This window comes from Acinetobacter gerneri DSM 14967 = CIP 107464 = MTCC 9824, assembly GCF_000368565.1.
Taxonomy (GTDB): domain Bacteria; phylum Pseudomonadota; class Gammaproteobacteria; order Pseudomonadales; family Moraxellaceae; genus Acinetobacter; species Acinetobacter gerneri.
The window spans coordinates 2,451-117,793 of the sequence record NZ_KB849537.1 but is presented as its reverse complement, the minus strand read 5'-3'; the positions used below and the strand labels follow the sequence as shown (position 1 = coordinate 117,793).

Genomic DNA, 115,343 nt, shown 5'->3' with positions numbered 1-115,343 from the left:
AAGATCAAACGATTCATTATTTTTTGATTGGAAAATGCCATGAAGGACACAATCAAAGTAATAATAATCAGTGTCACAGTATGGTTAAATGGTAAGTTCAACATAGGCAAACAAATGTGTAAAAGATCAATTTAACACCAATTTTGCCATTAATCGAAAGAATTTATTGAAGTTTTTTATTAATTCTGACTATTTTGGTTGATTTTTAAAAAAAACACCGCATCTTCAGTTAAAATAACAGCTTCAGCTTGAGGAAATAGTTATGTCGACTGAGAACACCAACACTGCAGTTGCAGAAGAAATTCCAAACTTATTGATTACACCATCTGCACAAGAGTATTTAAAAGATCTTTTAGATAAACAAAATACTCCGGGAATTGGCGTTCGTGTTTTTGTTGAAAATGCGGGTACACCACGTGCTGAATGTTGTATGGCATATAGCGCGCCTGAAGAAGTTGTCCCTACAGATTACAAACAAGATTATGCTGATTTTCCTGCATTTATTGATGCACCATCTGTTCCATATTTAAAAGATGCTGTTATTGATTACAACAAAGATCGTTTTGGCGGCCAATTAACTTTCCGTGCACCAAATTCAAAAGTGCCACGTGTAGGTCCTGATGCTTCTATCGAAGAGCGCATTATCTATGTTCTTCAAGCAGAAATTAATCCTGGTTTAGCAGGGCATGGTGGTAATTGTTCATTGGTTGAAGTGGTTAATGATGAAGAACATGGTTTAACTGCTGTACTCAAATTTGGTGGCGGTTGTCAGGGTTGTTCAGCGATTGATGTGACCTTGAAACAAGGTGTCGAAACAACATTGAGAGAACATATTCCTGAATTGGCGCGTGTAGTTGACCAAACTGACCATAGCCAAGCAGAAGGTGCTTATTTTAAATAATCAAAATTTTCAGGTTGTAGACTGAAAATATCAGATGTAAAGCGATCCTAAAAAACTCAGATTTAACTTTTTAAAAAGACTTTCAAAATGGAGGTCTTTTTTTTATTTCGAATGAATAATGATAATAATTATCATTATTCATTGTATTTGTATTTATATTTGTTACAATGCGTAAGTTTTGAAATTTTTAAGTTTGCTTTAAGTTTATTTTAAGTTTGGGAAAATTTATGACGTACCGCCTTGTAAAGTCAGCGCTTTCTGTTTCGATATTGTCACTATTAATGAGTACTGCGTATGCAGATGACAGTGTTTCGGCTGAAAACTCACAAAGTGAATCAGAATCTGAACTTGTCACATTAAACAAAATTGTTGTCACTGCAGAAGATCAGCTTAAGCAATCATTAGGCGTTTCGACGATTAGCCAAGAAGATTTAGACAAGCTTCCTGTTGTGAATGATATTTCCGAATACGTGCGCCGTATGCCGGGGGTAAACTTGACTGGAAATGGAACCTCAGGCGCTCGTGGCAACAATCGTCAGATTGATATTCGTGGGATGGGACCAGAAAATACTTTGATTTTGGTCGATGGAAAACCAGTAAGCTCTCGAAATTCGGTACGTTATGGTTGGCGTGGTGAGCGTGATACCCGTGGTGACAGCAACTGGGTCCCTGCGGATGCAATTGAATCGATTGAAGTCATTCGTGGTCCAGCGGCGGCACGTTATGGTAATGGTGCAATGGGTGGTGTGGTCAATATTGTGACCAAAAAAGTCACCGATGAATTGCATGGTTCACTTGAAGTTTTTGCAAATCAACCAGAAGACTCAAAAGAAGGGGCTTCGCGTCGTGTCGGATTTGATTTAAGTGGTCCAATTATTCCTGAGGTTTTAGGTTTCCGTTTATACGGTAATTATAATAAAACCGATGCGGATGCAGCAGATATCAATCCTTTAGACAGTGATGGTTATCGTGCCGCAGGTCGAGAAGGGGTTAAAAATCAAGATATCGCAGGTCGCTTATCTTGGATCATTAATGATCAGCAAAGTTTAACTGCGGATATTTCTTCTGGTCGTCAAGGCAATGAATATACTGGCGATGCTCAAAATAACAATGTCGATGCGTCCAATCCCGGATCAAACGCTTTGATTAATAGTCTAGTGGGTACAGAAACAAACACCATGTACCGCAATAGTTATGCACTTACGCATGATGGTAAATGGGATTGGGGTACATCGAAACTCATCGCACAGTATGACAATACCAAAAATAAACGTGTTGCTGAGGGCTTGGCAGGGGGGCCAGAAGGGCGTCCGAGTTCATCAGAAAAGAAAACTTCTGAGCTTGAAACTTTTCGTTTAAGTGGTGAGGTCAATATCCCATTTGATTTTTACATCCCACATGTTTTAACACTGGGTACAGAATGGGTTAAAGATGATTTTACCGATCCAGCTTCAACCACTCAAAGTGACTTGACTGGTGGGCAAATTGTTGATGGCAATAGCAATCGCTCAAAGATGAAATCGGAAATTTACTCAGCCTATATTGAAGACAATATGAAGTTGACGGAACGTACCGATTTAGTCTTATCATTGCGTTATGATGACCATGACAAATCTGGTGATAACTGGAGTCCGGGTTTGAGTATCACGCATCAATTGGGTGATTATTTCACATTGAAAGGTGGTATTGCCAAAGCATATAAAGCACCAAATATGTACCAAAACTCACCGGGTTATTTGCTTTATACCAAAGGAAATGGTTGTCCAATCGCAAGTACAACACTTGATAAATGTTATCTTTTAGGAAATGCGGATCTTAAGCCAGAAACGTCGATCAATAAAGAAATTGGTGTTCAATTTCAAAAAGATAATGTCAATGCAAGTTTGACTTGGTTTAGAAATGATTATAAAGATAAGATTGCAGCAGGTACCACGGTTGAAGAACAAGTGACTGTCGGATCGAATGTTTATAATGTCCTAAAATGGACCAATATTCCTGAAGCTTTGATTCAAGGGATCGAAGGTAGTGTGAGTTTAGACTTTGATAATAATATCAACTGGACCAACAACTTCACGTATATGATGGATTCTAAAGATAAGACGACTGGCAATCAGTTATCAATCATTCCAATCTATACGATTAACTCGATTTTCAATTATCAAATCAATGATCAATGGGACACTAACTTTGTCTTTACGCAATATGGTCGCCAAAAACCACGTCAAATTGCAGTATCAAATTCTGAAACGAGTGGCTTAAATCTTGAATCATTGAAAAGCTATAGCACTTCAGGCATCAATTTTGGTTATAAACACAATGATCATTTGAAATTTACCTTGGGTGTCAGCAACATTTTTGACAAGCAAATTTTCCGTGACAGTAATTCAAATAGCCAAACCTATAATGAGCCTGGACGCGCTTATTATGCTTCTGTGAAGACTTCATTCTAAGTCATAGCAGATAAACGAGAGACTTAAATAAAAGTCAAAAGTCTTTCATAAGATATAAATAAAGGGAAATGCCTAGACATTTCCCTTTATTTTTTATGTTCATTGAGTCAGCAGAGCATCGTTTTGACATAAAAAAGAGCAAGATCACTTGCTCTTTTTTTTAAATTGGCTTATTCAATATCTGGATGTTGATCAGCCAATTTCTGTCTTTTTTCCTGAAGTTCCTCGATTTTTTGATCAATATTTTCGATTTTTTCTTCAAGTTTATCGTGATATTCCTCAAGTAATTCAACTGCTTCTGCTTCACATGTTGCCATAGGGACACCACCAACCAGAGGTTTATTGGCTGTTTCTTTGAGAAAAATTGCCGTAATTACGCCAAATACACCACAAACCATTAGATAATAAGCAGGCATCATCAAGTTTTGCGTTGTTTCAACCAAAGCAGCGGTAATCGTTGGGGTCAAACCTGCAATCACGACGGAGAAATTGAACGCAATCGCAAGTGCACTATAACGAATCTCAGTAGGGAACAGTGCAGGTAAAGTAGCAGCCATCACACCGACTAGCATATTGAGCGAGAGTGCAAGAACCAACAAGCCTAAAAAGATTTGGTAAGTGACACGACTATCAAGCAAGATGAAAGCAGGATACGAGAATAAAACTAGTGCAATACTGCCAATAAAAATAAAAGGACGACGCCCATATTTGTCACTAAGCCAACCGATTACAGGTTGTATAAACAACATCCCAATCATCACTGCAATGATGATCAACACACCATGACTTTCCGAATAGCCTAAGTTATGTGAAAAATAACTTGGTAAATAGGTCAGCAACATATAATAAGTGACGTTGGTACAAATCACTAAGCCGATACAGACCAAAAGGGCACGTTTATTGTTTTTAAGGATTTCTTTAAAACTGAATTTCTTTGGCTTTTGTGTAGACTGAGCTTCACTATGCTGTTGATATACTGGTGTTTCATCAAGCGCATTACGTAGATATAAACCAATGATCCCGAGTGGAAGTGCGAGGAAAAATGGAATACGCCAACCCCAATCAGCAAAGCTAGATTCGCCGACTAAAAAGGTGATTAAAGACACTGTACCAGCACCGAGTACAAAACCAGCAATAGAACCAAAATCGAGCCAGCTTCCCATAAAACCACGTTTACGGTCTGGAGAATATTCGGCTACAAAGATGGCAGCACCTGCATATTCACCACCAATCGAGAAGCCCTGAGCAACTTTAACGATCAATAATAAAATGGGCGCCCAAATTCCAATCGTCTCGAACGAAGGAATTAAACCAATCCCAAAGGTACTTAAAGACATGATAATAATGGTGATCGCCAAGACTTTTTGACGACCATATTTATCACCCAATCTTCCGAAAAATAATCCACCCAATGGTCTAAAAATAAATGGCACTGAAAATGTAGCGAGAGCTGCGATCATTTGTACACTTGGTGAAGCATCTGGAAAAAATACTTTACCAAGTACATAAGCGACATAGCCATAAACACCAAAATCGAACCATTCGATCGCGTTACCGAGTGCTGCTGCAGTAATCGCCTTTCGGGTTTTTTCTTGGTCGATGATATTGATATCATCCAACTCAATGGGCTTAGTTTTTCTTCTGAATCCGCGCATGTATTAACCTAAAAATATATAAGTAAAACCAATGCATAGATTTGTTAGAAATCTATTAAATTGATTGATTTAAAAGAGAGAAAGAGAAAAAATGAAGCGTAGTAAATATAAGTAAATGAACTTAAATACTAGCTAAAGATAAAAAACAAATGTTTTCATATGGTTATATTGTATCAAATTTGCAACAATGCTTCTGTTTAAGTTGGTTTTTAAAAATGTGTAGAAAATGTAGTTTCTTGATTACATAAGTTTACATAGTGAGATCATTACTTTTGAGTGTAAAATTGAGTGAAAATAACACGGTGAAATGGATGATATTGTGCTAAATTTTGAGAGTCATTTTTTGACATCAATTTATATATCTCATTAAAAATGAAAATAAAATATAGTCTTTTGAATGTTATGATGAGATTTGTTCTTTAAATTGAAATCTCAGATGGCTTTAGACACAAAAATGACGGATTTAAAAATCACATCACAACCTAAAGCTAAGTTGTCTGTACAACAGAAGAAAATCAATGATCTGATAGAGCAGATCGAACAACTAAAACAACAATTACAACTTTGGCAAAATGCGCAAAGTGAAATACAAAGCTATTTGCATCAAAAACTTATGCCGATTTATCGTGATTTGCATACGGTTTTATATAAGCAAATGGAAAAATTGTGGGCACATCTACAACAACAAGAATTTTCAAAAGCTGATTTAGTACTGCTTGATACAAAGCTGATGAAGCTCGCAAAACAATTGAAAAAATCTCAATATTTAAATACTACGCAATTAGAAAAAGTAGTAGAAATTGAACAATTTTATCAACAATATGATGCACTTAACCAGACCAAGAAAGCGAAAAAAAAGCCTATTTTTGAAAATAATCCTATCGTAGAAAGCGAAATAGAAGACCAAAATTCAATATCTGAAAATGCTGCATATGACTTGAATGATGATGAGTGGGATAGTGAAAAATTTCAACGTGAGAAAGAGGAGCATCAACGCAAGCGTTTACAGCAAAAACGTGAAAAAGCTGAGAAGTTGGTAGATCAATCATTGAAAACAGTTTATTTAAAAATCACAGCGATGATTCATCCTGACCGTGAGCCTAATGAAGCTAAAAAGGTAGAAAAAACAGAATTGCAGCAAGTAGTCAATCAAGCGTATGAACAGCAGGATTTATTTTATTTGTTAAAACTACAATTACAGCTTGAAACCAATCAAGGAAGAAATCCTAAAGCTTTGAGTGACGAGCATTTAAAGTTTTACAAAATGGCTTTGGAAGCACAAAGTCAGCGTCTTTTAAGTCAGATTGAAGAGATCACCGATGGTTTTCACTGGAGCGAAAAGCCGAAGGCTAAAAATATGCAGGTGAAAGATGTGTATAAGGTGATAGATACTGATGTGGTGACTTTAAAAGAACAACTGAAATGGGAAAATGAAAGATTGAAATATATGGTGAAATTAAGCGGTTTAGAGATGTTGTTGGGGAATGGGGTGCTTTAATACTTTTTCTCATAAAGCATCTCTCAGATTTGATATCTGTTGTAGACTTAAAATGAATTTTTTTTTAAATATATTTTTAGTTGTGTTTTAATTAACCTATTATTATTGAATACATTTTATTATTTTGTATAATTATTTTGCTTTTAAGAGTTTCATTTAACTGCTTGAAAGGAAATAGATGTAAATATAAATCTTAACAAATCTATCAAGCTTGAAAGATTTGTCCAGATTTCTATCATTGATGGTTCGATACTGTACCCTAACTGGGCAAGTATTATGCTAACTATGAATATGTTTATCATACTATCATGACTCCTTCTATATGTTTCGGCTGCACTGAAAAGGAGGGGAAGTTAATGGACTTGGTCTTTAATTTCCCAGTAGACTTTAGGGGGGCTTCTTGTAAAAGAGAAAACAGATAGCAGCGACTCTAACCCCCTGAAGTTGGCAAGTAAGAATGACAAAAATAGATGTAAATTTTTTTAAAAAAAGGAATCGAGTTAGAAATTATTTACATTTTGATAAAAAACGTAATGATTCATTTATTTTTGAGTATGTTACTGATGTTAAAAAAATAGAAAATCATGCTTTTCTACCAACAATTAGTTATATTTTAAATGATAAGAAAATTAATAGGAAAAATTTTAAAAAAGATAAAATTACTAAAGATGATTATAAAGATAAAGAACGTTTGATTAATTTTCCTAGTCACTTAGATGGGAATATATATGCATATTATTCAAAAGTTTTAGAAAAATACTACGAATTTTTTTTAAAAAGTGAAAATTTAGGAAATTCAATAATTGCCTTTCGAAAAATTACTAAAATTAATTCTAAAGGAAATAAATATTCTTTATGTAATATACATTTCGCTAAAGAAGTATTTGATATGATAAGTTTAAAGAAAAATTGTACTGTATTATGTTTTGATATATCAGGTTTTTTTGATAACTTAGATCATGAAATTTTAAAAAAAAATTGGTGTGATTTACTTTGTGTGGATAAATTACCGTTAGATCATTTTAAGGTATTTCAATCTTTGACTGAATTTTCATATGTAGAAAAAGAAGAATTGTATAAAAAATTAAATCTATCTTTAAACTCAAAAAAACTTCATAGAACTTTAGATAGGTTATGTGATATCAGAACATTTAGAGAAAAAGTGAGAAAAGAAGGGCTGCTTCATACCAATAAATCCAGAAAAGGTATTCCTCAAGGGTCACCATTAAGCGGAATGCTTTCTAATATCTATATGATGAATTTTGATAAGCTATGTTCCGCAATGTTAAAGAAACTAAACGGAGGTTACTTTAGATACTGTGATGATATGATCTTTATATTTGATAACTCTGATGATAATACGTTGAATACAGTTTTAAAAATTTTTTTTGAAATTGAAAAAATGCATTTAAAGATCAATCATAAGAAAACTCAAAAAATTGTTTTTAAAGATGGAATCGTACAAAAAAGTGAGCCTGAAAGTTTTAATTTTCCTTTAAAATTGCAGTATCTAGGTATTCTTTATGATGGAAATAATATTTTTTTAAGAGAAACTGGATTATCAAAATTTCATTATAAGTTAAGAAAAGCTATAAGAATGAGATGCGCTCATTATAGAAATTTAGAAAAAGAAAATAAAAATAATAATCACGATATATATATGAAAACTTTATATGATAGATTTACATATATTGGAAAAAGAAATTATGTTAGTTATGTTTATCGTGTAGCTAAAGAGTTTGAATCTAAAAATGTTAAAAGGCAGATTAAAGGTCATTTTAATATTTTCACTGATTATCTAGAGAAGAAAAAGAATTAAAAAGCACCTCACCCTAACCCTCTCCCATTGGGAGAGAGCTTAAAAATAATCGTTATGATTAATAAATTCTGCATTATTCCCGATCAGTTAAACTAATCTAAAAATGCTCGTCTAATTTTATTATTTTCTATGAAAAACAGTGATGTACCACAAGACTCCGGTAAACCAACTGTAATACCATCCGTTTTTAAAATGATTCTGGCTTTTTCAGGGGCATCTTCATAAGGTGTGATATCTCCTGTTTCAAGTTTTGCCATATCTACAAATTTTTCATTTTTCTTGGCAATATCAAATACTTCAAAATCATTTAAATCATAATCTTCATCGTCATTTTCGTACCAATAAACTTTATTGCTATCAGCAATTCGAAATTCAAATAAATATTTCTTTCCATTTTTATTTGGATTTTTTAGCACCCTAAATGCATCAAGCTTACCGTCACCATTTAAATCCACCAATAGTGGCTTTTTAAGATGAGAAGTATCTATCTTGTATCCTTGGGGTATAGGCGTGGGATTGTTGACTAAAATTTCAACTTTAGGCTTAGGTGGAGTGATGTTTTGATCTTGAGCTGCAGCTTTTGTGGTTTCAGCTTTGATCGCTGTTTCGTTTTGCTGTGTAGCCGGAGGTGTTTGGTTATTTTGATTACAAGCAGCTAAAAAAGTGCTGAGTAGTAAAATAGATAATTTATTTTTCATTGTTATGCTCATGATATAAAAAAGGGGCTTAATCAAGCCCCTTTCATTTTATAACGATTATTTCGGTGTTTAAAGCATCAAAGCGCCGCAATCTGTTCCATATTGGCTTTAATCTTGGCTAACTGGTCAGCAAACTCAGCAAGTTTTACTTTTTCACCTTCAACCACAGCAGCAGGTGCTTTTGCTACGAAACCTTCATTTGCAAGTTTAGTGGCAATTTGATCATGTTGCTTTTGTACTTTATCCAAGTCTTTTTGCAGACGACCAAGCTCAGCTTTAGGATCGATCAAACCTTTCATTGGTACAAATACAGATACATGACCAACAACACTTGAAGATGACAATGGTGGTTGTTCAGCATCATTTAGGAAAGTAATGCTTTCAACTTTAGCCAATGCTTTAAACAATGGTTCGATACGAGCAATCTGTGCTTTTTCGGCATCAGTTGTGTTTTGAAGTAATACTGGAAGTAAACGAGCATTACCTAAGCCCATTTCACCACGGATATTACGTACTGCACCAATCAAACCTTGGAGCCATTGCATATCAGCTTCAGCTTGATCATTGAGTTTGTCTTGCTCAACTTCAGGATAAGCCGCAGTCATGATGGTGTCACCACCTTTACCAATCATTGGTGCAAGCGTTTGCCAGATTTCTTCAGTTAAGAATGGCATGATTGGATGTGCTAAACGAAGTGAAGCTTCCATCACTGCTAAAAGTACACGACGAACTTCAGCTTTACGTTCATTTGAAACGTCTGGATCATTTAGAACTGGTTTGGTCAATTCTACATACCAGTCACAGTATTCATTCCAGATAAAGTCATAGATCGCTTGAGCTGCAAGGTCAAGACGATATGTATCAAATGCTTGATGAACGGCTTGAACAGCTTTTTGCAAACGGCTCACGATCCATTGTTCTGGAAGTTCCCAAAGATCAGGACGTGCAGTTTGACCGACTTCTTGACCTTCAACATTCATCAGAACGAAGCGTGTTGCATTCCAAATCTTGTTACAGAAGTTACGGTAACCTTCAACACGTTTCATATCAAATTTGATATCACGACCAGTGTTGGCAAGGGCACAGAAAGTGAAACGAACTGCGTCAGTACCATAGGCTTGGATGCCTTCTGGGAACTCTTTACGTGTTGATTTTTCGATCTTAGCTGCTTGTTTTGGATTCATCAAACCTGTGGTACGTTTTTGTACCAAAGTTTCTAGATCTACACCGTCAATTAAATCTAATGGGTCAAGTACGTTACCTTTAGATTTCGACATTTTTTGACCTTCACCATCACGAACCAAGCCGTGTACGTAAACAGTCTTAAATGGAACTTGTGATGTGCCATCTTCATTTTTCATAAAATGAAGCGTCATCATGATCATACGGGCAACCCAGAAGAAAATGATGTCAAAACCTGTTACCAACACATCAGTTGGATGGAAGGTATTGAGGAAATAGTTTTCCGCATCTTTCTTCGCATCGCCAGTCCATCCTAAAGTTGAGAATGTCCAAAGCGCAGATGAGAACCAAGTATCGAGTACATCTTCGTCTTGTTTTAATTCAACTGACGCTGCAATGTTGTTTTCACGACGAACTTCTTCTTCGTTACGACCGACATAAACATTGCCTTCAGCATCATACCAAGCAGGGATACGATGACCCCACCAAAGTTGACGTGAAATACACCAGTCTTGGATATTGTTCATCCAAGCCATATACATGTTGGTATATTGTTCAGGAATAAATTTAATTTCACCATCTTTTACTGCTTTGATCGCAGGTTCAGCAAGTGGTGCAATTTTTACATACCATTGATCGGTTAAAAGTGGTTCAACGATCACACCTGAACGGTCACCACGAGGTGGTTTCAAGGTATAAGGTTGAATTTGATCTAACCAACCTTCAGCTTCAGCCTGTTCTACCAATTTTTTACGTGCAGCAAAACGTTCTAAACCAGCATATTCATCAGGTGCTGGGATGGTTTTAGAAATTTGTTCGCCAGCTTTCGCGATATATTCAAACTCAGCCAAAATTTCGGCATTTTTGTTGAAGATATTGATAATCGGCAATGCACAGCGTTTGCCCACTTCATAGTCATTAAAGTCATGGGCAGGGGTGATTTTCACACAGCCTGTACCAAATTCTTTATCAACATATTCATCTTTTACGATCGCAACACTACGACCTGTAATAGGAAGGATAATGTTTTTACCAACTAGATTTGCATAACGCTCATCATCAAGTGCAACCGCTACAGCTGTATCACCGAGTAAGGTTTCAGGACGAGTTGTTGCAACAACGATATAATCTTTACCGTCATGGGTACGTAGTGACTTATCTTCAAAGAAATATTTGAAGTGCCACAATGAACCTTGTTCTTCTTTATCAGACTCAACTTCGAGATCAGAAAGCGCTGTTTGTAATTTTGGATCCCAGTTTACAAGGCGTTTACCACGGTAAATCAAACCTTCACTGTGCAAGCGTACAAAGACTTCTTTTACAGCATTTGAAAGACCTTCATCCATGGTAAAGCGTTCGCGTGACCAGTCTACACTTGAACCTAAACGACGGATTTGACGGGTAATATTACCGCCAGATTGTTCTTTCCATTCCCAAACTTTGTCGATGAATTTTTCACGGCCAAGATCATGACGGCTGACATTTTGTGCACCGAGTTGACGTTCAACAACCATTTGCGTTGCGATACCCGCATGGTCAGTACCCGGTTGCCACAAAGTGTTGCGACCAGACATACGGTTGAAGCGAGTCAAAGCATCCATGATGGCATTGTTGAAACCATGACCCATGTGCAAACTACCAGTGACGTTTGGTGGCGGAATCATGATACAGAATGAATCGCCCTGACCAGATGGCTTGAAGTAGCCATTGTCTTCCCAAGTCTTGTACCATTTTTTTTCGATCTCAGTAGGATCGTAGGTCGTAGCAATATTTTGCGCAGAATCAGTCATAGTAAAAACTAAATTAAAAGTGAATAAAAAATTGCATCTATTGTAGCAAAAAAAATATAGCTTTAGGGATGTAAAGCAAATGCATTATTTGAACAAATAAGACACAATGAAGCCCGTAATCGCAGTTTAATTAGAACAATCGCTTAAAAAATAAGATTTTAATAAAGGAATACGTCCATGAGTCAAACCATCGCTCTAAAAATTTCACCACAAACCTATCAACAATTTAAAGCGATTCATCAAAAATTAAATCAAGGAGAAACACAGAGCTTAGCCAAACCTCTAGGTGAAAATTTGGCTGATATTTCATGTGAAGTGATTGATCAAGTATTCGGTGAAATGGTTCGCTCAGCCAATAGTACGGATAAAGAATCAGAAAAGACCATTAAGCAAGTCCTTGATACTTTGAAGAAATATATGCCTTGGTCGGTTTCATTTTTTGGTAATGAACGTTTGACTCCGATGGTCAATTATCTAAACGACTGGATCTATGATAAAGATGGACAAAATTATATTTCATATCAAGTGGATAATGCCCTGATCACTGAGTTGTTAGGCTGTGCTGAAAAGATGAAAGAGGGGAATAATCATTTTATCAAACCCGCATTGAAAGCCTTTACTCAAGTGGTTGATGAGGGTGTTACAAGTTTGATCCGTGAACCCAAAAAAATGTTGAAATTCAATCTGGTGATCGACAAAACGCTGAATGGTGTGATCAATGTGACCACCCAATTAGGCTATAAGCGTTTCGACAAACTCGGTACGATGTATGATGCTCAGACTATTAGCCGATATTTTGATCATTTTATGGTGTTTTTAGACAGTGGTTCTCAAAGCAAGTCATAACATTTAGAATAGATCATCAAATTTTAAAAACGATTTGCGGGATTATATTCATGGAAAGTATTGAAAATAAAGTTGTTTGGGTAACAGGTGCTTCTTCTGGTTTAGGTAAGGCTTTGGCTGCCGAATTTGCATTGCAAGGTGCAGAAGTGATTTTAAGTGCCCGTCGTTTTGATGAGCTTGAAAATGTAAGAGTGGGCTTACTCAATGCTGACAGACATATTTCAATTGCGATGGATATCACTGACGAATCACAAGTTATGCATGCCTATGAGCAAGTGTTGGCAAAGAAAGGGCGAATTGACCTTTTGATCAATAATGCAGGACTGAGTCAGCGTGCTTTGATTAGTGAAACAACCATGCTGACAGAACGTACGATCATGGAAGTGGATTATTTTTCTCAAGTCTTTTTGACCAAGACTGTTTTACCGACTTTCTTAAAGCAAAAATCAGGTCGTATTGTGTTTGTATCAAGTGTTGCTGGTTTATTGGGTACGCAATATCGTGCTTCATATTCTGCGGCAAAAGCAGCGATTCACATGTGGGCGAACAGTTTGCGTGCTGAAGTTGCTGATCAGGGCGTAAATGTTTCAGTGATTTTTCCGGGCTTTGTCAAAACCAATGTATCGATCAATGCTTTAAATGGAGAAGGTAAAGCACAAGGTTATGATAATGATGCAACTGCCAATGGACTTAAAGCAGGCGAATTTGCTCAGCAAGCCATAAAAGCTTTGGCGAATGGTGAAGAATTTATCGTGATCGGTGGCAAAAAAGAAAAACTAGGTGTTTTAGTTTCACGTTTTTCGCCAAGTACTTTGTATAAAATGATTCGGAAAATGAAAGTCAAATAAGGATCAAGCCATTTTCCTGATTTGAGCTGAGTTGAGTATATTTCATGTATGCAAAGCAAAAAATGAGATTCAAAATCGGTATTTTTTTATCGTGTATAATTTCATCTCTTTGTTTTGCAAACACGATTTGTCCGAGTGAAAGTCAAATTGAACAGCTTTTAAAACAAAAACATCTTAGTCTTCATTTTGATTCAAATTATTTGTCTTGTAAGGTTTTGCCGAATAATCCAAATCAGGTTGTTATTGCTTATGCAGAGGAAATCGACACTGAACAAGATCAGGAACCAAGTGATTTTCAACTTACTTTTTTAACATTAGATGCTACAACACTTCGCGTTCTCGATATTTATCCTGTGAAAAATCGCTTAGTTTCCGATGCAATTGAATTGGAGTCTATTGCATTGGATATGGCGAATTATGCAGTTTCAGAAAATAAAAATTTGGTCGGCATCCGTGCAAATTATATGGGTCGTTCACAACCCAATCCATATTCGACAACTTTGCTCAATTTATATGATCTTCAAAATAAAAAACAATTTCTAGATGGTCTAGTGGTAAAGCAATACACTGCGGAAACAGATACACGCTGTAATGCAAATATAGAAAAAAGAAATTCTATTTTAATCATGCAAAAGAACAAAACGAATCAATATTTCGATATCAAAGTACAAAGTAAAATTGATCAATATAAAATGAGTGGGACGAGTGAAGATTGCAAAGAGTCTAAACATCACTATTCACAGCAGAGCTTTTTATTGAAATATAGTGATGCTCATTATCAAATCCCCCAAAATTTCAAAGATAAATATCAGTACTGACAGAGCAGATCCTAGCTAATTTTTATTTTTCTTAATTGCCGTTCCGTATGCGATGACTTCTAGCATTTGTCCATTTGCCGTGATGGATGATGTTTCAAATCTGAGTCCTAAAATTTCATCATAACCCAAGGATGCCGCTTGCTTTTTTAGTCGAATCAATACTTCACGGCGCGCACGATCTGCAACGATTTCATAGCCATCCAAAGGTTGCCCGAGCATTTCTGGGATTTGTGCTAAAGAAGACCGAAAGTAGTCGATAGAGAGTGCGATATTGCTCACTACAAGTTGGCCTTTTTGATCTGAAGTTTGAAATTTGTGAGTGCTGACTGTGATTTTAGAAAAGTGTTGTTCATCAATCTCTAATTGATCTAAATGCTTTTGTTCACGTTTTTTCCAAAACATCCAACCAAACAAAAATTTTAGGATTGATTTGGTGTATTTATAATAATCTTCAAAATCTAAGTTAAATATCATAGTATTTTTATTTTATTCCTAAATTTCTTCTACCTTTACAGCTGTACCATAAACCAATATCTCTGAGGCTTGAGCCACAATATTTGCGGTTGAAAAACGGATGCCAACGATTGCATTTGCACCGAGTTCTGCTGCTTTTTTTATCATGCGTTGCATAGCTTCATTGCGTGCTTCTTCTAAAAGTTCAGTGTATTCGGTGAGTTCACCACCAATAATATTTTTCAGTCCAGCAAAAGCATCTTGGATAAAATCTTTACTTTGTACGGTGTTTCCTGAAACGAGACCAAATTGTTGGATTATGCGGTGACCCGGCATTGATTCGAGATTACTGAGTTGCATTCTGATGTCTATGTGTTGTTGTTATGCGATTAACAATATGAAAAAAAGCCAAAGAAAGCAATTTGTTTGTTTTATTCGGTCGTAAAAAAACCCGCCGAAGCGGGTTTTTTATCTACGTATACAAGATCGGTTTATTGATTTTGCGCACGTTGTTGTGAACTTTGACCACCGTGGAACTTCACGTCTTCAGTAGAAGCAGGGTAGACATGGTTGTCAGAAGTATTCACTTTTACACCGCCACCAAGTGCTTTATACAATTCAACTTGGTTGTTCAAATCTGCTTGTTCAAGCAATAACAAACCTTGTTCTGCTGAATAAGAAGAACGCTGTGCATCGAGTACAGATAAGTAGTTATCAATACCTGCACGGAAACGGGCATTTGAAAGTTTGTAAGCTGTATTAGTTGCATCAACTAGACGACGTTGTGCAGACAGACGATCACCAATATTATTACGTGTTGCTAATGCATCATTTACATCACGGAATGCTGACTGGATAGATTTTTCGTAGTTAGCAAGTGCGATTTTCTGATCAGTTTCAGAAATCTTCACATTGGCACGACGAGTACCCCAGTCAAAAATAGGCACATCTAGACTTGGACCAACAGACCACAAGAACGAACCTGATTTAAACAAATCGCTTAAATCACGTGATGCATAACCTAGATTACCAGTCAAGCTGATGGTCGGGAACAGTTGAGCTTTAGCAGCACCGATGTTTGCACCCGCAGCAGAAAGTTGATATTCCGCAGTTTTAACGTCTGGACGATTATTCAATAAATCACTTGGTAAGCCTGCGCTTAAAGTTGATTGATTGGTAATGCGTGTTACACGTTGTTTCGGCAATAAGTTTTCTGGAACAGGTTGACCCACAAGTAAATTGAGCAAGTTTTGTGCTTGAGCAACTTGAGTTTTGTAGTTCGCTACATCATTACGAGCTGTTTCTACAGAAATCTGTGCTTGGCGTACTGTCAATTCATTATCAATACCCACATCAAAACGTTTTTTGTTGAGGCTGTAGGCATCAAGTTGTGATTTCAGCGTTTGATCTGCAAGTCTAAGTTGAGAGCTTGCAAAAGCATAATTTAACCAAGCTTCTGTCACTTGACCAACCAAACTGATTTGAGTTGAGTCACGTGAAGCTTGAGTCGCTAAATAGGTGTCTAATGCATTGTCTTTTAAGCTGCGTACACGACCCCAAAAATCCAACTCATAAGCCGTTACGCCTAGACCAACTTGATAAGTTGAATATGGATTGTTTGGATTAGTCGTTGGGCTTACTTGACGAAGCACACTACCACTCGCACCAATCGTAGGTAACTGATTATTTTCAGTAATTTGGTATTGTTGCTGAGCTTTTTGGATATTTAAAGCAGCGACACGTAAATCACGGTTATTTTCTAATGAAAGATCAATAACTTGTAAAAGTCGCGGATCAGAGAAGAAGTTTTTATAACCTTCTTCAGCAATAGATGTTCCAGAAGCGTTCGCCGTATAGCTCGTTGGAATGTCAGCTTTTACAACCGGTTCTGGCCCACGCATGCTTTGGCAGGCAGCCAAAGCAAGCGCAAGTGCAGATACCGCAATGCTACGACCTGTAATAGACCATAAATTTTGCATCACGATGTTTGCTCCTGATTATTTGTATTCTTAGGTTTGTATTTAAAGATACTACGAATCCATACGAAGAACACTGGAATAAAGAAGATCCCTAAGAATGTTGAAGTTAATACCCCACCGATAACACCAATACCCACTGAGTTCTGGCTACCAGCACCAGCACCATTTGAGATTGCCATTGGTAATACACCTAGACCAAATGCAAGTGTTGTCATCACAATTGGACGTAAACGCATTTTAGCGGCATGCATTGTAGCTTCAAACAGTTCTTCACCTTTTTCCTGAAGCTCTTTCGCAAACTCTACAATCAAGATCGCATTTTTCGCGGACAAACCAATCACCGCAATCATTGCCACCTTAAAGTAAATGTTATTAGAAAGGTTCGGATTTTTTAAGAGTATCATACTGAGATAAGTTAATGATACCGCACCGAGTAGACCTAATGGTACAACCAACATTACAGATACAGGGATAGACCAGCTTTCATAAAGTGCTGCCAAACATAGGAATACGATAAGTAATGACATAAGGTAAATTGCAGCACCTTGTTCACCAGCTTCACGTTCTTCTAATGATAATCCAGTCCATTCATAGCTAAAGCCTGGTAAGCCCATAGATGGAAGTTTTTGCATAATCTCTTCCATTGCAAGCATTGCATCACCAGAACTTGCACCTTGTCCTGTAGAACCTTGGATGTTTATTGAAGAAACGCCGTTATAGCGTTCTAGACGAGGTGAACCGTAAGCCCATTGACCAGTTGCAAATGTAGAGAATGGAACCATCGTACCTTGCTTGTTACGTACATACCACTTACTTAAATCTTCAGGCATCATGCGTGAGTTTGATTCACCTTGTAAATAAACTTTCTTAATACGACCGCGGTCAATAAAGTCATTTACATATGAACCACCCCAAGCAACACTCATGGTTGTATTGATATCAGCAAGACTCACACCCATTGCACCAGCCGCAGCTTGGTCAATTGAGATTTTGTATTGCGGAGTATCTTCCATACCATTTGGACGAACTGCTGCAAGACGTTTGTCTTTAGAAGCCATACCTAAGATAGCATTACGTGCAGCAAGAAGCTTTTCATGACCTTGACCATCAGCATCTTTCAACATGAAGTCAAACCCTTGGCTGACACCAAGTTCAGGCATTGCAGGAAGCTGTAATGGATAAATCATAGCAGCATCTTTAACCATTACATTTAGCGCCATTGCTCGTTGAACAATTGAACCAATTTTAGATTCTGCTGTTTTACGATCTTTCCAGTCTTTCAAGTTGATAAAGGCAAGACCTTGGTTTTGACCCATACCTGTAAATGAGAAGCCTGAAACTGTAAATACGCCCTCAACAGTATCTTTTTCCTTACCTCTAAAATACTTATCGATTGAATCCATGGTTTGGTTGGTTCGTTCGAGTGAGGCATTCGGTGGTAACTGAACTAAGGTAAAGAGTACACCTTGGTCTTCGTCAGGTAAGAACGATGTAGGCATCAATTTTAAAACGCCTAGGAAGCCTGCAATAACAACCACATAAAGAATTCCAGAGAAAAACTTATTGTGGGTCATGCGGTTTACACCGTTTTGATATTTGACCGAGGTTTTTTCAAACTTATCGTTAAACCATCTAAAGAAACGTGCAAAGATGTTATTGCTAGGAGTTTTGTTTGGATCATGTTGTTTCAAGATCGTTGCACAAAGCGCTGGGGTAAATGTCATTGCTACGATCAATGATAAAATCATTGCAGTTACAAGAGTAACCGAGAACTGACGATAAATAACCCCAGTAGTACCACCAAAGAAAGCCATTGGTACGAATACCGCAGTCAATACACTGGTCATACCCACCAAAGCACCCGTAATTTGATGCATGGAGTCTTCGGTTGCCTTAACAGGATCACTGTGCTCTTCTTGCATGATACGTTCGACGTTTTCCACGACGACGATTGCATCATCGACCAGAAGACCAATCGCCAGAACCATCGCAAACATGGTTAAGGTGTTGATCGAGAATCCAAAGAGATTGATCACGGCAAATGTACCGAGTACAACCACAGGTACAGCTAATGTTGGAATAATAGTCGCACGCCAGTTCTGTAAGAACAGGAACATTACAAAGAATACGAGAATAATCGCTTCAACAAGCGTATGAATTACGTTTTCGATTGAAATTTTAACGAACGGCGTACTATCGAAAGCAACTTTATCTTTCAAACCAGCTGGGTAAGTTGGACGAAGTTTTTCTAAAGCAGCTTCTACATTTTTCGCAGTATCTAAGGCGTTAGCACCTGTAGATAGACGAATTGCAATACCACCAGCAGGATGGCCATTATATTTAGAGTCAAACTGATAGTTGTCTGAACCCAATTCAACACGAGCGACATCACGGATGCGAACTTGTGCGCCATCAGTTGAATTTTTAAGGAAAATATTTTCAAACTGTTCTGGTTTTTGCAACAAGCTTTGCGCATTTACAGTCGCATTGATGACTTGACCTTGGGTAGAAGGCGCACCACCTAATTGACCGACAGCAACCTGAGCATTTTGTGCTGAGATTGCACTTGAAACGTCGGCAGGGGTGAGTTGATAAGTATTTAACTTGGCAGGATCAAGCCAGATACGCATGGCATATTGACCACCAAATACTTGTACTTCACCTACACCTGCAACACGGCTAAGCGGATCTTTGATGTTGGCATTTACATAATCTGTAATGTCATTTTTATCAAGTGAACCATCTGGTGAATAGAATGCTACAACTTGTAAGAAGCTGGCACCCGATTTTTGGATGGTTACACCTTGACGCTGTACATCATTTGGCAAAGAAGCCATTGCAGTTTGAAGTTTGTTTTGAACTTGTACTTGCGCAATGTTGGCATCTACACCTTGGTTAAAGTTCACAGCAATAGATGCTTGACCGTTTGCAGAGCTTTGCGAGCTAATATAACGCAAACCATCTAGACCGTTCATTTGCTGTTCTATGACCTGAGTTACTGTATTTTCAACAGTATCAGCAGATGCACCCGGATAGTTCGCAGTAATTGAGATCTTCGGCGGTGCAATTGTCGGGAATTGAGCAATAGGCATGTTTGTTAGTGAGATAATCCCCGCTAACATAATAACTAATGCAATCACCCACGCAAAAATGGGGCGATGAATAAAAAATTGAGCCATTCAGTCTACCCCTTATGCATGTGAAGTAGCTTTTTGTTCAGTTTGTGGTTTTGCATTTTCTGCAGGTTGAGCCGCATTTTTTTGTTGAGCTGCCGCAGGGTTAGTGCCCTGAGGTGCTTCAGCTTTTGGTTGATAAGGTTTAGCATTAACTTGCTGACCTTCTTTAACCTTAGCAACGCCATCAACAACGATCTTATCACCCGGATTTAAGCCTTTGGTTACGATCCAGTTTTGACCTTGAGTACCAGAGGTTTCAATCAAACGCGTTTCCAAAATACCTTTAGCATTCACTACAAATACAGATGCTTGACCAGTAGGAGTACGTGTCACAGCGATTTGAGGAATTAAATACGCACTTGGAATCACACCTTGCACAATCTGAGCAGTTGCATACATACCCGGAAGTAATAAGTGGTTCGGGTTAGCAAAAACGGCACGAACAGTGATGGTACCTGTATCTTGGTTTACGCTTGCATCAGAAAATGCAAGATTACCTTCGATTGGATAATAACTACCATCATCAAGTTTTAAGCGAACTTTAGTATTGTTACTACGGTCAATGCTACCTTTACTCAATTGTTGACGTAAACGAAGCAATTCAGAGCTTGATTGATTGATATCAACGTAAATTGGATCTAATTGTTGAACTGTTACCAATGGATCAGCTTGACTAGCGGTAACTAAAGCACCAGCAGTGAAGTTTGAACGACCTGATTGACCAGAAATTGGAGAACGAACAGTAGAATAACCTAAGTTGATTTGTGCATTTTTAACAGCAGCTTGAGCAGCAGCAACACTTGCTTCACCCTGTTTAACTTGGGCTACTAGGTCATCGTACTCTTGCTTAGACACTGCGTTGATGCCAATCAATTGACGATAACGATTAGTTTTTACACGAAGCGCATTCAAATTTGCTTGTTGATTAAGTAAATCTGCTTTAGCACTGTCCAAGTTCGCATTGTTGGTTCTAGAGTCAATCTCATATAGAGCCTGACCTTCGCGAACATAACTCCCTTCAGCAAATAAACGTTTCAAAATTACACCATTGGTTTGAGGGCGTACTTCTGAAATTTGATAAGCTGTGGTTCTACCTGAGAGTTCAACAGACTGTTCAACACTTTGTGGTTGCGCAACAATGACCCCAACTTCTGTTGGAGGCATTTTTTGCTGAGCAGCTGCGTCTTGCCCTGCTTTAGGATCTTTGCTACAACCAACAAGTGCGATACTTGTTGCTAATGTGCAAGCAGTAAGGGCTGGTGCCCAGAGCTTTGCCGACATCATTATTCCACCTCGTTTAGATTTTTATCTAAAAATATTTTGTTTTGCCAAACTCACTATGCGATATCCAAATCTTTAAAATCGCGATCCAAATAAGGCCAATACTCCATCCAGCCAGTACATCAGTAGGAAAATGAGCACCAAGATAAACTCTTGAAAATCCCATACACAGCCACCATAAACAAGCTAGAGACATAATCAATTTAGCGTAAGAATGTTTATAAAAAATAAACATGACTAAACATGCCAATGCCATTGCATAGATACTGTGAGCACTAGGAAATGATGCACCATAAACGTGCACCATCTGATATTGAATATCAGGGCGTGGACGATCAATCAAATACTTCAGCGCCCAACCCACACTCGCACTTCCTAAAATACCACTGCAAATAAACGCAATATTTAAATATCTTTTATACCAAGCTTGGTAAATACACCATAACGCTATGATCATTAACGTTGCGGGTAATCCTCCAACAGTGGACAGGCTTAATGCGATTGGATCTAAAATTTCTAGTCGATGAGCACTGAGCCACGTGACCGAGAAAATATCAAATCTATGCATCCAAGGATTGAGCAAGCCAAAACAACTTAACCCGAGTCCAATACAGCCTAAGAGTATGAGAACATACGGCATAGGGATGACCTTGTCATTAATCTCGCTAAACTGGATTAAATTCTGTGCTAAAGTGTACTTGTCAGTACACTTTTTTTCAAGTCACGTATAAATGTACGTTTAATATTAATATATTTTGGCAAAATGTATATTCTTCGCACAAAAGATAACAAAATTGACTATTTCTTCACTTTATGCGCAAGAATATGATCTTCATCAATTTCCACAGGCTGTTTAGGCGGCCAGAAAAAATCTATTGGACGGGTGACAAAATGAGTAAGAACAAGCTTAGCCAAAGGTTTCCATTGTTCAAAACGTACGCGTCTCGCACGTAAGGCTACGATTACAGTAAGCGTAAAACTTACAAATAAGTTGGTCAAACCAATCAGTAAGACGCCTAAAAAAGATACAAAAATGATGCCAAAGTCAGGTGTACCATTCATACAGATCAGACCTTGCATAAAGTTCGCTGATGCAAAGGCAATATGACGAATATCAATTGGCAAGCCAAGGATAAACCCAAGCGTTCCCATGCTACCTAACATGATACCAAAGAGAAAATTACCCGCGAGAGCGCCTAGATTACGTTCAATATAATTAGAAAATTTGTTTAATTTGTCTTGTCCTAACCAAATTTTCAATTTTGGATGTGCTTTAAGTCGAGGACCTATTTTGCGATAAACCGCCATATTGTCGAAATAACCAGCGATCAAACCTGATAAAAATAGACAGACACCTGCAATGGCTGCGTGAAAAATAGCCAAAGATGTAAAGGGATTGAGACTATGTAACAGAGCATCGGCTTTGGCATGACTTAATAGCGGCTCATTCATTAACCATTGCCAGAGCAGTGTAATCAATGCTGCTGTTGGAATAGCAATGGAAATATTCCCTAAAATCGCAATAAACTGAGTCCGAATAATATTGATAATCAGTGAGGCAAGTTCAGCAATCTGGGCATTTTTAGAACCCTTTTGATGCTGAACAGTTGAAGCAAGTGCTGCCGCCGTCATAGCTGGTTGTTTGGTTGCAACTGTAAAGTGCAACACATGGATCAGCATAAAACCCAAAGAATAATTCATGCTGTACAAAAATGCCTGCATCAATGGCGCGAGTACCAAACGTCCAGCTAATACTTTTAAGCTCGACATGATGGCGATAATGACACCAGCTCCCGCAGCAGCTTTATACATGCCAAAGAAGCCTTGCTTATCCGTGCTTACATAGTGCTCGCCTGTTTTACTTGCATTTTCAGTCACTTGTAAGGCGATAAGTTCGCTATTATTGCTGAGCAATGCACGTACACTATTTTCACTATAATGTGCATCAACCAAATCACAGATCAATTCAGAGATTGATTGGTAACGGATTTGGTTTTCTTCTACCATGATATTGATCAACAATTCGATACGATCAAGACATTGTTCAAGTAAAGAAAGCAAATAAGTTAAACTTAGACTGACACCAATACGACGGACTGCTCGGCGTGTTTTTAAAACCAATTCACGACATTGTTCAATCATGACCAAAGCTTGATCGGCATCGACGATCGCTTCTTGTTCATGAGGGGAAATTATTTCTCGATGTATTTTTTTGTATTGTTCAATAAATTCTACAATTTCACGATTTTGAACCAGAAAAGGGGATTCATATTCTTGTAAAACAGGTTGTGCATTGATAAATTCTGGATAAAGACCAATACCACTAATACGATAAGACAAAACCGTAATGGCTTTGATCATTTCGCGTTTGATACCCAATTTTGCTTCTTGAAAATTACGACTTTGATCAAGCAGTTGTAAAAGCTGGATCCAATCACTCTTTTCGATATTTTCTAACCAATACTGGTCATTTTTATCATGAAAAGCGAGTCCAACCAGTGATTCAAGTTTTGAATCATCATGAAGTAATGGCAAAAAATGCGCGCCGATACGTTGACCGAGCTGATTCCAAAAACCATCCAAAGACAAAATACCACTATCAGCATATAAATTGGCTTGCTTATAGTGGTTCATGAGTTTGAGAATATAGCCATTAAAACTAAAAATGGCGTTGGGTGTAATCAGAAGTGCTTGAATCAGTGCTTGAAATTTCTCATGAATTTCATGGTGATCTCTACTGTCTGTTGGTCTTATTCTATTAATTAACTCGATAATAATATTGGCATCTGGATCAGCTTGAACGGATTCAAGCTGATCTTGCATTTTGAGAAAGAGATCATTGAAATTTATATGCATAAGCAATGTTAGACTTTTTATTGGATTCGATGTAATGCCATTTGAGCAAGATTGTACAAGGCATGGCGATATTCGCTCTCTGGCAATTGGAACAAGGCTTTGAGAGCAGTTTCAGTTTCTTCGGTTGCACGTTGACGGCAATAATCCAAAGCGCCAGAATTTTGAACAATTTGAATGACACGATCAAGTTCAGACACACCACCAGTAGCAATACTACGACGAATAATGTCGTGATCTTCACCAGTTGTGTTCTGTAAAGCAGAGATTAAAGGTAAAGTCGGTTTACCTTCCATCAAATCATCACCAATATTTTTACCTAATGTTTCAGCATCAGATGTGTAGTCCAAAATATCGTCAATAATCTGGAAAGCATTACCAAAATGACCGGCAAAAAGTCTCAATGGTTCACGATATTGTTCTTTACCAGCCAAAATCGCAGCGCCTTCAGTCGCCAATTCAAATAAACGAGACGTTTTACCGTGGATAATGCTTAGATAAGTGGCTTCATCAGTATCAGGTTGGTGCTGTGCTTGTAGTTGCAATACTTCACCTTCAGCAATCTCGCAGGTTCCTGTAGAGAAATCTTTGAGTAAAACCATATTGTTGAGATCAACAAGTAAGTCAAAAGCACGAGAAATCAAAAAGTCACCGACTAAAACGGCAGTCTGGTTGTTCCAAGTTGCATTTGCCGTCGGTTTACCACGGCGCAAACCTGATTCATCAACGACATCGTCATGAACCAAAGTGGCGGTATGTAACATCTCGATGATCGCAGCCAATTTTTGAGCTTGATCCAGATCGGTTTCACCGCAAGCACGAGCAGCAAGCAGACACATGATCGGGCGCATACGTTTCCCGCCAGCTTCTACGACATGCTTACTCACTGCCATAACTAAGGCAACTTTGGAACTAATCCCTTCATTGATAAGTTTATCCATCGCAGCAAATTCTGTGGCAACAGGAGCTAAAATATCTTGCTTAAAGTCGATGGTCATGTGATGGGAGTCCTCTGCAAATGCGAACGAAAACGAATTTTATTGCTTAGTGTAACAATTCACATTGTGTTTTGTAGCGTTATACCGCAAACATCTTACAGAAATACAGTGTTTTGCTTAATTTTTAAACAAAAAAGATCATACAAAATGCAATATTTCATAGAAACAGAATAAATGTGAATATGTCTTGAATTATTTTGTGCTTATATTAACTGAACAAAGAAAAAAATCTATCTGAAAATGTTATTAGGATTTATAAAAATGTTCATTATCTTCAAGTTAAGCTTGAAAATATCAATAATATAAGGCCTTGAAACAAATAAAAATGGCTTAACAGCTAAAATCAAATTGAAATGACTTGTTGTTTGATCAAATTTCACTTAAAATCTTTGCCCTTGTATAACCCCAGTGGCGATCGTCTTAAGATCGGTATGTCCCTTTATCGGCACGACGACACGGGCAAGTGGAGTACGTTATGTACGCAGTAATCCAAAGCGGTGGTAAACAGCACCGTGTTGTTGAGGGTGAAACCCTTAAAGTAGAATTATTGAAAGCTGAAACTGGCGCAACTATTACATTTGATGATGTATTAATGGTTGTAAATGGCGAAAGCATTCAAATCGGTGCTCCAGTTGTTGCTGGCGCAAAAGTAACTGCAGAAGTGGTTGGTCATGGTCGTCACGACAAAATCCGCATCATCAAAATGCGTCGTCGTAAACATTACCGTAAACAACAAGGTCACCGTCAATGGTTCACTGAGTTGAAAATTACAGCTATTGCAGGCTAATCACTAGGAGTAAGAGACATGGCTCACAAAAAAGCCGGTGGTTCGACACGTAACGGTCGTGATTCAAACCCTAAAATGTTAGGTGTTAAAATGTACGGTGGCCAAGCTGCTGTTGCAGGTAACATCATCGTTCGTCAACGTGGTACAGAATTCCACGCTGGTGCAAATGTTGGTATGGGTCGTGACCATACATTATTTGCGACTGCTGACGGCGTAATTAAATTTGAAGTGAAAGGTCAATTTGGCCGTCGCTATGTATCTGTTGAAACTGTTTAAGATTCAATTGATATAAAAAAGACCCACAGTTTTGTGGGTTTTTTTATGTTTTGAATGAAGGAATTTCTCCATCATGATGAATGAAAACCAACATTTAGAAGCATAACAAAACAAAAAATCTTATTTTCTCGATTATTAGCGATTATTTTTGGTTTAAGATAACTCTAAATTAAATTGCAAATGTGCAAATATAAAATGATGAAGGTGATGAATATGACTATGCTCAAAAAGATAGGTGCTATTGCCATCAGTGCAGCACTGCTTGCGCCTGCTATGAGCACAACTGTTTTTGCAGCTCCCGCTTCTGAACAATCTGCAACATCAAATTTGGTTAAACAATTGAGTGGTATCCAAAGCTTTACCGCCAATTTTGAACAGACCACAAAAGTAACCAATCCTAAAGCGGCGACACAAAAGCGTGGTTTGACTGCACAGCACATGAATCAAACTTTTCACGGGACAATGAAAGTTGCTCGTCCTGGTAAATTTTTCTGGCAAACCACTTCTCCTGCCAAACAAACCATTGTAACTTCAGGTAAAACAGTTTGGATCTATGATCCAGATTTGGGACAAGCAGTACGCCAAAGCTTAGATGATCAAGTTGCAAATACACCTGCATTGTTGTTGTCAGGTAATACTGCTCAGATCATGAAAACGTATCGTATTACTCAGCCTGATGCGGGTAAAACCTATTACACCTTGTATCCAAAAAATAAAGAGGGTGCATTCCAAAGCTTGACGATTAGTTTTGGTGCGAAAAACGCGCCGACTTTGATGATCTTGCAAGATTCTTTAGGTCAAACGACTTATGTTCGTTTCAATAATGTCAAAATGAATCCAGCAATTCCTGCTGCGACATTCAATTTTACTCCGCCTAAAGGTACAGATATTATTGATCAATAATTGATCATTTATTCGGTTGTTGATTTAGTCAATAGAGCAGCTTACGGGCTGCTTTTTTGTGAGCAAAATAAATAATGTCAAATCGACTGCGTATTTTAATGTTGTTGTGTAAATGAATTATGGCTATAAAAATTTGCTATTAAGCATCATGTATTACTAAAAAAGTGCACTTTTTTTAATTATTTTCATCATTTAGCTGCAATTTTATGCATATAAAATAGAGAAAATTAAATCAAGAAAAGCATGATTAGGATATTTGTGTTTGAGATTAAATTACTACATTTGGAAATATAAATACTGCATAGATGGTGTTTAAGATAACTTAAAATATTATTAAGAAATATTTAAAAGTTAATGTCATGAATAGTGCATCTGGTCACAATCCTGAATGGGTCAGAAAAATTCTCTCAATAACATGGCTACTCCCCGTGTTACGCATTGCATTGGTATCAGCATTTCTCGTTGGTGGTATTAGCAAACTCATGGATTTTCCAGCTGCAATGGCAGAGCAGGCAAATTTTGGTCTGCAACCTGCGGCTTTATGGGCAGCTGCTGCAATCATCGTTGAAATTGGTGGTTCTTTGTGCGTGATTTTTAATCGTTTTGTCTGGTTAGGCGCAGGTGGACTTGGCTGTCTAACCGCAGTGGCAATGTTTGTTGCAAATGACTTTTGGAACCAATCTGGTGCACAGTTTTTCGGTACTTTTAATAGCTTTTTTGAACATCTTGGGCTGATTGCAGCTTTGGTTTTAGTCACGATTATGTCTGATCTTAAGTCAAACTCAGGATCAGATCTTAAATGAATCTCTTTTTTTGAACGCTATCTGAAAAGTTTAAAGGCAATTTTTGCAAATAGATTAAATCTATCTAAATTTGAAAGGAATAATCCATGCGTAAACAACTCTTTAGCCTAATGATTAGCTCTATGCTGATCAGTGGTGGTATTGCGATTGCACCACAAATTAGTGCCAAAACAGTCGCTGTAGCGAATGTAGAAGCAGAAGCACCAGGCGTAGCCGCGCAATATGACACGACTCATGTTTATGTAAATCCTGAAGATTTCGACAAATTTACAGATAGTCTGATTGCAACATTTGGTGGCTCAAAATCGCAACAAGGTGTATTTCAAGTTACGCCTACACCGAGTCAAACCATGTCACAACTTGTCTATACCCCTGTAGGCACTTTTTCTGTGTTTGGCTTTAAAACACCAGTTCCATATCCTTTTGGTTTGGAACGTACCGGTTATTTAGTTAAAGATATGGATAAAGCTGTCGCATCTGCAAAGAAAAATGGCGCAGATGTGATCGTTGAAACTTTTCCAGATCCAATCGGTCGTGATGCTGTAATCCAGTGGCCGGGTGGGGTCAATATGCAGTTATATTGGCATACACAAAAGCCAAATTATGCAAAATTGGAAACCATCCCAGAAAATAGAGTCTATGTTTCTAAACAAAGTGCAGATAACTTTGTTAAAAGTTTCGTCAAGTTCTCACATGGTAAAATTGTATCAGACACTGCAAAGGCTTCTGGTGTAGAAATTGGACGTCCAAATGATCAATTTAGACGTATTCGTATAGAGTCAGACTTTGGCAAAATGGCAGTATTGGTGACAGATGGTGCATTGCCATATCCATATGGTCATGAAATGACAGGCTATGAAGTTAAAAATATTGATGAAACGTTAGCTAAAGCACAAAAAGCTGGTGCAACAGTTTTAGTTCAAAAATTTAAATCAGATGCACGTGAATCAGCAATGTTGCAATTCCCGGGCGGTTATATTGCTGAAATTCATGCAAATGTAAAATAATCATGCATTTTAATGGTTTGTACTGTGCTATTGCAGTACAAACTTTAGCAATTGAATAATGATGCAATTCTAAATTTATATTGAATAAGAAAAGTAGGCAGTTATAAATATTTCACTGCTAAATTTTTTAATTTTCCATTTCTAATCTTGGGATGTGGATGAGCGAGATGAATCAACAAAAATTAAAACTCGAAAATAAAATTCGACATCAACATAAAAAATTTACTCGACTTACATTTTTTGTCATGTCCTTATTTTATTTTCATTCTTCTTATGCTGAAACGAATGTACAAGATCAGACAGCTTGCCCACAAAGACCAAGTATTTTGACCAATCGATGGCAAGAAAATTGGGATGTTTTAAAAAACTCATGTGTGGTGAAAAAAACAGGCGACCAGTTTAAATACATTCCTTTTAAAGAAAATAGCTATATCTCATTGGGTGCAAATATCCGAGAGCGTTTTGAACTGAACAATAGTGCCAAATTTGGCACAGCCAAAAATAGCAACGACCAATATCTTATTCAACGTTTACAAATGCATGTTGATGCCAGACTTGCAGAACAATGGCAAATTTTTGCCCAATTTATAGATGCACGTGCTTATGATAAAAATACGGTTGGAAGTACAGACCAAAATCGTTTTGATTTGGAACAAGCATTTATTGCTTGGCAACATTCTTTAAATAATGGGACTTTCAAATTTAGGGTTGGACGTCAGGAAATGGCTTTTGATTTACAACGCTTTATTTCCAATAGAGAAGGACCCAATGTTCGCCAAGCCTTTGATGGGGTATGGGCAGATTATGAATATCAAGATTGGCGTTTTTTAGGCTACATGACTCGACCAGTGCAAATTGATATGGCTGGAACTTTAAATGATTTTTCTGATCATGATTTGCGTTTTAGTGGATTTCGTATAGACAAACAAAATGTACTTGGCGGTGAACTGTCTGGATACTATTCAAGATATGTCCGAAATCATGCGACATTTCCAAGTGTATCTGGAAATGAGGTGCGAGATTTGTATGATTTACGGCATATGGGATCGAAAAATAATCTAGATTGGGATGTTGAAGCAATGCTTCAGTATGGGGATATTGCGGATCAGTCTATACAAGCTTGGGCCCTGAGTGCGATCACTGCTTATCATCTAAAAGATCAGCCATATAGCCCCAAATTGGCTGTGCAAATCGATGCGGCTTCGGGTGATAAAAATCCGCATGATGGAAAGTTAAATACTTTCAATCAGCTTTTTGCCAATGGTTCATATTTCACGCTGGCAGGCTATAGTGGTTATAGTAATTTGATTCATATCAAACCTTCGATCACGATTCAGCCCAATGATCAATTGACCCTGATGGCAGCTTTGGGCTTGCAATGGCGACAGACAACGCAAGATGCAATTTATTTCCAAGGCAATAGCAGTATGCCAAATACAGCAGGTCAGGGTTCAAAATGGACAGGCAAGTATCTTCAGCTTCGAGCAGATCAAAAGGTCAACAGTAATTTATCGATGGCGGTTGAAGCAGTGCACTACGATGTGGGTAAAACCATTTTAAATGCAGGTGGTAAAGATGCTAATTATTTGGGTGTTGAGATGAAGTACGGTTGGTAAGTCTAGATTTATTTTGGTTTGGGGCGCTTTTCTGTTTAAACGAATAAAATATGTATAAAAAAGCGTCTATAGATACATTTTTTAATATCATTGCCTTATTGAGCTTTGTATAGTGACAGGGTGTAGAAAATCTGTATTAGGTTGCAAAATAACATGACTTATCAAATGAAAAAACAATGGTTATTGGCGATTCCCGTTTGTGCATCTTTGCTGTTTTTAAGCGCTTGTCAAGAAAAGCCAGCACCTTCAGCTGATGCAAATACGCCTGCGGCAGAACAGAAAAACAATGCATCAAGTACGCTGATCCAGGGCAAAGTTGAGCGTATTCCTTTACAGAAAAATCAGTTTTGTGATGATCAGGGGTGCACTCAGTATGATTTGCAAACCATCAAGACCAATGTGCCTTGGATAGATGAATACTTTTTACAACGTATCAAAAAAGCAGTACCGACTGCCTTTGCCAATGAAAATAAAGAAGCGAAAGCAGATGCTGAAAAGGTTCAAGGCATCAATCAAAGCACGATTTATGTTCGATTTATTTCACAAAACAATAATTTAGCAACATTTATGATTTATAGCTATGAGTACTCTGCGGGTGCAGCTCATGGTATGTATCATCAAGAATTTGTCACTTTTGATCTAAATACGCAAAAACGCTTGGCTTTGAGTGATATTTTAAAACCAAATACAGAAGCAACAGTGGCGCAAGCACTTTATGAAGCCAATGCAAATTGGTTGGAGCAGCACAATATCACACCGCAAAAATTGCAATTGAGTGACAATTTTTATTATGGTGTCAATGGTTTAGTCTTTGTTTATCCATTATATGAAATTGCGGCTTATGCAGAAGGGATGCCTGAGCTTAAATTGCCTTATGTTTCTGCTAAAGATGTAGTAAAAGCTGAATATTTGCCAAGTTTGCCACAATACGCAAATCCTTAAGGGCTTATTTTCAGATTTTTGCAGTCTTCTTAAGCGATTCCTAGCATCATGTTAGCTCTGTCACTGTATTTTTTACGGTGAAGAGCTTACACTATAGTCAGTTTTTTTCTTTGATAAAGATTGGCTATGATCGACCCGAAATTACTCAGAAATAATATTGAGGCTGTAAATTTAGCCTTGGCAAAACGTGGTGTACATCTCAACGTTGAAGAATGGGCATCACTTGAAGCTCGCCGTAAAGAAATTCAGTCTAAAACTGAAAATTTACAAGCAGAACGCAATGCGGGAGCTAAACAAGTCGGTCAAATTAAAAAATCGGGCGGTGATGCATCCGAAATTATGGCACGTATGTCTGCCATTGGTGATGAAATCAAAGCTGCAGAAACTGAACTTGCCGACCTTCAAGCCGAATTAGAAGCAAAATCTTTATCGATTCCAAACTTACCTCATGAATCTGTACCAGAAGGTAAAGATGAAAGTGACAACGTAGAAATTTTACGTTGGGGTACACCACGCCAATTTGATTTCGAAATAAAAGATCATACTGATCTTGGTGAAATGATGGGTGGTTTAGAGTTTGAAACTGCGACTAAATTGACAGGTACACGTTTTAGCGTATTGAAAGGTCCGCTTGCCCGTTTACAACGTGCTTTGACTCAGTTCATGCTCGATACCCATACTTTAAAAAATGGTTATACCGAAGCTTATGTGCCTTATTTGGTCAATGCAGATTCTTTGCGTGGCACAGGTCAGCTTCCAAAATTTGAAGAAGACTTGTTTAAACTTCAAGGTGAAAAAGAATACTATTTGATTCCAACTGCTGAAGTGCCAGTAACGAACTTTGTACGTGATGAAATCATCGATGCAGATCGTTTACCGCTTAAATACGCGGCTCATACCCCTTGTTTCCGTAGTGAAGCGGGCTCTTATGGCCGTGATACACGTGGTTTGATCCGTCAGCATCAATTCGACAAAGTTGAAATGGTGCAAATTGTTAAACCTGAAGAATCTATGGATGCTTTGGAAGCATTGACTGGTCATGCAGAAGGCATCTTGCAAGCACTTGGCTTACCTTATCGTAAAATCGTACTTTGTGGCGGTGATATGGGCTTTGGCGCATGTAAAACTTATGATTTGGAAGTTTGGGTACCAAGCCAAAATACCTATCGTGAAATTTCTTCTTGTTCAAATATGTGGGATTTCCAAGCTCGTCGTATGAAAGCACGTTATCGTGTAGACCAAAAGAAAACTGAATTGGTACATACATTGAACGGTTCTGGTTTGGCTGTTGGTCGTACTTTGCTTGCAGTGATGGAAAACTATCAACGTGCTGATGGTTCTATCGAAGTACCAGAAGTATTACGTCCTTACTTGGGCGGTACGACTTTTATTGATTAATATTGTGTAAATATAAGGGATTGGTTTCGACTGATCCCTTATTTTTCTGTCATCTACACTGCTGTGTAAATCAAATCTGCTTTAAACAATCAGTTCAAATCTTTGAGGAAGCGCGTGGATATTTTTCCAATTTCACTAAAATTACAAGCTGAGCCTTGTCTGATTGTAGGTGGTGGGCATGTCGCTTATCGCAAAGCATATTTATTGCAACAAGCGGGAGCATCGATTTCGGTGATTGCTCCTGAGATTGAAGATGAACTATTAAAGATCGTTGAACAGTCAAAAGGGCAGTATTTTCCCTATACATTTCAACAATTATTTCCACAAAATAATAATGAACAAGCGATACAAAATTTAGAGCTTGAGCAAAGTCATTTTGAACTTAAACATTATCGTTTGGTGATTGCTGCAACAGATCAGAAAGAGACAAATCAGCAAGTATTTAATGCTTGTGAAGCTGAGAAAATTTTGGTCAATAGTGTGGATGATCCTCCACATTGCCGTTTCATGGTTCCAGCCATTATTGATCGTTCACCATTGATTATATCTGTAGCGACCAATGGTCAATCGCCAGTTTTATCACGTCAGATTCGTACCCAACTTGAAGCATCGATTCCACATGCGATGGGCAAGCTTGCCGCATTTTCAGGTCAATGGCGTAAAGCTGTAAAAGAAAAAATAGTCAATCCTGATGAGCGCCGTATTTTCTGGGAAGACTTATATGCAAGCCCCCTTAAAGAGCATGTGTTCAATGATCGTTTGGCAGAAGCCAATCAGTTGATTGAGCAAGCTTTGATTGAATGGAGCAAACCCAAAGGTGAGGTTTATTTGGTCGGTGCAGGTCCTGGTGATCCAGAACTTTTAACCCTCAAAGCATTGCGTTTGATGCAACAAGCGGATGTCGTGATTTACGATCGTTTGGTTTCAGAACCGATTTTAAATCTGTGTCGTCGAGATGCGATCAAGGTTTATGTTGGGAAAGCACGTTCTAACCATAGTGTTCCGCAAGAGGGCATCAATGCGTTATTGGTGAAATACGCAAGTGAAGGTAAACGTGTCTGCCGTTTAAAAGGCGGTGATCCATTTATCTTTGGGCGTGGTGGCGAGGAAATTCAAGAGCTTTTTGCTGCAGGAATCAGTTTCCAAGTCGTGCCGGGCATCACTGCTGCATCGGGCTGTTCAGCTTATGCAGGGATTCCGTTGACGCATCGTGATTATGCGCAAAGCGTGCGGTTTTTGACTGGTCATCTCAAAGAAGGTTCTCCAGAATTGCCTTGGGATGAATTGGTGTATGAGCATCAAACTTTGGTGTTGTATATGGGGCTTATGGGGCTTGAAACAATTTGCCAAAAGTTGATCGCACATGGTCAACGTCCTGATATGCCCGTAGCTTTGATTTCCAAAGGTACGACACCTGAGCAAAAAGTTGTCGTTGGTACTTTGGCTGATATTGCTGCTAAAGTCACAGAACACCAAATTCATGCACCAACATTGACGATTATTGGTGAAGTCGTGTCATTGCGTGAACAGTTGCAGTGGCAGTAGTTTGACCTCCGAATCAACCCTAATATCTATGTATATAAGCGATCGATTGAGCTTGTATGTATTTAAATAATGATCATATCTGTAATAGTCGTTTGTCTTGAGTAAAATTTTTGATTTAGAATTTTACACAAGACAAATCATGCTATTGAAGATGATGACTTGAAAATAGAAGAGAACTCCCGTGATTCATGTTGTTTTATTTGAACCTGAAATTCCAAGTAATACTGGAAATATCATCCGTTTATGTGCCAATACAGGTGCACAATTGCATTTGGTGAAACCGCTTGGTTTTGAGCTAGATGATAAAAAATTAAAACGTGCAGGATTGGATTATCATGAATGGGCGCACATGAAAGTTTGGGAAAACTTTACTGAATGTTTGGCACACTTAAAAGAACAGGGTATTGATCAAGATGCGATTTATCCTTTGACCACCAAAGGTTTTGAAACTCCACATACTTCAAATCTTAATCGTCCAGTGGCTTTGTTGATGGGACCTGAAACGCGTGGTTTGCCTGAAGATGTCCGTATGATGTTTCCAAAAGAACATTGGATTCGTTTACCGATGGCTCCCACTTCACGTAGTTTAAATCTTTCCAATGCAACAGCTGTGATTCTTTATGAAGCTTGGCGTCAGCAAGATTTTAAAGAATTGAAAGACTAAACCGAAAACTCAAATTAAAAAATAAGTTAAAAATGCTCATGAAAATGGGCATTTTTTATATTTGATTGTCATTGAGTATCGAACTTAAAATTGTGCGTGTATGTAGTTTTATTCAAGATGGTAAATTTTCCATCTTGACGATCTACTTTGGTGATGCCCAATAGATCTAAATTGCTGAACCGTGTTCGCTACTTGAGTCTGTATCCAATATCGTTTGAGATGCATCAAATAAGCGTTGTGCGCGAATTACATGCTGCATATTATCTTCTGCCCAATTTTTAAAAATTAAAGCAGCTCCTGCAAATTCAATTCCAAGTGGCGTCAATGCGTACTCAACTCGAATCACATTATTTTCATGAATAGTGCGGGAAATAAAGCCATCTCGTTCCAAAATTTTTAATTTCTGAGATAACACTTTTGGAGAAATACCAGCGAGGCTTTTCTTCAATTCATTGAAGTGCTGTGATTGTGCATGTAGACGGTAAATGATCAAAAGAATCCATTTATCTGCAAATTTTTCAAAAAAAGATCGTGCAGGACAGTCAGGATGAAAAATATTAAAATTGAATGCTTTAGTCATGATTCATTACTCTTTTAGGCGAAAAGTTGAAGCCAAATCATCATCATAATGACCAGTTACCAAGTAGTAACTAATTGATACCTAGTTTCAAAAGTATATCATAAATTCATCAGATCAACCTGAGTGATAACAATGGATCACTTCAGCGTTTGAAAGCTATTCAATCAAGCGAATCAGAATTTACAAGAGTGTAGATACAATGAAAATAACAGATGCAGTTGTGTTTATTACAGGTGCAAATCGCGGCTTGGGTTTGATACTTGCCAAAGAAGCAATCCAACGTGGCGCTAAAAAAGTTTATGCAGCTATGCGTAATACGCAAAATTTTAATGAACAAGGCATGATTGCAGTGCAAGTTGATGTTACTGATCCCATCAGCATTGAAAAAGCAATTGCTGAGTGTGGTGATGTGAATATTTTGATCAACAATGCTGGCATTGCACGTCTGAATCAAAGTCCTGTAGAAGTGGAAATGGCAGCGACGACACGTAAAGTTTTGGAAACCAATCTATATGGCATGATCAATACGACCCAATTGTTTACTCCGATTTTGAAACACAATTTGGAGGGTTATATTGTCAATATTTTGTCTGATGTATCGTGGCAACCGAGTACATTTTTAGCTAGCTACGCTATTTCTAAAGCAGCTGCTTGGTCGTTTACCAATTCAACTCGTCAATGGCTTGCAGAGGACAATGTACATGTGATGGGCGTGCATGTTGGTTTTATTGATACTGATCTGACCCAAAGCTTAGACATTGAAAAAGTGTCCCCAAAAGTAGTTGCAGAACATGTTTTTGATGGCATTGAACAGAATGCATTCGAAGTCTTGGTCGGTGAATCAAGTCAACAATTGAAGCAAGGTCTGAGTGCAAAGATTCCAAGTTATATCACCCTTTAATTTTACATTCTTTATTTTTATCAAACAGATCAAGAGGTTTTCACATGTCTAAAGTTGCAGTGGTTTATTATTCAGGTTATGGGCATACCAAAGTGGTTGCTGAAAATTTTGCTAATGAAATTCAGGCAGATTTAATTGCGATTGATCAACAAGGCAATATTTCAGAGCAGGAATGGAATATATTGGACCAAGCTGATGCGATTGTTTTTGGCGCACCAACCTATATGGCATCTACGCCTTGGCAGTTTAAGAAATTTGCAGATGATTCGTCTAAGCGTTGGTTTACTCGTGCTTGGCAAGATAAAATTTTTGCAGGTTTTACCAACAGTGGCAGTATCAATGGTGATAAACAAATGACCTTGATTCAGTTACAGGCGCTTGCTCTGCAGCATGGGGGTATTTGGGTCAGTTTAGGTATTTTACCTTCGAATAAAAAGTCAGCTACGCGTAACGATATCAATTATATGGGTAGTTTTGGTGGTGCGATGGTACAAAGTCCTTCAGACGCATCGGCGGAGGAAATTCCACAAGGTGATTTGGATACCGTTCGAGCTTATGCACAACGTGTAAAAAATATCACAAATAAATTTGTGGCTTAATCAGAGCCAAGTGACTGATAAAACAAAAGGCGCATTCAGCGCCTTTTGTCTTTTAAATTATTCAATGACTTTTATTCATGTTCATTATGCTGCGGAGCAGGGTAACGGAAACCACGTGTTTTATATGCAAGATAACCGACACCAATTGCCGCCCAGATTAAGCCGATTTTGAGTGCAAGTTGATCAATTTCAAGCCACATCATAAATACACTGGCAAAACCAAGCACTGGAATCACGATATAACTGATGATGTCTTTAAGCGTTTTGGTACGGCCATCACGTAATGCATAACGTGAAATAACTGAGAAATTGACAAAACTAAAGGCTGTCAATGCACCAAAACTGATCAAGTTTGCGATATGTTCAAAATCAAGGAAACCTGCACTTAGTGCAACGACACCAACGATCAAAATGTTGTACGTTGGGGTATATAGTTTTGGACTGATATGACCAAAGATCTTTTTATTGATCACGCCATCACGACCCATCACATACATCAAACGAGATACACCTGCATGAGCTGAAATACCTGAAGCCATAACCGTGACGATTGCAAAATACAAAATCACAGTTTGGAAAGTAATACCGCCAATTGCATATAAAATCTCAGGCTGAGTTTCATCAATCTTTTTAAAGTAATTTGCAGGATCACTTGGGAAGTAAATTTGCATGAAATAAGTACTGATGATGAAGATCACACCTGCAATCAATGCAGTTAAGAAAATCGCTTTAGGCAGTACTTTTTCAGTATCTTTGGTTTCTTCTGCAAGAGATGACAATGCATCAAAGCCTGTAAATGAGAAACAAAGAATCGTCGCACCCGTAATCAATGCACCAATTGAAGTCATTTCATTCCAGAAAGGCGCAATGCTCCACAATTGATATTGTGATTGATCAAGTGAACCATCTGCATTGATCCCTTGGGTCAACAACAGATAAACTTTATAAGTAAAATAAAGAATAACACCGATTTGAATAAAGACGATGGTACTGTTAAAACGTGCGACAAAACGCGCGCCAAACAAGTTGACCACAGTCATCATGATCGTGAGTCCGATCACCCAAATCCAGTTGTTTACTTCTGGGAATAACGCACGTAAATAAATATCGGCCAAAATGATATTGACCAAAGGCGATAAAAGATAGTCTAACCATGACGACCAACCCACCATAAAACCTACATTAGGGTGAATTGATTTTTGAGCATAGGTATAGGCAGAACCCGCTGAAGGGTAGCGCTTGATCATATGCCCATAACTAATGGATGTGAGCAAAATCGCAACAAGCGCAAAAATATAAGAAGTTGGTACATGACCATGACTATCTTGTGATACTAATCCAAAGGTATCAAATACAGTCATAGGTTGAATATATGCTAAACCTATAATGATGATGTGCCATAGCACAAGATTTTTTTGCAGTTTAGCCGCAGGTTGAGTCCCAGGAACAGTTGTCAACGGCGTATCCTCATAATCGTTGATCAAGGATCAGTCATGTGTGTTAAGGACCGTTTGAGACGAACGATCCCCCCTACATATAAAACAAAGCGCGCCAATTTAGCTTAATTTGATACTATTTGCCAGTAACTTTGTTCATTTTTTTTAGCAGAAAATATACCTTTTTTGATGAATATGAATCAGCTTTTTTTCTACAAGATAAAAGCCTGATGCTTATTAAAACATCAGGCTCAAATTTGTTGCTATATTCGCTTATTTTTCAGCAATTACCAAGCTTTTTCTAAGATCTCACGCAAATCTTTTAAGGTTGCTTCTTTCGGGTTATAAATAATCGAACCATCATTCAAAGCTTTTTCAGCAACTTCATCCAATTGTGCTTTGCTGACCTTACCTGTTTCGCTCAAAGTACGTGGCAATTTTGTCAGAGAATACAAACGATCACGCATAGCTAGAATCGTCGCAATCGTTTTATCGGCACGTTCATTGGCAGGCGTTTGAGAATAAATATCTGGACCTACAAGCGGCAATAATAGATCAGCAATTTTATCGCCATTCACTTCTTTATTGTATTCAAGCACATAAGGCAGGAATAAATTCATGCATAAGCCATGTGGTAAATGAGCTACAGCACCCAAAGCATGACCTAAAGAATGCACCAGTCCAACCATTGCATTTGAAAATGCCACACCAGCCATAGTTGAAGCTTGTGCAAGTTCCAAACGGCCCTCAGCATCACTTAAATTTTCGATGACATTGAACAAGTTTGCAGAAATTTTTTTAATCGCTGCTGTTGCATAGGCATCACTCATCGGGTTGGCAGCCATACAAGTATAGGCTTCAACTGCATGAGTCAGCGCATCCATTCCAGTCATTGCTGTTAAATGCGGTGGTAGGGTAAGCGTCATACGTGGATCTAGGATCGCAGCATGCGGCATGAGATAGCTTGAAGCAAATGCCAGTTTTACATTTTTTTGATTATCTGAAACAACAGCAACCATAGTGACTTCAGAACCCGTACCTGAGGTCGTTGGGATCACAAAAAATGGTTTAAGTGGGCGAGGGAGGTTGTGAGCGCCTGAATATTTTAGAAGATCATCGCCACCTTCAGTCACCAAGATGTTTGTCGCTTTTGACGTATCAATAACAGAACCACCACCAATGGCAATGATTGCATCACATTGGTTGCTACGATATGCTTCGGCAGCTGCACGAACAGTTTCAAGACTTGAATCTGGTGGAACATCATCAAAAATATGACTCAGTTCTACATCCGTACCTTCAAAAGCAGCTTCAATTGGCGTAAGTAAACCATTTGAACGCACACCTTTATCCGTAATGATCATTGGACGTTTAGCACCAAGGGCTGCCAATTCAAAAGGAATATGCTCAAGTGCGGCATGACCTGCAATTACTTTGACTGGGCAAAAAAATTCGTAATACGCTTTAGTCATGATTTAGGCACTCCTTTTAAAATAAGATTGAGCAACTTTGAGATAAATATTTGCTGCTCCAGCAAGTTTTTCTTTTAGGTTTAATTCAGTTGGGTACTCTTTCACAGCGAGCTGTGCGATGACTTTCGGTAAAATCAGAGATTCCATTTTATTTAAACAACGAACTAAACGAATGGCATAACTCAGATCACCATCAGCAACCATACGGTCATTTGCGAAAGCGCGGGCTGTACTTTCTTGAAATGAAAATACCAAGAAAGCATGATGTAAGTGTTTAAATTTAATGACTAAATTGGGTTTGTCTTCGACTGATTTCACCAACTCAAGCTGGTGAGAATCATTGACTCTGGCAATAAAACAAGGGCCATGAGGAAATACTGTCATCGACAAAGTAAATCCCACAGGAAATTTGGCAACTTCTTGCTTTATTTCATCATCGACTTGACTCGCCATGACCAAACCTCTGCCAATTACATCCATCATGAGTTTGACATAGTTTTGTTCAAAAGCGGGCTTGACTGATTTTGTAGAAATCACACGCTTCCCTCTTTTAAAATTGTATTTGTAGTTTAGAGTAATTACTCTAATTTATTTTAATCTAAAATGAAAGTCATTTATGCAGGAATGACTTTAACGTCATTAAAGTAACCGCTATTTTGAAAATGTTCAATTACATCACGGCATAACTGATTAAAATCAGGATAATTTTCCACTAAATCACAAATTCGAACCATTTCCAAACCAGCATAACCACAAGGATTAATGGTGTGAAAACCAAATAGATCACAATCAATATTTAAAGCTAAACCGTGATAACTGCGACCTTTACGGATTTTAAAACCGAGTGAACCGATTTTACGATCATTGACATATACACCAGGAGCATCAGGCTTTGCATAAGCTTCGATGCCATATTTTCTTAACAATTCAATCATTAAATTTTCGGCATAACTGACCAATGTACGTACATTCCACTTCAAACGATTGAGATCAAACATGAAGTAAATCACCAATTGACCGGGACCATGCCAAGTGACTTGACCGCCGCGATCACTTTGTACCACAGGAATATCACTGGGAATCAAAATATGCTCAGGCTTTCCTGCTTGACCTTGGGTTAAAACAGCAGGGTGCTGCAAAAGCCAAAGTTGGTCAGGGCTATTTAGATCCCGTTGTTCTGTATAGCTTTTCATTTCAAGAAAACGGTCTTGATATGGGGTAAATTCGAGATATTGGCGAATTTCAAGGGTAGGTTTTAGAACAGCATCATTCACTTAAAATGTGTCCTTTCATTTGGGGGATTTTTAGGGTCTGTTGATTATAGTGATTTTTCATTGAACTGTGGGAGATTCTAGCAAGGGAAATGTTTGAAAATGTCGTGACCTTATCTATATTTCAATGCAGGATTAATTAGATGAAAAGTTAAATGATTATTAAACTCATTTTTTACAAAATACAATGGGAGAATCTAAAATTTGGTGCCATGCTGATCAGGTGAATATTCACTAAATTTAAAAAATAAAAGGTGAGTTATGGCTGATCAGACAAAATATATAATCCAAGTCGGTACAACCCAAGCACCAGAACATATCTATATCAAAGTCACCCAAGATGGTCCATATCATGTATATGGGGCACCAAAATTATCGCAAGTCATCATTGAGCAAAATGCTTCTGGAAACTCAGGGCGTTATGCACAAGGGCAGAAGTTTCAAAGTAAAGAAGAAATGTATCTTTGCCGATGTGGACATTCTCAACATGCGCCATTTTGTGATGGATCACATCTAAAACAACAAGTTCATCTGACAGAAACAGCAAGTTTTGAGCCTTTGTTGAATGGTTCTACGGAAATAGATGGTCCTAAACAGATTTTGACAGACAATGAACATTACTGTGCATTTTCACGTTTTTGTGACAATGGAAATCAAGTTTGGGGAGAAGTCACGATGCATGGCGAATCACATGAAAAATTGACAGAATTTATGGTGCATTCTTGTGCAGGTGGTCGTTTACTGGTTTTTGATCGTGAAACGATGCAACCGATTGAAAATGATGAAGAGGCCGGGATTTATGCGATTGAAGACCCAGCGATCGGATGTAGTGGTCCATTGATGGTGCGAGGAGGGGTGCGTGTGGAAAGTGCAAATGGCGAATCTTATGAAATCCGCAATAGACAAGCACTTTGCCGTTGTGGTCAATCTTCAAATAAGCCATTTTGTGATGGATCACATGCCTCAGTTAAATATCAAGATGGCATAAAATAGTTTTTAAGTATTCAATTTAATTTGTTTTTTAAGCTAAAATCCGACTTTGAAAAGATCTATAAAATATAAAATTTCGATTGGGCAGGAGAGCAGTATCGCACTCCTGCCTGACGAAGGACTGTAAACTTAGTTATCACAATACAATTCTTTGGATTTTATAAATAAATCTTTATTGATATTTAATTTTTCCAGTTTTTTCTCGTCGTTTGGCAGGGTATCAATTGCACAATTATTCCACTCTTTGAGCAAATCTAAAAATGCATACTTTTCACCTTGCGGTTGGTTGAGTTTTTGCTGAAGCTGTTGCAGGCTTTGCTGAGCAAATTGTTGACTTTGACCGAGTTTAATTTGTTGATTCAGAAAAACTTTATGTTGATTTAAACTGGCGGTTTTTAAGGCTTGCCCTGTAAGATTCATTTTCTCAGCAATGGCGTAGCACGTTTTTCCATAATCCTGAGTTAACAACACTTTAGGATTGCGATACGATTTTGCAATCAATACATTCATCTTGTATTCATCGTCAAGTTGTCTGAGCACAATTTGTTTTAATTGTTGATAGGGCGCGAGGCTGGCAGGGCTAAGCTTTTGATATTGTTGTTTAGTTTGCTGATATTCGTTAGTTAATTTATTTAAGATATCTGGTGATGGGATTTTATCAGGAGTAAAGGCGAAAACCTCAGTATTCAATTTTGATGAAAATGCCAGTCGGTGCAACGTAATCGAGTCTTTGATTTGTTTAATATTGATTTTTTGATCGTCGTACTGATTTTTAAATTCACAGACTTCATCAGCATATTGATAGGTTTGGATTTTGGCTTGGCTAGTCGAGATTAACAGCATGCTCATTGAACATGCTGTCAATAATTTTAGTATTTTCATGATAATAGAGTGGTTATTGTTAACCCGTCTATTAAAGCGCAGTCCGGATATGTTCGCAAGCTGCAAGATCCGCATAAAGCGCATGAACTTGTTCAAGTTCTTCAAAACGAAGCTGCGCAGTAATGGAATGATATTTACCAGTACGTGAAGGTTGAACGGACAATGTTGCTTCATCAAACTCTGGAAAATGTTTCACCAAAATTTCGACTACAGCACCACGTAGTTCTTCTCCAGCATTACCAATAAGTTTAATTGGGTAATCCATTGGAAATACCCAAAGATCTTCTTGGAGTTCGCGAGATGGTGTGCGGTCTAACATATTTCACCTCAATTTTATAGAAAACGCCTGCATGGATTTGCAGGCGTTTTGTCATTCGTCTTGATATATTAATGGGGATGAATACTTGGTTTTCAAGTGATTCGTTATGTGATTAATATATCATTCTATGATTTATGAATTAGTCATTTTCCAAGAATGAACGTAAGTGTTCAGAACGTGAAGGATGACGTAATTTACGTAAAGCTTTTGCTTCAATCTGACGAATACGTTCACGAGTTACATCGAACTGTTTACCCACTTCTTCCAAAGTATGGTCAGTTGGCATGTCGATACCGAAACGCATTTTCAGTACTTTTGCTTCACGTTCAGTCAAGTTTTCTAAAACTTCACGTGTTGCTTCTTTTAAACCTTCCGAAGTTGCAGCATCAACAGGAGAGGTGATGTTGCCATCTTCGATGAAGTCACCAAGATGCGAATCTTCATCATCACCAATCGGAGTTTCCATAGAAATCGGCTCTTTGGCAATTTTGAGGACTTTACGTACTTTAACTTCGTCCATTTCCAGACGTTCACCCAATTCTTCAGGCGTAGGTTCACGACCCATTTCTTGAAGAAGTTGACGAGATACACGGTTGATCTTGTTGATTGTTTCGATCATGTGTACTGGAATACGAATCGTACGTGCTTGGTCAGCAATCGAACGCGTAATCGCCTGACGAATCCACCAAGTCGCATAAGTCGAGAATTTATAACCACGACGATATTCAAACTTGTCTACAGCTTTCATCAAGCCGATGTTACCTTCTTGAATAAGATCAAGGAATTGCAAGCCACGGTTGGTATATTTTTTCGCAATCGAAATTACCAAACGTAAGTTTGCTTCAACCATTTCTTTTTTAGCACGGCGAGCTTTAGCTTCACCAATTGCCATACGTTTAGAAATCTCTTTGATTTCTTTTACATTCAGGCTCAATTCTTTTTCGATGTCTGCAATCTTTTGTTGGAATGCAAGAACATCTGGACGTACTTTTTCGAGATAGCCTTTAAGCTCATTTGGAGCTTTGGCAATTTGTTCATCTAACCAAGCTGGATTTGATTCTTGACCTGGGAATGATGTACGGAATTGAGTACGATCCATACGACCACGACGAACGGCATAACGCATAACTTCACGTTCTGAAGTACGAATTTGCTCATGTGTACCGCGGATTAATTCTGAAATAATGTCAAATAAACGTGGAGTAAATTTGAACATCATAAATACAGTTGCCAAATCTTCTAAAGCTTGTTTGCCTTCAGCAGAGTTACGACCATGTTTTACGATGGTGTCTTTGGCAGTGCTCCAAACTGACTCTAGCTCAGTGAAACGAACTTTGGCAATTTCAGGATCTGGACCAGATTCACCTTCAGAGTCGTCATCACTTTCAGACTCTTCTTCTTCATCATCGTCGTCTAACTTAACGTCTTTAGTCGGTTTGTTTGATGATTCTTCTTCGTCATCGTCGATTTCAGATTCATCTTCTAAAACTTCTGGAATTTCTTCATCAGTTTCAGGATCTAAATACCCTGATAAAATATCAGCTAAACGGCGTTCGCCATTTTCATAATCTTTGTATTCTTGTAAAACAACTTCAACCGCATTTGGCCAATAAGCAATAGAGTTCAAAACGTCACGAATACCTTCTTCGATACGTTTTGCAATGCTGATCTCACCTTCACGGGTTAGAAGTTCAACTGTACCCATTTCACGCATATACATACGGACAGGGTCAGTGGTACGACCAGGTTCATTTTCAACAGATGCAAGTACGGCAGCCGCTTCTTCTTCTGCAACTTCATCAGCGCCTTCGTTATTGCCTTCGAACATTGCATCATCAGATTCTGGTGCGCGTTCGTGCACAGGAATACCGACGTCTTGAAGCATTTGAATAATGTCTTCAATCTGTTCGCTTTCTGTGATTGAGTCTGGGAGATGATCGTTAACCTCAGCGTAGGTTAAGTAACCTTGTTCTTTGCCTCGGCTAATAAGAGCCGCTACTTGCGAAGTAGGGGAATTCATTTCGCTCATCTTTACTCTCTTTTGATTGAATCTGTGGCGGTAAAATTGTGGATATTTCGCACAATTTATCTAAATATCTGTTTGAATAACACACTAAAATCGTCAGAAAATGCAGTTAAAAACTGTTCTGATAAAAGATTAAGTGAGTGTATTCAGTAATATAAATGGAGGTGAAATTGTTATTTTCAAGATCATCCCATACGTTCATTGTATTTTAAAAAATGACTTAAAAAATGTCATCAAACAGTAAAACGTAAGGTGGATTATATCATGGCACAAAATAGGCCAATAAAAAAGCCTAAATACAACTTTATATGTAAAAAATACAAATAAAACTTGACAAGTTTTTCTAAGAAAGATAAATAGCGCCTAGACCCATTCACTTTTTTTCATTATGAGGTAGTTTTAGTGTCTTCGACAGATTTTGAACTAGATGATAACTACGGTGATGATGATGTTAGTTTTGATGAGTCATCAAGCAAAATTAGCGCCAAAGAATCATTAGAAAAGCGACGTTTAATTGATGATCTACTTGCACAACGTCGTTTAGATCGAGAATTAAAAGACTTCGATTACGATTTTGATGACGATGATCTTGATGACGAAGATGAGTAAACAGCATTTTGTATCAAACCGCTAAGTGCTATGCTATACCCCTAAATTTTACAAGATTGGATTCAAAATGAGTGCTTTAGATTTAGACCTGTTGAGTGACTATCTAGATGGCGACCAAAATGAGTATGGTCTAGATTTTGCGGCAACACATGGTTTTTTATGTGCCATTGCAGTTGGACCTCAATTTGATCGTTGGTTAGACGAACTTTTTGAAGGTAATCAAAACAAAGCACCCAAAGAAATCGTTGAACAAGTGAAACTTTGGTTAAACGATATTCGTCAAAAACTTGCCAATGAAGAAGGCATCGAATTTCCTTTTGAAGTTGAAGAAGCGGAAGTGGATTCAAGTCTAGGAGATTGGAGTGTTGGTTTCGTTGATGCAATGTTCTTGAACGAAGAAGCTTGGTTTACCGAAGAATTCGAAGAACAATTGGTTGACCTTACTTTGCCAATTATGGTGTTTAGCGGTATCGATGAAGAAGATCCTCAAATGGAATCTTTCCGTCGCAATGGTCAACTTATGGATGAATTGGCAGAAGAAATTCCTGACAATTTAAATGAGTTATATCTCATGTACCACACACCAAACTAAGTGATTAGTATATTAAAATGCGTATGTAAATTTTACATACGCATTTTTTTTTGTTTATCTTTTACCAAATTATTTAATAAAAAATAATGGAAAGTTTAAGGCTGACGATCTGCAATTTTTTTCAAATTTTCATGAATTTTAAAAATAACAATCAACAGTTCAGAGTAGACTCGTACAGCTAAGCCACCAAAAACTAAGATGAGAATGGCGATGAGTAAGCGCATTCCAAATCCATAGAAAGCGCCATAACCATAACGAAATAAAGTACTTAAAGCTGTAAAAATGACAAAAATTAAGCCAATCCAATAAAGTACAGTTACAATTTTTGGCGTGAGCATGTCGTTAAGTGTAAAAAGATTATTCATAGATATTCCAATATTATTTGAATGTTTAATTATGTGAAATGTACAAAAAATAGTTAGATTAAATTATGTACAGTGATGGATACTAAGTTAATTTTTTTAATGATGCAATTTTAAAATAATAATGATCTTTAGGATATTGTTGCTGAATATTTTGATTAGTTCGCTGTATCCAAGGTGATCATTGCTTTTATAAAGCTGAGCAATGAGGTTTTTTACGAGTTGTCTTAAAATTATTTTTTCAAAAAAAATTTGGCACAGCAAGCATAGCTCATATAGAAAATAAAATATTCAATGCCAAATACAATGAATAAAATCAATAACCATATCCAAACAGGGACCTGATGGATGGTATAGCTGATATTGAAATCTTCATAGCATAGGATAAAGGCAAGATATAATAATTGAATGAATGTCGTTCCACAGATTGAACCCCAAACGAGTTGCTGTTTTTCACCTGTGGTTGGTAGGCGTTTTTCTTTATTGATAAATATTGATGCAATTGTTGTGCTGACTATGAACAGTAGTGCGATATTGACTGCATCGGGGATATTGATGAAGATATTAATGATAGAAGTAATAAACACGCTAAGAAAATAAAATACAGTAAATAAGATGAGATAAAACCTCATTAGATTCCCCAAAATAAAATTTTTTAATAAAGTAATAGTTAGATAATTTGCATAAATAGATTTTAGATTAAAAATTACCCTCATCCTAACCTTTTCCCGAAGGGAGAGGGAACTTTAAATTTGTATTTTCTAAAATAGAAAATGTTGAATTAATGTATATATTTAGGTTATAAAAGAGAAGTATTAAATGCTTATAAAATAATGTTTTATGTTTTATGTTTTTATTGTAATATTGAATGTGCAAAATATAAATAATCATTTTGCACATTATTTTAGGACAATAGACTCAAATAAATAGGTGTTGTTATTGGTTTAATTTATTAAAACAACGATTGGCATACCAACCATAGCTAAGATAAAAAATACCGCCATGGATAATCACCACAAAAAGCATAATCACTGCTGTACCTGCAAGTCCAGATTTTTCAGCTGCTTCAAGTAAATGATCTGAAGCTGGGTTGGTGACAATATAGAAAAATAAAAGTATGCAGGCGATGACTAATGCGGTCATTGTTGTGCCCCAAACCAACAACATTTTTTCATCATTCGAAGGTAGGCGTTGTTCTTTTTTTACAAAATGTGCAGCAGTCAAGAAACCAGCAGCGATGAGAATAGGGAGGGTCGTGATCATTCCAAGATTGAACATGGTAAAAAGCACGCCGAGTAAAACCAAGGCAATACTATATATTGCTGCAAAATATAAAAAATAATGTTTCATTTTGACCCCAACACAGAAAATTTAAATATCGTTCGATTTACGCTTTGATCTACGATAAAGATAACAAACTATAAATAATACGACTAGCGCGATAATCACATAACCCACTTGACTAAAAATTTTATGCATTAATGCTTGGTTTTGTCCAAAATAATAACCGACACAGGCTAAAAAAGTTGTCCAAATCACTGTGCCGAGGCTACTAAACAGCATAAATTTCCAAAAAGGCATATGGCTCATACCTGCAGGAATACTGATCAATGAGCGTACGGCAGGGATCATTCGACCAAAAAATACGATTCGATGTCCATATTGTTCAAACCATTTTAGGGATTTTTCTACATCGGAAGATTTCAAAAAGATATATTTACCGTAGCGATCAACCCATCGGAAAATGCTGATGTGATTAAATTTGTAGCCAACCCAATATAAAAATGCAGCGGCTATTAATGAGCCAATGCTGCCTGAAATAATCACGCCGATGAGGATTAAACTTCCTTGTGAGGCTGAATATCCTGCTGAAGGCAGGTGGATTCAAACATGAGGTGCGACAGTTTTAAAACATTTGTGATAATCAGTTAGTCTCGAAAACTCCTCTAATGGCGTCAACCAGTTTAATGCTTTTCTTGGTCGTGTATTTAATGACATGGCAACTTGATTTAAATAATTTTGATCAGCTTGGTTTAAATCAATTCCTTTCGGTAAATACTGCCGTATAAGACCATTCATATTTTCAATTGTACCTTTTTGCCACGGTGAATGTGGATCACAAAAATATACATCTATATCCAACTCCTCCTCCAATTGCTTATGTTGAGCCATTTCTCGTCCTCGGTCATAAGTCAGGGTTTGTCTCAGCTCAGGTGGCAGGTAAGCCATTGCTTCGGTCAAGGCTGTACGTACAGATTCTGCCTTAGCATCAGGTAAAACTGCTAGTAAACAGAGTCGTGTATTACGTTCAATCAAAGTTGCTACTGCGCTTTTATTATCTTTTCCTTTGATCAAATCAGCTTCCCAATGACCTGGTATTTTTCTTTCCAAGACCTCTAATGGACGCTCATGAATTGTTTTTATATCCTGTAAAATACTATCTTTCTGTGGCAGGTTTTCAGTTTTTCTTTTCTTATTTTCCCGACGTAAACAAGATAATAACTCCTTTTTAAGTTCACCTTTGGGTAAAGCTCTGATTGTTGAATAGATTGTGGTATGGCTAATATTCATCTCTTTATCATCTGATTGTCGTTTGAGCCACTTAGAAATTTGTACAGGTGACCATAAACATTTTATGGCTTCTACAATAAATTTCCATAGTAAGGAATCCAAATAAATTTTTGTATGACCGCGCCTGCGTCGTCGCTGCGAAAATTCAATCGCTTGTTCAGCACTATATTGATGAACAGAACCGCAATTTTTATTTAATTCACGAGAAATTGTACTGTGATGTCGGTTAATTTGTTTAGCAAATTTTCGAGCAGAAAAATTGGGTTTGTTAAACTCTAACATTAGTGCAGTTCGTTCAACTATTGTTAAATGTACGTATGACAATATGACACTCCTTTATACCTATATTAGGTTGGGGGTGTCGCACTTCAAGTTTTAGTCTGCCGCATAATAATTTCTGAAGGGATTGGCGGAAAGACATTATCTAAAAACATCAAAATGGCGATGCCAAAATAGCCTAAGCTTTCCATTATGGAAATAATCCAATCGGTCATGAACGTTTAAATACTGGAAATGATTTTATTATCCTAATCAGAGTTGCATTTAAAATACGTAAGCATTTGTACAAAATTTTCAAATATATATCTGTTTTACTGAACCTAGAGTACTTTTCGTAAGCTAAAACACGCTATATAAAGCTGAAAGCACAAAAGATTGAGCATAAAAAAGGTCAATCAGGATTGCTGATTGACCTTTTAGGACGAAACTCAAAAGTTTTGATTAGAGGCGTTTACGTTTTGCTGCTGTAATTTGAGATTGGCGCATACGGAAACCTTCTTTTTGTTTTTCAGAAGTTTTCTCGATACAGTATTTACATGAAACACCGTGCTCATAACTTGGCAATGCAACTTCTTCTGGAGTCAGAGGCCAACCGCAAGCATGACATTTCACATTTACGCCTTCTTCAACACCGTGTGTTACAGCCGTACGCCCGTCAAACACAAAACATTCACCTTCCCACATACTTTCGTCAGCTGGTGTTTCTTCGAGGTATTTTAAGATACCGCCTTTAAGGTGATAGACCTCTGTAAAGCCTTCTTGAAGTAATAACGATGTTGACTTTTCACAGCGAATACCACCTGTACAGAACATCGCAATTTTCTTGTCTTTATGCTGTTCTAAGTTTTGTTTAACGTATTCTGGAAATTCACGGAAAGTTTCAGTTTTAGGGTCAATCGCGCCTTTAAATGTACCTGCTTTATATTCGTAATCATTACGAGTATCAACCAAGATTACGTCATCACGAGCGATGAGTTCATTCCATTCTTTCGGATCAAGATAATGGCCCACTAAATCACGTGGTTTAACTTCGACACCTAACGTTACGATTTCTTTTTTATGTTTGATTTTCATTTTACGAAATGGTTTTTCATCACTATGTGATTCTTTATATTCCATGCTCGTAAAACCTTCAGCCAATAAAAACTGCTGAATGGTATCAACTGCTTTACGATCGCCAGCAACAGTACCGTTGATCCCTTCATCAGCAACAATTAGAGTTCCACAAAGATTGATGGTTTTTACCAAGTCTAAAAGACGTTGTTGTAGATCAAGTGAATCTTCAACTTCTTTAAATTGATAAAGTGCCGCAACAACCCAACCAGTGGTCGCTTGCTGTTCTACAGGTGCAAGCTGTTCTACAGTAGCGTTCATGGAATACTCCAAATGTTTTTAAATGAGAAAATTTTAGGCGCATATTCTAGCTTGAATTATGTGAATTTGCGAGGATTGAAAGCAGGAGAATTGCAATAAGATGCTTCCTTGTGAGGATCACCCGACATAAAAAGTAGAGTCTGAGACTTTGATCAGAAAAATCTTAAAATCAGCATAAATCATTTGCAAATTTGCGATGATTTGACTATAAAGAATGCAGAATTTTTTTCATCAATCGGATGAAGAATATACTAAATATTGTGATAATTTATCTTCAATACTACAATATATAGTATGCTTTGCCTGCTTGATGAATTTTGAAATTTATCCCAAAATTTCGAAAATGTGAGGAAAATATTTTGACTAATGATCGCCGTATTCCATCTCTAACCCCTTGTGCAGGACGCTGTTCAACGGTATTTGGCGATCATGTTTGTCGTGGCTGTCGTCGTTTTAACCATGAAGTTATCCAATGGAATACCTATAGTCTGGAACAGAGAATGGCTGTTTGGCGACGCTTGGATGCGCAATTGGATCAAATTTTAGTACCGATGTTGCCGCTTGCAAATCTGCAACATGTGGAAGGCTTTATTTCAAGCAAGCGCGTTCGTGTCATGCAAACTGCATCCAAAGGGCGTAAGTTGTACCATGCACTAAAAATCTGTGAAAAAAATAAAAATCATGCAGAGGAGAGCGGTTTAGGGATTCTTCCTCATCAAGTAAAACCGATTTGGACTGAGTTTGAACGACGTGTTTTGGCACTTGCTAAGGCAAGCTATGATTTTGCTTGGTTACGTGCCGATGGTATTAGCCAAAGTTTATTGCACTTAGAACAAGTTTAATGACCTAAAATATGAGTAATTTGTGAATTTTTCAGCGTACTTTCTATATTGTCTTGCTGTGATCGTGATGATCGCAACACCAGGACCTGTCATGCTTTTGGTGGCAAGCGCAGGTTTGAAAGGGGGATATAAAAATGCCCTGAAAACTATTTTTGGAACAAATTTCGCATCTTTGGTTTTGATCCTACTCTCTGTCCTGATTTTAAAGGGATTTATAGAACTCAATCAAAGCTGGTTTAATGCAATAAAAATTGCAGGATGTGTCTATATTGCCTATTTGGGATTGCAGATTTTTAGAGAGTCGCTGCAAGTCGATACAGAAAACCAGCCGATTCAAGCGGTCAAAGGTGGCTTTAAACAAGGCTTCTTTGTAGCAATTGCCAATCCCAAAGATATTATTTTCTTTGCAGCATTTTTCCCACAATTTATCAATATAACGAGCAATCTCAATCAAAGCCTCAGTTTATTGACTTTGACTTGGATTGTTTTAGATTTTGCGACTTTATCTTTGGTTTATCTACTATTTAACCAACTTGCAAAATCTAAGTTTTATAGCAAAATGCTTTCAATCTGCGGTGCGATTTTGATTATCGTGGCTTGCTATGGAGTGTATTCGACATTGATGAGCTAAGTTTTAGTTAGCCAATGCGATGCTCCAATTGCCCATCTTAGTTTTCCATAGCTTGGATAAATTTAAGCAATAAATCATGATTTTGATCCGCAACTTTTTGATCGAAACCATCGACTAAAAAGCGACTAATCAAACCTTCTAATAGATTGAAAAAGAGCTCTGCTATCGCATCTGCATGTTTAAATGCTGACACATGTTCCAAGATAAATTGTCTTAACCAACGCTTATGTTCTTGTGAAATTTCAATCATTTCTCGGTCTTGCTCTGAAGATTCACCAACTGCACGAACAAATAAACAGCCCTTAAAATGATCCGTTTGGAACCAATCGCAGTGCCAACGATAAATTTTATCGAATGCGATATAAGCATTGGCATCCGCGACATATTCAAGCAAACTTTGTCTAAATCTTTGATCACGTGCTTTTAGAACTTCAGCGACAAGCTGTTGTTTATTTTTAAAATAAGTATACATCGTGGTTTTTGAGCAACCTGATTCATCACGAATCAAATCTACTCCAACACTGACAAAGCTATGTTGGTTAAACAGTTGTTCGGCGGTATTTAAAATTTTATTTGCAGACTTTGACATCACCATTCCAAATTGATCTTGAAAATAGTACAGATCTGTACTATTTTTATTTTAGCGCGCTAATTTGATTAAATCAATCATGAGGACAAGGTGATGTATTTATTCTCAGGCAAAGAGAAATTAGCACCTCGGGCATCCAATCCAGAAATCTTACGTAGTTTTTTGGGGGGAAGCTTGAGTATCTTAACGTTATTAATCATGGGAAAGTTATCCAATAATATTTTCATCATGGCACCTTTTGGCGCAACATGCGTGATTTTATATGCAGTGGCGCAATCACCTTTGGCACAGCCTAGAAATGTGATCTTAGGGCATTTTATTTCAGCTTTGGTCGGGTTGTGCTTTCTAAAATGGTTTGGGTTCAACTTGTTGAGTATTGCGCTTTCAGTCGGACTTGCTATAGCGCTTATGCAGTATTTTCGATGTGTGCATCCACCTGCAGGTGCAAACCCTTTGGTTATTTTACTGACCGCTCATTCCTTTGATTATCATTGGTCATTTTTAATATTTCCAGTTTTGACAGGTGCGATCGCTTTGGTATGTGTGGCGTATTTTGTCAATAATTTTAAAACCAAACAAAAATGGCCCAATTATGGATTGGCATTGTGGGAGAGTAAAAAGAAAAGCTATGATTAGTCATACGCTTAGGCATATAGATCATGTGGAAATAAAAAACCGCAATATAAAGTTTTATATTGCGGTGAAGTGGATTTGTAAAATGAAGGATTAAAAAATTGCCCTTACATTTGCATGTCCAACATTTGGCTTTTAATTGAGTGTAGGCATAGAGAACTGTTTGCCTTCACGGATATTCGCTGATGGCCAACGTTGTGTAATCGTTTTTCGACGCGTATAGAAACGTGCACCATCTGGTCCGTAAGCATACAAATCACCAAATAATGAGCGTTTCCATCCACCAAAGCTGTGATATGCCACAGGTACAGGAAGTGGAATATTGATACCGACCATACCTACTTTGATATGATCAGAGAAGTAGCGTGCCGCCTCACCATCACGGGTATAGATACAAGTACCATTTCCATACTCATGATTATCAATGAGATCCATGGCTTCTTGCATGGTATTTACACGTAGGATTTGTAAGACTGGACCAAAAATTTCTTGTTGGTAACTCACCATATCTGGAGTCACTTGATCGATCAACGTTGGACCTACGAAGAAACCATTTTCATAGCCTTCAGGCTGTGCTTGACGACCATCAACAACAATTTTTGCGCCTTGTTTTTCAGCACTGTCGATATAGCCTACAACTTTTGCTTTGTGTTCCGCGGTGATCACAGGACCGAAATCATTGCTTTTATCTGAATAGACACCGAACTTTAGATGAGCAATTTCAGCTTTGAGTTTTTCGATCACAACATCTGCAATTTCATCACCAACAGCAACGGCAACAGAAAGCGCCATACAGCGTTCACCAGATGAACCAAAAGCCGCACCGAGTAATGAGTTTACGACATTATCAACATCTGCATCAGGCATAATAATGGCATGGTTTTTTGCACCGCCTAATGCTTGACAGCGTTTACCTGTAGATGTCGCTGTTTGATAGATATATTCAGCGATTGGCGTAGAACCTACAAAACTCACTGCTTGAATGCGTTTGTCATGTAAAAGTGTATCAACAGCTTCTTTGTCACCGTTTACTAGGTTGATTACGCCATCAGGCAAGCCTGCTTCTTTCAATAATTGCACGATGAAAAGGGTAGATGATGGATCTTTTTCTGATGGTTTGAGTACAAAACAGTTACCACAAACAATCGCCATCGGGAACATCCAAAGTGGAACCATAACTGGGAAGTTAAATGGTGTGATACCTGCAACAACACCTAGCGGCTGCATTTCACTCCAAGAGTCAATATTTGGTCCAACATTTTTAGAAAATTCACCTTTTAAAAACTCAGGTGCGCCACAAGCGTATTCGACATTTTCGATACCACGTTGCAATTCACCCGCTGCATCGTGAACAATTTTGCCGTGTTCAGCACCGATCAAGGCACAAATTTTTTCAGCATTTTGTTCCAATAATTCTTTAAATTTGAACATAACACGCGCACGTTTGATCGGTGGCGTATCTCTCCATGCTGGAAATGCCGCTTCAGCCGCTGCAATGGCTTCTTCAACCGTTGCTTTACTTGCGATCGCAACTTCTTTTGATTTTTCACCTGTAGAAGGATTGAAAACAGCTTGGGTACGTTCGGCTTCTGTAGAAATTTGACCGTTAATATAATGTCCGATAATGTCCATATTTATTCCTATATCTTAATGATAAAATTAAAAAAATTAGTTCCAAAGACGCTGATACATAGCGACCATTTCATCTATTGTGGGTACACGAGGGTTATTGCCCGGTGAGCCTGAAGCCAGTGCTTGTTCAGCCATAGTCTGCACAACCTCATCAAACAGTGTTTTGTCTGCGCCAAATTCTGCAAGTGTAGGCACTTGTAGGGCTTGGTTAATATCTTTTAAAGCTGAAACGAGTTTTTGATTGGCGATTTCAACAGAATCTTGAATTTCAGCAACTCCGATTGCTTTAGCGCAATCTGCATATTTTTCAGGTGCAGCAGGAATTGAAAATTCGGTGATCATCGGCAATAACATGGCATTGGATAGACCATGTGGGACATGGAAAAATGCACCAATTGGTCGGCTCATTCCATGTACCAAAGCCACAGATGCATTGCTAAAAGCCACACCTGCCAAAGTAGAACCGAGCATCATTGCTTCACGTGCTTGTTCATTTTCAGGGTTGAAATAAACAGTTTTTAAATTTGGTCCAATCAGTTTCATTGCTGAAAGTGCTTGCATATCACTGAACAAATTTGCTTTTTTACTGACATAGGCTTCGATGGCATGCGTCAAAGCATCAATTCCAGTATCCGCTGTGGTACGCGCAGGCACACTGAGCGTCAACTCATAATCCACAACCGCTGCCACTGGCATAAATCCGATGCCTACACAGAGCATTTTTTCGCTGGTTGCATCATCAGTGATAATGGTAAATTTGGTCGCTTCAGAGCCTGTGCCTGCCGTTGTCGGTACTGCGATAATCGGCAAACCTGCTTCATTAACTTGGCGAGGAAAACGATATTCTTTGATTTCACAGCCATGCTTACCCAAGATACTCATGGCCTTTGCACTATCGATCGGGCTACCACCACCGACGGCAATAATTGAGTCGTATTGATGTGCTTGGATAAATTCGACACCCGCTTGAATCGAGCCTGATGTAGGTTCTGGAATGGTGTCATCAAAATAATCAGACTCAATATTGGCTTGTTTTAAAATATTTTGAATATCATCGATATACCCCAATTTAACCATCATTTTATCAGTGATAATTAACGGTTTTTTACAGTGTAGACTTTCTAAAATCGCGGGAATTTTTTCACGTGATTTATGCCCAACTTCCATGATGCGCGGCAACAAAATAGTATGCGACATTGCTCAAACTCCATATTTATGTATCTTATGCTGAATTTTTTTATTTAACTCAATAACAAAAAGAGTATTTGAAAGATTCAGCAGATTAATTTTAGTAAATCTTATATTGATACGATTTGTATCATTATAAATAACATATAAAATTGAACCTGTGAACTGATTTATGCAAAAAATAGAAAATAAAATGGACACCTCGATGACGATAAGTGTCCATATAAAATGTTTTAAAAGAAAAACTTATACCCAGCCAGTCGCATAGTAAACGCCGATCACGACAAACACGGTGATGATTTTAAAAATAGTGATACCGAAAATATCTTTATAAGCTTCACGATGAGTCAAGCCCGTCACTGCTAAAAGGGTAATCACAGCACCATTATGCGGTAAAGTATCCATACCGCCTGACGCCATAGACGCCACTCGATGCATCACTTCCAATGGGATATTGGCTTGAATCGCCATAGCATGAAATTGATCTGCCATTGCCCCGAGCGCAATACTCAAACCACCTGAAGCGGAACCTGTGATCCCCGCTAAAATATTGATGGTAATCGCTTCATTTAATAAAGGATTACTAATGCCTTCGAGCGAATGAGCAACCACCAAAAATCCAGGTAGAGCAGCAATGATTGCACCGAAGCCATATTCAGAGCCTGTGTTCATGGCAGCGAGCATTGCACCACCAATTGCAGCTTTAGTATTTTCAGCGAAATTTTTGAAAATGGTTTTAAAACTGAAAATAATGATACAGATGATACCGCTACATAAAGCACCGATCACCGCCCAAATTGCCAAGATTTTTTTGGTATCGACACTGATCGGATCTTTCATACCGGCAAGTTGAAAGTCAAAAACGTTTGGATACCAAGCTGGAATATAATGAGTCAGTAACAGGTTCATTACGCCAACGACGATCAATGGCAGCACGGCAATCATTGGATGCGCAAGTTTGATATCTGCAGCAATTTCAGGCTCATTACGTAGGTTTGTGCCATAACCTTCGTTATTTTTTTGCGCTTTTTTACGTTTCAGTTCGAGATAAATCAAGCCAACAGTCAAAATGAAAATCGAACCGATAATCCCTAAAATAGGTGCTGCCCAAGCGGTCGTATCAAAGAATGAAGTTGGGATAATATTTTGAATTTGTGGTGTACCTGGCAGGGCATCCATTGTAAATGTTAGTGCACCCAAAACAATCGTGGCAGGAATTAAACGTTTTGGAATATCACTTTGTCTGAACATTTCAGCTGCAAACGGATAAACGGCAAAGACCACAACAAATAGAGAAACGCCGCCATAAGTTAACAATGCGCAAATCGTTACAATGACAGGAATAGCACGGTGCACGCCCAAAATTTTAATCACAGTTTCTACGATCGAACGCGCAAAACCTGAAATTTCAATCAATTTACCAAAGATTGCACCGAGTAAAAATACTGGAAAGTAAAGCTTGATAAAGCCGACCATTTTTTCCATAAATACACTGGTAAAAGCAGGAGCGACATCAGCCGGACTTGTTAAAAATACCGCAGCCAATGCAATCAGCGGCGCAACCAAAATGACACTTAATCCACGATATGCAGCAACCATCAAGGTGACTAATGCTGCAATGGTAATAATAACACTCATGAGTTTCCTCTCATAAGCATGATTAATCATATAAGAATCAACTTATACTACGACCATGCGTAATCTGTTTGGGCAAGATTCATTCTTGCTACATGTTTTTATTTAAGAAAAAATCACTCAATTCATCGAAATAAAGCAAAAAATAAAATAAATCCTTCACTTTTCTTATGCTTATTCCTTTGAATATGAAATGGAATTTTCAGCTTAAGTTTTGAAAAAATCCTTTTTCAACCCCGTTAAAACTTGGTTAGGTTTTAAAATACTATTTTTAAATACTGATACGTAATGTATCATTATTAAATTAATAACATATTCATTTTATAATGTGAATCTTTTTTATCCATTTAATTAAAAATTTAGCCTAAAGTTTTAAACGTATGGTAAAAAAAGAAAAATGGTTGATATTCTCTATATTTACCATTTTTAAATGTTTTAAGATGAAATGACACACAGCATAAAAGAATTTGCTTGATCGTCATTTGGACGTTGTCGTTAAAAAAATTGAAAAGGAATAGTATGAAACAAGTCAAAAAAGTCGCAATCGTAGGGACAGGTGTGATCGGTGCAAGTTGGGCAGCATTTTATCTTTATAAAGGATTTAGCGTCAGTGCCTTTGATCCTGCTGAAAATGCGCAGGAAAACTTGAAAAATCGAGTTTCTATTTATTTACAAGACTTATTTGAACTTGATCAAATTGCAGATTTTAAACAAGCACGCAATGATTTGTTAGACAAGCTGCACTTTTGTGAAAACTTGGTCGATGCAGTTAAAGATGCAGATTTTATCCAAGAAAATGGACCTGAACGACTTGATTTGAAATTGAGCTTATATCAGGAAATGACTGAAAATTGTCCAGTAAATACTATTATTGCATCAAGTTCATCAGGACTAAAAGTTTCAGATATTCAACAGAGTAGCAAGCATCCAGAACGTATCGTCTTGGGACATCCGTTTAATCCACCGCATCTTTTACCATTGGTTGAAATTATCGGTGGTGAAAAAACCACGCAAAATTATATTCAAGATGCGTTTGATTTTTATCGTGAATTGGGTAAAAAACCGATCATTATTCACAAAGAAGTCAAAGGGCATGTGGCGAACCGATTACAATCTGCGCTGTGGCGTGAGGCTTTTTATCTGGTATCCAATGGTGTGTGTAGTGCTGAAGATATTGATATCGCAATCACCAATGGTCCAGGTCTACGTTGGGCAATCTATGGGCCTTATCTCAATATGCAATTGGCAAATCAAAAAGGTTTTAAAACTGCCATGCATCATTTAGGTGGACCAATGATGGAATGGTGGGGCGATATGCATCCTTACCAATTGGATGAAAATGAAATTGAAAAGTTGGATCAAGAAACAGCACAATTCTTAGAAAAAATAGGTGAATTTGATTTGCAAGGCAAACGTGATGAGGCTTTGATCGAAATTTTATCTATGCGAAAAAAATTACAATTGCCTTAAAGATGCTTAAATAAATTTTTTATCACTCGGTCTAAAATTTTAAATCGATCTTAAACAAAGACTAAAAAAGCTCATGTTTGAACATGAGCTTTTTTTGCAGCATAACTTTGGGAAATGTTTGATTATTTCATTGAATTTTCAATATAAGTGGTGAGATCTTTAGCCGCTTTATTTAACTCTTTTTCATAGGCCATAAGATCAGTCAATGATTTACGAATAGTGGGTGCATGGGTATATAAGCTCGCCACAATTTCACTGCTCGGTAGGAGTACAGGAACTGAAACAGCAACCATACCTGCGATAAATTCTTCATTATCCGTTCCGATATTTTGTTTACGGATTTCAGAAATATTGTCTTCTAGAGCATCGATTTGGGTAATGGTATTTTTAGTAAACTGCGTCAAAGTCAAATTTTTAATGACATTTTCACGTTTTTCTTGAGGCAGATAACTCAAAAATAATTTACCACTAGAGGTACACCAAAGTGGGACTTTTGAGCCTACGGGTAAATAGACTTGTAGTGGCCAGTTGGTTTGCACACGATCTACATAGAGCATTTGATTGTCTTGTAAGATAGCAATGCCGCAGGTTTCCCCAATTTTTTTAGACAATTTTTCTAGGATCGAAATCCGTTCAATACGTGCTTTTTCATTGTCCCAAACATTATAAAGTAGCTTGTTTATACGCTGGCCAATGACCAAGCCCCCATGCAAATCAACTTTAACATATCCTTCTTTTTCAAGGAGTTGTATTAGTCGATGAATGCTAGGCTTGGGAATGTCCAAAGCCACAGAAAGATCCAAAGGAGACGGTGGGTGACTCGCTTCACCAATCGCTTCAATAATTTCTAAAACTCGAGTAATGGAAGAGCCTTTATTTCGTTTTGTTTGTTCGGACATAGAATGAGCTCAGGTCGAAAAAAGTAAAATCTTGTATTCGAAAATATTTTGCATTGTATATTAAAACTGAAATTGTTGATATTTTATAAGCAGATTCTTCGTCTAAAACGATTTGATATAGTCTAATACGGATAGAATTCTGGCTTGATTAAAAGTGTAATTTTCACTTAAATAATGAGCGCTGTTATGGTTAAAGATTGAAAAAAATTTAAAGATTGAAAAAAATACAAAAACTCAGGGAGCAAGTTGCATGGAGTTTATTGATGTAGTGATGTTGGCAGGGAAAAGTGCAGTAAATATTGCACTTTATACCTTGTTACCAATCATGGTCATTATGTTGATCTTCATGACTTTTTTAGAAAAATTAGGTGTATTAGATAAAATCATCCAAATTTTTAGTCCTGTGCTTAAACCTTTTGGTTTAAATGGTTTAAGTCTTTTTGCCTTATTACAACTCAATTTTGTCAGCTTTGTTGCACCGTTCGCGACACTGGCTTTGATGGAGCAAAGGGGGGTATCGGATCGGAAGCTAGCAGCAACGATCGCAATGATTTTTGCAATGGGGCAAGCCAATGTTTTTTATCCATTTATTCCTTTAGGATTGCATTGGGGAGCGGCTATCCTAATTTCAATTATCGGTGGTTTGATCGCATCTTCTTTGACGTATTATATATTTGCACGTTCTCTCTCAAATCAAGATTTATCGATACAAAGTGATGTGATACCGCAAGATAAGCAGCCGTGGACGATTGTGTCAGTGATTAGTCAGGCGGGTAAAGATGGCATAAAAATGTCCATCAATGCGATACCGATGCTCGTTTTAACATTAACTATTGTTGGATTTTTAAAGTATTTAGGTTTTATTCATTTTTTAGAAAATCTACTCGAACCACTGTTCAATCTTTTCCATATTCCTATTTATTATCTTATGCCAAGTTTAGTCAAGTTCTTTGCTGGAGGTAATGCTTATTATGGCGTTGCTACAGAGTTGCTTCAACAGCATGTTTTTAATGTGAAAATAATCAATCAATCTTCAGGTTTTTTGATTTGTATGCTTGATTTGCCTGCCATAGGGCTGATTATGTCCTTAGGTAAACGTATTGCTTATATCGTGAAATTTACGATGATTGGTGCGATTATTGGCTTATTATTTAGAACGATTATTCACATTATTTACTTCTCATAATTTAAGTTGGCGTGCTAAAAGATCAACTTTAAAATAAAAGCTAAAAAATATTTAATTTTAGATGCTTATAGTACGATTATTTATGTGAACGATTTAAATGATCCATGCAAAAATAATATTGCTGAGCATTTTATTTAGCGCCTTGAATTATTGCGTAGAACAAATCACAATATAAAAACTTTGTATGCAATCTATTCATTTTTTGGCGATAGATTTTGATTTATTTTGGGGTAATTTTTTAAGATGAGTACATCATTGATTCAAAAGTATAATGTGCCTGGTCCTCGTTATACCAGTTATCCAACTGTGCCATATTGGGAAGAGCAGACATTTAATTTAGATCATTGGAAAAGTGCTCTAAAACGTGCATTTCAAGAAAGTAATCAAAATGAAGGGATAAGTTTATATATTCATCTACCTTTTTGCGAAAGTTTATGTACTTTTTGCGGTTGTCATAAAAAAGTCACCAAGCGCCATGAATTAGAACAACCTTATATAGAAGCTGTTTTAAAAGAATGGGATTTATACTGTGAATTATTAAATGAAAAGCCACAAATAAAAGAAATTCATTTGGGCGGTGGAACGCCAACATTTTTCTCAGTTGAACATTTACAACAGTTAATCAAAGGAATCTTATCAAAGGCAGATGTAGCAGATCAGCATGAATTTAGTTTCGAGGGGCATCCAAACAACACCACTAAAGCGCATTTACAAGCATTGTATGATTTAGGATTTAGACGTGTCAGTTTTGGTGTTCAAGATTATAACCTCGCAGTTCAAAAAGCTATTCATCGGGTTCAACCCTTTGAAAATGTAGAAAATGTGACAAATTGGGCTCGTGAAATCGGTTATGACTCTATTTCACATGATTTGGTTTTTGGCTTGCCATTTCAAAGCTTAGAAGATGTGCTCTATACCATTGAAAAAACTAAGAGTTTAGCGCCTGATCGTTTGGCTTTTTATAGCTATGCTCATGTGCCATGGATCAAAGGAAATGGTCAACGTGGATTTAAAGATCATGATGTGCCAAAAGATCACGTGAAACGTAAACTTTATGAAGAAGGTAAAAAGCGTTTACTTGAGTACGGTTATCATGAAATTGGTATGGACCATTTTGCTTTAGAACAAGATGCAATGTTTCAATCTTTTAAACAAGGCAAACTGCATCGTAATTTTATGGGCTATACCGCCTCTAAAACCAAAGTAATGATTGGGCTTGGGATATCTTCGATTGGTGATAATTGGTACAGCTTTTCACAAAATGAAAAAAACCTAGAAGATTATTATGCTCGTCTTGAAAATGATGAAATTCCAGTATTTAGAGGGCATGTACTAAGTTCAGAAGACTTGATTATTCGCCAACATATTTTAAATTTGATGTGTACCTTTAAAACATCTTGGCAAGATCAAGCTTTGTATTTTCCACAAATAGCTGAAGTTTTAATGCAATTGGAAGAGATGCAAAATGATGGATTATTACAAATAAAGGGTCAGGAACTTACCATCACTGAACAGGGGATTCCATTTGTTCGAAATATTTGTATGGCATTTGATTTACGTTTAAAACGGAAAATACCGAGCACACAAATTTTTTCGATGACGATTTAATTTTTATCGTTTAGAAAGTTTGAAAGCTAAAAAAAGCGACGATGATGAATATCATTCGTCGCTTTTTAGAGAGAAGCAGATTTTAAAAAATACTGTCTCAAGCTATTTAAATAATTGAAAATTCAGTTATTAAAAATTAGCTTTCTATTTTTAAAATACTCAATACTTCATCTGAATAATAAAACTTTTCCAAATAGATTCGAGCACGTGTTTTTAGGTGATCTGTCGAAATCATGGTTTTGATTACAGGGGCTAAGAGTTGGTGAAGTTCATTTTCAACCAAAGCTTGGTCTATATTGATATCACTTAAGATTTGGTCAAAATTGCGTTCTTGATTGCGAACATACCAAGCATAGACACCATCATGAACCTGTTTTTTTAGATAATCTGTTTGACGTAAATGTTCCCAGATTTCATGACCTAAGCTGACTGTTTTTGGTAAGTCATTTACTTCTATATATTTTTTGATATTAGAAATGGGTGCTGTTTTGACTTTATGCCAAAGATTGGCTTGAAAATGATAGAGTTTGTTGTCATCAAAATTTCGATTGAGGACATTTTCACTCAACTGACTAATCTTGATAATATTTTTCTGTAAATAATGTTTTACGGTATCGTCGAGATTGGTATCTGTCACTGTTTCGAGTACGGATTTACCCATTTTCATAAAGCGACCAACACCAGGGACTTTTTTATTCATGACTGAATTGTCCACATAATCTTGGATTGAATGATGAATCAGTTCAGTCAACATTGATGAAAATGATGGATTATTCACGATCTTTTTGATTAAAGCTTTACGATGTGAAGATTTACTTGCGACATAGAGTGCAATTTTATCAATTGTTGTCACAGGAATAATATCTTCAATCGTCGTTTCATCATTGACAGGATGAACGATGGCAAAACGGATATGATCGGCGATTTGCTCAATTAGAAAATTGCTCGCAGGTGTTGCAAGGATTTGTTTTTGAAGTAAATGATTGATTTTTTCAAAACTCCAAATATCCTGCAAACGCTGCTGTCTAAACCATTGATAGAAATTTAAAAATTCGTCTTGAACCGTTTTCGATTCATTAAATTCACGATCTAAAAAGTCGAGTTGTGCGTCGATCAGTTGTTCAATGACAGGGTTCTTCATAAAATTCTACCTGTTTTCCCTTTATTGCTGGGGTTGGGTGTTATTGACCTTTTTTAAGAAAGGTAAATAGTTTTGGATCACGAGCTGATCAGCTTCTAAGATTGGCACATGTCCGACATGATTGAGTAAAACAGGGGCTTCAGCATTTTTCAGCATCCCCTTCAATTCATTGGCAATTTCCACATTGACAATTTGATCCTGTTTACCCCAAATAATCAAGGTCGGGGATTTAATTTCATGCAACATTTTGGTAAACGCTGCTCGATTGTAATATTTGTTGATATTACTTAACTCTTCAATCACTTTTGCTGTTTCTTGAGAGTCTTTAATGAATGATTTTTCTTGTTCTTTTTTGATGATACTTGGGATAAAAGGAGGGTTAACCATGACCTTACGATTAACAAAATCAAGATCACCCGGCTGTGCAACGATGAGCTGTTTTAAATAAACTGGATTGCTTAAATAAGTCGTATTACTACTCGTAAATGGGCCACCAATACTCATCAAAAGTAAGCTACGAGTATCATCTGGATATTTTGATGCATAGAATAGGGCAACTGACCCACCCAAAGAATGTCCTGCAATATTGAGATTGTTCGTGCTTCGTGTTGCTTCTAAAAAGCGACGTAATTGCTCGGTGACATTGTTGATGGAAAGATCAAGATTAGACGGAATTTGTGTACGACCTGAGCTTGGAAGATCAGGAATAATCACGTGATAACTTGGTGTTAAATCATGTGCGATTCGATTCCAGCTATCTCGATCGCTCGCTAAACCATGTAACAATAAGACAGTGGGTGCATTTGGATTGCCACCTTCACTATAAGACCAGACCACATCACCCACACGCAATGTTTTACTGCGTAAGCCCGCCCAAGCACGTTCTTCTTGTAGGATTTGTTGATAATTCACATATTCTGTTTCTGCTGCTGTCGCATAGTTATGCACACCGAATGCACTGATACTTAATATTGTTGACATTAATACTTTAAGAGTTTTAAAGGCGCGCATTCGAACCATGCAAATTATTCCATTATAAAAGGTGAGTCATTATATAAAAATGAGATAATTATGAATGAATACATTTGTATGTGCATTGATCTAAAAGTAGGTAATTGATTGTTTTATAGTCATAAGTTTGACATAATTTATAAAAGTTGAGAATAATAAATCTTTAATTTATAAAACAATGATTAGCTTTTTTGCTAAATAGATCACTTTTTATGATTTAGCTTTTAAAATTAACAAAAATTGTAACAGAGTTTATTTTTTGCAAGTGACAATCAATTTTCATGGCATTAAAATAGTAAGAATATCCAAATTAGATGGGAAGGCGCATGCTTACTGCTCAAGAAGCTTTAGATCGTTTGAAACAAGGAAACCAACGCTTTGTAAATGGTGAAACAAATCACACTAAACTTTTGACGCATCAGCAACGAACAGAAATGGCTGAACATCAAGAGCCATTTGCAATTATTTTGGGTTGTTCGGATTCACGTGTGCCTGCCGAAATGGTTTTTGACCAAGGTTTAGGTGATTTGTTTGTGATTCGTGTTGCAGGTAATATCGTTGCGCCATCACAAGTGGGAAGTGTTGAATTTGCGGCTGCAAGTTTCGGTTGTCCTCTAGTGGTTGTGCTTGGACATACGCACTGTGGCGCGATTAGTTCAACCATCGCTGCATTGAGCAATCCAGATCAGCCACCATCTGCAAATTTGATGTCGATCGTCAACCGAGTTCGTCCTTCGATTGAAATACTGATGCAAACTGAACTGAAAAATGATATTGAAAAACTATCAATGCATGCAGTGAAATCCAATGTTTTTGCTTCAGTTAATCAACTTCGTCATGGCTCTGCTGTGCTTGAAAACTTGATCGCTAAAGGTCAGTTAAAAGTTGTAGGTGCTGAGTATTCTTTAGAAACTGGTGAAGTATCAATCTACGATTTCTAAAATTTAGCGTATAACTGAATAAATCTGTCAATACACCGAAGTCGATCAGTTAACTAAAATCTTTAGTTAATATCTAAAAATCTCCCCTAACCCCTCTTTGGAAAAGAGGGGGGAAGCTTCAAGTGACTATCTTTTAGTACAAAGCTCCCACCTTTGAAAAGGAGGATTGGGGGAGGATTTTCAGAATACTGAACTAACTGGTATTCATTAATGAACTGTCTTTTATTTGATATTTATAAAAATCTCTAAGCTGTTTTCGGTAGTCTAAAAATAAAAAATAATGCGAGTATGCTTAAAGCAATGATAGAAAAAGCATATAAATTAGTACTATTGATCAAGCCAATTTTTTGCACCAACAAACCTGCAATGATCGCAGGTACACTAAATGCCAAATAGCTTTCGACATAAAATGCAGCCATTAAGCCCGCGCGTTCTTCAGGTTTTGCCAAAGGCATAACAGTGCGAATCGCTCCCATAAAACTTGTACCAAAACCTAATCCTGCAATGATCGAGCCTATAAAAAGTAGGTAAATATTGACCAAATTTATCCCTAAAATCAGGATGATTGTTCCTAAAATTAGGTGAATTGTGCCAAATTTTAGAATAAAAACAGAAGCAGATTTACGCAATAATATAATGCCAATCGCACCTGAAAGTGTAATCGCGCTAAAGGACAAACCATTGAGCCATGCAGAATGGATTTGAAATGCTTGAACAAAAAGTGATGGCATTAAGGAAAGAAAAATCCCGCTTAACATCCATAGGGCGATATTGACTGGGCTAATACTGATCAAGGCAAATTTTGCTGCAGGCGGCACAGCCATTTTAAGTTTTAATGATGCAAGCGCACCTGATCTTTTGATTGCAGTTTCAGGACTAAAAATCGTCAATATAAACTCGATCAGATAGATTACGATTAATATTTCAAAAATCAAATGTAATGGGGCATTTGAATATTGAAGTACCAAGCAGACAAGAATGGACCCAACCGTCATCCCAAGCATAGGGCAAATGCTATTGATGATGGGACCTTTATGTTTATTTAAATCTAAAAGTGCAGCACCGATAGATGAGACAGCCAATGCAGTTGCGATCCCCTGTATTGCTCGTGCGACAAATAACATATTGATATCATTGGAAAATAAGAAAAACATCATTGATGTCATTTGCAAGAATATCGCAAGCAAAATCACAGGTTTACGACCGATATAGTCCGAAATAGAACCAGCGATTAAAAGTGCCAACAGCAAAAAAAGTGCATAAGTTGCAAAAATCAGGGTCAAAATCACGGGTGAGAAATGCCAAAGCCTTTGATAAATTTGATACAAAGGCGCGGGTGCACTCGCTGCTGCCATAAATGACATCAGATTTGCAGTATGCAAAACCAGAGCAGCATTAGGACTCAGTTTAGAGCCTGAATTTTGCTGAAGACCACCGAATTGATTCATACACTATGCTATAATTAAAGCTAATATTTAGCTTTTATACATTAAAAAATAGACTAACGCAAAATATTAGCTTTAGTGTGTAGGTTTAAAATTGATTCAAAATATATTTGAGGTGGAATGAATATATGTCGAAGGTGGTTGCAGGATTACGTCCGGGGGGACGAAGCGCGCGTATTCAAGAGGCTGTGCATCAAGCTGTTTTAGATCTGCAAGCTTCAATGGATCATGCTCAGATGACTATTCCATTGATTGCAAAACAAGCAGGTGTAACACCTTCTACGATTTATAGACGTTGGGGCTGTCTAGCTACATTATTGTCAGATGTGGCTTTGGCAAAATTACAGCCTGATAGTATGCCTCAAGATTATGGCTCATTTCAGGCTGATTTGACGGCTTGGTTTGAACAATATTTTGAAGAATATTCATCTGAAGTGGGACATCATTTGTTAGTGGATATTTCATCCAATCCAGAAAGTGATGATCGAGAGCAATGCTATGAATTGGTAAGTCAACAACTCCAAGTCATCATTGATCGTGCTAAACAAAGAAATGAGCCTTACATAGAGGTGCAATTGATAATAGAAATCATTATTTCACCCTTGATTTACATGATTTTATTTTCAAAAAAACAACTTGAAATGGATTATGCTCATCAGCTTTTAAAGCGTTTATTTGAAGATTATCTTTAGGGTCTGTTGATATTTCAATTTTAGCCAACAACGCAATTCAGTTGTGAAATGTCAACAGCTCCTAACTTTGCTTTTATTTTTAAAGTGCTTTTTGAATATAAGGATAAGCATTATCTAACAAAAGTTTTTGGGCATCGTTATTTGGATGAATCTGATCTTGTTGCATCAAATGGCGATTACCTGCAATACCTTGCATGAAAAAAGGTAGAAGTTTCACACGATACTGTTGGCTAACAACACGGTAATTATTTTCAAAAGCTGTGCTATATGCTTTCCCATAATTTGGCGGAATTTTCATACCAAATAAAATGACATTGGCTTTGGCTTTTTGACTTTGTTGTACCAATGTTGCTAGATTTTTTTGGATCATTTGCGGTGGTTGTCCACGCAGCGCATCATTTCCCCCGAGTTCTACCACAACGATATCAGGTTTATACGTTTGCAGTAGTTTTGGCAATCTCGCCAAAGCGCCACTGGTTGTTTCTCCACTCACGCTAGCATTGACCACTTTATGTTGTTTCGGATAATGTTGGTCTAACCGTTGTTGCAATAATTTAACCCAAGCATGGTTAGGATCTACCCCGTAACCAGCACTAATACTATCGCCTAAAATCATAATGGTTTTTGCGGATACAGCTAAAGGACTGAGGCTTAAAGTAATAAGAGTTAAGCCTGTTAAAAATTGATTTTTCGTATTTGATCTTAAAAATTTAAAAGTTTGCATAAAGGCTTGTCTATGACTCAACATCATCCTGTTTCATCCATCATGCCACAAAGTATCATCCGCGCACATGGGCTTACGCAAAGTATTCAATTGCATAACAAAAAACTGACTATTTTGGATGATTTAGATCTAGAAATATTTGAAGCTGAGCAAATCGCGATCACAGGGCGTTCGGGTTCAGGAAAATCAACTTTATTGGGCATATTGGCGACTTTAGATCAGGCAAGTTCGGGTGAATTGTATGTTTGTGGGGAGGCTATACATTCATTAAATGAAGAACAGCGTGCTCAAGTAAGGCTTAAAAATATTGGATTTGTATTTCAATCTTTCCAGTTATTACCGCATCTTTCTGCGCTAGAAAATGTCATGTTGCCTTTACGTTTACACCCAGATTTCCAGTATAAAAAAGCAGAGCTTAAAGCATTAGATTTACTCAAAAAAGTAGGATTGGAAGATCAGGCAGAGCAAACACCAAAAGTTTTATCGGGCGGAGAACAGCAACGTGTCGCGATAGCACGTGCACTGATTTCAGATCCAAAAATTATCTTTGCAGATGAACCTACAGGAAATTTGGATGGAGATACAGCAACTGAAATTGAGCAATTATTATTTGAATTAAACCGTGAAATGGGTACAACCTTGGTGCTGGTTACCCATGATCCTGAGCTTGCAATGCAGTGCCAACGACATCTCGAATTGCACAATGGAAAATTGATAGAACATTCAATTGAAAAGGTGATTTGAAATGATGGCATTATTTAAGCCGTTATTTCGGCAAAGTTTTCAAAGCTCAGGAATTTATTTGTTGATCATTGCGCTATGTCTAGCGATTAGTGCGACCACTGCACTCAAGTTTAGTAATGATCAAATAAAGCATGCTGTAGAGCTTCAGGCTGCAAAAATGCTAGGGGCAGATTTAGTTTTATCTGACAATGAACCGATTGCGAAAAGCTGGAAAGATCAAGCAAAAAAAATTGGTTTAACATCCTCAGAAGTGACCATGTTTGGGTCAATGGCACATACCCAAAATCAATTTGTGATGGTCAATGTAAAGGCAATTGATAGTGCATTTCCTCTACGCGGGGAACTTAAAATTGATCCTGGTCTCAAACAGATTCAGTCAGGTGAAGTGTGGCTGAGTCAAAGAGCGATGGATTTATTGGGTGCCAAAATAGGGGAGTCTGTTCAGATTGCTGATGGCACTTTTAAAGTTTCAGGTCTAGTGAAATATGATTCAAATCAAGAAATTGGTTTTTCATCATTTTCACCTACTGTCATTATTTCTAGTCGAGACATTGCAAAAACCAATGCAATCCAAGTTGGAAGTCGTATTGAATATCGTTATTTGATGTCTGGACAGTCAAAGCAAATTGAAAATTTCAAACAAATATTTAAGCAATACCAAGCGCAGGAAAAGGCTAAAAATCCGAGCAATGCCCAACAGGCGACTGCAAACTCAGCACCAGCAGATCAAGGCGAAGTCAGTAGTTTGGTCAAGCTTAGAGATGCAGGGGATGCAAATACTCGGCTGATGAAACCAATTGAAAACCTTGATCTGTTTTTACAATTGGCAAATATTTTGACGATTTTATTATGTGGTTTGGCGATCGCTTTGACGAGTCAGCGCTATGTACAGCAGAACCAAGATCATATTGCGTTGATGCGTTGTTTAGGTGCGACAAAGGCACAAATTTTTAAAGCATTTTTATTGATTTTTGTCGTGGTGATGTTCATTGCAATGATCATCGGAAGTGCGGTAGGTGTTGTTTTAGGTTATGCACTTTTACAGTTAATGTTGGGGCTCATAAATCATCTCGAATTGCAATTTTCAATTTTAGATATGATTTTAGGTCCTTTGCCGATCGCTATATTTACCAGTGCAATCGTATTGCTGGGTTTTGTTTACCCAAGCCTAAGTTCTTTGTTAAATACGCCTCCTGTACGCGTAATTCGTGAGCAAGAAAAGAAATCTAGCTCATTGATTTTTATGCTATCTGTCGGAGTGCTGAGTCTATTTGTCTTTAGTGCGGTGTTAACGCAAAATTTGCAATTGACCAGTATCGTGATTGGAGCAGTCTTATTACTTTGTGGTCTGTTATATAGTCTGGTTTGGAGTTTGCTCAAAGCGATTAAGGCATTCAAAAATCAATTTTCTAGTTTTGTTCGCATACCATCCCATACGGCATTACAAGTGACAGCGCTGGCTTTAGGTCTAAGCCTGATCACTGTACTTGCTGTGTTACGTACAGATTTATTGGAGCGTTGGCAGCAACAATTACCAGAAGGAACGCCAAATCAGTTTGTATATGGTTTACCGCCGTTTGAGCTTGAACATTTCAAACAGACTTTAAGTGAAAATCACTGGAAAAGTACCCCGTTATATCCCAACATTCGTGGTCGTTTAATCGCAAAAAATGGACAAGCGTTTACAGCAGATCAGATTGAGAAGAACAATGCTTTAAAACGTGAGTTAAATCTAACCGAAGCAAGTCATTATCCTGATGATAATAAAATTATTGCAGGTAAGAGTGGCTTAGCTCACATTGGTGAGGTTTCAGTTGAGTCTAAACTTGCTGAAGAGCTCGGTATTAAGGTTGGAGATCAACTGACTTTTAGTCTGCCTGAGGGACAGATCATTGGAAAAGTCATCAATTTACGCACAGTAGAATGGCAAAGTTTTAGTCCAAATTTCTTCTTTATTTTTGCTCCAAATAGTATGGATAAAAATGCAGGCAGTTATTTGGGAAGTTTCTATGTCCCACCGCAAGATAAGTCTAAATTGGTTAGTGTAGTACAACAGTTTCCAAACACGGTATTGATCGATGTATCTTTGATCTTGGGTGAAATTTCACGTTTAATCAATGTATTGGTACAGATTGTTACCATACTTGCCATTTTGGTTTGCTTATCAGGTTTCTTGGTTTTGATCGCTTGTATTAACTTATTAATGGATGAGCGCAAACGCGAAGTTGCATTGTTACGTTCTTTCGGAAGCTCAAAAGCTAAGCTTAAAAATTTAATGAGTTTTGAAATCGGTTTTATTGGATTTTTAGCGGGAATAGTGTCGTGCTTTTTCGCAGAAGTGATGAGTGCAATCGTGAGTTATAAAATGGAGTTATTGATCCAAGTACATTGGCAGATTTGGTTGATACTACCGATTGTGATGACTGTTTTATGTATGCTGATTGGGCGTTATCGTTTGAGTTATTTATGTGATATTGCACCTTTACAGAGTTTGCGAGAGTTTAATCAATAAGCTATAGATCGACTATTTCGTGTGATATTTTATACAGAAGATCAAGATACAAAAGAACAAGATACAAAAGATCAAGCAAAAAAATCAATCGAATGCTCAGTGAAGGGCATTCGATTGATTGCTGAAATTCTTAATAAATTGATTTTTATTTAAATATTAGTGAGTTATGCCGAGCTGATTTTTCATTTGCATCCAGATTTCCTGCCAGACGGGTGCAATCGGTTGAACCTGTGCCATTAGGTAGAGATAAATCCCATAAAGTGCTGCTGCGCCGATGATTAAGATCAAAATATATATGAATGTTCCAGCATTTTTTTTGGCTGCCAAATACCAAATAATCGCCAAAATCGCACCCATAATCATACCGCCGACATGAGCAGCATTGTTGATTCCTGTCGCAACGATACCAAAAACCAAGTTAATCGCCATAATCGTGATCAGGGAGCGTTTATCTAAAATGAGTCTTTGTTGTGGTAATGGGGCAAAAAATGACAAGGCGGTCAGTGCACCACCGATTCCCATTACAGCACCAGAAGCACCAGCACCTACACGAGGTAACAGCGAAGGATCGAAATTTTTCAATAGTTCATAGCTATGATAAATATCGATATAGCCACTGAGTAAGCTACCTGAAAGTCCCGCTAGGAGGTACATGCCAAAGAAAAAGACACGTCCAAATAAGATTTCAGCTGTATTACCAAAGACAAATAATGCCCACATATTCATCATCAGATGGATCAAACCAAAATGAAAAAACATGCTGGTAAATATGCGATAGGGTTCATATAAATAGGTCAATGGAGCAAAATCTGCACCCCAACGGATTGCATCTGCAATTTGAGGGTTGCTAATATCTACACCAATGAATATTTCCCAAATAAATAAACCGACATTGATGGCGATAAATAATACGGTAACCAAACCTATTTTTAAGCTTGGTCGTGTATAAACAGGCGGTGGAGTATATTCAGTCATTTATTATATTTCATTTGGTCAAAGTAATTTTTCAAGCTTAGCATGAAATAGAAAAATATCAGGAGTAAAGGGCTGACATGAAAGCTATTTTTGTTCGTATTTTGTTGATTTTATTCAGTCTATTTTTACTGGTACAGATTTGGATTTTTGCAAGTTTGGCATGGTGGCGTAGCAATCCTGTTGAAACTACGATGTTGATGCGTGTCACATATTGGTCGGATCAAGTTCCGATTCAGCATCAATGGCGTGATTATGATGAGATTAGTGATAATTTTAAACATGCTTTGATCGCTGCTGAAGATGCAAAATTTGTAGATCATCATGGCTTTGACTGGAATGGAATTGAAGATGCGCTACATCGAAATTTGAAAAATGACAAAGTGGTGGCTGGCGGTTCAACGATTTCTCAGCAATTGGCAAAGAACTTATTTTTATTTAATAAGCGTTCATTTGTACGAAAAGGGCAGGAAGCGATTGCCACAGCAATGATGGAACGAATGTGGTCCAAAGAGCGAATTTTAGAAGTGTATATGAACTCGGTTGAATTTGGTGATCATCTTTTTGGTATCGAGGCGGCATCACATTATTATTTTGGGAAAAGTTCAAAAAGTTTGACTCGTTCACAAGCTGCATTTTTAGCGGCAATTTTACCTGATCCAAAATTTTATCAAGATCATCGAAACAATCACAAACTTCAATACCGTATGCGATTGATTATGAAGTATATGCGCTCTACACGGATACCAGATTGATCAATGAAAATATCTTCAAGATCATAAATGATCATTGGATCTTTATTAATTTAAAGATGGGGTAATGTAAAATGATTTTAAATCAGAAAATTTTTTAAAATTTAAAACAGTTTTCATGAAATTTTATGAAATTGTCACAAATTTGAAGCATACTAGGATTAACCCTAATGTTTCAGGTTTGTGGCATGAATACAGCTGTAACGACGACACCCGCTGAATATACTTATAATGATCGTTATATCAACCGTGAATTGTCGATTTTAGACTTCCATCTGCGTGTATTGGAGCAGGCAGTCGATCCATTGCACCCATTGATTGAGCGCCTCAATTTTCTATTGATCTTTTCACGTAATATGGATGAATTTTTTGAAATCCGTGTTGCTGGTGTGATGGAACAATTGACTTTGGGCAATGAAAGCCATAGCCCAGATGGTCTGACACCAAAACAAGTTTTAGATTCGATTTCTAAAACTGCGCATGCGGCGATCGAACGTCAATATCGTATTTTAAATGAAGAAATCTTTCCAAAATTACGTGAAGCGGACATTTGTTTTTTACGTCGCGGTGAGCTGACTCCTGCACAATCTGTTTGGGTCAAAAAATATTTCCAAGAACAAGTTGCTCCTGTTTTAACACCTATTAGCTTAGATCCTGCACATCCATTCCCACGTTTAGTCAATAAAAGCTTGAATTTTATCGTGACATTGGAAGGTAAAGATGCGTTTGGTCGTCAAATTGATTTAGCCGTTGTTCCTGCACCTCGTTCATTGCCACGTGTCGTGCGCTTGCCTGATGAATTGACCGGTGGCAAAGAACATTTTGTCATGTTGTCTGCGATTATCCATGAACATGTTTCAGATTTATTCCCAGGCATGACCGCAACAGGATGTTATCAATTCCGTGTAACACGTAATGCTGACTTGGCTTTGAACGAAGATGTTGAAGACTTGGCAAAAGCATTGAAAGGCGAGTTAAGCTCACGTCGATTTGGTCGTGCTGTTCGTCTTGAAGTGACGGAAAATTGTCCTCAACATATTTATGAATACTTACTTGATGAGTTCGATCTCGATCAAGAACAGCTTTATAAAGTAGATGGTCCAGTAAACTTGGCACGTTTGGTATCCAATTTTAAACTGCCGCATTTGCGTTATGATTCATATACTCCTGCGATTCCAAAAGTATTGAAAAAAACGGAAAATATTTTTTCCGCGATGCAAAAGCAAGATATTTTGCTGCACCATCCGTTTGAATCTTTTGCCCCCGTAATCAATTTATTACGTGAAGCTGCACGTGATCCACAAGTACTTGCGATTAAACAAACTTTATATCGTAGTGGTGCAGATTCTGAAATTGTTCAGGTTTTAGCGGAAGCAGCCCGCAATGGCAAAGAGGTGACTGCGGTCATCGAGCTTCGTGCACGATTTGATGAAGAATCAAACATCGCAGTAGCCAATGTATTGCAAGAAGCGGGTGCTGTGGTTGTTTATGGCATCGTGGGATATAAAACCCATGCCAAAATGATCTTGGTTGTACGCCGTGAAAATAATAAATTGGTGCGCTACGTACATCTTGGAACAGGTAACTATCACGCAACCAATGCCAGAATCTATACGGACTATGGTTTGATGACCACGGATAAAGAGCTTTGCGAAGATGTGCATCGTATTTTCCAAGAGCTAACGGGTATGGGCAAAATGGCAAAACTGAAGAAACTTCTTCATGCACCATTTACCTTGCATACTCAGTTGCTAAATTTCATTGAAGATGAAATTGCCAATGCTAAAGCTGGAAAACCTGCGCAAATTATCGTGAAAGTGAACGCATTAACTGAAGTTCAATTGATCAATAAATTGTATGAAGCTTCACAAGCAGGTGTGCAAATTGATCTGATTATTCGTTCGATTTGTTGCTTACGTCCGGGATTGCCAAATTTATCTGAAAATATTCGTGTACGTTCGATCGTAGGACGTTTCTTGGAACATACGCGTGTTTATTACTTTAGTAATGCAGGCGATGCTCGAATTTATTGTTCAAGTGCGGACTGGATGGATCGTAACTTGTTCAATCGTGTAGAGGTGTGTTTCCCTATCGAAGATGCTGGCTTGAAAAAACGTATTTATCAACAAGGCTTGATCAATTATCTAAAAGATAATCAACAGTCTTGGTTGTTACAAGGCGATGGAACTTGGGTACGTGCTGCACCTGCTGATGGTGAAGAACCGCATAATGCACAACGTGTATTGATTGATTTATTTAGTAATCAGTAGTTTGAAAAGTGAAAAAAGCCTACATTTTATTGTAGGCTTTTTTTTGATGATTAAATTTTCTAGATAATAAGAATTTGGTTTATTTTGGATAATGCACAATATTATAAAATTGAATTTCATGACTATTTTCATTGATATAGGCATGATTTTGATCCGCAGAAAAGCGTAGAACTTCGCCCATTTTTGCAGTCATCACCTCATTTTCTAAGCCAAGTTTTACTGTATGTGAAAGCGGTAAAATATCTTCCATAACGCCAGTATCATGGGCGCATGAGTGATGCATAGTATTGGCTTTGAGCGAAATCAAAAGCACTTCATAAGCCAAATCTGGGTTATAAGCTTGTAAAATTTTGACGGAAAGCGCTTCATCTTGATGCTGCAAAACATGCTGTTCTTTTTGTTCTAAAGGTAAAAAATGACTCAATGAGGTATGAAAACCCATCGCAATTTTCCAAAGCGTTTGCACAGTTGGATTGCTTTCACCACGTTCGATTTGCCCCAACATCGCCTTGCTGATGCCCGTTTGCTTTGCTGTTTGATCTAGACTCCAGCCTTTTTCAGTGCGCAATTGCTTGAGTTGTAAAGCAATATGATCAAGCAAAATCGTCATACAAATATCTCGATGGATTGTTCTATTCAAATCGTGCGTTATAACGTACAATAGTTTTCTTGTGTAGTATAACGCACAACTGGAAATGTCACAATTCGATCAATATAGTGGTGAGTTTGGAACAATGCGCGCAATTATTTATGGCATTTTAGCTTCTTGCTTTTTTTCATCTGCATTTATTTTAAATCGTGCGATGGAGTTAGGCGGTGGAAGTTGGCTTTGGAGTTCATCACTGCGCTTTTGGTTTATGACGCCGATTTTGCTGTTGATCGTGGCTTTTCGTGGCAAATTGAAATCAAGTTTTGCCCATTTGCGAGAAAATTTTTCTGCCTATCTATTGTGGAGTACGGTTGGTTTTGGGCTTTTTTATGCTCCTTTAACCTTTGCAAGTATTTATTCACCGGGTTGGCTGGTCGCGGGAACTTGGCAAATTACCATCATAGCAGGGTCGTTATTGGTACCATTTTTAGGTGGATTTTCCAGTTCAAATAAAGTGAAAATTCCGTGGAGCGAGATCAAATGGTCTGTGGTGATTTTGCTCGGTGTGTTTATGATTTTGCTGGATCAGATGACCCAAATTAGTTTTAAACAAATGCTGGCTGGCTTGATACCTGTTGTATTTGCAGCATTTATGTATCCTCTGGGCAATCGGAAAATGATGCAAATCTGTCAGGACAAGATCCAAACGCCTGAACGGGTATTGAATATGACTATTGCCAGTTTGCCATTTTGGTTGGTTTTATCGATTATTGGTGGCGTAGAACATGGTGCACCTTCTATGTCTCAGGTCTATCAAGCCTTTTTGGTGGCGTTATTTTCAGGGGTGATTGCAACATTATTATTTTTTACGGCTACCAGTTTGGTTCATAAAAATCAAAACCAATTGGCGATCGTAGAGGCAACTCAATCAGGTGAGGTCTTATTTACTTTACTTGGTGAAATCTTGATTTTTGGTATGGCTTTACCATCTCGGACAGCATTATTGGGTGTAGCGCTGATTATTATTGGGATGATTATCCATAGTTTAGCTTCGATACGGCATCAAAAAGCACTCAAAGCCGTAGAAAGTTAGTACCACCTTGTCGGTTTTGGCTTACATCAATTTAGGGAAATAGCGAATAGGCGAAGGTCAGTGGTCAAGTTAATATATCAAACATAGGGACAGGAAGTCTCGGAACACAAAACAACAATAAACGGTTCTAGCATCAGGATGTGAGGTAGGACAGGAGTTATACCTAGCAAACCAATACGAAAAAAGCTCGACAGGATGTCGGGCTTTTTTTCTATTTATTATGTAGTTGGTTATTGATTATTTGAAATTTCACGGGATAAGTAAAAAAGCATTAAACCAAGCTATGTTTATACTGGATAAATCCTGTCTTATCTGCAATGCGATCATAAAGTAACTGCGCAGTATGGTTGTCAGCTTGAGTGAGCCAATAGACACGGTCAAAATCATTTGCACAAACCTGATAAGCATGTTCAATTAGTTTTCGAGCTAAACCTTGATTACGATAATGTTCATCAACAAATAAATCTTGCAAATAACAATACGGTTTTTCAGTCCACATACTCATATGGGAGATAAGGTGGACAAATCCTACGATTTTTCCATCTATTTCCATCGCAAATCCGAACATATCTTGCTGTGCAGAATTGGTGATACGCTTCCAAGATAAACTTATTTGTGCATCAGACATCTTTGATTTATAAAAGGTCAAATAACCCTGCCAAAGTGGTGCCCACTGTTCAAAAGAAATATCTGATAATGAGATGATATTTGTGTTCATCAAAGCTCCTTTTAAATTTTGTATATGATCTTTTGTCATATGAATATAAAAAATCGAGCAAAAGAATCAAGTTTTAAATCACTATAATGAATAAATATTCTTATATGTGTAATAAGCACGTTATCTACAAAACCGGTGTTGTCGATGTCAATAACAGAGGAAAGACTTACTCATCTTAAACAGCTTGAAGCTGAGAGTATTCATATTATCCGTGAAGTAGCTGCCGAATTTGAAAATCCGGTGATGTTATATTCGATTGGTAAAGATTCAGCTGTGATGCTACATCTTGCCATGAAAGCATTTTATCCTGCAAAACTTCCATTCCCATTATTGCATGTCGATACAGGTTGGAAATTTAAAGATATGATCAAATTTCGCGATGAAATGGCGAAAAATTATGATCTAGATATTATCGTACATCAAAATAAGGAAGGTCGTGAGGCTGGTGTAAACCCATTTGATTATGGTAGTTCAAAATATACCGACATCATGAAAACTCAAGGCTTAAAACAAGCTTTGGACAAATATCAGTTCGATGCTGCCTTTGGTGGTGCGCGCCGTGATGAAGAAAAATCACGTGCAAAAGAACGTGTTTATTCATTCCGTGACAATAAACACCGTTGGGATCCTAAAAACCAACGTCCTGAACTTTGGAATCTCTACAACGGTAAAGTGAACAAAGGTGAAAGTATTCGTGTATTCCCATTATCAAACTGGACTGAGCTTGATATTTGGCAATATATTTTCCTTGAGCAAATTCCAATTGTTCCGCTTTATTATGCTGCTGAGCGTCCTGTCGTTGAACGTAGTGGTACTTTGATCATGGTCGATGATGATCGTATGCGTTTAAATGAAGGTGAAGTTCCACAAATGAAATCAGTACGTTTCCGTACTTTGGGTTGTTATCCATTAACAGGTGCGGTTGAGTCAACTGCAAATACCTTGCCGGAAATTATCCAAGAAATGTTGCTTGCCACAAGCTCTGAACGTCAAGGTCGTATGATTGACCATGATGAAGCTGGCTCGATGGAAAAGAAAAAGCAAGAAGGCTACTTCTAAGAATCTCTCCCGACCTCTCTTTGAAAAAGAGAGGAGAAAGTCCCGCTTTTTATAAAGGGGGAAATAGGGGGATTAAAGAAAACGATTTCAAAGAATTTGTGGAGCTGTGAGCAATGTCTCATCAATCAGAATTGATTAGCCAAGACATCTTGGCATATTTAAAACAACATGAACAAAAAGACCTTTTGCGTTTTTTGACTTGCGGTAACGTAGATGACGGGAAATCTACCCTCATCGGACGTTTACTTTATGATTCAAAATTGATTTATGAAGATCAATTGCAAGCCGTAACACGTGATTCTAAAAAAGTCGGGACAACAGGTGATGCACCTGACTTGGCATTACTTGTTGATGGCTTACAAGCTGAACGTGAGCAAGGGATTACCATTGATGTAGCTTATCGTTATTTCTCAACTGAAAAACGTAAGTTCATCATCGCTGATACACCGGGGCACGAGCAATATACTCGTAACATGGCAACAGGTGCATCGACTGCGGATCTTGCAATTATCTTGATTGATGCGCGTTATGGTGTGCAAACTCAAACACGTCGTCATACTTTTATCGCAAGCCTTTTGGGTATTCGCAATATTGTCGTTGCGATTAACAAAATGGATTTGGTTGAATTTTCTGAAACACGTTTCAATGAAATTCAAGCCGAATACGATGCCTTTGTGAGTCAGCTTGGTGATCGCCGTCCTGAAAATATTCTTTTTGTACCGATTTCTGCATTGAATGGCGATAACGTCGTAAATAAATCAGAAAATACACCGTGGTACAACGGTAAAACCTTGATGAATATCTTGGAAACCGTAGAAATTTCACGTGATACGAGTAAGCATGAATTCCGATTCCCTGTGCAGTATGTCAACCGTCCAAACCTCGATTTCCGTGGTTTTGCAGGTACGATTGCATTAGGTGAAATCAATGTTGGTGATGAGATTATCGCTTTACCATCAGGTAAAAAATCTAGCATCAAAGAAATCGTGACTTATGATGGCAATCTGCAACAAGCGATTGCAGGTCAAGCAGTCACTTTAACTTTGAACGATGAAATTGATATTTCTCGTGGCAACATGTTGGTTAAAGCAGGCGAGCAACCGCTGATTTCACGTCGTGTAGATGCAACCGTGGTTTGGATGAATGATCATCCATTGGTTGTTGGCAAACTTTATAATGTGAAAATCGGTACACAAACGGTTCCTGCTAAAGTATCGAAAATTAACTACCGTACTAACGTCAATACTCTTGAGCAAATGCAAGTTGAACAACTTGATCTCAATGCGATTGCCAATGTTGTAGTTGAATTTGATGCACCAGTTGTATTTGACCGTTACCAAGATAGTCGCTATACAGGTTCATTTATTTTCATCGATCGTTTAAGCAACGTGACTGTTGGCGCGGGTATGGTTGAAGCAGCAGTAGAATGGACTGCGGATCAATCACCAGTATCTGCTGAAGATCGCGCTGCACGTTTAGGTCAAAAACCTGCTGCTGTTCAAGTTTCAAGTGAAGCGATTGCACAAGCTCAAAAAGTTGAAAGTTTATTGATTCAACAAGGCGTGGTAGCGATTGCAAAAGCTGATTTGACTGCAGAGCAAGTAACATTACTTCGTGAAACAGGAATCGTGGTTTTAACAACACTTGAGCAAGGTACAGATGTCAGCTTCTTGACAGCAAATGTTGAAGAACTCGCTGAACAAGTGGTCAAATTGGTTCGATTATAATATCGGACTGAGTAAAACCCACTGATTGATGTAATGCTGATGAGTTAAAATTTTGGATTAATATTCAAAATAAAATGCTCCCGAGCCTCTTTTTAAAGAGGGGAATGCCTAAAAGCTAAATGAATTTTAGGATTAGGAATGTTCCCTCCTTTTTTTAAGGAGGGTTGGGGGGATTTAAAATGATTAACTTGCGAGCCTTATTCATTCAGTGGGTTTTTTTATAATCGAAATTTTCAAAATCATTGATCATGCTTATAGAGAGAATATTTAGTTTTCTTTTATATTTGGTTTTCTATACACCAAATATACACCACTCAATATTGCAATAATTCCAACATAATCAAAAACATGTAGCTCTGTTCTAAAAATCAAAAAATCTAAAACAAGTGTAACCAGTGGTACAAGATAAAATAAGCTGGTGGTATTGACCAAATTTCCCGATTGCAAAAGTTTATAAAAAATAAGCTGTGCAATCACTGAAACAATAATCCCTTGCCATAATACAGGGATCCAAAATGCATAATTCATTTCGAAGTGGAAATTTTGAAAAGGAATTATTAATGCCATAAAAATCAAAGCAAGTGCATATTGTAAAGGTAATACTTGCCAAGGTTTTTCAACGATTTTTCTTTGGAATATCACGCCAACAGTAATACATAATAAGCATAAAATCGAAAATATAGTGGCGAGTACAGATAGTTTATTTACAAATAAATTATTATAAACTAAGAAAATAATTCCGATAAAACTTAAGATGAGCCCAAATAGTTTAATTTTTGAATATGATTTTTCAGTTATAAAAAAAGTTAAAATAGGCTGTAAAGCTAAAATTGTAGCCAATAAACCCGGTGATATGCCATATTGTAAAGACAGGAAATAAAATAGCGTATAACCTGTGATTAAAAATAAACCAGTTAATGCAACATATCGATAAGAAGTATTTTGAGGTAAAAAAGACTGTTTGCTTAAAATACAATAGATAAAGATCAAAGCTGTAGAAATTAGAAACCTAAAAAATAAAAATGCTAAAGCATTACTATGCTGTAAGCCCCATTTGGTAAAGATGGCAGCACCACCCCAGAGTAGTACAAACACAGTAATGTAGAAAACCCGTTGCTGTTGCTGATTTTTTATAAAGTTCATTTGAGTTTTTATATCTTTAATGATTTTGAAAAATTACAGAGCCGGTAAAAGATACACTAGTGTATAAATGTTGCGGTTATTATTGTTTTTGTTAATTACTATATATACCATAAACTGATTATATAAATATTTATTTTAACTGTGTGTTGCAATTTCTATATTTAGATTATTTATTATTTTAAATAGGCTATTTTTATAATTCTAAAATTAATGTTGAAAGTTCCTTCTCACTTTGGGAGAAGGTTAGGATGAGGGGATATTTTTAATAGAATCCTCACCCTAACCCTCATCCTTAAAAAAGGAGAGGGAAATTTAAATATTCATTTCATAAAATTAAGATTCGCAATCGTCAATTTCGAGCCTTTGAAAAGGAAATGCTTTGGCTAAATTTGCTCACTTTTTTATCATTTAACAAGGACTGCAAAGTTGTATACCTTTGTACCGTTTTATTCACTATTTTAAAGTGTTATGTTCAAATAGATGAAAAATTTGAATGAACAATTAACGCAGGGGCGTCAGATGAGTATTCCAAATCAAATGCAACATGTGGTGATCACAGAAGCAGGTGGACCAGAAAAATTAGCAATCATTGCAACAGCAACACCTGAACCAAAATCTGATGAAGTTCTAGTTAAAGTTCATGCATTTGGGATCAATCGCCCTGATATTTTACAGCGTCAAGGTTTGTATCCGATGCCTGCTGGTGTAACGCCTGTACCGGGTTTAGAGGTTGCGGGTGAGGTTGTTGCTGTTGGTGAAAATGTAGAAAAATTTAAAGTTGGCGATCAAGTTTGCGGTTTAACCAATGGCGGTGGCTATGCTGAGTATTGTGTTGTACCTGAGTCACAGACTATAGCGATTCCAAATGGCGTGAGCTATGTGCAAGCTGCAGCGATACCTGAAACATTTTTTACCGTTTGGGCAAATGTCTTTCAAATGGGTCGAGCAAAACAAGGTGAAACTGCACTCATTCATGGTGGATCAAGTGGTATTGGTACGACGGCTTTAATGTTGTGCCGTGCATTTGGTATCAAAACTTTTTCTACTGTAGGTTCGGATGATAAGGCACAAGCCATCTCTGATTTAACCGATGCGATCAATTATAAAACCCAAGATTTTGAAACATATATCAATGAAAAAACAGACAATAAAGGTGTCGATGTTATTTTAGATATGGTTGGCGCACCATATTTGGAGCGAAATCTGAACCTTTTACGTCGTGATGGTCGTTTGGTTTATATTGCATTTTTAGGTGGTGCAAAAGCGAAAGAGGTCAAGTTAGGTCAAATTATGATGAAGCGTTTGACCATCACAGGCTCGACCATGCGTGCGCGTAATACTGCTGAGAAAGCTGAAATCGCACAGGGTTTGATGGATAATGTTGCGCCACTTTGGGCAAAAGGTGAATGTCTACCGATGATTTTTAAAACGTTTAAGTTTGATCAAATCGTAGATGCGCATATTGCGATGGATGTCGGTGATCATATTGGCAAAATTGTAGTAGAAGTCATTTAATTTTTTTACCTAAAAATTGAAAGAATAGATGCTTAATATCAGGGTGAATGATGTAAAAATCATTCCCCCTGATTCATTTTAAAAGCCTTCCAATACAATTTTGCCGATACTCGTACCGCTTTCAATCAAACGATGTGCTTCTGTAATATTAGCTGCATTTATGGTTCCTAGATGTTTTGCAAGTGTTGAGGTGATTTTAGCTTGATCAATTTGTTCAGCAATTTTATCCAAGATCTCACCTTGGCGCGCCATATCTACTGTTTGAAATGTCGAACGGGTAAACATTGATTCCCAATGGATAGCGACTGATTTGATTTTAAATGGATTAATTACAAAATTGTCAGGGTCGTCGATCAGACCAAAATGACCTTGTGGTGCAATGATTTCAGCGATCGCTTGACGATGTTGATCTGTACCTGTTATGGAAAATATATAATTTGGCGCATCTAAACCCAGCTGGGCAATTTGCTCAGGCATGGATTGCCGATGATCAATAATATAATCAGCCCCAATTTTTTCTAACCATGCTTTTGATTCTGGGCGCGAGGCGGTTGCAATTACTTTTAGCGTACTCAATCTTTTCAATAATTGAACGGTAATTGAACCCACACCACCTGCTGCACCAATCACGAGAATAGTCGCATTTTGTTCAGGATTTTGTTCTTGTATTTTTAAACGATCAAAGAGCATTTCCCAAGCCGTAATCGAGGTCAAAGGTAAAGCTGCTGCCTCCGCAAAATCAATGCTCTTGGGTTTGTGACCTACGATTCTTTCATCAACCAATTGGTATTCAGCATAAGAGCCATTTCTTTGGTTTGATCCTGCATAAAATACCTCATCACCAATTTTAAAATTTTCAACTTTTTCGCCTACAGCCACGACAATGCCTGCTGCATCATGCCCGAGTATTTTCCAATTTTCATTGTCAGGTGAAGTGCGTTGACGCATTTTGATATCGACAGGATTGACCGAGATCGCTTTCACCTCAACTAAAATGTCGTGACCTTGAGCTATAGGCTTTTCTACCTCTATATCTTCAAATACATTTGCAGTATCGATCGGATAAGGTTTGATATAAGCAACTGCTTTCATTTTTGTATCCCACATTTTCATATGATTTATCTAATTTTTAATCACAGAATGAGCAAATGAGCAAGCCGATTTATGTTGAGCGAATTTATTATTCTTTCATGGGCAATTTGTGCGACAATATGCCTTTGCTCATTCTTTTAGGTCACTCATGACAGAACAATCTCCACACGCGTTAAGCGATATTGAAATTTTAGACATTTTACAGTCTATGCAAAATGACGAGTTAGATGCTAAAGCACAAGAGATGATTCGAAATGGGGGCAAAGCAGGTCGTCAAGAAGCGCATAAATTGGCTTTGGTCGAGTTGCACAAAGAGTTTGAGGATAAATTTGTTGAAGCTGTCACTTTGGCATTGAATTTAAATCCTGCGCAAGCAAAAAAAATCAAATATAAAAAAGATCGTATCCGTATTTTAAAAGCGCAAGGTATTGATTATTTAAAAATTGATGGTGCTGAAACTGCACAAGTTTTGGCTCAAGTTGCTCAGGCGATTACGCGTGAAGAAGCGACCGTAACGCATGATTTGCACAATATTTTCCCTTTCTGGAAAGAGGGCTGGCCTATGGTGCAATTTGACAATGCCTACAAGATTTTATCTGAAGATATTATGATTCATTATCAAGAAGTGTTAAAAGCTTTACTCACTCGCGTACATTGATCATTTTATATTGCAGATAAAAAAGAGCGCTTATGCGCTCTTTTTTAGTTTAGAGAATGAATTAAATACTTCAATCAATGTGGAATCTGAGAATAAAGTGGGAACATACCAAAAATCACAGAAGCAGCTAACATGACTAAGCAAGTAATGATTGCCCATTTGATGGTAAATTTTTGATGGTCACCAAAACCAATTCCCGCTAAGCCGCATAATAAGTATGTTGATGGCACAAGCGGCGAGAGTAGATGCACAGGTTGTCCCACAATTGAAGCACGAGCCATTTCAACAGGAGTGATGCCATAATGTGCGGCGGCTTCTGATAAAACAGGTAATACGCCAAAATAGAATGCATCATTGGACATAAAGAAAGTCAGAGGCATACTAATAATCGCGGTAATCGGTGCTAAATAAGGTCCCATACTTTCTGGAATAATCGCAACCAATTCTTTAGACATAGCATCAACCATACCTGTACCTGATAAGATGCCAGTAAAAATACCTGCGGCAAAAATAATTCCGACAACAGCTAAAGCACTGGCAGAATGATTGGCAACAAGACGTTTTTGCATATCTAGATTTGGATAATTGACGATAAGCGCGATACTCAATGCGATCATAAATAAGATAGAGGAAGGCAACACACTTTTGACTAAACAAATCATCAGCACAAGCGTCAATAAACCATTAAACCATCTTAAATGTGCACGATTTGCTTCAGGTTCTTGAGAGATCTGGATGTTGTCACCGTGACTAATATCCAGTTCAACAATACCTAGACGTTTGCGTTCCATACGACCATACATAAACCCAACGAAATACAGCCAAGCAATCGCAAATAACATTGGCAAGATCATTGGTACAAAAATGTCATTTGGATCTACATGTAAGGCACTTGCAGCACGAGCTGTTGGACCACCCCAAGGTGTTAAATTCATGATACCACTTGCCAGCATCATCAAGCAGGCCATGACCAAAGGACTCATCCCAATACGTTTATATAGCGGGAGCATCGCTGCTACACAGATCATATAAGTTGTTGAACCGTCGCCATCAAGCGATACGATCAAAGTGAGGGTAATAGTACCCAATGTGACCTTTAAAGGATCACCTTTGACCATTTTCAAAATCCATTTTACAGAAGGATCAAACAATCCTGTATCAATCATGATTGCGAAATAAAGAATCGCGAATAAAAGCATTACACCAGTAGGCGCAAGTTTTTTTATACCATCAAGCATCATATCGCCGAGTTCATTGATATGAAATCCTGATAAACCATCAACAAAGAAACTCAAAGCATAAGTAATCAGTGCAAAAAGTATTGGAATTATGGTCAGTGCGACAAGTGCAGATAAACGCTTGGACATGATTAAGTACATAAAGCAAATAATCATGCCAAGACCTAATAGGGTCAACATATAAACATTCCTTTGAATTGAGTTTTTGTTCTAGCTTTGTGCATTGAGCATATTATTAAAGAAAGTTAATAATAAAAATAATCTTTAAAAAATGTGAAATCAGATAATATTTATTAAAAAAATGTGATAAACATCAATAAAATTATTGAAGATACTCAAATAAAAGAAAGTTATTGTTATTTAAATAAAAACCTGACAATAGTCAGGTTTTGTAATATTGCATTTTAAGGTCTAATTTTCACCGAGATCTTCAATTTGTTCAATTTTATCTTCTAATAATCGAGTGACAAGTAACTGATCGATTTTAAAATGATCAACATCAACCACTTCAAATTTATAGGTCCCGAAAATGACAGTATCTGCAGGACGTGGAATCTTGCGCAGTTTATACATCATAAAGCCTGCCAAAGTTTCATAATTTTCTTGATCAGGCATTTCATCAATGGTTAAAGCATGCATGACATCTTCGATTGGGGTACTACCCTCGATGAGCCATGAGTTGTTATCACGTTTAATAATTTGCTGTTCTTCTTCCATCGGTGTGACCCAATCACCCATTACGGTGATCATGATGTCAGAAAGGGTAATCACACCGACAACGAGCGCATATTCATTGATTACAACTGCAAATTTTTCTTTAGTTGATCTAAAACGGTCCAACAGTTCTGACAGGGTTAGCGTATCAGGAATAGTCAATACGGTACGAATCGTAGATTCATTCAGCTGATTGATTTTTTGATTATTTAAAATACGTACCAAAATATCTTTGGCATCAACATAGCCAATTACTTCGTCGATATTTTCATTACAGACTAAAAACTTAGAATAAGGATATTCGGCAAGTTTTTGGCGGATACTGTCTTCGGTTTCTTTTAAAGTAAAGTAAATGACATTTTCACGCGTCGTCATACTAGATGGAACATTACGTTCTTCGAGCTCAAATACATTTTCAATAAAATGATGCTCTTGTTTTTGTAATACACCCGCTTGAGCACCTGCATCCATAACTGCGGAGATATCATCAAAGGTAATATTGTCATCACGCGTCGTATTGACTTTAAACAAACGGAATAACAGGTTGGCAATCGCATTGATGATCCAAGCCAAAGGCTTACAGATCACGATGAAAATTTGGATGGGATTGATGACTGAAACTGCAATTTTTTCTGGTGCAATCATCGCCAAACGCTTTGGCATCAAGTCAGCAAATAAAATAAATAAGGACGTCACTAAAGTGAATGAGAGAGAGAAGCTGATGGTTTCAGCCCATTGACCAGAATAAAAACGTGAAACAAAGCTGAGGAAATAAGGGCGAAACGCACCTTCACCTAAAATACCACCTAAGATGGCAACGGCATTTAAACCAATTTGCGATGCAGCAAAAAAATCTGCTGAGTTCGCTTGAAGATCTAATACCTTTTGTGCTCTTTCATCTCCCGCTTCTGCCAAAATTTTCAGCTTAACTTTTCGAGCACCTGCAAGTGCAATTTCAGTTAATGATAAAAATCCAGCACCAGCGATCAAGATAGCAATGATCACAATATTCTGAAAAAGACTCACAAATCACCTGTGTTTTGTCATTATTATGAGATATTTTTTAACATAAAAAACATCTAGGTGGTGAAATTCATCAGCACCTAGATGGAAGTATAGTCTTGAAAAGCGTAGAAGATAAGAAAAATAATTTTAATATTGAGAAAAATGTGAATTATTCATTAAAAACTCACGATTTTCTTCTTCGATCATTTGACGTGCAACATACAAAATCAACTGGCGTAACCAACGATGTGCAGGATGATGATGTAGAAGAGGGCACCATGCCATTTTCAATTCAAATTCTGGAATATAAAACGGTGGATCTTTAAGTACCAGATTTTGACTTTTGGCTTGAAGACGTGCAATACGTGTCGGTAAAGTTGCAATCAGGTCTACATTTGCTGCCAATAAGCCTGGCATTTGATAATGACGCGTAAATACTGAAATTTTACGTTTTTGCCCAATACGTTCTAAAGCTTGATCGATCCAGCCTAAACCTGCTTGTTTCTCAGGATTTACCCCAAAGCCTACGCCCATACCAGTTTTTGATACCCAAATATGCTGTGCATCTAGATAGCTTTTTAGATTGAGGTTATTGACCGCAGGGTGTTTGTTGTTGAGTAGGCATGAAAAACTGTCACGCCAAACGAGAACTTGGTGAAAACTTTGCGGGATTTCATTAAATCGGTTAATCGCTAAATCAACTTTACCTTGTTCCATATCACGATAAGACACGTCACTCGGTGTTAAAAAGTCCAAAACGACATTGGGTGCTTCTGAGCGCAATGCTTTAACTAAACGAGGAACCAGAGTCGCCTCAGCATAGTCCGAAGTCATGATACGGAAAACACGATTTGAGGTATAAGGTCTAAATTCGGTACGAGGTTCTAAGATCATCGACAAATCTGACAGTGCATCACGAATACGAGGTTGCAATTCGAGCGCACGTTCAGTCGGTGTCATACCTTCAGAAGAACGAATTAAAAGCGGATCATTAAACAGATTACGTAAACGGCGTAAAATGTTACTCATTGCAGGTTGGGTTACCCCTAATTGTTCTGCGGCACGAGTGACATTTTTTTCACGAAGAAGTACGTCAAGATAGATTAATAAGTTGAGATCGACCCGCTCAAGATTCATAAAAAAAATACCGAAAATAAAATCATGAAATCAAGTAGGGATTATGCCATAAGCAATCGGATTTGTGTTAGAAATTGACGAAATTAACAGCATTATTCACTTATGATTGTGACTAAGTTGAAATGTCAGCAACACCTGCATTGAAATACGATAAGCAAGCTGTTGTTTCATCTTTATTTTGGCTTTAAAACTCAGCTTTTAAAGCCAGTATTTTAGGGGCTGTCGAACTTTCACAACTGAATTTTACTGAGCTTCTTCGATTGCTTCGGCATTCATTCGATTGAATGTTTCGACTAAGGCATCACAGTCTTGTTTTTTAGCCTCACAAACCACTCGCATGACTAAGCCATCTTTTGCTGTAACTTCTCTACGTACAAAAGCAGGGTAGGCTTTTTCAGTCTTTGGAGTAAATGACCAAACGACCGTTCGATCTATTTTCTTTTCATAAACCACTTGCCATCCGTCAGGAGAAGTGATGATTTCAACTACTGATGGGTTATTTCTGGCTTGTGACTTTAGATCAGCATAAGTATCAGCCACACTTTTTTGGGGCTTCTGATCTGAAAGTTGAGGCGAATTTTTTGCAACAGCAGTGATAGAAATGCAAAAGCACATGATCACTGTAGACAATACTGGGATGGCTTTAAATTTCGACATTTTTTTCTCGCATTATTTTTTGTTTGAATAGATGGGTACGTTGGATTGATCAGCTGAAATATCCTTTTATACTTATATACTAAATCTTGTTGCTGTTTTGGCAGTAGCAAAATACCCGCGTTAAATTCATTAAAACAAATAAAATGATATTTAAGAATAAAAATATTATTCAAAAATGCTGAATTATTGGGCAAAATGTATTTATAAAATTGATGATCTATTGACCTTTTTGACAGTGATTTACACGTTTGATGTCCAATTTTGATTTGACCTCGACTTAAGTCTAATAATCATTTTAAACTTGATTTGTATGTATATCATACAAAAAATTAAAAACTAAAATTTATATATAATGTTATAAAACAATAACTTGTAAAATATCATCACAATTATAATACGACTTTGATCTATATATTTTTTAAAAAAATACTGAGAATTAACCTAGAATATTGGATTAATTTTTTTTCTCAATCTAAGCTGTATTCATCCTAACGAAGCGCCTGAAATCTGAACAAATAAATACCGCTAGATTTTAAGCCTTCGACTGATGAAATCCTATTATTATTACAGGAAAATATCATGACTACATACCAAACAGCGATTGATGCAATCCGCGAATTAAAAGCAAAATTCGGCAACACTTGGGCAGACATCAGTCCTGAAGATGCTGCACGTATGCAAATGCAAAACCGTTTCAAAACTGGTTTAGACATTGCTAAATATACAGCTGCAATTATGCGTCGTGATATGGCAGAATATGATGCTGATTCTAGCAAATACACTCAATCTTTGGGTTGCTGGCACGGCTTTATCGCACAACAAAAAATGATTGCGAACAAAAAATATTTTGGTACTACTAGCAAACGTTATATCTACCTTTCTGGTTGGATGGTTGCTGCTCTTCGTTCAGAATTCGGTCCACTTCCTGACCAATCTATGCACGAAAAAACTTCAGTTCCTGCGTTAATCGAAGAAATCTATACTTTCTTACGCCAAGCTGATGCTAAAGAATTAAACGATTTGTTCCGTGCGCTTAAAAAAGCTCAAGAAGCTGGCGATACTGCTAAAGCTGCTGAAATCACTTCACAAATCGACAACTTCCAAACTCACGTTGTGCCAATTATTGCTGACATCGACGCTGGTTTCGGTAACGAAGAAGCAACTTACTTACTTGCTAAGAAAATGATCGAAGCTGGTGCTTGTGCGCTTCAAATCGAAAACCAAGTATCTGATGCTAAACAATGTGGTCACCAAGCTGGTAAAGTTACAGTTCCACATGAAGACTTCATCTCTAAAATCCATGCATTACGTTATGCATTCTTAGAAATGGGTCTTGATGACGGTATCATCGTTGCACGTACTGACTCTGAAGGCGCTGACTTGACTCAAAAAATCCCAGTGGTTAAAGAGCCAGGCGACATCGCTTCTCAATACATCAGCTACTTAGATACTCAAGAAATTGACATCGCTGATGCTCAAGAAGACGAAATCTTGATCAAACGTGATGGTAAATTACACCGTCCTAAACGTTTAGCTTCTGGTTTGTATCAGTTCCGTGAAGGCACTCAAATCGACCGCGTTGTACTTGACTGTGTGTCTAGCTTACAAAACGGTGCTGACCTTCTTTGGATCGAAACTGCGACTCCAAACGTTGAAGAAATCGCTCACATGGTGAACCGTGTTAAAGAAGTTGTTCCAAATGCTAAACTTGTTTACAACAACTCTCCATCGTTCAACTGGACTTTAAACTTCCGTCAACAAGCTTACGACCGTTGGGTTGCTGAAGGTAAAGACGTTTCTGCTTACGACCGTGCTAAGTTGATGAGCGCTGAATACGACAACACTGACTTAGCTGCTGATGCTGATGAGAAAGTACGTACATTCCAAGCTGATGCTTCTCGTGAAGCTGGTGTGTTCCATCACTTGATCACACTTCCGACTTACCACACAGCTGCTCTTTCTACTCATGAGCTTGCTCAAGGTTACTTCGGCGACCAAGGTATGCTTGCTTATGTTGCTGGCGTTCAACGTAAAGAAATCCGCGGTACAATTTCTTGTGTTAAACACCAAGCAATGGCTGGTTCTGACATCGGTGATGATCACAAAGAAATCTTCTCTGGTGACAATGCATTGAAAGCGCATGACGATGCTAAAAACACAATGAACCAATTCGCTGCTCACTAAGCTCTGAATTGATTTAAAGAAACCCAGCGAAAGCTGGGTTTTTTGTTTTACAATGATGATAAAATAGAAATCAAATATAAGAATTTTAAATAATATTGTTGCTATTTTTAAACTTTTGGAAATGAAATACTTTTTATGGGGCAAGTGTATGAAGTTCTTTTTACTATTATTCGCTTTATTGATATATGGATTTTATATTGCCAAAAATCCACCACAAGGTGTTTTAGAGTATGTGCTAAATCTATTAATTTTAGCTATATTTACTTTTGTATTTAAGGGACTTCGGTTTGTCACATCATAAAGTCTAAATTTTCACCAATAAAAATTAGTTTGAACCATGTCTATTTCCCATAGCAGTCGCCTTTAAGCCCGCCATACAAAACTTAGTAAAATGCTCAGCTAGAGCAGTACTATCCATACTCATAATTGGGCTGAACATATTTGGGTGGGGGAGACGTTGACCTGCAACGACAAGCATCATACAAGGGGTAACGATACTGACCATACATGGTAAGATTTTAGGTGAATTTTCATCAATACCCGCAACTTGACTGACGATTTTACGTATCAAATAAAACTTTTCAAAACCTTCAGTTTGAATAAAATCAGCAAGTTGCAAAGATGGTGAGAGTAATTCTTGGGCAAAAACTTGTGCATACCAATTTTTTTTCCCGCTTAATTTACTCAAGATTGTTCTAAAAAATAGATTCAATTTATCTTCAGCAGGTATATCATTTTCTGCTAGTTTTGCAAGTTCATTGGCATCTAAATAATACTTATGAGCCACTGAAATCACCGCACGATGCAAACCATCACGCCCACCAAAATGATAATTGATGGTGGCTAAATCGACTTCAGCCTTTTGAGCAATCTCTTTATTAGATGATTTTGCGAAACCTTTTTCAGCAATCAATTCTCCAGCTGCTTCTAAAATTTTTATTTTAGTCACATCGCCATCACTTCGATTTGCTCTACCCATGCTGATCTCATCAAAACCTTGTTGCTTATATCGGGCAATAGTTTAAATAGAATTAAAAATTTAGCCAAATATATTGTGTTAAAAAAACGCATATTTAAAAAAATATTGATAAACATGAGGTTAATGTTAAATGAAAGCCTATTACAAATTTTTCTTTAGATAAATATATCATTTTTGAGCAATTAAGTTTAAATTTAAATTAAATTTAAACTATGCGATCTAAAACAGATCAGACAGCTTAAAGGTCTATTTTTCAATGAATAAGAAATTCATCGTTGCGGGTGTTGTGATATTGCTGCTTGTTTCGGCAGTAGGGTACTGGATTTATCACAGTAAAAATCAGGATGATACACAGTTAACTTTATATGGGAATGTTGATATTCGGCAGGTGTCTTTGGCATTTGAAAATGCAGGGCGCATCCAATCGTTGACAGTTCAAGAAGGAGATAGGGTCAGTAAAGGACAGGTTCTTGGACAGTTGGATGTCAATGCACTCAAGATTCAAATCGCACAAGCTGAAGCAAATTTGGATATACAAGCTCAAGCTGTAAAACAACAAAAAGTCGGTGCTAGACCCGAAGAAATCGCACAGGCTCGGGCGCAATTAACCTCTGCACAAGCTGAGCAGGCCAAAGCATTGGTTGATTATAATCGTGTGAAAACGATTTATAACGATACCAGTGGTCATGCGATTAGTAAGCAAGAACTTGATGCTGCCAAAAGCAAAAAAAGTACGACTGAAGCTTCGGTAAAAGTGGCGCAAGCAGCTTTAGATTTAAGGCTTTTAGGCGACCGACAAGAGCAACGTGAAGCAACATTGGCTCAGTTTAAAGCAGCAGAAGCCAATTTAAATTTATTGAAATATCAACTTTCGCAAGCGGATTTACGTTCACCTGTGCATGCGATCGTACGTGCACGTTTGCAGGAACCCGGTGACATGACCACTGCACAGAAGCCTGTATATACCTTGGCGCTGACGGATCCTAAATGGATTCGGGTTTATGTCAGTGAAACTGATTTAAGTTCGGTCACTATGGGCGAAGCTGCGCAGGTTTATACCGATGCCAATCCAGATCAAGCCATTATTGGGAAAATTGGTTATATCTCATCTGTTGCTGAGTTTACGCCAAAAACGGTGCAAACAGAGGACTTGAGAACCAATCTGGTTTATGAAGTGCGCATATACGTTGATGATGCAAAAGATCGCTTGAAAATGGGACAACCTGTCACGGTCAAACTACAGAAAAATCAAGCCAAAGAGTAAATCTATGTCTGAGTTGATCAATGTCGTAGAAGCACAAAATTTGAGTTGCCATTTTAAAGCTGAGCAAAAAAATCAGTCAGATATTATCGCGATTGATCAATTAAATTTGACTTTGAAGTCTGGGCAAATATCAGCGCTAGTCGGTCCTGATGGTGCAGGCAAAAGTACTTTTTTGAGAATGATTGCAGGACTCTATGCTCCAACGTCAGGATCGTTGCAGGTATTGGGCATTGATGTTGAAAAACATCCGCAGCAAATACAAGATCAGATCAGTTATATGCCACAAAAATTTGGTTTGTATGAAGATTTGAGCGTTCAAGAAAATTTAGATTTATACGCAGATTTACATGGTATTTCACATGAAATGCGTCAGGAAAGATTTGCTCGTTTGTTGAGTATTACCGATTTAACACGATTTACAGATCGGCTTGCTGGAAATTTATCGGGTGGTATGAAACAAAAACTAGGTTTGGCCTGCACTTTGGTTCGTTCTCCACAATTGTTACTGCTCGATGAGCCTAGTGTGGGGGTAGATCCTTTATCTCGCCGTGACCTATGGAAGATTATTGAAGAGCTGGTCAAGCAAGAACAATTGAGTGTCATTATTAGTACAGCTTATATGGACGAAGCAGAACGTTGTGATCAAGTTTTTGTGATGTACCAAGGTCGAATTTTACAGCAGGGAACTCCGCTTGAAATTACTTCATTAGTACAGGGATTAACTTGGCAGATTAAGCCTCCTGCACAGATGAAATCACGGGTTTTACAGGCGCATCTACTCGAACAAACCCAAGATATTATTGATGCCGTGCCCAAAGGTGATCTGGTTCGCTTTATTAGTTTTCAGTCGAACATCGAAAAGATAAAACATATTTTCCCTGAAAATACTCAAGCTGTTTCACGTGAAGCAGAACTTGAAGATGCGTTTATGATGCTGCTACACAAAGCCAATACTGAAGCAAATACTGGTACGCAGCTTTATGAAAATAATCAATCATCGTCGACTGATACAGAAATCGATACAAATGAACCCGTCATTGTCGTTAAAGATTTAGTACGAAAATTTGGAGAATTTACTGCAGTTGCCAATACCTCATTTGAAGTAAAACGTGGCGAAATTTTTGGACTATTGGGTCCAAATGGCGCAGGGAAAACCACAACATTTAGGATGTTATGTGGATTATTGCCTGCGACAAGTGGATTTTTAGAAGTTGCAGGTGTCAATTTGCGTCATGCCCGAGCAAAGGCACGTGGAAAAATTGGTTATGTTTCACAGAAATTTGCGTTGTATTCCAATCTTTCAGTACGTGAAAATTTAACTTTTTTTGCGGGTGCTTATGGCTTATGCGGCAAGACCTTAAAGCAACATATAGCGAAAGTTTTAAAACAATTTAATCTCGATGAAAATGCCAATAGTGGTGATTTACCAGGGGGATATAAGCAACGCTTATCGATGGCAGTGGCATTGGTACATGAACCAGAAATCGTCTTTTTGGATGAGCCGACCAGTGGCATTGATCCAGTTGCAAGACGTTCATTTTGGTACAGCATCGGTGAACTGGCAAACAAAGGCATTACGGTTATTGTCACCACTCATTTTATGGAAGAAGCTGAATATTGTGATCGTATAGCCATACAAGATGCTGGAAAAATGCTTGCATTGGGATCGCCGAAACAAGTTCGTGAACAAGCTGGATTGAACAATGTGCATGATATGAATAGCGCCTTTATTGCAATTGTTGAACAGGCACGTGAAAAATCACGACAAAATAAAGTGGAGGCAGGATGAGTTACTCTACAAATTTTCAGCGCTTATGCTCACTCATTGTCAAAGAATCAAAACAATTGTTACGTGATAAAAGTAACCTCGGTGTAGGACTATTATTGCCGATTGTGCTCATTTTACTTTTTGGATACGGGCTTTCATTTGATTTAAGCAAAGCTAGAGTTGCAGTTGTGGTTGATCAGGATACCCCGCAAACAGTACAAATCTGGAATGGTTTATCCAGCAGTAAATATCTACAAGCTGAATATTTCCATGATTTTAAATCTGCTGAAAATGCACTGATGCAGCATAAAACGGATGCTATTTTGCATATTCCTGCCAATTTTGCAGATGAGCAAACACAGGGACAAGCTCAGATTCAATTGATTTTAAACGGTGCCAATACCACAGTCGCTAATTCGCTACAGGGCTATGTGCTTGGCGCAATTTCAACAGTTTCAGGTATTCAATCTGATCGTGCAAATTCATCAAGTAGCGTCGGCTCAATCAGCATAGAACAACGGATGTGGTTCAATGAGGCAAGTAATAGTACTTGGTTTTTAGTGCCCGGATTGATGGTGCTCATTTTGACATTAATCGGTGCATTTTTAACGGCTTTATTGATTGCAAGAGAACGTGAAAGAGGAACTTTAGAGGCATTGTTTGTCACACCAGTTCGACCTTTGGAATTAGTGCTTGCCAAGTTAGCACCTTATTTGATTATTGGTGTGATTGATTTGGTGCTTTGTTTATTGGCGAGTTATTTCATTTTTCATGTTCCTATTCGAGGTTCACTAGGTGCGATTATTTTAGTTTCAATGCTGTATCTTGTGGTGTCGTTGGCGCTTGGGTTAACGATTTCTGGCTATGCCAAAGGGCAGTTTCAAGCCAGTCAATTGGCAATGTTGATTAGTTTTATGCCTGCCATGATGCTTTCAGGTTTTGTATTTGATCTCAGTAATCAGCCTTATATTGTGCAATTTATTAGCCAACTTTTACCTGCAACGCATTTTATGCAGTTATTAAAAACACTATTTTTGAGTGGCAATGACTGGGCATTAATTTTTAAAGAATGTGGAATTTTATTGATTTATGCACTGGTGCTGATCAATGCTTCACGTTTGTCTTTACGTAAAAAATTGGGGTGATTTTATGCAAGGACTGATGATTTGGTTTAGGCAGCTCGGATTTCTTATTCAAAAAGAAATTTTGACGATTATCAAAGAACCAGCAAATCGTGTGATTTTATTTGCTCCTGCGCTTATTCAAGCCATTTTGTTTGGCTATGCCGCGACCTATGATGTCAATAATGCAAAATACGCTGTTTTAGATCATAGTAAAGGGCAAGTTTCTACAGAGTTAATCGCCAGACTGGATGGCTCAGGACATTTTCATCGGGTCGCAAATCTAGAAAATTCATCCCAAATTGCAGAGCAGATTGATTCGCAAAAAGCTTTATTGGTACTGGTTATCCCCGCAGATTTTGAAAATAAGCTCAATCAGCAACAAGCTTCACCGATACAACTCATTTTGGATGCGCGTAATTCATCTACAGCAGGCATTGCATCCTCTTATATCAATACGATTGTAAATGGTTTAAATGAAGATCGTGCAGGAACTACGGCAAGTATGACGATAGAGACGAGGTCATGGTTTAACCCAAATCTTGAATCACGCTGGAGCATGATGCCAGCATTGATTGCCTCACTCAGTATGATTCAAACGCTACTTTTGTCGGCTTTGTCTGTAGCCCGTGAACGGGAACAAAGTACTTTTGATCAGCTCTTGGTGACGCCGTTAAATCCGATGCAACTCTTGATCGGAAAGGCTATCCCTTCAGTGATTATCGGCATGATTCAGTCGACTATTATTATGTTGATCATTTTATTTTGGTTTAAAATTCCAATGAATGGATCATTTGTTTTGCTATATTTCGGCTTGTTTTGTTTCAATATCGCCACGGTTGGTATTGGGCTTTCCATTTCTGCAATTTCTTTAAATATGCAACAAGCCATGCAATATACATTTTTAATCATGATGCCTTTGATGCTACTGTCTGGTTTGCTGACTCCAGTGCAAAATATGCCTGCTTTTTTAGAGTATGCAACGTATGTAAATCCATTACGTTTTGCAATTGATCTGGTTCGACGGGTTTATTTGGAAGGCGCGAGTTTTATGCAAGTGGCATGGAATTTTGTTCCTATGCTGATTTTGACTTGTATTACCTTGCCTTTGGCTGCTTGGTTATTTAGAAATAGACTGAGTTAAATTGGATCTGAACGCTATCTCTATTTAGATGGGACTGTGGCGATTTTTCTAGAATGTGCCCAGTCTCTATGATTTGACTAAAAATAAAAATGGACTTGTTTTATTGAAGTTCTATATGGTTTTATTGTCCTTTGGGTTAAGGTAAATTTATTTGAATATTCAACATTTATCAAAAAACGAAAATTCAGTTATTGAATGAGACAATTTTTTTAAACTTGCTGCATTGCTTATTTTTTTGATCTAAATTTGATCGAGTAGTAGAAATATAAGTCATCAACAATGTCAAATATACTTTCTGAAATGTTAGAAAAAATGGGGCTAACATCATATCGACGACCTGTCTCTATTTTATTTTCTGATCAACTTTTAAATGACAAATTGTATCTTCAGTACTTCGAGGCATCTCAGTCGATCAATAAAGATTTTTTGAAAGCTACAGCACTGTGTTTTTCTACAGATTCAACGATCGCTTTAAAGAAATTTATCGGTGTGCAAGTTGCAGTCGATCAAATATGTGATAGTGGACAGTATTTTAGGACCACAGGCGTTATCGTTGCTGCTGAACAAGGGGCATCTGATGGTGCATTGACGAGTTATCTTTTAACGATTGAAGATCCATTATCAATCCTAGATAAAAGAATAAATAATCGGATTTTTATCGATAAATCAGTGATATATGTGGTCGATACTATTATTAAAGAATGGTATCAATGCAGTTCTATGTTCATGTTTTATCTGCGATTAAATTTGGAGGGTTTAAAGAAAACTTATCCAGCTCATGCGCAAATAACTCAAAGAAATGAATCCGATAAACAATTTATTTTAAGATTATTGGCTGAACATGGCATCAATGCAATGTTGCAGGAACAAACACCTTTTGTAGACTCCTTTTGTACAGCCTTGCAGCCACAAAAACTTTGTTTGATTGATCACAATGCATATTTTAAACAATTAGATAGAAAAATAATTCGCTTTCATCGCAGTTCAGCCGCGGAAACACAGGATAGCATTACACATTTTTCAGCCAAACGAAGCATGCAACCGACACAGGTACATGGACATCGCTGGCGCGCAGATTTGATTAAACAAGAAGATTTTTTACAGACTTCCAAACATCATCATAGCGATCATTATGCCAATGAAAAATCAGGTCTAGATACTGCGCTCGAGATTAAACCTGCTTGTATTGCTGATCTGGAAGGGCATAGTGCAACACCTCAAGCAAATTTATCTCAGCTTGAAACAACTGTAGAAAATCAAATCAATCAATACAATTTATTGGCTAAAGTATTTATTGCTAAAAGCACGGTTCGAGATGCGGCTATTGGACAATGGTTTCAGTTAGAAGGGCATGAACTGATTGATCAGCATAAAGATGATGATAATCGCTATTTAATTTTTGCCAAAAAATTTTATTGTCAAAACAATATTCCAAAACAGCTGAATGACCACTTCAATCATTTGCTGAAACAAAGTCAGTGGACTCATTTTATTTCAGATACTTTGGGTGAAAGACAGGAAAATGAACTGGTACTTCATCGAAAAAATACAGTCATTGTTCCCGAATACAATGCTTTAGCAGATAAACCACGTGCAACAATGATGCATTGTAAAGTGGTCGGTCCATCAAACGAAGTCGTCCATGTCGATGAGCTTGGTCGGATCAAAGTACGATTCCCTTTTTTAATCAAACCCAAAGATAATCAACATGATGGTGGATCTGGCACAAATGATCACGATAATGATTCTGCATGGGTTCCTGTACTCAATGCATTTGCAGGAACAAATTTCGGGGAACGATATCTTCCTCGAATTGGCGAAATTGTGCTGGTATCACATCTTGATGCTGATATAGATCGACCAATCGTCATAGGTCGTGTTCATGAAGCAGCACGATATCCTGCAAAATTTGACCATAAAGGTAAATTGCCAGAGACCCGATATTTGAGTGGGGTAAAAACGGCTGAAATCGAAGGGAATGGATTTAGCCAACTTCGATTTGATGATACTCAGGGGCAAATCAGCGCACAATTACACAATAGTTTTGCGGCAAGCCAAATCAATCTCGGACAGTTGAGTTTTCCTAAAGAAGATGAAAGCAGTAAAGATCGTGGCACTGGATTTGAAATTCGTACAGATAGCTATGGCGCTGTACGTGCTGGAAATGGGCTGTTGATCACAAGTTATGCTCAGACAAATGCAAATGGCGAACATATGTATGCTGAAGAAGCTAAACAGCAGATCAGCAAAAGTTATGAATATGCCAAATCATTGAGCGAAGTGGCGAAACAGCACCAAACAGATGAAATTACAACAGTCGAGCAACTCAAATCTTTTGCGGAAAATATTCAAAAAGATATCGCAAAATTTAATCGAGCCATGTTGCTACTTTCATCCCCTTCAGGGATTGGGCTCAGTACAGCAGAAAATATTCATCTTACTAGTGATCAAGACATTAACCAAATCGCAAAAGGTAATCTCCACGCCAGCACTCAAAAGAATTTTGTTGCTCATGCTATAGAAAAAATCAGTTTATTTGCAGTAAAGCAGGGAATGAAACTCATTGCAGCACATGGAAAAACGGAAATACATGCGCAGACAGATGCGATGGATATTATTGCCGACAAAGTGCTGAAAATCATCAGTAAAAAGAAATCAGTTGAAATCGCAGCTGATCAAGAAATATTGCTGAACGTGAAAGGAAACTACATCAAACTTACTCCTGACCATATAGAACTCGGTACTCAAGGAGAAATAAAGGCTTATACCAAGCAGTTTATAAAATATGGTCCTAAAACAATCGATTATGCGATACCAAAAGATCCTTATAACGAAATGTTTATATTGAAAAATCCTCAAGGGGATGCAGTTGCGGGTTTCGCTTACAAAATCGTGACTGCATCGGGGCAGATTTTTAGAGGGATAAGTAATGAAAACGGTGAAACCATCCGTCTAGGTTCTGGTTATCAAGGCTGTCAATTTGAAATATATGCTGATGATGGTGAGGATACGGATCCTAATAGTGATGATGAATTAGACTCAAATGATGATGCTAGTGATCCAGAAGATTTCGACGAGACAAATAATAGTGAAAATGAAGAATAATGGGGAAAAATATGGCAACGCTTCCAGTACAAGACCAAAGTAAGTCAAAGCAAAAACCACTTACAACAGTTTCTACGAATAAGCCTCCAAATTCGTCTGTACCGTTGACGGTAAAACCAATAGTGGTCAATGTATTCTTTGATGGCACAAAAAATAATATGTATAATATTGATTATTATCAAAGAAGTACCAGAGATACTCAACGAAAAATTGATCAAAATAAAGATATGGAAAGCTATCGCAATGCCTATTCAAATGTAGCCCATCTTTTTACCCAACAGTACAATGAGAATAAAGATAATATTTGGGTCTATGTTGAAGGTATGGGGACAGAAAAATATAATAATGATGATACGAGAGGCTTTGCAGCAGGCAGTGGGAAAACAGGGATAGTAGCTAGAGCTTCACAAGCCTTTTCACTAATACAAGAAAGATATAAAAAATTTAATGATAGAAATCAAAAGCCATCCATAATAATATTTAATGTCTTTGGTTTTAGCCGTGGTGCTGCAACTGCAAGACACTTTGTCGGAATGGTTAAAAACTATCCTCACTTTTTTAAAGGTTGGGGGCTCAGTGCGGCACAAATGACGTTTAGATTTGTCGGGATATTTGATACGGTTTCTTCTTTTCAGCCAGTCTGGCCATCAAAACCTAATTTTTATAATGATAACAAAGAACTTTACTTAGATTTTTCTAGCTTAAATGCACAGGATAAAAAAAATATCAAAGTTTTTCATATCGTAGCAGCCGATGAATATCGTGAATACTTTGATTTGACAGATATTACACTTGCTTTAAAAGAAAAGTTTGGCTTTGAAGTCACTATGAATGGGGCTCATTCAGATATTGGTGGAAGTTACCCTGATGGAAAAGGTGACGAATATGCAATAACAACAAATAAATTAAAAAAATGGTTTATCGAACAAGGCTTTTATTTTGAAAATGATATACGACCTTTAAGTTACCCATTACCGCCAAGCAGTATATCTCAAGACTACCAAGCTAGAAGACCAGCCAAAGACACTGAAAAGAATATAACAGGAATTCCATTTGATTATCACAAAATACCATTAAAAACTATGCGTTTAATGGCTCAAAAGTTTGCACTGATCCAATTTAAACAAACAATCGTAGATTATGAAAATGATGGTCTAATTGGAATACTTAAGGAGTTAATCAATCGTCATCCTTCTACAGTGATGAGTAAAGTCTCATGGGGGGGGAAACTAGATTTAAGATTAACCAATAGAGAACAAGTCAGAAACCTACGACATCAATTTTTACATTGGTCTGCACAAAAATTTTTTGGAGACCCTGGCTCCTACTATGGTCTAGGTAGAAATGTAGGGTATTCAATTAGGTTGAAAAACGATCTCCCATATCGAGAAGTTCACCATGCTTAATCGGAAATTTTTAACTGCATTTTTTTTGATAGCATTCTTGGGTGCTTTTTCATTTTATCTTTTCCATATCTATAAAGTAAAACACATGAATACGAAACAATTTGAAATTGAATGGGGAGTAAGCCTTTCCTCTGGAACTTTTACCAATTACAAAGACAATACTAATGCCATAGCAGTTGAATCAAGGGTAGTAAAATCTCCTGTCGATACCAATATGCAAACCTCATTTCACCTTGCGGATGGTACTTGGCTTCGCACAGTAGATGGACCATCTGGTTGGTGGGGGCTTGGAAGTACACCTCTTGGTGGCAACCTGTTTAAACAGCCCTTACCAGAGATGCTTCATCTGACTTTTTTTGATAGTTATGACAATCAGTTTTATCAACTTATACAACCACTCCCAAAAGAAAAAATTTATGACTTAATGACTACAGTACATAAAGGAACAGCGGATGATACGGATAATCCGTCACCAAATGTGTATGATACTTTTGACATCGGTTTTGCACCCAAAGGCTGGATTATCTTATATGCTATAGGAGCAGGGACTCGTAAGGAAATCAGATCGTGGCAAGCGACAAAAATAGATGCAGATTATATTCAACATGTAGGTTTAAATTATACAGGGAACTTAGAGTACCTAAAAACTAACGATATCAGAAAAAAACATGTTCAGTCGGCTCTGGACGACTTTAAAAAACGTAACCCTGCGATTTATAAACGTTGGATGGATGGAACATTAAAAGTCAATTCTGACTGGTATAAAATGTTGCAAACTAAGTTCCCTTGGAATTTGGAGGTTAATGCACCAGATGCTGACTGGTCAGGTGAATACTATGCAGAATATGCCAATGTTGAGCGTTATGAAATATTGGATGATCAATTAGAAGCAGACAAAACACATTTAAAAGCAGCGCCTGTCAAAATTGGAACTTGGCTTACCTATAAGCCTACAGGTGTTCGTTATTATGTTGAAATCCATATGTTTCCTATTCCAAAATGGTCCGCTGATGGGTATATCCCTTATTACCAAGATCCAAATCTAGCCTTATATTTTAAAAATTTCCAAGAGCTTTTTCCGCTTTCCTCATTGGCTCGAAATGAAACTCCTGCTCATGAAGCAGAGTTTGGCAAAATTGTACTTGATTTTGATGAAGATTTTAAAATTAAAGAGGCCTATTTAAAAAGAGGTAAAACCATCAGATCACTTGATGGTGCTTATGAATATTATCTCGCCCCACAAGATTTAAGGCGTGGAAAATATATTGCAGAACAAGGGCATCCACATTTTTTAACGGCACCTAAAATACCAGATTTAACTGATCCAGTATTTGCGGATCGCGACTAAATTATTTTAGATCACAGGTGCTAAATTTAATAAAAATAAGGCTGAATGTTCAGCCTCATTATTTATGATAATTTCTGATTACTTATCGTGTTTCGCTTGAGGCTTTAAACCTTGGGTCAAACCATTGATATCCCCACCGTGTATACCCAATTCATTCATCAAGCTATCAATCAAAGGTGCTTGTGAACGATAGCGAAGGGCACTATTGACAACTTGATCAGATAAAGCCACTTGTCCTTGTTCCGCATTATCTGCTGTAGCAACAGATGCACCGCCTGCACCATTTAAACCATTCACCTGCAAAATTTTGATGTCATCAATATTTTCCATTGGTTTAACACTTTCACGAATGATTTCAGGTAAATATTTAATCAAGGCTAAGCGTACTTGCATTTCAACTTGTTCAGGAGAGAGTACATTATTTGCTTCATTGACTGCACGTGTACCTTCAGCATCAACTTGATATTGTTTCTCTTGCGCTTCTGCGAGGAGTTTTTTTGCATCAGCTTCACCTTTGGCTTGTAAACGGTGTTTCTCAGCTTCAGCTTCAGCGCTGATACGAATCGCCTCTGCTTCGTCGACTGCTGCTTTTTTACTTGCTTCAGCAGCAACGGTAATTGCAATCGCATCTTTTTCAGCGGCTTGTTTTGCGGCAACAAGTTCAACTGCTTTTTCACGTTCTGCACGTTGTGTTTCACGAACAGTCAAAACTTCTTCTTCAGCTTTTACCGCAGCCGCACGCGCTTGGTCTGCTTGAGCTTTGGCTTCTGATTCTGCACGCGATTTTTCAGCAATCGCAATTGCACGATCTTGTTCAGCCAGTTCAATGGTTTTTTTCTGTTCGACTTGTGCTTTTTGGATCAACTGTGCTTTTAAAATATTTTCATTTTCAACATCACGAGCAGAGGCGATTCGTTTCAATTCAACTTCACGATTTGCAGCAATTTGTGCTTCTTCTGCTTCACGTTTTTTTGAAGCTTCTTGTGTTGCAATTTCAGCCAATTGTTCAGCACGACGGATAGAAATTTCACGTTCTTGTTGCAGTTTTGCGTATTCTTCTTCACGTAAAATTTGCAGTCTTGCTTGTTCTGTTTCTAGGTTTTTGGCTTTAATCGCCAAGTCATTGTCTTGCTCAATATCATTACGTTTTTTACGACGATCTTCGATGGTTTCAGTGAGTTTTGTTAAACCTTCGGCATCAAAGGCATTTTGAGGATTAAAATATTCAAAGCTGGTCTGGTCAAGTCCTGTCAATGATACCGTTTCGAGTTCCAAACCATTTTTATATAGATCTTCTGACACCACCTGTTGTACTTTTTGCACGAAATCAACACGTTTTTCATGTAATTCTTCCATTGCCATTTCAGCAGCTACAGCACGTAAAGAATCGACAAATTTACCTTCTACCAAATCTTTCAGCTCTTGAGGTGACATGGTTTTTTTACCCAATGTCTGAGCCGCAGTTGCGATCGACTCTGCCATAGGTTTTACCCGTACATAAAACTCAGCCATGACATCTACACGCATACGATCACGGGTAATCAAGGCTTGATCAGAAGCTCGTCTTACTTCTAGGCGAAGCGTATTCATATTGACAGGGATCACTTCATGTAAAACAGGCAATACGATTGCGCCGCCATTTAAAATGACTTTCTCACCGCCAAATCCAGTACGGACAAATGAAACTTCTTTACTTGAGCGTTTATAGAGTCGGGCAATAATGACCCCGATAATGATGAGCGCAAGTAAAATCACACCTGCGATAGTCAAAATTTGATATAAGGATGAACTTATCATGTAAATCTTCTCATTTATTTGATTATAAATTTAGATTTCAATTGCTTGAAAACCTTGTTGTGTTTTTTGCGTCAATAAAACTTCTTGACCTTGATTAAAAATAATGTCGGATTCAGGTTCGACTAAGATGTAATGTATTTGTCCAAACTGATCTTGAACTTTAGCCTCAGCAGGTGAGTGCTGTTTGGCTTGCCCTAAAACGATAACAGCTTTTCGCCCAATGAGATCTTCAGCATGGATTGCTGTGGTTTCATCTTTGGGTAAAATTTTTGCAATAATCGCTGCACATACACGAACCAGTGGCATACATAAAAAAAGACAAACTGGAGCAATGATCCATGCAGGTAAATAATGTGCGCTAATTTTGAAAAAAATAATCTGACAAATAAAACCCGTCAATCCGTAGGTTGTTAAAAAAATAATTAACCAAACTAAAACAGGGACGCGGCCTAGATAAAGCCAATCCAAAAATTTAACACTTAGGCTGTGATCTGCTTGAGTTTCAATCTCAGGATGATGTTGCAGATCACTGAGTTGATCAGGTACAAACTGATCTAAAAATCCTTGTGTTGTTGAACCAACGATAAGTAAAAGCCCTTCAAAAATACCAAGAAGCAGCATTAGACAAATACTAATGCTAAAGACCATATTGTTGGGGTGTAAAATGATGTCCCACATTATTTTAGATGCTCATTATATTTAGAGTAAGAAAATATATATTCAATTCATTTGATTAAAACAAGATCACAGTTAAAGATCAATCATAAATAGAATCAAAATATAGAAAAAAATAACTCGAAATTTTTATTTTTAAAAAATTATATTAAAATAATAACTTATCGTTAAAATATGGAAGTTAGGCATTGGAAATGTTGTAAGACTGAGATCATTTAACAATGAAAATTCATCAAAAAAAGACAAAAAAATACGCAATGATTGGGGTTGTCATTGCGTAGTACAACGAATCTGCTCTCACAGATCCGGTTAAATGGTTGCTATAAGCTTTTTGGGATCAACTTATATGCATTGAAGATATCTTATGATAATTAGATATGAGTGAAAAGACTTTAATGTGATATGTTTGTTAAATAATGTAAAAAATGTGATGTTAATCATATTATTTTTATGGGGTGAAAAAAAGCTTTCCCGAAGAAAAGCTTTTAAATTAATTACTTATTATAATAATTAAAAATGAAACACACCTAGACCATTTTTAACTTCATCCAAAGTTTCTTGGGTGATGATTCGGCATTTATCCGTACCTTGTTTCAAGATATCCATAATATAATCAGGATCTTTGGCAAGTTCTTGGCGACGTTCACGGATTGGACCGATCAGCTCTTTCAATACGGCTTCAAGACGTTTTTTCACAGTACCATCGCCTAATCCACCACGACGATAATGTGCTTTCAACTCTTCAACTTCTTCTTTATTTGGATCGAAAGCATCAAGATAAGTAAAGACCACATTACCTTCAACTTGACCTGGATCTTCGATACGAAGGTGATTTGGGTCGGTATACATAGCATTTACTGCTTTTTTGATGTCTTTATCAGAGGCATCAAGCACGATGGTATTGCCCAAAGATTTAGACATTTTCGCCTTACCATCAAAACCAGGTAAACGTCCCATATTTGAAAGTAATGCCTTACATTCAGGCAAAATATCTTGACCAATTTGACGATTTAAACGACGAACAATTTCATTGGTTTGTTCAATCATCGGAATTTGGTCTTCACCTACAGGAACAACCGTAGCTTTAAATGCTGTAATGTCAGCAGCCTGTGCAACAGGGTAGCATAGGAATCCAGCAGGAATATCACGCTCGAAACCACGCATTTGGATTTCAGATTTAATTGTTGGATTACGTTCTAAACGAGCAACAGTCACAAAGTTGAGATACAACATCGTAAGTTCGTTCAGCGCTGGTAAGCAAGATTGCACACAAATCGTGGTCTTGGTTGGATCAATCCCTACAGCAAGATAATCGGTAGCAACTTCGATAATATTGCGACGAACTTTTTCGAAGTTGTCAGCATTGTCTGTGAGAGCTTGTGCATCTGCCAATAATAAATGTTGATGATGCGAATCTTGTAAGCCTACACGTGAACGTAACGAACCTACGAAATGACCTAAATGAAGTTGTCCAGTTGGACGGTCGCCGGTCAAGATGATCGGGCGATTGTCTTGATTACTCATTATCTTAATATCCAAAGTCGTGTGTGCGACATCTGTTGTTTCTACGAATGCGATATATTGTACGGGATTATTTTTTTTTATGTCAGGAAAATAATGATGTTATTTTCAATATAATTTGTACAACGGATTACTTTTTTTAAAATTAAAGCTTAAAATTTTATTAAATTGCCAAATCAAATGAATAAGGAATAAAAATGGCGAGTAGCTTATTGATCTTATTGGATGACATTGCAACTGTACTGGACGATGTCGCTGTGATGAGTAAAGTAGCAGCAAAAAAAACAGCAGGTGTCTTGGGGGATGATCTTGCTTTAAATGCGCAACAAGTGTCAGGTGTACGTTCTGAACGAGAGATACCTGTGGTTTTAGGTGTCGCCAAAGGTTCTTTTGTAAATAAACTCATTTTAGTTCCTCTTGCACTTTTGATCAGTGTTGTAGCTCCGTGGTTAATCAGTCCTCTATTGATGATTGGAGGCTTGTTTTTATGCTATGAAGGCGTTGAAAAAGTAATTCATACGTTTCAGCATAAAAAGGCAAAAACGGTTGAAGATGCAACTGAAGAATTAAATGAAAAAGAAATAGATTTAGCGACTTTTGAAAAAGAGAAAATCAAAGGTGCAATTCGTACCGATTTTGTATTATCTGCTGAAATTGTGGTGATTTCACTGGGAACAGTTGCCACAACCTCATTTGCCAATAAAGTAGCTGTTTTGTCTATTATTGCAGTCATTATGACTGTAGGTGTTTATGGATTTGTCGCTATGATTGTCAAAATTGATGATCTTGGACTTTATCTGACAAAAAAAGTATCTACCGTACAACAATCAATAGGTCGAGGATTATTGGCATTTGCTCCAATTTTGATGAAAACACTGACTTTTGTCGGCACGATTGCGATGTTTTTGGTGGGTGGCGGGATTATCAATCACGCTGTTCCTGTTTTGCATCATTTAACTGAAAATACCGTTGATCATATTGAACATATTCCTAGTGTTGGTAATATTATAGGTGCAGTAACACCCACCTTACTTAATTTTGGTTTGGGTATAATTGCTGGATTTGTCGTATTATTAATTGTGAAGTTGTTCGGGAAAATCTGGAAAAAATCTCACTAAAATTACTTTATATGTAAAACAAATGAGCGGTGGTACACAGTTTTGTTTTATATCAAGCATATGTACCATTTTGAGGTTATTACAATTCATGTTTTTTATCATGATCAGAGCCTATAATAATGGAAAATAATTAAGGAAAATCACAATGCTTTGGAAAGGTCGACGCGAAAGCGGTAATGTGGAAGATCAACGTGGCGGCGGTGGGGTAAAGGCTGGGGGGATTAGTATTCTCGGTTTGGTTGTAGCGTTTGTTGCTTGGAAGTTTTTTGGTGCTGATCCGCAGCAAACTTATCAGGCGACTAAGCAACTCACCACGCAAAGCCAACCTCAACAAGCCAATCCTGAAAGTTTGACTGCTGAACAAAAGGAGGATGGTGCATTTGTTAAGACGGTTCTTGCGGATACGGAAGATACATGGACTCCGATTTTTCAGCAAAATAATATGCAATACAAAGCCCCACGTTTAGTCATGTTTACTGGTGCTGTGCGTTCGGGATGTGGGACTGCCGAGTCGGCTATGGGGCCGTTTTATTGCCCAGCTGATCAAAAAGTCTATATTGATACCAATTTCTTTAGAGATATGCGCCAGCAGATGGGAATTTCGGGGGATGCAAACTCTTCCTCTAAACAGGCTGGTGACTTTGCCAAAGCTTATGTGATCGCACACGAGGTCGGCCACCATGTTCAAAACTTGTTAGGTATTTCTTCACAAGTTCAACAGGCTCGCCAGCAGTCTTCTAAAGTTCAAGGTAATCAGCTTTCAGTTCGCCAGGAGTTGCAAGCGGATTGTCTTGCGGGTGTTTGGGCAAATCATACTCAGGAAAGAACGAATTTCTTGCAGCAAGGTGATATAGAAGTTGCGATGGATGCAGCACAAAAAATTGGTGATGACTATCTACAACGCCGTGCTACAGGGCAGGTAGTGCCAGATAGTTTTACTCACGGTACAAGTGCACAGCGTATGCAATGGTTCCAAACTGGTTTTAAATCGGGTGATATCAACCAATGCGATACTTTTAAATCAAGTATTTGATTTGTATTTCTCGTTCATTTAAAAAAACTCAACGCTAGACCAGTTGAGTTTTTTTATTCCATTCAACGATTTTTAATCGTGATTGGGGGATTTAATCCCTTGAATAATTTTAATCTAAAATCTATTTATGTAAGTTATTTAATAGAGTTCTTGCATAAGTCATTTATTGCTCAAAGTTATACTCTAATCATTTTGCTTCAAATCCTAATGAAATTTGCAATTAAGGCAGGATGCCGTCCGTCGAACAAGGGCTACAGGGATGTATGCCCATTTGTTCGACAAATGGTTTTGCTTACTTTGTCCAAAAACAAAGTAAGAAAGATTGTCTACGCAAAGTAAATTAAATGACTCACGGTAGATGTGACCGTATGATATTTTTCACCAAAATACCAGATCTTTTTTAATTTATGAAAGAAGTCTAATAAATATGGTTTATATTTTCGATTTTTTATCGGTCTCAATGTGATCCCAAATTTTATGGGATTTTTTATGTAAAAAAGATGTAATTTTAGGGGGACATAAAAGCAACATTTTTTGTAAAATATTTTTGCATTCTTTTTCTTTTTTCATTTCTGCTTTCGATTCGGCGGTCGAAATGTTTGATGAGTCTGTGTCTAACTTCATTCATAAATTAAAAATTAATAAGGGTTTGCATGGGTAATTTTTTCATACTCCAAATTTTAACCGTCGTTTTTGCTTTATCCATTGCGACTACAATTTTTAATAAGCGTATTCTGGATTTTCCGCAAGCAATCGGTGTGCCTATTGTTTCAGCAATTTTTGTCTTCCTTTTACAATGGGGGGCGAGTCTTTTAAGTGGTAATCATTTTATAACCATTAACATTCACAACATTGAAGAAGCTGTTCGGAAAATCGATTTTTATGATTTTTTAGTGAATGGTGTGATTTGCTTTATCCTGACCTCATCGGCACTCAAATTTAAAGTTTCGGATTTAAGAAGCTACTGGAAACCGATCAGTATTTTGGCAACCATCGCTTTGGTTCTGTGTGCAATCTTTTTTGCTGGGCTGATTTATGGCTTTCAATATTTGATCGGGAATCCTGTTCCAATTTTAGTGCTGTTATTGTTGGGATCGGCTTTGGGTGCAACAGACCCGATTGGGATCAAAGGGGTATTGAGTTCGGTTCGTGCACCACATCATTTGATTGTAAAACTCGAAGGTGAATCACTATTTAATGATGCAATGTGTATTGCATTATTTATGACTTTGTTGAATGTATTAGAAGGGGAACATTTTAGTATCTGGGTCACTTTACAAAATTTGCTTTATGAAATCGTTGTGGCAGTGATTATTGGGTGGGCCTTTGGTCTGGGCATTTTACGTTTACTGCGTGGTAAACATGAAATGGAATCTTTGATTTTAACGACTGCTTTATTGGCATGTGGTTCTTATTTGGTTGCTTTATTTGCGCATGCTTCTGCACCGATTGCCTGTGTTATCGGTGGACTGATTGTTGGTAATAAATGGAAGGAAATTTTACAAGATCGTGAAATTCGTGAAGTAAACCATTTTTGGCATACGGTGGAAGGTATTATTAATTCCTTCCTATTCACTTTGATTGGACTAGAAATTTTTATTTTAGATCTGAGTACAAGTTTAATATTAGGCGGTATTGTTGCTTTTATTATCTTGCACCTTTCACGTTTTGCAGCAAACTTCTTGGCATTTGCATTTTTCCCATCATTCAGAAAGAAAACGTACAACGGAAGTCTCGCCATTTTGTCTTGGGGCGGGGTACGTGGCGGTATTTCATTGGCATTGATTCTTGCGGTAGCCAATATTCCAGAGTTACGTGAATATAGCAGTATTTTGATCGGCTATACCTTTATTAGCGTTTTACTATCGGGTGTGGTCTGTGGTTTAGGTCTGCCAGAAGTCATGAATGCATTTTATTATAACCCTGATGAACCTAAAACGGGTTTTAAAGGTTGGTACCAAAGAATGTGTAATAAAATGAATCGCAAAGGTATTAAGTATATTGTGGGCGAAGATAGTGAAGGTCGTGAAACAATTACGATATATAACCCTGAAGCATTAGTCGATAAGCGTGATGATGATGGTGTTGCGGCAGTACATCACCCTAGTAAAGTTCAAGAAGTAAAACGTTTAGAAAATCCGAACAATTTCTAAACACAAAAAAGAAAAACGGAGCAATAATTAACACTTATTGCTCCATTACAAAAAAACACAAAAATACAATAATGTAGATTAATACTTCTTTTTTTTTAAGCTCTTTAAACACAAAAAATAATATATAAAAACATAAACCTTTCTATAAATATTAATTTTTAAGTGATTGTAAATTATATATTTATAGTAAATTGCTTCAAAATAAAATAATTGAAACTTCAATCAAAAATAACCTATTTTAAGACTTTTTGAAAAGTCAATCTTTTAAAATTGCTATTTTTTAATAAAGCTAAACCTTTGATTGTTATATAGTCATTTTTTGAAACAAAGCAAAAATAAAATCACTTTTATCTTAAAAATAGTGAAATAAATATACATATACCATTATTAGTGTGATAATCATCACGTTTATTTGTTTTTGCTGTGATGTTGTTGCGATTTTCTACTGAGAAAGAGAAACGTAGCAGCGACAGTATTTATAATTCTTAGAGGCGTTCTTTATGTCAAAAATTTCAATAATTTCAAAACAAAGCCATCAGACCATCAATCAAACAGATGCAAATGAAGTCAGCTTGACTGAAAGTTCATTGGTTGTCTTGAAGATTAACCCGAATGATGTTGCGAAAATAACCAGAAGTGGCAATGCTGCTGTTATTACTTTAAAAAATGGCGAAACCATTGTTGTTGATCACTTTTTTAATGATAAAAATACTACTGATAACACTTTGGTGTTTGAAGATGATCAAGGAAAAGTTGCATGGGCAGAATTTAGTGATGCCAATGGTGCTGTAACGGATACGATTAAATATCATTATGTTGATAGCGTTGATGCATTGTTATCATCAGATCATGAAGGCTTAGCTGCTTTGATCTTGCCTTGGGCGGCAGGTGCTGCGGTTATTGGTGGCATTGCTGCCGCTGCAGATAGTGGCGGTTCATCAAGCAATCCTGGGGATAAAACACCGCCTCCAATTCCAACAGTGACTGAAAATAATAGTAACGGTATTGGTGGTACAGGTGAGCCTGGCTCAAAAGTGATTATCACAGACAAAGATGGTAATACAGTGACGACCATTGTTGATCCAAGTGGTCATTGGCATATTGGTCCTGAAAATCCATTAGAAGAAGGTGAAAAAGGTACAATTGAGGCGACTGATCCTGCAGGTAATGGTTCAGGAAAAGGTGAGGTGATTGGTGGTGACCAAACTGCGCCTACAAAACCAGTGATTGACCCTGTTAATGGCAAAGATCCTATTACAGGTACAGCAGAGCCGGATTCTACAGTGACAGTGACTTATCCTGATGGTAAGACAGCAACTGTACATGTTGATTCGACAGGACACTGGGAAGTTCCAAATCCAGGTCTAAAAGATGGTGATGAGATTAAAGCCAATGCAACAGACCCAGCAGGTAATA

The 115,343-nt window shown here is 37.4% G+C and carries 97 protein-coding genes and 3 pseudogenes (1 of these 100 only partly in view); 51 read left to right on the top strand and 49 right to left on the bottom strand.

Going from position 1 to position 115,343, the window contains the following annotated elements; genetic code table 11:
• A protein-coding gene (locus F960_RS02290) for a rhomboid family intramembrane serine protease (RefSeq protein WP_004856951.1) crosses the window boundary here: on the bottom strand, nucleotides 1–104 show its beginning. It extends 520 nt beyond the left edge of the window; 104 of the gene's 624 nt are visible here — the first part of the coding sequence; the start codon lies at nucleotides 102–104; the stop codon falls past the left edge of the window.
• A 158-nt stretch (nucleotides 105–262) separates the two neighbouring features.
• Here F960_RS02290 and nfuA point away from each other — a divergent pair, with 158 nt between their 5' ends.
• On the top strand, nucleotides 263–901 hold the full coding sequence (gene nfuA, locus F960_RS02285; RefSeq protein WP_004856947.1) for a Fe-S biogenesis protein NfuA: 639 nt from the start codon (nucleotides 263–265) through the stop codon (nucleotides 899–901).
• A gap of 227 nt (nucleotides 902–1,128) precedes the next feature.
• Nucleotides 1,129–3,351, top strand: a complete 2,223-nt coding sequence (locus F960_RS02280; RefSeq protein ID WP_004856945.1) for a TonB-dependent siderophore receptor — start codon at nucleotides 1,129–1,131, stop codon at nucleotides 3,349–3,351.
• A 170-nt stretch (nucleotides 3,352–3,521) separates the two neighbouring features.
• On the opposite strand, the gene proP is transcribed toward F960_RS02280, so the two are convergent.
• Entirely contained in the window at nucleotides 3,522–5,006 is a 1,485-nt protein-coding gene (gene proP, locus F960_RS02275) for a glycine betaine/L-proline transporter ProP (RefSeq protein WP_004856941.1), read from the bottom strand.
• 436 nt (nucleotides 5,007–5,442) lie between these two features.
• Here proP and F960_RS02270 point away from each other — a divergent pair, with 436 nt between their 5' ends.
• Entirely contained in the window at nucleotides 5,443–6,504 is a 1,062-nt protein-coding gene (locus tag F960_RS02270) for a hypothetical protein (protein ID WP_004856938.1), read from the top strand.
• Nucleotides 6,505–6,961: 457 nt separating this feature from the next.
• Nucleotides 6,962–8,323, top strand: coding sequence for an antiviral reverse transcriptase Drt2 (drt2, locus tag F960_RS02265; protein ID WP_004856936.1), 1,362 nt, complete (start codon nucleotides 6,962–6,964; stop codon nucleotides 8,321–8,323).
• 92 nt (nucleotides 8,324–8,415) lie between these two features.
• Here the strand turns inward: drt2 and F960_RS02260 are convergent, their stop codons facing one another.
• Nucleotides 8,416–9,021 carry a hypothetical protein gene (locus tag F960_RS02260; protein ID WP_004856933.1) on the bottom strand — a complete coding sequence of 202 codons (606 nt, stop codon included), beginning with the start codon at nucleotides 9,019–9,021 and terminating at the stop codon, nucleotides 8,416–8,418.
• A 77-nt stretch (nucleotides 9,022–9,098) separates the two neighbouring features.
• Nucleotides 9,099–11,993 carry a valine--tRNA ligase gene (locus tag F960_RS02255; RefSeq protein ID WP_004856928.1) on the bottom strand — a complete coding sequence of 965 codons (2,895 nt, stop codon included), beginning with the start codon at nucleotides 11,991–11,993 and terminating at the stop codon, nucleotides 9,099–9,101.
• Between the two features lie 177 nt (nucleotides 11,994–12,170).
• Between F960_RS02255 and F960_RS02250 the strand changes: the two genes are divergently transcribed.
• The 3 genes from F960_RS02250 to F960_RS02240 all read left to right on the top strand — a co-directional run bounded on the left by F960_RS02250 (nucleotide 12,171) and on the right by F960_RS02240 (nucleotide 14,505).
• Entirely contained in the window at nucleotides 12,171–12,839 is a 669-nt protein-coding gene (locus F960_RS02250; protein ID WP_004856925.1) for a hypothetical protein, read from the top strand.
• A gap of 50 nt (nucleotides 12,840–12,889) precedes the next feature.
• The gene (locus F960_RS02245) at nucleotides 12,890–13,687 is read left to right on the top strand and encodes an SDR family NAD(P)-dependent oxidoreductase (RefSeq protein ID WP_004856922.1); all 798 of its coding nucleotides are present in this window, start codon (nucleotides 12,890–12,892) and stop codon (nucleotides 13,685–13,687) included.
• A 62-nt stretch (nucleotides 13,688–13,749) separates the two neighbouring features.
• Nucleotides 13,750–14,505, top strand: coding sequence for a PA3715 family protein (locus tag F960_RS02240; RefSeq protein WP_154650716.1), 756 nt, complete (start codon nucleotides 13,750–13,752; stop codon nucleotides 14,503–14,505).
• Between the two features lie 15 nt (nucleotides 14,506–14,520).
• Here F960_RS02240 and F960_RS02235 read toward each other — a convergent pair whose 3' ends face one another.
• The 8 genes from F960_RS02235 to sdsA all read right to left on the bottom strand — a co-directional run bounded on the left by F960_RS02235 (nucleotide 14,521) and on the right by sdsA (nucleotide 25,245).
• Nucleotides 14,521–14,979: a YbjQ family protein gene (locus F960_RS02235; protein ID WP_004856912.1), complete on the bottom strand. Its 459-nt coding sequence runs from the start codon at nucleotides 14,977–14,979 to the stop codon at nucleotides 14,521–14,523.
• Nucleotides 14,980–14,997: 18 nt separating this feature from the next.
• A complete protein-coding gene (locus F960_RS02230) occupies nucleotides 14,998–15,318 on the bottom strand; it encodes a YbjQ family protein (RefSeq protein ID WP_004856909.1) in 321 nt (106 codons plus the stop codon).
• Nucleotides 15,319–15,449: 131 nt separating this feature from the next.
• Nucleotides 15,450–16,937 (bottom strand): multidrug efflux RND transporter AdeIJK outer membrane channel subunit AdeK, encoded by a 1,488-nt coding sequence (gene adeK / locus F960_RS02225; RefSeq protein WP_004856906.1) that lies wholly within the window; start codon nucleotides 16,935–16,937, stop codon nucleotides 15,450–15,452.
• Nucleotides 16,937–20,116 carry an efflux RND transporter permease subunit gene (locus tag F960_RS02220; protein WP_004856904.1) on the bottom strand — a complete coding sequence of 1,060 codons (3,180 nt, stop codon included), beginning with the start codon at nucleotides 20,114–20,116 and terminating at the stop codon, nucleotides 16,937–16,939. The genes adeK and F960_RS02220 overlap by 1 nt, the downstream gene beginning before the upstream one ends.
• 12 nt (nucleotides 20,117–20,128) lie before the next feature.
• Entirely contained in the window at nucleotides 20,129–21,397 is a 1,269-nt protein-coding gene (locus F960_RS02215) for an efflux RND transporter periplasmic adaptor subunit (protein ID WP_004856901.1), read from the bottom strand.
• 25 nt (nucleotides 21,398–21,422) lie between these two features.
• On the bottom strand, nucleotides 21,423–22,034 hold the full coding sequence (locus F960_RS02210; protein WP_004856897.1) for a phosphatase PAP2 family protein: 612 nt from the start codon (nucleotides 22,032–22,034) through the stop codon (nucleotides 21,423–21,425).
• Nucleotides 22,035–22,192: 158 nt separating this feature from the next.
• A complete protein-coding gene (locus tag F960_RS02205; protein ID WP_004856894.1) occupies nucleotides 22,193–24,250 on the bottom strand; it encodes a site-specific recombinase in 2,058 nt (685 codons plus the stop codon).
• Between the two features lie 17 nt (nucleotides 24,251–24,267).
• On the bottom strand, nucleotides 24,268–25,245 hold the full coding sequence (gene sdsA, locus F960_RS02200) for an All-trans-nonaprenyl-diphosphate synthase (RefSeq protein WP_004856891.1): 978 nt from the start codon (nucleotides 25,243–25,245) through the stop codon (nucleotides 24,268–24,270).
• 475 nt (nucleotides 25,246–25,720) lie between these two features.
• Between sdsA and rplU the strand changes: the two genes are divergently transcribed.
• The 10 genes from rplU to F960_RS02150 all read left to right on the top strand — a co-directional run bounded on the left by rplU (nucleotide 25,721) and on the right by F960_RS02150 (nucleotide 35,186).
• A complete protein-coding gene (gene rplU, locus F960_RS02195; RefSeq protein ID WP_004828211.1) occupies nucleotides 25,721–26,032 on the top strand; it encodes a 50S ribosomal protein L21 in 312 nt (103 codons plus the stop codon).
• A gap of 18 nt (nucleotides 26,033–26,050) precedes the next feature.
• Complete coding sequence (gene rpmA, locus F960_RS02190) at nucleotides 26,051–26,308, top strand: 50S ribosomal protein L27 (RefSeq protein ID WP_004856887.1); 258 nt, start codon at nucleotides 26,051–26,053, stop codon at nucleotides 26,306–26,308.
• A 213-nt stretch (nucleotides 26,309–26,521) separates the two neighbouring features.
• Nucleotides 26,522–27,211: an outer membrane lipoprotein periplasmic chaperone LolA gene (gene lolA / locus F960_RS02185; protein ID WP_004856884.1), complete on the top strand. Its 690-nt coding sequence runs from the start codon at nucleotides 26,522–26,524 to the stop codon at nucleotides 27,209–27,211.
• Nucleotides 27,212–27,570: 359 nt separating this feature from the next.
• On the top strand, nucleotides 27,571–28,014 hold the full coding sequence (locus F960_RS02180) for a DoxX family protein (RefSeq protein WP_004856882.1): 444 nt from the start codon (nucleotides 27,571–27,573) through the stop codon (nucleotides 28,012–28,014).
• Between the two features lie 86 nt (nucleotides 28,015–28,100).
• On the top strand, nucleotides 28,101–29,021 hold the full coding sequence (locus F960_RS02175; RefSeq protein WP_004856880.1) for a VOC family protein: 921 nt from the start codon (nucleotides 28,101–28,103) through the stop codon (nucleotides 29,019–29,021).
• A 245-nt stretch (nucleotides 29,022–29,266) separates the two neighbouring features.
• Nucleotides 29,267–30,637, top strand: a complete 1,371-nt coding sequence (locus F960_RS02170) for an alginate export family protein (protein WP_373854962.1) — start codon at nucleotides 29,267–29,269, stop codon at nucleotides 30,635–30,637.
• A gap of 153 nt (nucleotides 30,638–30,790) precedes the next feature.
• Complete coding sequence (locus F960_RS02165; RefSeq protein WP_004856873.1) at nucleotides 30,791–31,579, top strand: RsiV family protein; 789 nt, start codon at nucleotides 30,791–30,793, stop codon at nucleotides 31,577–31,579.
• Nucleotides 31,580–31,705: 126 nt separating this feature from the next.
• Complete coding sequence (serS, locus tag F960_RS02160; protein ID WP_004856872.1) at nucleotides 31,706–32,977, top strand: serine--tRNA ligase; 1,272 nt, start codon at nucleotides 31,706–31,708, stop codon at nucleotides 32,975–32,977.
• Nucleotides 32,978–33,091: 114 nt separating this feature from the next.
• Entirely contained in the window at nucleotides 33,092–34,522 is a 1,431-nt protein-coding gene (gene cysG / locus F960_RS02155) for a siroheme synthase CysG (RefSeq protein ID WP_004856868.1), read from the top strand.
• A 181-nt stretch (nucleotides 34,523–34,703) separates the two neighbouring features.
• Nucleotides 34,704–35,186, top strand: coding sequence for a tRNA (cytidine(34)-2'-O)-methyltransferase (locus tag F960_RS02150; protein WP_004856865.1), 483 nt, complete (start codon nucleotides 34,704–34,706; stop codon nucleotides 35,184–35,186).
• A gap of 166 nt (nucleotides 35,187–35,352) precedes the next feature.
• Here the strand turns inward: F960_RS02150 and F960_RS02145 are convergent, their stop codons facing one another.
• Nucleotides 35,353–35,766: a winged helix-turn-helix transcriptional regulator gene (locus tag F960_RS02145; protein ID WP_004856864.1), complete on the bottom strand. Its 414-nt coding sequence runs from the start codon at nucleotides 35,764–35,766 to the stop codon at nucleotides 35,353–35,355.
• A 199-nt stretch (nucleotides 35,767–35,965) separates the two neighbouring features.
• Here F960_RS02145 and F960_RS02140 point away from each other — a divergent pair, with 199 nt between their 5' ends.
• Together F960_RS02140 and F960_RS02135 are read left to right on the top strand one after the other, a co-directional pair.
• On the top strand, nucleotides 35,966–36,667 hold the full coding sequence (locus F960_RS02140; RefSeq protein WP_004856863.1) for an SDR family oxidoreductase: 702 nt from the start codon (nucleotides 35,966–35,968) through the stop codon (nucleotides 36,665–36,667).
• A 44-nt stretch (nucleotides 36,668–36,711) separates the two neighbouring features.
• Nucleotides 36,712–37,266 carry a flavodoxin family protein gene (locus F960_RS02135; RefSeq protein ID WP_004856860.1) on the top strand — a complete coding sequence of 185 codons (555 nt, stop codon included), beginning with the start codon at nucleotides 36,712–36,714 and terminating at the stop codon, nucleotides 37,264–37,266.
• 71 nt (nucleotides 37,267–37,337) lie between these two features.
• Here F960_RS02135 and F960_RS02130 read toward each other — a convergent pair whose 3' ends face one another.
• The 4 genes from F960_RS02130 to lipB form a co-directional block, all read right to left on the bottom strand.
• Nucleotides 37,338–38,723, bottom strand: coding sequence for an APC family permease (locus F960_RS02130; protein WP_004856858.1), 1,386 nt, complete (start codon nucleotides 38,721–38,723; stop codon nucleotides 37,338–37,340).
• 266 nt (nucleotides 38,724–38,989) lie between these two features.
• On the bottom strand, nucleotides 38,990–40,174 hold the full coding sequence (locus tag F960_RS02125; protein ID WP_004856855.1) for an iron-containing alcohol dehydrogenase: 1,185 nt from the start codon (nucleotides 40,172–40,174) through the stop codon (nucleotides 38,990–38,992).
• A gap of 3 nt (nucleotides 40,175–40,177) precedes the next feature.
• Nucleotides 40,178–40,711: a hypothetical protein gene (locus F960_RS02120; protein ID WP_004856852.1), complete on the bottom strand. Its 534-nt coding sequence runs from the start codon at nucleotides 40,709–40,711 to the stop codon at nucleotides 40,178–40,180.
• A 77-nt stretch (nucleotides 40,712–40,788) separates the two neighbouring features.
• Nucleotides 40,789–41,448: a lipoyl(octanoyl) transferase LipB gene (gene lipB / locus F960_RS02115; protein ID WP_004856849.1), complete on the bottom strand. Its 660-nt coding sequence runs from the start codon at nucleotides 41,446–41,448 to the stop codon at nucleotides 40,789–40,791.
• Between the two features lie 258 nt (nucleotides 41,449–41,706).
• On the opposite strand from lipB, the gene F960_RS02110 reads away from it, so the two are divergent.
• On the top strand, nucleotides 41,707–42,438 hold the full coding sequence (locus F960_RS02110) for a CDGSH iron-sulfur domain-containing protein (protein ID WP_004856845.1): 732 nt from the start codon (nucleotides 41,707–41,709) through the stop codon (nucleotides 42,436–42,438).
• A 126-nt stretch (nucleotides 42,439–42,564) separates the two neighbouring features.
• Here the strand turns inward: F960_RS02110 and F960_RS02105 are convergent, their stop codons facing one another.
• The 3 genes from F960_RS02105 to rpoD all read right to left on the bottom strand — a co-directional run bounded on the left by F960_RS02105 (nucleotide 42,565) and on the right by rpoD (nucleotide 45,725).
• Entirely contained in the window at nucleotides 42,565–43,284 is a 720-nt protein-coding gene (locus tag F960_RS02105; protein ID WP_004856842.1) for a hypothetical protein, read from the bottom strand.
• Between the two features lie 64 nt (nucleotides 43,285–43,348).
• Nucleotides 43,349–43,636, bottom strand: a complete 288-nt coding sequence (locus F960_RS02100) for a YbeD family protein (RefSeq protein ID WP_004856839.1) — start codon at nucleotides 43,634–43,636, stop codon at nucleotides 43,349–43,351.
• A gap of 139 nt (nucleotides 43,637–43,775) precedes the next feature.
• Entirely contained in the window at nucleotides 43,776–45,725 is a 1,950-nt protein-coding gene (gene rpoD, locus F960_RS02095) for an RNA polymerase sigma factor RpoD (protein ID WP_228134719.1), read from the bottom strand.
• A gap of 339 nt (nucleotides 45,726–46,064) precedes the next feature.
• On the opposite strand from rpoD, the gene F960_RS02090 reads away from it, so the two are divergent.
• On the top strand, nucleotides 46,065–46,271 hold the full coding sequence (locus F960_RS02090; RefSeq protein ID WP_004856833.1) for a PA3496 family putative envelope integrity protein: 207 nt from the start codon (nucleotides 46,065–46,067) through the stop codon (nucleotides 46,269–46,271).
• A 67-nt stretch (nucleotides 46,272–46,338) separates the two neighbouring features.
• Nucleotides 46,339–46,863, top strand: coding sequence for a YecA/YgfB family protein (locus tag F960_RS02085; protein ID WP_004856828.1), 525 nt, complete (start codon nucleotides 46,339–46,341; stop codon nucleotides 46,861–46,863).
• A gap of 95 nt (nucleotides 46,864–46,958) precedes the next feature.
• Here the strand turns inward: F960_RS02085 and F960_RS02080 are convergent, their stop codons facing one another.
• From F960_RS02080 to trhO, 7 genes and pseudogenes are all read right to left on the bottom strand, one after another.
• Nucleotides 46,959–47,228 carry a DUF4282 domain-containing protein gene (locus F960_RS02080; protein ID WP_004856824.1) on the bottom strand — a complete coding sequence of 90 codons (270 nt, stop codon included), beginning with the start codon at nucleotides 47,226–47,228 and terminating at the stop codon, nucleotides 46,959–46,961.
• 230 nt (nucleotides 47,229–47,458) lie between these two features.
• Nucleotides 47,459–47,857, bottom strand: a complete 399-nt coding sequence (locus tag F960_RS02075) for an ABZJ_00895 family protein (RefSeq protein ID WP_035373544.1) — start codon at nucleotides 47,855–47,857, stop codon at nucleotides 47,459–47,461.
• Nucleotides 47,858–48,161: 304 nt separating this feature from the next.
• Nucleotides 48,162–48,575 carry an ABZJ_00895 family protein gene (locus F960_RS02070; RefSeq protein WP_004856817.1) on the bottom strand — a complete coding sequence of 138 codons (414 nt, stop codon included), beginning with the start codon at nucleotides 48,573–48,575 and terminating at the stop codon, nucleotides 48,162–48,164.
• Between the two features lie 21 nt (nucleotides 48,576–48,596).
• A pseudogene (locus F960_RS02065) lies at nucleotides 48,597–49,109 on the bottom strand (DedA family protein); the annotation flags it as partial.
• Entirely contained in the window at nucleotides 49,110–50,120 is a 1,011-nt protein-coding gene (locus F960_RS02060; RefSeq protein WP_004856812.1) for an IS30 family transposase, read from the bottom strand. It abuts the pseudogene before it with no gap.
• A gap of 62 nt (nucleotides 50,121–50,182) precedes the next feature.
• Nucleotides 50,183–50,290, bottom strand: a pseudogene (locus F960_RS21710) (DedA family protein); the annotation flags it as partial.
• Between the two features lie 226 nt (nucleotides 50,291–50,516).
• On the bottom strand, nucleotides 50,517–51,449 hold the full coding sequence (gene trhO / locus F960_RS02055; protein ID WP_004856806.1) for an oxygen-dependent tRNA uridine(34) hydroxylase TrhO: 933 nt from the start codon (nucleotides 51,447–51,449) through the stop codon (nucleotides 50,517–50,519).
• 359 nt (nucleotides 51,450–51,808) lie between these two features.
• Between trhO and F960_RS02050 the strand changes: the two genes are divergently transcribed.
• Together F960_RS02050 and F960_RS02045 are read left to right on the top strand one after the other, a co-directional pair.
• Complete coding sequence (locus F960_RS02050; protein WP_004856803.1) at nucleotides 51,809–52,291, top strand: DUF1289 domain-containing protein; 483 nt, start codon at nucleotides 51,809–51,811, stop codon at nucleotides 52,289–52,291.
• Between the two features lie 22 nt (nucleotides 52,292–52,313).
• On the top strand, nucleotides 52,314–52,922 hold the full coding sequence (locus F960_RS02045) for a LysE family translocator (RefSeq protein WP_035373760.1): 609 nt from the start codon (nucleotides 52,314–52,316) through the stop codon (nucleotides 52,920–52,922).
• A 37-nt stretch (nucleotides 52,923–52,959) separates the two neighbouring features.
• Here the strand turns inward: F960_RS02045 and F960_RS02040 are convergent, their stop codons facing one another.
• The gene (locus tag F960_RS02040; protein ID WP_004856798.1) at nucleotides 52,960–53,511 is read right to left on the bottom strand and encodes a TetR/AcrR family transcriptional regulator; all 552 of its coding nucleotides are present in this window, start codon (nucleotides 53,509–53,511) and stop codon (nucleotides 52,960–52,962) included.
• A 90-nt stretch (nucleotides 53,512–53,601) separates the two neighbouring features.
• On the opposite strand from F960_RS02040, the gene F960_RS02035 reads away from it, so the two are divergent.
• On the top strand, nucleotides 53,602–54,147 hold the full coding sequence (locus tag F960_RS02035; RefSeq protein WP_020846916.1) for an HPP family protein: 546 nt from the start codon (nucleotides 53,602–53,604) through the stop codon (nucleotides 54,145–54,147).
• 132 nt (nucleotides 54,148–54,279) lie between these two features.
• Here F960_RS02035 and F960_RS02030 read toward each other — a convergent pair whose 3' ends face one another.
• From F960_RS02030 to F960_RS02020, 3 genes are all read right to left on the bottom strand, one after another.
• Nucleotides 54,280–55,776, bottom strand: a complete 1,497-nt coding sequence (locus F960_RS02030) for a CoA-acylating methylmalonate-semialdehyde dehydrogenase (RefSeq protein ID WP_004856793.1) — start codon at nucleotides 55,774–55,776, stop codon at nucleotides 54,280–54,282.
• A gap of 36 nt (nucleotides 55,777–55,812) precedes the next feature.
• Nucleotides 55,813–56,973: an iron-containing alcohol dehydrogenase gene (locus F960_RS02025; RefSeq protein WP_004856786.1), complete on the bottom strand. Its 1,161-nt coding sequence runs from the start codon at nucleotides 56,971–56,973 to the stop codon at nucleotides 55,813–55,815.
• A gap of 237 nt (nucleotides 56,974–57,210) precedes the next feature.
• A complete protein-coding gene (locus F960_RS02020; RefSeq protein ID WP_004856783.1) occupies nucleotides 57,211–58,602 on the bottom strand; it encodes a GntP family permease in 1,392 nt (463 codons plus the stop codon).
• A gap of 516 nt (nucleotides 58,603–59,118) precedes the next feature.
• On the opposite strand from F960_RS02020, the gene F960_RS02015 reads away from it, so the two are divergent.
• A complete protein-coding gene (locus tag F960_RS02015) occupies nucleotides 59,119–60,069 on the top strand; it encodes a 3-hydroxyacyl-CoA dehydrogenase NAD-binding domain-containing protein (protein ID WP_004856781.1) in 951 nt (316 codons plus the stop codon).
• Nucleotides 60,070–60,191: 122 nt separating this feature from the next.
• Here the strand turns inward: F960_RS02015 and F960_RS02010 are convergent, their stop codons facing one another.
• Nucleotides 60,192–60,968 carry an IclR family transcriptional regulator gene (locus F960_RS02010; protein ID WP_004856778.1) on the bottom strand — a complete coding sequence of 259 codons (777 nt, stop codon included), beginning with the start codon at nucleotides 60,966–60,968 and terminating at the stop codon, nucleotides 60,192–60,194.
• 250 nt (nucleotides 60,969–61,218) lie between these two features.
• Here F960_RS02010 and F960_RS02005 point away from each other — a divergent pair, with 250 nt between their 5' ends.
• Both F960_RS02005 and hemN read left to right on the top strand, forming a co-directional pair.
• The gene (locus F960_RS02005; protein ID WP_004856777.1) at nucleotides 61,219–62,154 is read left to right on the top strand and encodes a nucleoside recognition domain-containing protein; all 936 of its coding nucleotides are present in this window, start codon (nucleotides 61,219–61,221) and stop codon (nucleotides 62,152–62,154) included.
• Between the two features lie 243 nt (nucleotides 62,155–62,397).
• Nucleotides 62,398–63,762 carry an oxygen-independent coproporphyrinogen III oxidase gene (gene hemN / locus F960_RS02000; RefSeq protein WP_004856774.1) on the top strand — a complete coding sequence of 455 codons (1,365 nt, stop codon included), beginning with the start codon at nucleotides 62,398–62,400 and terminating at the stop codon, nucleotides 63,760–63,762.
• A 136-nt stretch (nucleotides 63,763–63,898) separates the two neighbouring features.
• On the opposite strand, the gene F960_RS01995 is transcribed toward hemN, so the two are convergent.
• Nucleotides 63,899–64,903 carry a hypothetical protein gene (locus F960_RS01995; RefSeq protein WP_004856772.1) on the bottom strand — a complete coding sequence of 335 codons (1,005 nt, stop codon included), beginning with the start codon at nucleotides 64,901–64,903 and terminating at the stop codon, nucleotides 63,899–63,901.
• A 21-nt stretch (nucleotides 64,904–64,924) separates the two neighbouring features.
• Nucleotides 64,925–65,923: an alpha/beta fold hydrolase gene (locus tag F960_RS01990; protein WP_004856770.1), complete on the bottom strand. Its 999-nt coding sequence runs from the start codon at nucleotides 65,921–65,923 to the stop codon at nucleotides 64,925–64,927.
• A 317-nt stretch (nucleotides 65,924–66,240) separates the two neighbouring features.
• Here F960_RS01990 and F960_RS01985 point away from each other — a divergent pair, with 317 nt between their 5' ends.
• Nucleotides 66,241–66,855 carry a carbonic anhydrase gene (locus F960_RS01985; protein ID WP_004856767.1) on the top strand — a complete coding sequence of 205 codons (615 nt, stop codon included), beginning with the start codon at nucleotides 66,241–66,243 and terminating at the stop codon, nucleotides 66,853–66,855.
• A gap of 245 nt (nucleotides 66,856–67,100) precedes the next feature.
• Here F960_RS01985 and F960_RS01980 read toward each other — a convergent pair whose 3' ends face one another.
• Complete coding sequence (locus tag F960_RS01980; protein WP_004856762.1) at nucleotides 67,101–68,303, bottom strand: MFS transporter; 1,203 nt, start codon at nucleotides 68,301–68,303, stop codon at nucleotides 67,101–67,103.
• Between the two features lie 125 nt (nucleotides 68,304–68,428).
• Here F960_RS01980 and F960_RS01975 point away from each other — a divergent pair, with 125 nt between their 5' ends.
• Nucleotides 68,429–68,992, top strand: coding sequence for a TetR-like C-terminal domain-containing protein (locus F960_RS01975; protein WP_004856759.1), 564 nt, complete (start codon nucleotides 68,429–68,431; stop codon nucleotides 68,990–68,992).
• Nucleotides 68,993–69,071: 79 nt separating this feature from the next.
• Here the strand turns inward: F960_RS01975 and F960_RS01970 are convergent, their stop codons facing one another.
• Nucleotides 69,072–69,716 (bottom strand): arylesterase, encoded by a 645-nt coding sequence (locus F960_RS01970; RefSeq protein ID WP_004856754.1) that lies wholly within the window; start codon nucleotides 69,714–69,716, stop codon nucleotides 69,072–69,074.
• Nucleotides 69,717–69,728: 12 nt separating this feature from the next.
• On the opposite strand from F960_RS01970, the gene F960_RS01965 reads away from it, so the two are divergent.
• Nucleotides 69,729–70,460 carry an ABC transporter ATP-binding protein gene (locus F960_RS01965; protein WP_004856751.1) on the top strand — a complete coding sequence of 244 codons (732 nt, stop codon included), beginning with the start codon at nucleotides 69,729–69,731 and terminating at the stop codon, nucleotides 70,458–70,460.
• A 1-nt stretch (nucleotide 70,461) separates the two neighbouring features.
• Nucleotides 70,462–72,972: an ABC transporter permease gene (locus F960_RS01960; protein ID WP_004856750.1), complete on the top strand. Its 2,511-nt coding sequence runs from the start codon at nucleotides 70,462–70,464 to the stop codon at nucleotides 72,970–72,972.
• A gap of 156 nt (nucleotides 72,973–73,128) precedes the next feature.
• Here the strand turns inward: F960_RS01960 and F960_RS01955 are convergent, their stop codons facing one another.
• Nucleotides 73,129–73,947 (bottom strand): rhomboid family intramembrane serine protease, encoded by an 819-nt coding sequence (locus tag F960_RS01955; protein WP_004856747.1) that lies wholly within the window; start codon nucleotides 73,945–73,947, stop codon nucleotides 73,129–73,131.
• 77 nt (nucleotides 73,948–74,024) lie between these two features.
• Here F960_RS01955 and mtgA point away from each other — a divergent pair, with 77 nt between their 5' ends.
• Nucleotides 74,025–74,699, top strand: coding sequence for a monofunctional biosynthetic peptidoglycan transglycosylase (gene mtgA / locus F960_RS01950; RefSeq protein WP_004856743.1), 675 nt, complete (start codon nucleotides 74,025–74,027; stop codon nucleotides 74,697–74,699).
• Between the two features lie 185 nt (nucleotides 74,700–74,884).
• A complete protein-coding gene (gene ppk1 / locus F960_RS01945; RefSeq protein ID WP_035373768.1) occupies nucleotides 74,885–76,966 on the top strand; it encodes a polyphosphate kinase 1 in 2,082 nt (693 codons plus the stop codon).
• A gap of 79 nt (nucleotides 76,967–77,045) precedes the next feature.
• Here the strand turns inward: ppk1 and F960_RS01940 are convergent, their stop codons facing one another.
• On the bottom strand, nucleotides 77,046–77,576 hold the full coding sequence (locus tag F960_RS01940; RefSeq protein ID WP_004856738.1) for a helix-turn-helix domain-containing protein: 531 nt from the start codon (nucleotides 77,574–77,576) through the stop codon (nucleotides 77,046–77,048).
• Between the two features lie 85 nt (nucleotides 77,577–77,661).
• Here F960_RS01940 and F960_RS01935 point away from each other — a divergent pair, with 85 nt between their 5' ends.
• Nucleotides 77,662–78,648 carry a DMT family transporter gene (locus F960_RS01935; RefSeq protein WP_020846921.1) on the top strand — a complete coding sequence of 329 codons (987 nt, stop codon included), beginning with the start codon at nucleotides 77,662–77,664 and terminating at the stop codon, nucleotides 78,646–78,648.
• 271 nt (nucleotides 78,649–78,919) lie between these two features.
• Here F960_RS01935 and F960_RS01930 read toward each other — a convergent pair whose 3' ends face one another.
• The gene (locus F960_RS01930; protein ID WP_004856731.1) at nucleotides 78,920–79,366 is read right to left on the bottom strand and encodes a GNAT family N-acetyltransferase; all 447 of its coding nucleotides are present in this window, start codon (nucleotides 79,364–79,366) and stop codon (nucleotides 78,920–78,922) included.
• A 150-nt stretch (nucleotides 79,367–79,516) separates the two neighbouring features.
• Between F960_RS01930 and cysD the strand changes: the two genes are divergently transcribed.
• Nucleotides 79,517–80,425, top strand: coding sequence for a sulfate adenylyltransferase subunit CysD (gene cysD, locus F960_RS01925; protein ID WP_171066239.1), 909 nt, complete (start codon nucleotides 79,517–79,519; stop codon nucleotides 80,423–80,425).
• Between the two features lie 113 nt (nucleotides 80,426–80,538).
• Nucleotides 80,539–82,152 (top strand): sulfate adenylyltransferase subunit CysN, encoded by a 1,614-nt coding sequence (gene cysN / locus F960_RS01920; protein WP_004856724.1) that lies wholly within the window; start codon nucleotides 80,539–80,541, stop codon nucleotides 82,150–82,152.
• Nucleotides 82,153–82,419: 267 nt separating this feature from the next.
• Here cysN and F960_RS01915 read toward each other — a convergent pair whose 3' ends face one another.
• Nucleotides 82,420–83,295: a DMT family transporter gene (locus F960_RS01915; protein ID WP_004856723.1), complete on the bottom strand. Its 876-nt coding sequence runs from the start codon at nucleotides 83,293–83,295 to the stop codon at nucleotides 82,420–82,422.
• Between the two features lie 519 nt (nucleotides 83,296–83,814).
• Between F960_RS01915 and F960_RS01910 the strand changes: the two genes are divergently transcribed.
• The gene (locus F960_RS01910; protein WP_035373770.1) at nucleotides 83,815–84,810 is read left to right on the top strand and encodes an NAD(P)H-quinone oxidoreductase; all 996 of its coding nucleotides are present in this window, start codon (nucleotides 83,815–83,817) and stop codon (nucleotides 84,808–84,810) included.
• A gap of 78 nt (nucleotides 84,811–84,888) precedes the next feature.
• On the opposite strand, the gene F960_RS01905 is transcribed toward F960_RS01910, so the two are convergent.
• Nucleotides 84,889–85,902 (bottom strand): zinc-binding alcohol dehydrogenase family protein, encoded by a 1,014-nt coding sequence (locus F960_RS01905; RefSeq protein ID WP_004856717.1) that lies wholly within the window; start codon nucleotides 85,900–85,902, stop codon nucleotides 84,889–84,891.
• A gap of 148 nt (nucleotides 85,903–86,050) precedes the next feature.
• Between F960_RS01905 and F960_RS01900 the strand changes: the two genes are divergently transcribed.
• The gene (locus F960_RS01900; RefSeq protein ID WP_004856713.1) at nucleotides 86,051–86,560 is read left to right on the top strand and encodes a hypothetical protein; all 510 of its coding nucleotides are present in this window, start codon (nucleotides 86,051–86,053) and stop codon (nucleotides 86,558–86,560) included.
• Between the two features lie 74 nt (nucleotides 86,561–86,634).
• Here F960_RS01900 and F960_RS01895 read toward each other — a convergent pair whose 3' ends face one another.
• From F960_RS01895 to F960_RS21425, 4 genes are all read right to left on the bottom strand, one after another.
• Nucleotides 86,635–87,978, bottom strand: coding sequence for a CitMHS family transporter (locus F960_RS01895; protein WP_004856712.1), 1,344 nt, complete (start codon nucleotides 87,976–87,978; stop codon nucleotides 86,635–86,637).
• A 231-nt stretch (nucleotides 87,979–88,209) separates the two neighbouring features.
• Nucleotides 88,210–89,538 carry a polyamine export protein PaeA gene (gene paeA, locus F960_RS01890; RefSeq protein ID WP_004856710.1) on the bottom strand — a complete coding sequence of 443 codons (1,329 nt, stop codon included), beginning with the start codon at nucleotides 89,536–89,538 and terminating at the stop codon, nucleotides 88,210–88,212.
• A 126-nt stretch (nucleotides 89,539–89,664) separates the two neighbouring features.
• Complete coding sequence (locus F960_RS01885) at nucleotides 89,665–90,654, bottom strand: LysR family transcriptional regulator (protein WP_004856705.1); 990 nt, start codon at nucleotides 90,652–90,654, stop codon at nucleotides 89,665–89,667.
• 243 nt (nucleotides 90,655–90,897) lie between these two features.
• The gene (locus tag F960_RS21425; RefSeq protein ID WP_004856703.1) at nucleotides 90,898–91,311 is read right to left on the bottom strand and encodes a hypothetical protein; all 414 of its coding nucleotides are present in this window, start codon (nucleotides 91,309–91,311) and stop codon (nucleotides 90,898–90,900) included.
• A gap of 579 nt (nucleotides 91,312–91,890) precedes the next feature.
• Between F960_RS21425 and F960_RS01875 the strand changes: the two genes are divergently transcribed.
• On the top strand, nucleotides 91,891–93,495 hold the full coding sequence (locus tag F960_RS01875; RefSeq protein WP_004856700.1) for an isocitrate lyase: 1,605 nt from the start codon (nucleotides 91,891–91,893) through the stop codon (nucleotides 93,493–93,495).
• Between the two features lie 325 nt (nucleotides 93,496–93,820).
• On the opposite strand, the gene F960_RS01870 is transcribed toward F960_RS01875, so the two are convergent.
• Nucleotides 93,821–94,474, bottom strand: a complete 654-nt coding sequence (locus F960_RS01870; protein WP_004856698.1) for a TetR/AcrR family transcriptional regulator — start codon at nucleotides 94,472–94,474, stop codon at nucleotides 93,821–93,823.
• A 256-nt stretch (nucleotides 94,475–94,730) separates the two neighbouring features.
• Between F960_RS01870 and F960_RS01865 the strand changes: the two genes are divergently transcribed.
• The 7 genes from F960_RS01865 to F960_RS01835 all read left to right on the top strand — a co-directional run bounded on the left by F960_RS01865 (nucleotide 94,731) and on the right by F960_RS01835 (nucleotide 105,630).
• Nucleotides 94,731–95,738 (top strand): HlyD family secretion protein, encoded by a 1,008-nt coding sequence (locus tag F960_RS01865; protein WP_004856696.1) that lies wholly within the window; start codon nucleotides 94,731–94,733, stop codon nucleotides 95,736–95,738.
• A gap of 4 nt (nucleotides 95,739–95,742) precedes the next feature.
• Complete coding sequence (locus F960_RS01860) at nucleotides 95,743–97,527, top strand: ATP-binding cassette domain-containing protein (protein ID WP_004856692.1); 1,785 nt, start codon at nucleotides 95,743–95,745, stop codon at nucleotides 97,525–97,527.
• Nucleotides 97,524–98,651: an ABC transporter permease gene (locus F960_RS01855; protein ID WP_004856688.1), complete on the top strand. Its 1,128-nt coding sequence runs from the start codon at nucleotides 97,524–97,526 to the stop codon at nucleotides 98,649–98,651. Before F960_RS01860 ends, F960_RS01855 begins: the two co-directional genes overlap by 4 nt.
• Nucleotides 98,652–98,655: 4 nt before the next feature.
• A complete protein-coding gene (locus F960_RS01850) occupies nucleotides 98,656–99,771 on the top strand; it encodes an ABC transporter permease (RefSeq protein WP_004856685.1) in 1,116 nt (371 codons plus the stop codon).
• A gap of 279 nt (nucleotides 99,772–100,050) precedes the next feature.
• The gene (locus F960_RS01845; RefSeq protein WP_004856682.1) at nucleotides 100,051–102,876 is read left to right on the top strand and encodes a type VI secretion system Vgr family protein; all 2,826 of its coding nucleotides are present in this window, start codon (nucleotides 100,051–100,053) and stop codon (nucleotides 102,874–102,876) included.
• A gap of 11 nt (nucleotides 102,877–102,887) precedes the next feature.
• Nucleotides 102,888–104,282, top strand: coding sequence for a phospholipase effector Tle1 domain-containing protein (locus F960_RS01840; protein ID WP_004856679.1), 1,395 nt, complete (start codon nucleotides 102,888–102,890; stop codon nucleotides 104,280–104,282).
• Between the two features lie 85 nt (nucleotides 104,283–104,367).
• Nucleotides 104,368–105,630: a DUF2931 family protein gene (locus F960_RS01835; RefSeq protein ID WP_020846922.1), complete on the top strand. Its 1,263-nt coding sequence runs from the start codon at nucleotides 104,368–104,370 to the stop codon at nucleotides 105,628–105,630.
• 78 nt (nucleotides 105,631–105,708) lie between these two features.
• On the opposite strand, the gene F960_RS01830 is transcribed toward F960_RS01835, so the two are convergent.
• From F960_RS01830 to trpS, 3 genes are all read right to left on the bottom strand, one after another.
• Nucleotides 105,709–107,427, bottom strand: coding sequence for a flotillin family protein (locus tag F960_RS01830; RefSeq protein ID WP_004856673.1), 1,719 nt, complete (start codon nucleotides 107,425–107,427; stop codon nucleotides 105,709–105,711).
• A 30-nt stretch (nucleotides 107,428–107,457) separates the two neighbouring features.
• Complete coding sequence (locus F960_RS01825) at nucleotides 107,458–108,108, bottom strand: YqiJ family protein (protein ID WP_169333002.1); 651 nt, start codon at nucleotides 108,106–108,108, stop codon at nucleotides 107,458–107,460.
• A gap of 504 nt (nucleotides 108,109–108,612) precedes the next feature.
• Nucleotides 108,613–109,626 carry a tryptophan--tRNA ligase gene (trpS, locus tag F960_RS01820; protein WP_004856668.1) on the bottom strand — a complete coding sequence of 338 codons (1,014 nt, stop codon included), beginning with the start codon at nucleotides 109,624–109,626 and terminating at the stop codon, nucleotides 108,613–108,615.
• Between the two features lie 194 nt (nucleotides 109,627–109,820).
• On the opposite strand from trpS, the gene F960_RS01815 reads away from it, so the two are divergent.
• The 4 genes and pseudogenes from F960_RS01815 to F960_RS22570 form a co-directional block, all read left to right on the top strand.
• Nucleotides 109,821–110,741 carry a DUF808 domain-containing protein gene (locus tag F960_RS01815; RefSeq protein ID WP_004856666.1) on the top strand — a complete coding sequence of 307 codons (921 nt, stop codon included), beginning with the start codon at nucleotides 109,821–109,823 and terminating at the stop codon, nucleotides 110,739–110,741.
• A gap of 145 nt (nucleotides 110,742–110,886) precedes the next feature.
• The gene (ypfJ, locus tag F960_RS01810; RefSeq protein ID WP_004856663.1) at nucleotides 110,887–111,774 is read left to right on the top strand and encodes a KPN_02809 family neutral zinc metallopeptidase; all 888 of its coding nucleotides are present in this window, start codon (nucleotides 110,887–110,889) and stop codon (nucleotides 111,772–111,774) included.
• A gap of 653 nt (nucleotides 111,775–112,427) precedes the next feature.
• Entirely contained in the window at nucleotides 112,428–113,927 is a 1,500-nt protein-coding gene (locus tag F960_RS01800) for a cation:proton antiporter (RefSeq protein ID WP_004856658.1), read from the top strand.
• A 560-nt stretch (nucleotides 113,928–114,487) separates the two neighbouring features.
• A pseudogene (locus tag F960_RS22570) lies at nucleotides 114,488–115,343 on the top strand (BapA/Bap/LapF family prefix-like domain-containing protein); the annotation flags it as partial.

Coding starts and splice junctions, on each gene's coding strand:
- nfuA (WP_004856947.1), top strand. CDS start 263: ATGTCGACTGAGAACACCAACACTGCAGTTGCAGAAGAAATTCCAAAC.
- F960_RS02280 (WP_004856945.1), top strand. CDS start 1,129: ATGACGTACCGCCTTGTAAAGTCAGCGCTTTCTGTTTCGATATTGTCA.
- proP (WP_004856941.1), bottom strand. CDS start 5,006: ATGCGCGGATTCAGAAGAAAAACTAAGCCCATTGAGTTGGATGATATC.
- F960_RS02270 (WP_004856938.1), top strand. CDS start 5,443: ATGGCTTTAGACACAAAAATGACGGATTTAAAAATCACATCACAACCT.
- drt2 (WP_004856936.1), top strand. CDS start 6,962: ATGACAAAAATAGATGTAAATTTTTTTAAAAAAAGGAATCGAGTTAGA.
- F960_RS02260 (WP_004856933.1), bottom strand. CDS start 9,021: ATGAAAAATAAATTATCTATTTTACTACTCAGCACTTTTTTAGCTGCT.
- F960_RS02255 (WP_004856928.1), bottom strand. CDS start 11,993: ATGACTGATTCTGCGCAAAATATTGCTACGACCTACGATCCTACTGAG.
- F960_RS02250 (WP_004856925.1), top strand. CDS start 12,171: ATGAGTCAAACCATCGCTCTAAAAATTTCACCACAAACCTATCAACAA.
- F960_RS02245 (WP_004856922.1), top strand. CDS start 12,890: ATGGAAAGTATTGAAAATAAAGTTGTTTGGGTAACAGGTGCTTCTTCT.
- F960_RS02240 (WP_154650716.1), top strand. CDS start 13,750: ATGAGATTCAAAATCGGTATTTTTTTATCGTGTATAATTTCATCTCTT.
- F960_RS02235 (WP_004856912.1), bottom strand. CDS start 14,979: ATGATATTTAACTTAGATTTTGAAGATTATTATAAATACACCAAATCA.
- F960_RS02230 (WP_004856909.1), bottom strand. CDS start 15,318: ATGCAACTCAGTAATCTCGAATCAATGCCGGGTCACCGCATAATCCAA.
- adeK (WP_004856906.1), bottom strand. CDS start 16,937: ATGCAAAATTTATGGTCTATTACAGGTCGTAGCATTGCGGTATCTGCA.
- F960_RS02220 (WP_004856904.1), bottom strand. CDS start 20,116: ATGGCTCAATTTTTTATTCATCGCCCCATTTTTGCGTGGGTGATTGCA.
- F960_RS02215 (WP_004856901.1), bottom strand. CDS start 21,397: ATGATGTCGGCAAAGCTCTGGGCACCAGCCCTTACTGCTTGCACATTA.
- F960_RS02210 (WP_004856897.1), bottom strand. CDS start 22,034: ATGCCGTATGTTCTCATACTCTTAGGCTGTATTGGACTCGGGTTAAGT.
- F960_RS02205 (WP_004856894.1), bottom strand. CDS start 24,250: ATGCATATAAATTTCAATGATCTCTTTCTCAAAATGCAAGATCAGCTT.
- sdsA (WP_004856891.1), bottom strand. CDS start 25,245: ATGACCATCGACTTTAAGCAAGATATTTTAGCTCCTGTTGCCACAGAA.
- rplU (WP_004828211.1), top strand. CDS start 25,721: ATGTACGCAGTAATCCAAAGCGGTGGTAAACAGCACCGTGTTGTTGAG.
- rpmA (WP_004856887.1), top strand. CDS start 26,051: ATGGCTCACAAAAAAGCCGGTGGTTCGACACGTAACGGTCGTGATTCA.
- lolA (WP_004856884.1), top strand. CDS start 26,522: ATGACTATGCTCAAAAAGATAGGTGCTATTGCCATCAGTGCAGCACTG.
- F960_RS02180 (WP_004856882.1), top strand. CDS start 27,571: ATGAATAGTGCATCTGGTCACAATCCTGAATGGGTCAGAAAAATTCTC.
- F960_RS02175 (WP_004856880.1), top strand. CDS start 28,101: ATGCGTAAACAACTCTTTAGCCTAATGATTAGCTCTATGCTGATCAGT.
- F960_RS02170 (WP_373854962.1), top strand. CDS start 29,267: ATGTCCTTATTTTATTTTCATTCTTCTTATGCTGAAACGAATGTACAA.
- F960_RS02165 (WP_004856873.1), top strand. CDS start 30,791: ATGACTTATCAAATGAAAAAACAATGGTTATTGGCGATTCCCGTTTGT.
- serS (WP_004856872.1), top strand. CDS start 31,706: ATGATCGACCCGAAATTACTCAGAAATAATATTGAGGCTGTAAATTTA.
- F960_RS02145 (WP_004856864.1), bottom strand. CDS start 35,766: ATGACTAAAGCATTCAATTTTAATATTTTTCATCCTGACTGTCCTGCA.
- F960_RS02140 (WP_004856863.1), top strand. CDS start 35,966: ATGAAAATAACAGATGCAGTTGTGTTTATTACAGGTGCAAATCGCGGC.
- F960_RS02135 (WP_004856860.1), top strand. CDS start 36,712: ATGTCTAAAGTTGCAGTGGTTTATTATTCAGGTTATGGGCATACCAAA.
- F960_RS02125 (WP_004856855.1), bottom strand. CDS start 40,174: ATGACTAAAGCGTATTACGAATTTTTTTGCCCAGTCAAAGTAATTGCA.
- F960_RS02110 (WP_004856845.1), top strand. CDS start 41,707: ATGGCTGATCAGACAAAATATATAATCCAAGTCGGTACAACCCAAGCA.
- F960_RS02105 (WP_004856842.1), bottom strand. CDS start 43,284: ATGAGCATGCTGTTAATCTCGACTAGCCAAGCCAAAATCCAAACCTAT.
- F960_RS02100 (WP_004856839.1), bottom strand. CDS start 43,636: ATGTTAGACCGCACACCATCTCGCGAACTCCAAGAAGATCTTTGGGTA.
- F960_RS02085 (WP_004856828.1), top strand. CDS start 46,339: ATGAGTGCTTTAGATTTAGACCTGTTGAGTGACTATCTAGATGGCGAC.
- F960_RS02080 (WP_004856824.1), bottom strand. CDS start 47,228: ATGAATAATCTTTTTACACTTAACGACATGCTCACGCCAAAAATTGTA.
- F960_RS02075 (WP_035373544.1), bottom strand. CDS start 47,857: ATGAGGTTTTATCTCATCTTATTTACTGTATTTTATTTTCTTAGCGTG.
- F960_RS02070 (WP_004856817.1), bottom strand. CDS start 48,575: ATGAAACATTATTTTTTATATTTTGCAGCAATATATAGTATTGCCTTG.
- trhO (WP_004856806.1), bottom strand. CDS start 51,449: ATGAACGCTACTGTAGAACAGCTTGCACCTGTAGAACAGCAAGCGACC.
- F960_RS02040 (WP_004856798.1), bottom strand. CDS start 53,511: ATGTCAAAGTCTGCAAATAAAATTTTAAATACCGCCGAACAACTGTTT.
- F960_RS02030 (WP_004856793.1), bottom strand. CDS start 55,776: ATGGACATTATCGGACATTATATTAACGGTCAAATTTCTACAGAAGCC.
- F960_RS02025 (WP_004856786.1), bottom strand. CDS start 56,973: ATGTCGCATACTATTTTGTTGCCGCGCATCATGGAAGTTGGGCATAAA.
- F960_RS02020 (WP_004856783.1), bottom strand. CDS start 58,602: ATGAGTGTTATTATTACCATTGCAGCATTAGTCACCTTGATGGTTGCT.
- F960_RS02015 (WP_004856781.1), top strand. CDS start 59,119: ATGAAACAAGTCAAAAAAGTCGCAATCGTAGGGACAGGTGTGATCGGT.
- F960_RS02010 (WP_004856778.1), bottom strand. CDS start 60,968: ATGTCCGAACAAACAAAACGAAATAAAGGCTCTTCCATTACTCGAGTT.
- F960_RS02005 (WP_004856777.1), top strand. CDS start 61,219: ATGGAGTTTATTGATGTAGTGATGTTGGCAGGGAAAAGTGCAGTAAAT.
- hemN (WP_004856774.1), top strand. CDS start 62,398: ATGAGTACATCATTGATTCAAAAGTATAATGTGCCTGGTCCTCGTTAT.
- F960_RS01995 (WP_004856772.1), bottom strand. CDS start 64,903: ATGAAGAACCCTGTCATTGAACAACTGATCGACGCACAACTCGACTTT.
- F960_RS01990 (WP_004856770.1), bottom strand. CDS start 65,923: ATGGTTCGAATGCGCGCCTTTAAAACTCTTAAAGTATTAATGTCAACA.
- F960_RS01985 (WP_004856767.1), top strand. CDS start 66,241: ATGCTTACTGCTCAAGAAGCTTTAGATCGTTTGAAACAAGGAAACCAA.
- F960_RS01980 (WP_004856762.1), bottom strand. CDS start 68,303: ATGAATCAATTCGGTGGTCTTCAGCAAAATTCAGGCTCTAAACTGAGT.
- F960_RS01975 (WP_004856759.1), top strand. CDS start 68,429: ATGTCGAAGGTGGTTGCAGGATTACGTCCGGGGGGACGAAGCGCGCGT.
- F960_RS01970 (WP_004856754.1), bottom strand. CDS start 69,716: ATGCAAACTTTTAAATTTTTAAGATCAAATACGAAAAATCAATTTTTA.
- F960_RS01965 (WP_004856751.1), top strand. CDS start 69,729: ATGACTCAACATCATCCTGTTTCATCCATCATGCCACAAAGTATCATC.
- F960_RS01960 (WP_004856750.1), top strand. CDS start 70,462: ATGATGGCATTATTTAAGCCGTTATTTCGGCAAAGTTTTCAAAGCTCA.
- F960_RS01955 (WP_004856747.1), bottom strand. CDS start 73,947: ATGACTGAATATACTCCACCGCCTGTTTATACACGACCAAGCTTAAAA.
- mtgA (WP_004856743.1), top strand. CDS start 74,025: ATGAAAGCTATTTTTGTTCGTATTTTGTTGATTTTATTCAGTCTATTT.
- ppk1 (WP_035373768.1), top strand. CDS start 74,885: ATGAATACAGCTGTAACGACGACACCCGCTGAATATACTTATAATGAT.
- F960_RS01940 (WP_004856738.1), bottom strand. CDS start 77,576: ATGACGATTTTGCTTGATCATATTGCTTTACAACTCAAGCAATTGCGC.
- F960_RS01935 (WP_020846921.1), top strand. CDS start 77,662: ATGTCACAATTCGATCAATATAGTGGTGAGTTTGGAACAATGCGCGCA.
- F960_RS01930 (WP_004856731.1), bottom strand. CDS start 79,366: ATGAACACAAATATCATCTCATTATCAGATATTTCTTTTGAACAGTGG.
- cysN (WP_004856724.1), top strand. CDS start 80,539: ATGTCTCATCAATCAGAATTGATTAGCCAAGACATCTTGGCATATTTA.
- F960_RS01915 (WP_004856723.1), bottom strand. CDS start 83,295: ATGAACTTTATAAAAAATCAGCAACAGCAACGGGTTTTCTACATTACT.
- F960_RS01910 (WP_035373770.1), top strand. CDS start 83,815: ATGAGTATTCCAAATCAAATGCAACATGTGGTGATCACAGAAGCAGGT.
- F960_RS01905 (WP_004856717.1), bottom strand. CDS start 85,902: ATGAAAGCAGTTGCTTATATCAAACCTTATCCGATCGATACTGCAAAT.
- F960_RS01900 (WP_004856713.1), top strand. CDS start 86,051: ATGACAGAACAATCTCCACACGCGTTAAGCGATATTGAAATTTTAGAC.
- F960_RS01895 (WP_004856712.1), bottom strand. CDS start 87,978: ATGTTGACCCTATTAGGTCTTGGCATGATTATTTGCTTTATGTACTTA.
- F960_RS01885 (WP_004856705.1), bottom strand. CDS start 90,654: ATGAATCTTGAGCGGGTCGATCTCAACTTATTAATCTATCTTGACGTA.
- F960_RS21425 (WP_004856703.1), bottom strand. CDS start 91,311: ATGTCGAAATTTAAAGCCATCCCAGTATTGTCTACAGTGATCATGTGC.
- F960_RS01875 (WP_004856700.1), top strand. CDS start 91,891: ATGACTACATACCAAACAGCGATTGATGCAATCCGCGAATTAAAAGCA.
- F960_RS01870 (WP_004856698.1), bottom strand. CDS start 94,474: ATGGGTAGAGCAAATCGAAGTGATGGCGATGTGACTAAAATAAAAATT.
- F960_RS01865 (WP_004856696.1), top strand. CDS start 94,731: ATGAATAAGAAATTCATCGTTGCGGGTGTTGTGATATTGCTGCTTGTT.
- F960_RS01860 (WP_004856692.1), top strand. CDS start 95,743: ATGTCTGAGTTGATCAATGTCGTAGAAGCACAAAATTTGAGTTGCCAT.
- F960_RS01855 (WP_004856688.1), top strand. CDS start 97,524: ATGAGTTACTCTACAAATTTTCAGCGCTTATGCTCACTCATTGTCAAA.
- F960_RS01850 (WP_004856685.1), top strand. CDS start 98,656: ATGCAAGGACTGATGATTTGGTTTAGGCAGCTCGGATTTCTTATTCAA.
- F960_RS01845 (WP_004856682.1), top strand. CDS start 100,051: ATGTCAAATATACTTTCTGAAATGTTAGAAAAAATGGGGCTAACATCA.
- F960_RS01840 (WP_004856679.1), top strand. CDS start 102,888: ATGGCAACGCTTCCAGTACAAGACCAAAGTAAGTCAAAGCAAAAACCA.
- F960_RS01835 (WP_020846922.1), top strand. CDS start 104,368: ATGAATACGAAACAATTTGAAATTGAATGGGGAGTAAGCCTTTCCTCT.
- F960_RS01830 (WP_004856673.1), bottom strand. CDS start 107,427: ATGATAAGTTCATCCTTATATCAAATTTTGACTATCGCAGGTGTGATT.
- trpS (WP_004856668.1), bottom strand. CDS start 109,626: ATGAGTAATCAAGACAATCGCCCGATCATCTTGACCGGCGACCGTCCA.
- F960_RS01815 (WP_004856666.1), top strand. CDS start 109,821: ATGGCGAGTAGCTTATTGATCTTATTGGATGACATTGCAACTGTACTG.
- ypfJ (WP_004856663.1), top strand. CDS start 110,887: ATGCTTTGGAAAGGTCGACGCGAAAGCGGTAATGTGGAAGATCAACGT.
- F960_RS01800 (WP_004856658.1), top strand. CDS start 112,428: ATGGGTAATTTTTTCATACTCCAAATTTTAACCGTCGTTTTTGCTTTA.